Source organism: Providencia sp. PROV208, from assembly GCF_028479465.1.
In the GTDB taxonomy this organism is placed as follows: domain Bacteria; phylum Pseudomonadota; class Gammaproteobacteria; order Enterobacterales; family Enterobacteriaceae; genus Providencia; species Providencia alcalifaciens.
On record NZ_JAMPNS010000004.1, the window covers coordinates 115344 to 230686 of the forward strand.

At 42.4% G+C, this 115343-nt stretch carries 107 protein-coding genes, 3 tRNA genes and 2 pseudogenes (1 of these 112 only partly in view); 64 read left to right on the plus strand and 48 right to left on the minus strand.

What is annotated here, in order from left to right:
- Nucleotides 1-60: 60 nt before the first annotated feature.
- Entirely contained in the window at nucleotides 61-531 is a 471-nt protein-coding gene (argR, locus tag PR766_RS03900; protein WP_006662406.1) for a transcriptional regulator ArgR, read from the minus strand.
- Nucleotides 532-1002: 471 nt separating this feature from the next.
- On the opposite strand from argR, the gene mdh reads away from it, so the two are divergent.
- Nucleotides 1003-1941 carry a malate dehydrogenase gene (mdh, locus tag PR766_RS03905; protein ID WP_006658005.1) on the plus strand — a complete coding sequence of 313 codons (939 nt, stop codon included), beginning with the start codon at nucleotides 1003-1005 and terminating at the stop codon, nucleotides 1939-1941.
- Between the two features lie 198 nt (nucleotides 1942-2139).
- Here mdh and PR766_RS03910 read toward each other — a convergent pair whose 3' ends face one another.
- Entirely contained in the window at nucleotides 2140-2457 is a 318-nt protein-coding gene (locus PR766_RS03910; RefSeq protein ID WP_036967652.1) for a helix-turn-helix domain-containing protein, read from the minus strand.
- A gap of 514 nt (nucleotides 2458-2971) precedes the next feature.
- Here PR766_RS03910 and PR766_RS03915 point away from each other — a divergent pair.
- Nucleotides 2972-3328, plus strand: a complete 357-nt coding sequence (locus tag PR766_RS03915; RefSeq protein ID WP_006658007.1) for a DNA-binding protein — start codon at nucleotides 2972-2974, stop codon at nucleotides 3326-3328.
- Between the two features lie 100 nt (nucleotides 3329-3428).
- On the plus strand, nucleotides 3429-3782 hold the full coding sequence (locus PR766_RS03920) for a DNA-binding protein (RefSeq protein ID WP_006658008.1): 354 nt from the start codon (nucleotides 3429-3431) through the stop codon (nucleotides 3780-3782).
- Nucleotides 3783-3844: 62 nt separating this feature from the next.
- Here the strand turns inward: PR766_RS03920 and ispB are convergent, their stop codons facing one another.
- Entirely contained in the window at nucleotides 3845-4816 is a 972-nt protein-coding gene (gene ispB / locus PR766_RS03925; protein ID WP_006658009.1) for an octaprenyl diphosphate synthase, read from the minus strand.
- A 334-nt stretch (nucleotides 4817-5150) separates the two neighbouring features.
- On the opposite strand from ispB, the gene rplU reads away from it, so the two are divergent.
- From rplU to cgtA, 3 genes are all read left to right on the plus strand, one after another.
- Nucleotides 5151-5459: a 50S ribosomal protein L21 gene (gene rplU, locus PR766_RS03930; protein ID WP_006658010.1), complete on the plus strand. Its 309-nt coding sequence runs from the start codon at nucleotides 5151-5153 to the stop codon at nucleotides 5457-5459.
- Between the two features lie 19 nt (nucleotides 5460-5478).
- The gene (gene rpmA / locus PR766_RS03935) at nucleotides 5479-5736 is read left to right on the plus strand and encodes a 50S ribosomal protein L27 (RefSeq protein WP_004905922.1); all 258 of its coding nucleotides are present in this window, start codon (nucleotides 5479-5481) and stop codon (nucleotides 5734-5736) included.
- Between the two features lie 132 nt (nucleotides 5737-5868).
- Complete coding sequence (gene cgtA / locus PR766_RS03940; RefSeq protein WP_006658012.1) at nucleotides 5869-7044, plus strand: Obg family GTPase CgtA; 1176 nt, start codon at nucleotides 5869-5871, stop codon at nucleotides 7042-7044.
- Between the two features lie 85 nt (nucleotides 7045-7129).
- Here cgtA and dacB read toward each other — a convergent pair whose 3' ends face one another.
- A complete protein-coding gene (gene dacB, locus PR766_RS03945) occupies nucleotides 7130-8578 on the minus strand; it encodes a serine-type D-Ala-D-Ala carboxypeptidase (protein WP_006662408.1) in 1449 nt (482 codons plus the stop codon).
- Nucleotides 8579-8834: 256 nt separating this feature from the next.
- Between dacB and greA the strand changes: the two genes are divergently transcribed.
- A complete protein-coding gene (greA, locus tag PR766_RS03950) occupies nucleotides 8835-9311 on the plus strand; it encodes a transcription elongation factor GreA (RefSeq protein ID WP_006658014.1) in 477 nt (158 codons plus the stop codon).
- 118 nt (nucleotides 9312-9429) lie between these two features.
- Here the strand turns inward: greA and yhbY are convergent, their stop codons facing one another.
- On the minus strand, nucleotides 9430-9723 hold the full coding sequence (gene yhbY / locus PR766_RS03955) for a ribosome assembly RNA-binding protein YhbY (protein WP_006658015.1): 294 nt from the start codon (nucleotides 9721-9723) through the stop codon (nucleotides 9430-9432).
- Between the two features lie 259 nt (nucleotides 9724-9982).
- Here yhbY and rlmE point away from each other — a divergent pair, with 259 nt between their 5' ends.
- The 16 genes from rlmE (at nucleotide 9983) to PR766_RS04035 (ending at nucleotide 28156) form a co-directional block, all read left to right on the plus strand.
- A complete protein-coding gene (rlmE, locus tag PR766_RS03960) occupies nucleotides 9983-10612 on the plus strand; it encodes a 23S rRNA (uridine(2552)-2'-O)-methyltransferase RlmE (protein WP_006658016.1) in 630 nt (209 codons plus the stop codon).
- A 57-nt stretch (nucleotides 10613-10669) separates the two neighbouring features.
- Nucleotides 10670-12637: an ATP-dependent zinc metalloprotease FtsH gene (ftsH, locus tag PR766_RS03965; protein ID WP_036963262.1), complete on the plus strand. Its 1968-nt coding sequence runs from the start codon at nucleotides 10670-10672 to the stop codon at nucleotides 12635-12637.
- Nucleotides 12638-12707: 70 nt separating this feature from the next.
- The gene (gene folP, locus PR766_RS03970; RefSeq protein ID WP_006658018.1) at nucleotides 12708-13556 is read left to right on the plus strand and encodes a dihydropteroate synthase; all 849 of its coding nucleotides are present in this window, start codon (nucleotides 12708-12710) and stop codon (nucleotides 13554-13556) included.
- Nucleotides 13549-14886: a phosphoglucosamine mutase gene (glmM, locus tag PR766_RS03975; protein WP_006658019.1), complete on the plus strand. Its 1338-nt coding sequence runs from the start codon at nucleotides 13549-13551 to the stop codon at nucleotides 14884-14886. Before folP ends, glmM begins: the two co-directional genes overlap by 8 nt.
- A gap of 249 nt (nucleotides 14887-15135) precedes the next feature.
- Nucleotides 15136-15480: a preprotein translocase subunit SecG gene (secG, locus tag PR766_RS03980; RefSeq protein ID WP_006658020.1), complete on the plus strand. Its 345-nt coding sequence runs from the start codon at nucleotides 15136-15138 to the stop codon at nucleotides 15478-15480.
- Between the two features lie 121 nt (nucleotides 15481-15601).
- Nucleotides 15602-15691, plus strand: a tRNA-Leu gene (locus PR766_RS03985).
- A gap of 57 nt (nucleotides 15692-15748) precedes the next feature.
- A tRNA-Met gene (locus PR766_RS03990) sits at nucleotides 15749-15825 on the plus strand.
- A 213-nt stretch (nucleotides 15826-16038) separates the two neighbouring features.
- Nucleotides 16039-16491 (plus strand): ribosome maturation factor RimP, encoded by a 453-nt coding sequence (rimP, locus tag PR766_RS03995; RefSeq protein WP_006662411.1) that lies wholly within the window; start codon nucleotides 16039-16041, stop codon nucleotides 16489-16491.
- A gap of 23 nt (nucleotides 16492-16514) precedes the next feature.
- Nucleotides 16515-18023 carry a transcription termination factor NusA gene (gene nusA / locus PR766_RS04000; protein ID WP_006662412.1) on the plus strand — a complete coding sequence of 503 codons (1509 nt, stop codon included), beginning with the start codon at nucleotides 16515-16517 and terminating at the stop codon, nucleotides 18021-18023.
- Nucleotides 18024-18046: 23 nt separating this feature from the next.
- On the plus strand, nucleotides 18047-20785 hold the full coding sequence (gene infB, locus PR766_RS04005; protein ID WP_006662413.1) for a translation initiation factor IF-2: 2739 nt from the start codon (nucleotides 18047-18049) through the stop codon (nucleotides 20783-20785).
- Nucleotides 20786-20871: 86 nt separating this feature from the next.
- Nucleotides 20872-21282 carry a 30S ribosome-binding factor RbfA gene (rbfA, locus tag PR766_RS04010; protein WP_154636288.1) on the plus strand — a complete coding sequence of 137 codons (411 nt, stop codon included), beginning with the start codon at nucleotides 20872-20874 and terminating at the stop codon, nucleotides 21280-21282.
- Nucleotides 21282-22235 carry a tRNA pseudouridine(55) synthase TruB gene (truB, locus tag PR766_RS04015; RefSeq protein ID WP_154636287.1) on the plus strand — a complete coding sequence of 318 codons (954 nt, stop codon included), beginning with the start codon at nucleotides 21282-21284 and terminating at the stop codon, nucleotides 22233-22235. Before rbfA ends, truB begins: the two co-directional genes overlap by 1 nt.
- A 114-nt stretch (nucleotides 22236-22349) precedes the next feature.
- Nucleotides 22350-22619, plus strand: a complete 270-nt coding sequence (rpsO, locus tag PR766_RS04020; protein WP_006657959.1) for a 30S ribosomal protein S15 — start codon at nucleotides 22350-22352, stop codon at nucleotides 22617-22619.
- Between the two features lie 279 nt (nucleotides 22620-22898).
- Nucleotides 22899-25019, plus strand: coding sequence for a polyribonucleotide nucleotidyltransferase (pnp, locus tag PR766_RS04025; RefSeq protein WP_006662414.1), 2121 nt, complete (start codon nucleotides 22899-22901; stop codon nucleotides 25017-25019).
- A gap of 81 nt (nucleotides 25020-25100) precedes the next feature.
- A complete protein-coding gene (nlpI, locus tag PR766_RS04030) occupies nucleotides 25101-26018 on the plus strand; it encodes a lipoprotein NlpI (RefSeq protein WP_006657957.1) in 918 nt (305 codons plus the stop codon).
- A gap of 170 nt (nucleotides 26019-26188) precedes the next feature.
- Nucleotides 26189-28156 carry a DEAD/DEAH family ATP-dependent RNA helicase gene (locus PR766_RS04035; protein WP_006662415.1) on the plus strand — a complete coding sequence of 656 codons (1968 nt, stop codon included), beginning with the start codon at nucleotides 26189-26191 and terminating at the stop codon, nucleotides 28154-28156.
- A gap of 69 nt (nucleotides 28157-28225) precedes the next feature.
- Here PR766_RS04035 and PR766_RS04040 read toward each other — a convergent pair whose 3' ends face one another.
- Genes PR766_RS04040 through PR766_RS04050 form a run of 3 tightly spaced genes read right to left on the minus strand, consistent with a single transcriptional unit; the run spans nucleotide 28226 to nucleotide 31052 of the window.
- Nucleotides 28226-28597, minus strand: a complete 372-nt coding sequence (locus tag PR766_RS04040; protein WP_006662416.1) for a YjaA family stress response protein — start codon at nucleotides 28595-28597, stop codon at nucleotides 28226-28228.
- A 23-nt stretch (nucleotides 28598-28620) separates the two neighbouring features.
- Nucleotides 28621-29337 (minus strand): two-component system response regulator BtsR, encoded by a 717-nt coding sequence (gene btsR / locus PR766_RS04045; RefSeq protein WP_006657953.1) that lies wholly within the window; start codon nucleotides 29335-29337, stop codon nucleotides 28621-28623.
- A 32-nt stretch (nucleotides 29338-29369) separates the two neighbouring features.
- Entirely contained in the window at nucleotides 29370-31052 is a 1683-nt protein-coding gene (locus tag PR766_RS04050; protein ID WP_154636286.1) for a sensor histidine kinase, read from the minus strand.
- Nucleotides 31053-31499: 447 nt separating this feature from the next.
- On the opposite strand from PR766_RS04050, the gene PR766_RS04055 reads away from it, so the two are divergent.
- Genes PR766_RS04055 through PR766_RS04065 form a run of 3 tightly spaced genes read left to right on the plus strand, consistent with a single transcriptional unit; the run spans nucleotide 31500 to nucleotide 34785 of the window.
- Nucleotides 31500-32471, plus strand: a complete 972-nt coding sequence (locus PR766_RS04055) for an HlyD family secretion protein (protein WP_006657950.1) — start codon at nucleotides 31500-31502, stop codon at nucleotides 32469-32471.
- Between the two features lie 11 nt (nucleotides 32472-32482).
- The gene (locus PR766_RS04060) at nucleotides 32483-33628 is read left to right on the plus strand and encodes an ABC transporter permease (protein ID WP_006657949.1); all 1146 of its coding nucleotides are present in this window, start codon (nucleotides 32483-32485) and stop codon (nucleotides 33626-33628) included.
- A complete protein-coding gene (locus tag PR766_RS04065) occupies nucleotides 33628-34785 on the plus strand; it encodes an ABC transporter permease (protein ID WP_036963376.1) in 1158 nt (385 codons plus the stop codon). The genes PR766_RS04060 and PR766_RS04065 overlap by 1 nt, the downstream gene beginning before the upstream one ends.
- A gap of 39 nt (nucleotides 34786-34824) precedes the next feature.
- Here the strand turns inward: PR766_RS04065 and PR766_RS04070 are convergent, their stop codons facing one another.
- The 3 genes from PR766_RS04070 to ubiU all read right to left on the minus strand — a co-directional run bounded on the left by PR766_RS04070 (nucleotide 34825) and on the right by ubiU (nucleotide 37442).
- The gene (locus PR766_RS04070; RefSeq protein ID WP_006657947.1) at nucleotides 34825-35313 is read right to left on the minus strand and encodes a hypothetical protein; all 489 of its coding nucleotides are present in this window, start codon (nucleotides 35311-35313) and stop codon (nucleotides 34825-34827) included.
- 216 nt (nucleotides 35314-35529) lie between these two features.
- The gene (locus tag PR766_RS04075) at nucleotides 35530-36405 is read right to left on the minus strand and encodes a U32 family peptidase (RefSeq protein WP_006662419.1); all 876 of its coding nucleotides are present in this window, start codon (nucleotides 36403-36405) and stop codon (nucleotides 35530-35532) included.
- 41 nt (nucleotides 36406-36446) lie between these two features.
- Nucleotides 36447-37442: a ubiquinone anaerobic biosynthesis protein UbiU gene (gene ubiU, locus PR766_RS04080; protein ID WP_006657945.1), complete on the minus strand. Its 996-nt coding sequence runs from the start codon at nucleotides 37440-37442 to the stop codon at nucleotides 36447-36449.
- Between the two features lie 379 nt (nucleotides 37443-37821).
- Here ubiU and ubiT point away from each other — a divergent pair, with 379 nt between their 5' ends.
- Both ubiT and PR766_RS04090 read left to right on the plus strand, forming a co-directional pair.
- Nucleotides 37822-38346: a ubiquinone anaerobic biosynthesis accessory factor UbiT gene (gene ubiT, locus PR766_RS04085; protein ID WP_006662421.1), complete on the plus strand. Its 525-nt coding sequence runs from the start codon at nucleotides 37822-37824 to the stop codon at nucleotides 38344-38346.
- On the plus strand, nucleotides 38340-38843 hold the full coding sequence (locus tag PR766_RS04090) for a GNAT family N-acetyltransferase (protein WP_006657943.1): 504 nt from the start codon (nucleotides 38340-38342) through the stop codon (nucleotides 38841-38843). Before ubiT ends, PR766_RS04090 begins: the two co-directional genes overlap by 7 nt.
- Here PR766_RS04090 and PR766_RS04095 read toward each other — a convergent pair.
- Nucleotides 38816-39124 (minus strand): GIY-YIG nuclease family protein, encoded by a 309-nt coding sequence (locus PR766_RS04095; protein ID WP_006662422.1) that lies wholly within the window; start codon nucleotides 39122-39124, stop codon nucleotides 38816-38818. The two genes, PR766_RS04090 and PR766_RS04095, sit on opposite strands and share 28 nt — an antisense overlap.
- 299 nt (nucleotides 39125-39423) lie before the next feature.
- Here PR766_RS04095 and PR766_RS04100 point away from each other — a divergent pair, with 299 nt between their 5' ends.
- Nucleotides 39424-39675, plus strand: a complete 252-nt coding sequence (locus PR766_RS04100) for a DUF1471 domain-containing protein (protein WP_006662423.1) — start codon at nucleotides 39424-39426, stop codon at nucleotides 39673-39675.
- A gap of 357 nt (nucleotides 39676-40032) precedes the next feature.
- Nucleotides 40033-40470 carry a YhbP family protein gene (locus tag PR766_RS04105; protein ID WP_154601388.1) on the plus strand — a complete coding sequence of 146 codons (438 nt, stop codon included), beginning with the start codon at nucleotides 40033-40035 and terminating at the stop codon, nucleotides 40468-40470.
- On the opposite strand, the gene nrdG is transcribed toward PR766_RS04105, so the two are convergent.
- The 13 genes from nrdG to phnR all read right to left on the minus strand — a co-directional run bounded on the left by nrdG (nucleotide 40467) and on the right by phnR (nucleotide 54140).
- On the minus strand, nucleotides 40467-40931 hold the full coding sequence (gene nrdG / locus PR766_RS04110) for an anaerobic ribonucleoside-triphosphate reductase-activating protein (RefSeq protein ID WP_036963274.1): 465 nt from the start codon (nucleotides 40929-40931) through the stop codon (nucleotides 40467-40469). The two genes, PR766_RS04105 and nrdG, sit on opposite strands and share 4 nt — an antisense overlap.
- 31 nt (nucleotides 40932-40962) lie before the next feature.
- Complete coding sequence (nrdD, locus tag PR766_RS04115) at nucleotides 40963-43101, minus strand: anaerobic ribonucleoside-triphosphate reductase (protein ID WP_230086804.1); 2139 nt, start codon at nucleotides 43099-43101, stop codon at nucleotides 40963-40965.
- Nucleotides 43102-43545: 444 nt separating this feature from the next.
- Nucleotides 43546-43932, minus strand: a complete 387-nt coding sequence (gene ridA, locus PR766_RS04120; RefSeq protein WP_006662427.1) for a 2-iminobutanoate/2-iminopropanoate deaminase — start codon at nucleotides 43930-43932, stop codon at nucleotides 43546-43548.
- 92 nt (nucleotides 43933-44024) lie between these two features.
- The gene (gene pyrI, locus PR766_RS04125) at nucleotides 44025-44489 is read right to left on the minus strand and encodes an aspartate carbamoyltransferase regulatory subunit (protein ID WP_006657936.1); all 465 of its coding nucleotides are present in this window, start codon (nucleotides 44487-44489) and stop codon (nucleotides 44025-44027) included.
- Between the two features lie 10 nt (nucleotides 44490-44499).
- On the minus strand, nucleotides 44500-45435 hold the full coding sequence (gene pyrB, locus PR766_RS04130) for an aspartate carbamoyltransferase (protein ID WP_036967632.1): 936 nt from the start codon (nucleotides 45433-45435) through the stop codon (nucleotides 44500-44502).
- Nucleotides 45436-45450: 15 nt separating this feature from the next.
- A complete protein-coding gene (locus PR766_RS04135; protein WP_179896887.1) occupies nucleotides 45451-45600 on the minus strand; it encodes a hypothetical protein in 150 nt (49 codons plus the stop codon).
- An 88-nt stretch (nucleotides 45601-45688) separates the two neighbouring features.
- On the minus strand, nucleotides 45689-46717 hold the full coding sequence (locus PR766_RS04140) for a DUF6708 domain-containing protein (protein ID WP_154636284.1): 1029 nt from the start codon (nucleotides 46715-46717) through the stop codon (nucleotides 45689-45691).
- On the minus strand, nucleotides 46717-49347 hold the full coding sequence (locus PR766_RS04145) for a T6SS effector BTH_I2691 family protein (protein WP_154636283.1): 2631 nt from the start codon (nucleotides 49345-49347) through the stop codon (nucleotides 46717-46719). The genes PR766_RS04140 and PR766_RS04145 overlap by 1 nt, the downstream gene beginning before the upstream one ends.
- A 155-nt stretch (nucleotides 49348-49502) precedes the next feature.
- The gene (gene phnV / locus PR766_RS04150; RefSeq protein WP_006657933.1) at nucleotides 49503-50300 is read right to left on the minus strand and encodes a 2-aminoethylphosphonate ABC transport system, membrane component PhnV; all 798 of its coding nucleotides are present in this window, start codon (nucleotides 50298-50300) and stop codon (nucleotides 49503-49505) included.
- A 2-nt stretch (nucleotides 50301-50302) separates the two neighbouring features.
- Nucleotides 50303-51163: a 2-aminoethylphosphonate ABC transporter permease subunit gene (phnU, locus tag PR766_RS04155; RefSeq protein WP_154636282.1), complete on the minus strand. Its 861-nt coding sequence runs from the start codon at nucleotides 51161-51163 to the stop codon at nucleotides 50303-50305.
- A 1-nt stretch (nucleotide 51164) separates the two neighbouring features.
- Nucleotides 51165-52274, minus strand: a complete 1110-nt coding sequence (gene phnT / locus PR766_RS04160) for a 2-aminoethylphosphonate ABC transport system ATP-binding subunit PhnT (RefSeq protein WP_006657931.1) — start codon at nucleotides 52272-52274, stop codon at nucleotides 51165-51167.
- 7 nt (nucleotides 52275-52281) lie between these two features.
- Nucleotides 52282-53295: a 2-aminoethylphosphonate ABC transporter substrate-binding protein gene (locus PR766_RS04165; RefSeq protein WP_154636311.1), complete on the minus strand. Its 1014-nt coding sequence runs from the start codon at nucleotides 53293-53295 to the stop codon at nucleotides 52282-52284.
- Nucleotides 53296-53432: 137 nt separating this feature from the next.
- Nucleotides 53433-54140, minus strand: a complete 708-nt coding sequence (gene phnR, locus PR766_RS04170; protein WP_006662432.1) for a phosphonate utilization transcriptional regulator PhnR — start codon at nucleotides 54138-54140, stop codon at nucleotides 53433-53435.
- A gap of 150 nt (nucleotides 54141-54290) precedes the next feature.
- Between phnR and phnW the strand changes: the two genes are divergently transcribed.
- Together phnW and phnX are read left to right on the plus strand one after the other, a co-directional pair.
- Entirely contained in the window at nucleotides 54291-55400 is a 1110-nt protein-coding gene (phnW, locus tag PR766_RS04175) for a 2-aminoethylphosphonate--pyruvate transaminase (protein ID WP_036978229.1), read from the plus strand.
- A gap of 2 nt (nucleotides 55401-55402) precedes the next feature.
- Nucleotides 55403-56212: a phosphonoacetaldehyde hydrolase gene (gene phnX / locus PR766_RS04180; protein ID WP_006662434.1), complete on the plus strand. Its 810-nt coding sequence runs from the start codon at nucleotides 55403-55405 to the stop codon at nucleotides 56210-56212.
- A 48-nt stretch (nucleotides 56213-56260) separates the two neighbouring features.
- On the opposite strand, the gene argF is transcribed toward phnX, so the two are convergent.
- On the minus strand, nucleotides 56261-57286 hold the full coding sequence (argF, locus tag PR766_RS04185; protein WP_154636281.1) for an ornithine carbamoyltransferase: 1026 nt from the start codon (nucleotides 57284-57286) through the stop codon (nucleotides 56261-56263).
- A gap of 162 nt (nucleotides 57287-57448) precedes the next feature.
- Here argF and rraB point away from each other — a divergent pair, with 162 nt between their 5' ends.
- A complete protein-coding gene (gene rraB, locus PR766_RS04190; protein WP_006657925.1) occupies nucleotides 57449-57871 on the plus strand; it encodes a ribonuclease E inhibitor RraB in 423 nt (140 codons plus the stop codon).
- 95 nt (nucleotides 57872-57966) lie between these two features.
- Here the strand turns inward: rraB and PR766_RS04195 are convergent, their stop codons facing one another.
- The 6 genes from PR766_RS04195 to pepA all read right to left on the minus strand — a co-directional run bounded on the left by PR766_RS04195 (nucleotide 57967) and on the right by pepA (nucleotide 65324).
- The gene (locus PR766_RS04195; protein WP_006662436.1) at nucleotides 57967-58614 is read right to left on the minus strand and encodes a GNAT family N-acetyltransferase; all 648 of its coding nucleotides are present in this window, start codon (nucleotides 58612-58614) and stop codon (nucleotides 57967-57969) included.
- Entirely contained in the window at nucleotides 58614-59384 is a 771-nt protein-coding gene (locus tag PR766_RS04200) for a class I SAM-dependent methyltransferase (protein WP_036967627.1), read from the minus strand. Before PR766_RS04200 ends, PR766_RS04195 begins: the two co-directional genes overlap by 1 nt.
- Before the next feature lie 44 nt (nucleotides 59385-59428).
- On the minus strand, nucleotides 59429-59932 hold the full coding sequence (locus tag PR766_RS04205; RefSeq protein WP_006662438.1) for a GNAT family N-acetyltransferase: 504 nt from the start codon (nucleotides 59930-59932) through the stop codon (nucleotides 59429-59431).
- A gap of 163 nt (nucleotides 59933-60095) precedes the next feature.
- On the minus strand, nucleotides 60096-62966 hold the full coding sequence (locus PR766_RS04210) for a valine--tRNA ligase (protein WP_195848325.1): 2871 nt from the start codon (nucleotides 62964-62966) through the stop codon (nucleotides 60096-60098).
- Nucleotides 62967-63004: 38 nt separating this feature from the next.
- A complete protein-coding gene (locus PR766_RS04215; protein WP_006662440.1) occupies nucleotides 63005-63454 on the minus strand; it encodes a DNA polymerase III subunit chi in 450 nt (149 codons plus the stop codon).
- A gap of 358 nt (nucleotides 63455-63812) precedes the next feature.
- A complete protein-coding gene (gene pepA, locus PR766_RS04220; RefSeq protein ID WP_006658423.1) occupies nucleotides 63813-65324 on the minus strand; it encodes a leucyl aminopeptidase in 1512 nt (503 codons plus the stop codon).
- Between the two features lie 276 nt (nucleotides 65325-65600).
- On the opposite strand from pepA, the gene lptF reads away from it, so the two are divergent.
- Both lptF and lptG read left to right on the plus strand, forming a co-directional pair.
- Complete coding sequence (gene lptF, locus PR766_RS04225) at nucleotides 65601-66698, plus strand: LPS export ABC transporter permease LptF (RefSeq protein WP_006658424.1); 1098 nt, start codon at nucleotides 65601-65603, stop codon at nucleotides 66696-66698.
- Nucleotides 66698-67774 (plus strand): LPS export ABC transporter permease LptG, encoded by a 1077-nt coding sequence (lptG, locus tag PR766_RS04230; protein WP_006662441.1) that lies wholly within the window; start codon nucleotides 66698-66700, stop codon nucleotides 67772-67774. Before lptF ends, lptG begins: the two co-directional genes overlap by 1 nt.
- A gap of 93 nt (nucleotides 67775-67867) precedes the next feature.
- On the opposite strand, the gene PR766_RS04235 is transcribed toward lptG, so the two are convergent.
- Both PR766_RS04235 and ampH read right to left on the minus strand, forming a co-directional pair.
- A complete protein-coding gene (locus PR766_RS04235; protein WP_036967625.1) occupies nucleotides 67868-68182 on the minus strand; it encodes a hypothetical protein in 315 nt (104 codons plus the stop codon).
- Nucleotides 68183-68591: 409 nt separating this feature from the next.
- Nucleotides 68592-69818: a D-alanyl-D-alanine-carboxypeptidase/endopeptidase AmpH gene (ampH, locus tag PR766_RS04240; protein ID WP_154636279.1), complete on the minus strand. Its 1227-nt coding sequence runs from the start codon at nucleotides 69816-69818 to the stop codon at nucleotides 68592-68594.
- 419 nt (nucleotides 69819-70237) lie between these two features.
- Between ampH and PR766_RS04245 the strand changes: the two genes are divergently transcribed.
- From PR766_RS04245 to PR766_RS04270, 6 genes are all read left to right on the plus strand, one after another.
- A tRNA-Leu gene (locus tag PR766_RS04245) sits at nucleotides 70238-70322 on the plus strand.
- Nucleotides 70323-70519: 197 nt separating this feature from the next.
- A complete protein-coding gene (locus PR766_RS04250; protein WP_154636278.1) occupies nucleotides 70520-71773 on the plus strand; it encodes a tyrosine-type recombinase/integrase in 1254 nt (417 codons plus the stop codon).
- Nucleotides 71774-72037: 264 nt separating this feature from the next.
- Nucleotides 72038-73732, plus strand: a complete 1695-nt coding sequence (locus PR766_RS04255) for an HsdM family class I SAM-dependent methyltransferase (RefSeq protein ID WP_154636277.1) — start codon at nucleotides 72038-72040, stop codon at nucleotides 73730-73732.
- Nucleotides 73722-76028, plus strand: coding sequence for a sensor histidine kinase (locus PR766_RS04260; RefSeq protein WP_154636276.1), 2307 nt, complete (start codon nucleotides 73722-73724; stop codon nucleotides 76026-76028). Before PR766_RS04255 ends, PR766_RS04260 begins: the two co-directional genes overlap by 11 nt.
- Nucleotides 76018-77175, plus strand: coding sequence for a protein-PII uridylyltransferase (locus tag PR766_RS04265; RefSeq protein WP_154636275.1), 1158 nt, complete (start codon nucleotides 76018-76020; stop codon nucleotides 77173-77175). The genes PR766_RS04260 and PR766_RS04265 overlap by 11 nt, the downstream gene beginning before the upstream one ends.
- Nucleotides 77168-77920 (plus strand): hypothetical protein, encoded by a 753-nt coding sequence (locus PR766_RS04270; protein ID WP_154636274.1) that lies wholly within the window; start codon nucleotides 77168-77170, stop codon nucleotides 77918-77920. The genes PR766_RS04265 and PR766_RS04270 overlap by 8 nt, the downstream gene beginning before the upstream one ends.
- 104 nt (nucleotides 77921-78024) lie before the next feature.
- Here PR766_RS04270 and PR766_RS04275 read toward each other — a convergent pair.
- From PR766_RS04275 to PR766_RS04295, 5 genes and pseudogenes are all read right to left on the minus strand, one after another.
- Nucleotides 78025-79147, minus strand: a pseudogene (locus PR766_RS04275) (IS3 family transposase).
- Nucleotides 79148-79481: 334 nt separating this feature from the next.
- A complete protein-coding gene (locus PR766_RS04280) occupies nucleotides 79482-79931 on the minus strand; it encodes a hypothetical protein (protein WP_154636273.1) in 450 nt (149 codons plus the stop codon).
- 296 nt (nucleotides 79932-80227) lie between these two features.
- On the minus strand, nucleotides 80228-80623 hold the full coding sequence (locus PR766_RS04285; protein ID WP_129623491.1) for a putative zinc ribbon protein: 396 nt from the start codon (nucleotides 80621-80623) through the stop codon (nucleotides 80228-80230).
- A 127-nt stretch (nucleotides 80624-80750) separates the two neighbouring features.
- Nucleotides 80751-80975 (minus strand): helix-turn-helix transcriptional regulator, encoded by a 225-nt coding sequence (locus PR766_RS04290; protein WP_154636272.1) that lies wholly within the window; start codon nucleotides 80973-80975, stop codon nucleotides 80751-80753.
- A 95-nt stretch (nucleotides 80976-81070) separates the two neighbouring features.
- The gene (locus PR766_RS04295) at nucleotides 81071-81706 is read right to left on the minus strand and encodes an inovirus Gp2 family protein (RefSeq protein ID WP_154636271.1); all 636 of its coding nucleotides are present in this window, start codon (nucleotides 81704-81706) and stop codon (nucleotides 81071-81073) included.
- A 440-nt stretch (nucleotides 81707-82146) separates the two neighbouring features.
- On the opposite strand from PR766_RS04295, the gene PR766_RS04300 reads away from it, so the two are divergent.
- From PR766_RS04300 to PR766_RS04330, 7 genes are all read left to right on the plus strand, one after another.
- Entirely contained in the window at nucleotides 82147-83100 is a 954-nt protein-coding gene (locus tag PR766_RS04300; RefSeq protein ID WP_154636270.1) for a hypothetical protein, read from the plus strand.
- A 72-nt stretch (nucleotides 83101-83172) separates the two neighbouring features.
- Nucleotides 83173-84057, plus strand: a complete 885-nt coding sequence (locus PR766_RS04305; RefSeq protein WP_154636269.1) for a GTPase family protein — start codon at nucleotides 83173-83175, stop codon at nucleotides 84055-84057.
- Nucleotides 84058-84303: 246 nt separating this feature from the next.
- Nucleotides 84304-84987 (plus strand): HTH domain-containing protein, encoded by a 684-nt coding sequence (locus PR766_RS04310; RefSeq protein ID WP_230086801.1) that lies wholly within the window; start codon nucleotides 84304-84306, stop codon nucleotides 84985-84987.
- A gap of 42 nt (nucleotides 84988-85029) precedes the next feature.
- On the plus strand, nucleotides 85030-85368 hold the full coding sequence (locus PR766_RS04315; RefSeq protein ID WP_154636267.1) for a hypothetical protein: 339 nt from the start codon (nucleotides 85030-85032) through the stop codon (nucleotides 85366-85368).
- 130 nt (nucleotides 85369-85498) lie between these two features.
- Nucleotides 85499-85927 carry an antirestriction protein gene (locus PR766_RS04320; RefSeq protein WP_230086817.1) on the plus strand — a complete coding sequence of 143 codons (429 nt, stop codon included), beginning with the start codon at nucleotides 85499-85501 and terminating at the stop codon, nucleotides 85925-85927.
- Nucleotides 85928-85996: 69 nt separating this feature from the next.
- Complete coding sequence (locus PR766_RS04325; RefSeq protein WP_154636265.1) at nucleotides 85997-86824, plus strand: DUF932 domain-containing protein; 828 nt, start codon at nucleotides 85997-85999, stop codon at nucleotides 86822-86824.
- A 138-nt stretch (nucleotides 86825-86962) separates the two neighbouring features.
- Entirely contained in the window at nucleotides 86963-87730 is a 768-nt protein-coding gene (locus tag PR766_RS04330) for a hypothetical protein (protein ID WP_154636264.1), read from the plus strand.
- Between the two features lie 769 nt (nucleotides 87731-88499).
- Here PR766_RS04330 and PR766_RS04335 read toward each other — a convergent pair.
- From PR766_RS04335 to PR766_RS04350, 4 genes are all read right to left on the minus strand, one after another.
- Nucleotides 88500-88844, minus strand: coding sequence for a cell envelope integrity protein TolA (locus PR766_RS04335; protein ID WP_154636263.1), 345 nt, complete (start codon nucleotides 88842-88844; stop codon nucleotides 88500-88502).
- A gap of 354 nt (nucleotides 88845-89198) precedes the next feature.
- Entirely contained in the window at nucleotides 89199-90452 is a 1254-nt protein-coding gene (locus PR766_RS04340) for a DUF4225 domain-containing protein (RefSeq protein ID WP_036972850.1), read from the minus strand.
- A 97-nt stretch (nucleotides 90453-90549) separates the two neighbouring features.
- The gene (locus PR766_RS04345; RefSeq protein WP_006662465.1) at nucleotides 90550-90951 is read right to left on the minus strand and encodes a (deoxy)nucleoside triphosphate pyrophosphohydrolase; all 402 of its coding nucleotides are present in this window, start codon (nucleotides 90949-90951) and stop codon (nucleotides 90550-90552) included.
- Nucleotides 90948-91784, minus strand: a complete 837-nt coding sequence (locus tag PR766_RS04350; protein WP_220128206.1) for an HNH endonuclease — start codon at nucleotides 91782-91784, stop codon at nucleotides 90948-90950. The genes PR766_RS04345 and PR766_RS04350 overlap by 4 nt, the downstream gene beginning before the upstream one ends.
- Before the next feature lie 449 nt (nucleotides 91785-92233).
- On the opposite strand from PR766_RS04350, the gene PR766_RS18435 reads away from it, so the two are divergent.
- Together PR766_RS18435 and PR766_RS04355 are read left to right on the plus strand one after the other, a co-directional pair.
- A complete protein-coding gene (locus tag PR766_RS18435; protein ID WP_071992408.1) occupies nucleotides 92234-92530 on the plus strand; it encodes an ankyrin repeat domain-containing protein in 297 nt (98 codons plus the stop codon).
- A 32-nt stretch (nucleotides 92531-92562) separates the two neighbouring features.
- Nucleotides 92563-92871: a hypothetical protein gene (locus tag PR766_RS04355; RefSeq protein ID WP_006662467.1), complete on the plus strand. Its 309-nt coding sequence runs from the start codon at nucleotides 92563-92565 to the stop codon at nucleotides 92869-92871.
- Between the two features lie 135 nt (nucleotides 92872-93006).
- Here the strand turns inward: PR766_RS04355 and PR766_RS04360 are convergent, their stop codons facing one another.
- A complete protein-coding gene (locus tag PR766_RS04360; protein WP_036963305.1) occupies nucleotides 93007-94410 on the minus strand; it encodes a cytochrome c peroxidase in 1404 nt (467 codons plus the stop codon).
- Between the two features lie 688 nt (nucleotides 94411-95098).
- On the opposite strand from PR766_RS04360, the gene PR766_RS04365 reads away from it, so the two are divergent.
- The 13 genes and pseudogenes from PR766_RS04365 (at nucleotide 95099) to PR766_RS04425 (ending at nucleotide 110610) form a co-directional block, all read left to right on the plus strand.
- Entirely contained in the window at nucleotides 95099-95716 is a 618-nt protein-coding gene (locus tag PR766_RS04365; protein WP_006662469.1) for a 4Fe-4S dicluster domain-containing protein, read from the plus strand.
- Nucleotide 95717: 1 nt separating this feature from the next.
- Complete coding sequence (gene hyfB / locus PR766_RS04370) at nucleotides 95718-97733, plus strand: hydrogenase 4 subunit B (RefSeq protein ID WP_154636262.1); 2016 nt, start codon at nucleotides 95718-95720, stop codon at nucleotides 97731-97733.
- An 11-nt stretch (nucleotides 97734-97744) separates the two neighbouring features.
- The gene (locus PR766_RS04375; protein WP_036967563.1) at nucleotides 97745-98695 is read left to right on the plus strand and encodes a respiratory chain complex I subunit 1 family protein; all 951 of its coding nucleotides are present in this window, start codon (nucleotides 97745-97747) and stop codon (nucleotides 98693-98695) included.
- Nucleotides 98696-98708: 13 nt separating this feature from the next.
- On the plus strand, nucleotides 98709-100151 hold the full coding sequence (locus PR766_RS04380) for a hydrogenase 4 subunit D (protein WP_006658443.1): 1443 nt from the start codon (nucleotides 98709-98711) through the stop codon (nucleotides 100149-100151).
- 12 nt (nucleotides 100152-100163) lie between these two features.
- Entirely contained in the window at nucleotides 100164-100814 is a 651-nt protein-coding gene (gene hyfE, locus PR766_RS04385) for a hydrogenase 4 membrane subunit (RefSeq protein ID WP_006658444.1), read from the plus strand.
- 4 nt (nucleotides 100815-100818) lie between these two features.
- Nucleotides 100819-102399: a hydrogenase 4 subunit F gene (locus PR766_RS04390; RefSeq protein ID WP_154636261.1), complete on the plus strand. Its 1581-nt coding sequence runs from the start codon at nucleotides 100819-100821 to the stop codon at nucleotides 102397-102399.
- A gap of 1 nt (nucleotide 102400) precedes the next feature.
- Complete coding sequence (locus PR766_RS04395; RefSeq protein ID WP_272518469.1) at nucleotides 102401-104134, plus strand: hydrogenase large subunit; 1734 nt, start codon at nucleotides 102401-102403, stop codon at nucleotides 104132-104134.
- Between the two features lie 12 nt (nucleotides 104135-104146).
- Entirely contained in the window at nucleotides 104147-104698 is a 552-nt protein-coding gene (gene hyfH / locus PR766_RS04400) for a hydrogenase 4 subunit H (RefSeq protein ID WP_006658447.1), read from the plus strand.
- Complete coding sequence (locus tag PR766_RS04405) at nucleotides 104695-105477, plus strand: NADH-quinone oxidoreductase subunit B family protein (protein WP_006658448.1); 783 nt, start codon at nucleotides 104695-104697, stop codon at nucleotides 105475-105477. Before hyfH ends, PR766_RS04405 begins: the two co-directional genes overlap by 4 nt.
- Nucleotides 105470-105874, plus strand: a pseudogene (locus PR766_RS04410) (formate hydrogenlyase maturation HycH family protein); the annotation flags it as partial. The gene PR766_RS04405 and the pseudogene PR766_RS04410, both read left to right, overlap by 8 nt.
- A 120-nt stretch (nucleotides 105875-105994) precedes the next feature.
- Nucleotides 105995-106447 carry a hydrogenase maturation peptidase HycI gene (hycI, locus tag PR766_RS04415; protein ID WP_226890348.1) on the plus strand — a complete coding sequence of 151 codons (453 nt, stop codon included), beginning with the start codon at nucleotides 105995-105997 and terminating at the stop codon, nucleotides 106445-106447.
- A gap of 879 nt (nucleotides 106448-107326) precedes the next feature.
- On the plus strand, nucleotides 107327-108775 hold the full coding sequence (gene fumC / locus PR766_RS04420; RefSeq protein ID WP_006662476.1) for a class II fumarate hydratase: 1449 nt from the start codon (nucleotides 107327-107329) through the stop codon (nucleotides 108773-108775).
- 41 nt (nucleotides 108776-108816) lie between these two features.
- Nucleotides 108817-110610 (plus strand): NAD-dependent malic enzyme, encoded by a 1794-nt coding sequence (locus PR766_RS04425; RefSeq protein WP_154636260.1) that lies wholly within the window; start codon nucleotides 108817-108819, stop codon nucleotides 110608-110610.
- Between the two features lie 127 nt (nucleotides 110611-110737).
- Here the strand turns inward: PR766_RS04425 and hybG are convergent, their stop codons facing one another.
- Genes hybG through hydN form a run of 3 tightly spaced genes read right to left on the minus strand, consistent with a single transcriptional unit; the run spans nucleotide 110738 to nucleotide 111929 of the window.
- Nucleotides 110738-111010, minus strand: coding sequence for a hydrogenase maturation factor HybG (gene hybG / locus PR766_RS04430; protein WP_006658452.1), 273 nt, complete (start codon nucleotides 111008-111010; stop codon nucleotides 110738-110740).
- 18 nt (nucleotides 111011-111028) lie between these two features.
- Complete coding sequence (gene hypA, locus PR766_RS04435; protein ID WP_006658453.1) at nucleotides 111029-111370, minus strand: hydrogenase maturation nickel metallochaperone HypA; 342 nt, start codon at nucleotides 111368-111370, stop codon at nucleotides 111029-111031.
- A 10-nt stretch (nucleotides 111371-111380) separates the two neighbouring features.
- On the minus strand, nucleotides 111381-111929 hold the full coding sequence (hydN, locus tag PR766_RS04440; RefSeq protein ID WP_006662477.1) for an electron transport protein HydN: 549 nt from the start codon (nucleotides 111927-111929) through the stop codon (nucleotides 111381-111383).
- Between the two features lie 511 nt (nucleotides 111930-112440).
- Between hydN and PR766_RS04445 the strand changes: the two genes are divergently transcribed.
- Nucleotides 112441-114036: a sigma 54-interacting transcriptional regulator gene (locus PR766_RS04445; RefSeq protein WP_006662478.1), complete on the plus strand. Its 1596-nt coding sequence runs from the start codon at nucleotides 112441-112443 to the stop codon at nucleotides 114034-114036.
- Between the two features lie 499 nt (nucleotides 114037-114535).
- Here the strand turns inward: PR766_RS04445 and fdhF are convergent, their stop codons facing one another.
- On the minus strand, nucleotides 114536-115343 hold the 3' end of the coding sequence (fdhF, locus tag PR766_RS04450) for a formate dehydrogenase subunit alpha (protein ID WP_080547033.1). 1340 nt of this gene lie beyond the right edge of the window; 808 of the gene's 2148 nt are visible here — the last part of the coding sequence; the start codon falls outside the window, past its right edge; its stop codon occupies nucleotides 114536-114538.

Consider the following 115343-nt stretch of genomic DNA (forward strand, 5'->3'; position numbering starts at 1 on the left):
AAAAATGAAAAGAGGGAACTCAGTTCCCTCTTTTTAGATATATAAAGCGACGGGAAAGGACTAAAGTTCTTGTTCAAAGAGAACCTGAATGGCTTCGTACAGTTCGCGAGTCGTAAAATCATTCGTTGGTGTGGAGAAAATCGTATCATCACCAGCGATGCTGCCTAAGATACCTTCAGCTTTGCCGAGGGAGTCTAGCAGTCGGGCGATGAGCTGTGCTGCCCCTGGACTGGTACGGATCACAACGACAGAGTGGTTGTAATCAACATCTAAAACTAAGTTTTTCAATGGGCTAGTAGCAGTTGGGACACCTGGCTCGGTAGGTAAACAATACACCATTTCCATTTTTGCGTTGCGGGTACGTACAGCACCAAACTTCGTTAACATTCTGGAAATTTTAGATTGATTAATGTTTTCGAAGCCTTGCTCTTGAAGCGCAATCACAATTTCTGCTTGGGAGCTGAACTTTTCCTCTTTAAGGAGTGCTTTAAAGGCTTTTACCAAGTCTTCTTGTTTCGACATAGTGCGCATAATTAACCCATCTTTTTGGTATTAAACTGAGCTGTATTATGTGGAAAAGTGCATTTTTATGCAAGATAATTGAGTTTTGATGGTTTAATGAGCGATTTAAGATACGGTTTTTCTGGTAGGAAGCGCGTGATTATCTTAAATTGTTGGTTTGAAATTTAGTTTAAAAATAATTTGGTTTAACAATAAGTTGCTGTGAAAAAAATGTTAAATTATTAATCGGTGATTAATAAAGCATCAAGTAAAATTACATTTGATGTTAAATGCAATAGCAATAAAAACTATTTGTTAAAAAAGTGCCCGTTATCTCATTAACAGATAAGGAATTTGTTTAGAATAGCCCTATTGTGTTGGTGATTTATCTTGCGTTAACACTTCTCTCTAACTGTTAAAGAATTGTTTTTTATAAGTAATATGTTTAGTGCGTAGTCAGATGAATTCATATATTTTAAAGTACAATTAAGGAGTTTTAGAATGAAAGTTGCAGTCCTAGGTGCAGCAGGTGGTATCGGTCAGGCTCTCGCCCTTCTTCTCAAAAACCAGCTCCCAGCAGGTTCAGAACTCTCCCTCTACGACATCGCGCCAGTCACTCCGGGTGTTGCTGCTGATTTAAGCCACATCCCTACAGACGTTAAAGTTGTTGGTTTCGCGGGTGAAGATGCTACACCAGCACTGAAAGGTGCAGATGTTGTATTAATTTCTGCGGGTGTTGCACGTAAGCCAGGAATGGATCGCTCTGACCTGTTTAATGTGAACGCAGGCATTGTACGTAACCTTGTTCAACAAATCGCGGTCACCTGCCCGAAAGCACTGGTTGGTATTATTACTAACCCAGTGAATACTACCGTGGCTATCGCGGCTGAAGTCCTGAAAAAAGCGGGCGTATATGATAAAAACCGTCTGTTTGGTGTAACCACACTGGACATCATTCGTTCAAATACGTTTGTTGCTGAATTAAAAGGCAAGAAAACCCACGAAATCGAAGTGCCGGTTATCGGTGGACACTCAGGTGTGACAATTTTGCCATTACTGTCTCAAATTCCAGGTGTTAGCTTCACTGATGAAGAAATTGCTGCACTGACTAAGCGTATTCAGAACGCGGGCACTGAAGTGGTTGAAGCTAAAGCAGGTGGCGGGTCAGCAACATTATCTATGGGTCAAGCAGCAGCTCGTCTGGGCTTATCTCTGGTCCGTGGTCTTCAAGGCGAAAGCAACGTGGTTGAATGCGTATACACAGAAGGTGAAGGTGAACACGCTCGCTTCTTCGCACAACCTGTTGTATTAGGTAAAAACGGTATCGAAAAACATTTACCAATTGGTAAGTTAAGTGCATTTGAAGAGAAAGCGCTGAAAGAGATGTTAGGCGTACTGAAAGCAGATATCGAATTAGGTGAAAAATTCATTAACAGCTAATGCTAGTTAAGATTTAACGCTTAAATAAGGGCTGAATTGTTTGATGCAATTCAGCCCTTTATTTTCATGTTTTATAAGTTTTCACTTATCAAAATAAGGGGAAATCCCCCGAAGGTGTAATAGAGTAATACCGCTCATTATTAATGAGAGAAATAATATATTTTATCTTTCAGCGCTGAATAGGAATGAAGACGAATTTTAACTGTTTTCCTCTGTTGGCTCCCTGTTTTCTATTTCTCCTATTTCTGTGACTTTTCTTGGTTTATCTCGAATCCTTCTTTCTAAGAGTTCACCCGTCATGGGGTCATAATAGCGGCTAGGCCAAATTTCGGATGGGTGAATACCTAAAAAGTTTGCGATGATCCATTCACCTTTTGGCCAAGGTCGCGATAGTGCATTCGCGAGAGTTGATGAGCTAAGCCCCGCTTCACGAGAAATAGCGGCAAGAGTTGTTCCACGTTTGCGTAATGCCGCAATGATATCTGCTGGGTGCCAGTTTGATTTCCGTAACATCATTTTTTAATCCTTTTTTCACTCAGAATCATGTAGAGTTAGTGGTACATCTAACAGAATATTGTGGTACATTCAGTACAATTGTTCTGTTATTGGAAATAAAATAACAGAATTTCCCAATAATAATTTCTAATTTTTTCTTAAAATTCATTTTTATGAAACTGTCGTTATTTTTATGAAAATAGTAGAAAGATTTAGATAATTATTGTGAGTTTAGCTAACGCATTGAAAATAAAAATAACTCATCGTGGTTAGCTCTCTATTTTTTATAATTTCTTATATTTATTCTCTTTATCGCGAAGATTTATATTTCTTAATAATGTATTGAATTATTTAAAAAGAATGAATTTCTTAATCCATACTATAAGTCTATTGATATAAAACAGAAAATACCGATATCTATATAACTTAGTAACAATTATTTTTAATATTAAAAGTAGGTATTGAAATGATTAAGAAAATAAGGAAAGTTTTTAGTTAATCGAAGTCGTTATCGTAATGACAAGGAGCGTCGATAATGATTAAAGAATGGTTAACAGCAAAAGAACTCGTTGGTCGTCAGGGGCTTCCATCAAGTACTCAGGGAATAAATGCGATGGCAAGGAGAGAAAATTGGTTGAGTCGAAAGCGAAGGGGGATTCAAGGTAAAGCACTTGAATACCATATTAGTTCGATTCCCATTGATCTCGAAGAACCAACCGTGATGTATGAAGCTCCAAGGATTTATCACGTTAAACGTGATGAGCATGCACATATTTGGCAGGAAGCGTATAACCAGCTTTCCCATGATGAGCGAGTGGCAGTTTTATCATTCATTATGCGTAAAGGTGCTTTAGCGTTAATTGATCTTATTAATCAAAATAATCACATGTAAATTACATACTGTATTGAATCGAATAAATTTTTAGAAAAATAACTTTGGTATAGCGACAAAAGCAGGTTGCAAAATATAAGCTAAGCGTAAAAGTGATATTATGAAAAAATTGTGGTTCACTGCGAAAGAATTAGCAGGGTTAGAAGGTCTTCCATCTTCACCTCAAGGCATTAACTTGATGGCAAGAAGGGAAGGTTGGAAAAATCGTCGAAAAAGAGGTGTTCAAGGGAAGGCCGTTGAATACTATGTAGAAAGTTTACCAAATGAGATCCAAAGGCAACTCTCACTTCACGAGCCATCGACACCTTATCAAGTGCAGCGGATTGATGCGCTACAAATTTGGTCTGAAGCTTATTATCAATTGACTGAAGCTGAGCGGAAAACGTTCGTAAAATATATTCTTCGTCACGGGCTATCGTCATTATTGGCTAAAATTGAGCCTGAAGAAGAGTAGGAAATTAAAAGGGTGAAATCACTTTCACCCTTTTAATTGTTTGTGTCGTGCTCTATCTATGGTTATGAATGACGCTGAATTGCTACATGTGCTAAGCCAATCAAGGCTTCTTTATAAACAGAGTCTTCAAGCGCATTTAAAGCATCAATGGCTTTTTGTGCCTCTTCTTGCGCACGTTGGTATGTGTATTCTAAGGAGCCACAGCGTTTCATTGTGCTAAGAACGGTTTCTAACAGATGACGCCCATTACCTTGCTCAATGGCTTGCCTGATCAGAGCTGACTCTTCTTCATTACCATGTTGCATTGCATGTAATAGTGGGAGCGTTGGTTTCCCTTCATCAAGATCATCACCTGTATTTTTACCCAATTGAGTATTATCAGCATCATAATCCAGAAGATCGTCAACTAATTGGAATGCCGTACCAATATAGCGACCATAGTCTTGCAATGCTTTCTCTTGCTCAGGTGTTGCATTAGCTAAAATAGCGGAGGCATGGGATGCCGCTTCAAATAGGCGCGCAGTTTTACTGTAGATCACCTGCATATAGCTCTCTTCAGTAATATCAGGATCGTTACAGTTCATCAGCTGTAAAACTTCACCTTCTGCAATCACGTTGGTGGCTTCAGACATGAGTTTTAGAACACGCATCGAATCCAGATCCGTCATCATCTGGAAGGATCGTGTATAAATAAAGTCGCCCACTAATACGCTTGCAGCATTACCAAATACCGCATTAGCTGTCTGCTTCCCGCGACGCATATCCGATTCATCGACCACATCATCATGCAATAAAGTGGCTGTATGGATAAATTCAATTAATGCAGCGACTTGGATATGTTTGTGTTCAGAATAGCCAAGGGATCGTCCCGCAAGGATCGCGATCATCGGACGGATCCTTTTTCCGCCCCCACTCACGATGTAATAACCTAATTGATTGATTAATGCTACGTCTGAGTTTAATTGGCTGAGGATCGCTTCATTTACTGCTGACATATCCTCGGCTGTCAGTTCAACGATAGATTCTAAATTCATTGTAATATATTCATATTATTAGTTTTTGGGGAATTCCCTAAGTCAAAAATGGGAAAACCGATATCACAGTAATGACGTAAGCATAACACTATTAATAATAAGATTATCGGGTGAAATGCAAAAAATGTTTAAATAAGTAACAATTCAAGATATTCCTGATAAATCAGCTGGAAAAAGATATGACTGATAAAAAAGTCGTATTTTTTGTAATCTAACTGCATTATAGGCTTGTGTTCTGCTGCTTTTTTGCGTAGAATTCGCGCCCTATTGTGAATATTTTATAGCGTGCTCTGGAATTGAAATATTTAGCGAGTACGCGGAAAGCGGAGTTAATATGTACGCGGTTTTCCAAAGTGGTGGTAAACAACACCGAGTTAGCGAAGGTCAAACTGTCCGCCTAGAAAAGCTGGACATCGCAACAGGTGAAACTGTTGAATTTGATCACGTTCTGATGGTTGCTAATGGCGATGAGATCCAAATCGGTGCTCCTATCGTTGAAGGCGTTAAAGTGAAAGCGGAAGTAGTTGCACACGGTCGTGGCGATAAAGTTAAAATCGTTAAGTTCCGTCGTCGTAAACACAGCCGTAAACAGCAAGGTCACCGTCAGTGGTTCACTGATGTTAAGATCACTGTCATCGCTTAAGATTTAGGAGAGCAGATTAATGGCACACAAAAAGGCTGGTGGTTCGACTCGTAACGGTCGTGACTCAGAAGCAAAACGTTTAGGTGTTAAACGTTTTGGTGGTGAAGCTGTATTAGCAGGTAGCATCATCGTTCGTCAACGTGGTACTAAGTTCCACGCAGGTAACAACGTTGGTTGTGGCCGTGACCACACTCTGTTCGCATTAGCGGACGGTAAAGTTAAATTTGAAGTTAAAGGTCCTAACAATCGTAAATTTATCAGCATCGAAGCTGAATAAGTTTTCTGACTTTTAATTTTTGAATTAAAGCCCTGCAAAAACCTTTTGCGGGGCTTTTTATATTCAGAATACGCCATCTCTGGGTAATACCGCCATTCGGCACTATAATGGCCAGCAGACGGAGAAAGAATTATGAAATTTGTAGATGAAGCCAAAATTTTGGTCGTGGCAGGAGATGGTGGCAATGGTTGTGTCAGCTTCCGCCGTGAAAAATATATCCCGAAAGGTGGACCTGACGGTGGTGACGGTGGTGACGGTGGAGATGTCTACTTACAGGCAGACGAAAACCTTAACACGCTGATTGACTATCGTTTTGAAAAATCATTTCGTGCAGAACGTGGTCAAAATGGTCAAAGCCGTGAGTGTACAGGTAAACGTGGTCAAGACATCACGGTAAAAGTCCCTGTAGGAACGCGTGTACGCGATCTTGGCACCAACGAAGTACTCTGTGACATGACTCGTCACGATCAACGCCACATGGTCGCTAAAGGCGGTTTCCATGGGCTTGGTAACACCCGTTTCAAATCTTCTGTTAACCGTGCTCCGCGTCAGCGTACCATGGGAACAAAAGGTGAAACGCGTGAGATCTTATTAGAATTGATGTTACTTGCGGACGTAGGAATGCTGGGGATGCCGAATGCGGGTAAATCCACCTTTATTCGCTCCGTATCAGCTGCAAAACCAAAAGTTGCAGATTATCCATTTACTACCTTGGTCCCAAGCCTGGGTGTGGTACGTATGGATAACGAGCAAAGCTTTGTAGTTGCAGATATTCCTGGGTTGATCGAAGGCGCGGCAGAAGGTGCGGGTCTGGGGATTCAATTCCTGAAGCACTTAGAACGCTGTCGTGTATTACTGCATCTTATTGATATTTGCCCAATTGACGAATCGGATCCAGTAGAAAATGCCAAGATCATCGTGGGTGAATTAGAGAAATACAGCGAAAAACTGGCACAAAAACCACGTTGGTTAGTCTTCAACAAAGTGGATATCTTAGGTGAAGAAGAGTCTGCAAAACGTGCAGCCGAAATTGCCAAAGGTATGGGCTGGGAAGATAAGTATTATATGATTTCTGCGGTGAACCACGAAGGTGTGAAAGCACTGTGTTGGGATATCATGGAGTTCATGAATACACAGCCGCGTAATATGGCAGTTGAAGATGAAAATAGCCAACCAGAAAAAGTTGAATTCATGTGGGATGATTACCACAAAGAGCAGCTTTCTGGTGCTGAAGATCTTGATGACGACTGGGATGATGATTGGGATGAAGATGACGACGAAGGTGTCGAATTCATTTATCAAAAATAAGCATTCTTAAGTCACATAAAAAGGCACAACTTGCGAAGGTTGTGCCTTTTTTATTATCTAGATCCTAAAAGGATCTTTGATAGGATCAGTTCTTCTGATAGAGATCGCGATAAAGGCGGCTTTCAAAACGAACCAATGGTACCCGGCGGCTGTTGTATTGACTTTGTGGAACTGCATAAGCAGAAATAAACTGAACAAATGCCACTTTTTCGCCACTCGCAGTTGTGATAAAGCCTGCGAGGTTATAAACGCCTTGTAGTGCTCCTGTTTTCGCTGATACTTTGCCATTGACTCCAGCCTCATCCAAGCCACCACGATAACGTAATGTCCCGTCATGCCCTGCAAGTGGCAGCATTGAAATGTAATCGAGCTGCTGATCATTTTTCGCGATAAATTGCAAAACTTGCATCATTGTCGCAGGGGTGATCAAGTTATGGCGAGATAAACCAGAACCATCGACCATTACTGTGTTGCCCAAATCAATACCTGCTTTTTGTTTGAGAACTTGTCTAACCGCATCAGAGCCTGAGCGCCAAGTACCCGGTACACCATAATAATCCCGACCAATGGTTCTAAAAACAGTATCAGCAATCATGTTATCTGATTTTTTCAGCATGATTTTTAATAGATCATGCAGTGGCTTGGATTCTGTTTTGACGAGTACTTGAGACTGAGGTGTTGGTTGAGTTCGTTTTTTAACCGCTCCGGATAGCTCAATACCTGCAACCTGTAGTTCATTTTTGACGATAGCACCTGAGTAACTGGCACCATTTTGTACAGCAAATGCGAGTGGCAAGGGTTCGCTACGTTGGGTTAAGCAGCCTGTTAAGGTATAGCGATTCAATTCGCCAGGAACAACGTCTAACTCGCAGTAACGAGCTTCTGGTGAGCCTTTAGCGAGGGTTTTGACCTCACTAAACATATTAACGGGGTAGAAACTCGCTGTTTTGATATATGCCATCTCCCCAGCTTTATCTGATGGGTAAAGGGAAACAGAAAAACAGTTTCGATCAATAATTGCGGCAGCCGGCGGAGCACTAAAACACTGTGTCATGTCGTTCCATACCCAGCCAGGTGCTTTATCATGGCTAGCAAAAGCTGAAATATCGACAATAAGATCACCATCGACTTTATGTATGCCGATTTGTTTCAAGGCATTGACCATATTTCGAATTTGCTGGCGCGTTAAGGTTGGGTCTCCACTAAAACGGATCACCAAGTCCCCAGACAATGTATTGTTATTCAACTTTCCATTGGTTTCAAAGTTAGTCACAAAACGGTAGTCAGGACCAAGTTGTAATAATGCAGCAAGGGCAGTAACAACTTTTTGTGTACTGGCGGGCAGAGCCATCTGTTGAGCGTTATAATCGATAAGAGGGGTATTACTTCCTACTTTTTGCGCAACCAGAGCAAGGTTAGTGCCGTCAGGGAGATACTGCTTGTAATCATCGATAGGGATAGCAGAAGCTTGCGACGTGATGAAGGCAAGCCCTAAAGTGAAGATTAATTTTCTGGTTGATGTTAGTAGCGACATATATTTCACGCATTAGGGTAGACATAGTGCACATACTAAAGTGTAATGCCCAATAAAGTAAACGATGATCCGCTATTAACTCTCAGTTAAAATAGCGAACAGTATGATAAGATAAGTCATTAAGTTGGTCTGATTGAGTTATTGACACCCTAAGTTGTTGAACACCCCCTACATACCCTGGTGTTCGGTGTACTGTTGTTACAAAATCAGGAAGATACTTTTTTTTAGATAGGATTGAATTAGAGGTATTTATCAAATGAAACAGATTCCAATGACGGTATTTGGTGCTAACAAGCTAAGAGAAGAGCTCGAGTATCTGAAATCTGTCCGTCGCCCTGAAATTATTGCTTCGATTGCTGAAGCTCGCGAACATGGCGATTTAAAAGAAAACGCGGAATATCATGCTGCGCGTGAGCAACAAGGCTTTTGTGAAGGCCGTATTCAAGAGATTGAATCTAAACTTTCTCATTCTCAAGTGATTGACGTGACAAAAATGGCAAATAATGGTCGAGTCATTTTTGGTGCGACGGTTTCTGTATTGAATGTGGATACTGACGAAGAGTTAACCTATCGAATCGTAGGTGATGATGAAGCTGACATTAAAGTGAACTTAATCTCAGTGAACTCACCGATTGCACGTGGGTTAGTGGGTAAAGAAGTTGATGATGTCGTGACAATTAAGACACCGGGCGGAGATGTTGAATTCGAAATTCTTAAAGTTGAGTATATCTGATTCCTATTTCCCTGAATTGGTTATATTATTTTACTGATTTAGAGAAAAAGGCCGCTGGCGGCCTTTTTCGTCATATAAAACATGCGTTCAATGGCATTTTTATATAAATGAGTAGTTATTATTTAGGTAAACTAATTTTGCGCTCTACTGATGGACGATAGAGAACAAGAATTTTACCGATAACTTGAACATTTGCTGCACCAGTTTCGCGAACAATCGCTTCAGCGATCAAATTTTTAGTTTCACGATCTTCGCCAGCGATTTTGACTTTGATAAGCTCATGGTGTGCTAATGAGACTTCGATTTCAGCCAAAACACCCTCAGTTAAACCATTGTTGCCAATCATAACAACTGGGTTTAAGTGATGAGCGAGACTTTTTAGGTGTTGAATTTGTTTTTTGTTAAGATTCATCGATTTTTTGCTTGGTTAGTATTGAAAATGGCATATTCTACCGCCATCTGATTACTATCACCATCTATTAATCTTGTTTGATGGTAATGAAGCAGCTAATGATTACCCGAAAGTAATCCAGTAACAGGTTGGCAGCGCGTTAACACTTTCCCAATAAACAGCGTTATTTATGTGACTTGGGTAGAAAAAATGAAGCTAACTCTCTGTAACTTGAAGAATGTCGGGAAATGTATTTCTATTAGTATAGTTGGAAAGTGCAATGGCCAATAAAAAACGTTCAGCAAGCTCCAGTCGTTGGTTGCAAGAACATTTTAGTGATAAATATGTTCAGCAAGCACAAAAGAAAGGGCTCCGCTCGCGTGCATGGTTTAAACTGGATGAAATCCAGCAAAGTGATAAGATTTTTAAACCAGGTATGACCGTTGTTGATTTAGGTGCTGCCCCTGGTGGATGGTCACAATACGTTGTTGGTCAAATTGGTCACAACGGTCGTATTATTGCTTGTGACTTACTACCAATGGATCCAATCGTCGGCGTGGATTTCCTTCAAGGGGATTTTCGTGATGATGCCGTGCTAGCTGCTTTGTTAGAGCGAGTGGGCGATAAAAAAGTACAAGTGGTTATGTCTGACATGGCCCCAAATATGAGCGGAACACCCGCAGTGGATATTCCCCGCTCTATGTATCTGGTTGAATTAGCATTGGATATGTGCCGTGCGGTATTGGCTCCTGGGGGAAGTTTTATCGTTAAAGTATTTCAGGGAGAAGGCTTTGACGAATACCTTAGGGATATCCGCTCCCTGTTTACGAAGGTTAAAGTTCGTAAACCCGAATCTTCGCGGGCACGATCGCGTGAAGTATACATTGTAGCGACAGGACTAAAACTATAGTACCCTGAGCGTTATTTGTTAACACAGTTGTAAGGTGAGGTTAATCCCTTGAGTGACATGGCGAAAAACCTAATTCTCTGGTTAGTCATCGCAGTTGTTCTGATGTCCTTGTTCCAGAGTTTTGGCCCAAGCGATTCGAATAGTCGCAGAGTTGATTATTCAACGTTTATCAATGAGTTAGCCCAGGATCAGGTACGTGAAGTTCGTATCACAGGTCGTGAATTGAACGTCAGAAAAGCGGATAACAGCCGCTACACTACTTATCTGCCTATGCAGGATGAGAAGTTGTTAGACACCTTGTTAAACAAGAATGTTACTGTCGTCGGTGAACCACCAGAAGAGCCTAGCTTACTGACATCTATTTTCATTTCCTGGTTCCCAATGCTGCTGTTGATTGGTGTCTGGATCTTCTTTATGCGCCAAATGCAAGGTGGCGGCGGTAAAGGGGCGATGTCATTCGGTAAAAGCAAAGCTCGTATGCTGACAGAAGATCAGATCAAAACAACATTTGCTGATGTTGCGGGCTGTGATGAAGCGAAAGAGGAAGTGGGTGAGATCGTAGATTTCCTACGTGAACCAGCTCGTTTCCAAAAACTCGGTGGTAAAATTCCGAAAGGTGTCCTGATGGTAGGACCGCCGGGTACAGGTAAAACATTACTCGCTAAAGCTATTGCGGGTGAAGCAAAAGTCCCATTCTTTACCATTTCTGGTTCTGACTTCGTGGAAATGTTTGTGGGTGTGGGTGCTTCCCGTGTTCGTGATATGTTCGAACAAGCGAAAAAAGCGGCTCCTTGTATCATCTTTATCGATGAAATCGATGCTGTTGGTCGTCAACGTGGCGCAGGCTTAGGTGGTGGTCACGATGAACGTGAACAGACACTGAACCAAATGCTGGTTGAGATGGATGGTTTCGAAGGTAATGAAGGTATTATTGTGATCGCGGCAACTAACCGTGCTGATGTTCTGGATCCTGCATTACTGCGTCCAGGTCGTTTTGACCGTCAAGTTGTGGTTGGTTTGCCAGATGTTCGTGGTCGTGAGCAAATCTTAAAAGTTCATATGCGTCGTGTGCCAATCGATCCAGCAGTTGATACTACGATTCTGGCTCGTGCTACCCCTGGTTTCTCGGGTGCGGAATTAGCAAACTTAGTGAACGAAGCGGCATTGTTTGCAGCGCGTGAAAATAAACGTGTTGTTACCATGGCTGAATTCGAAAGAGCACGCGATAAAGTATGGCTGGGTGCTGAGCACCGCTCACTGATGATGACTGAAGAGCAGAAAGAATCGACAGCCTATCATGAAGCTGGACACGCAATCGTTGGTTACTTAATGCCAGAGCATGACCCTGTGCATAAAGTGACAATTATTCCTCGTGGTCGTGCTCTGGGTGTGACTTTCTACTTACCTGAAGGCGACCAAATCAGTGCGAGCCGCCAGAAGTTAGAAGGAAATATCGCAAGTACATACGGTGGTCGTATTGCAGAAGAACTGATCTACGGTTATGACAAAATCTCAACTGGCGCATCAGGTGATATTCAGCAAGCAACCAGCACTGCGAGAAAAATGGTGACTCAGTGGGGCTTTTCTGACAAGTTAGGTCCAGTGTTATATTCTGAAGAAGAGGGTCCTGCATTCTTAGGCCGTTCAGGGCAGAGCTCAACTTACTCTGATGAAACTGCACGCATCATTGACGAAGAAATTAAAGCAATTATCGACCGTGGTTATCAGGTTGCACATAAAACCTTAACCGACAATATGGATATTCTGCATGCGATGAAAGATGCATTATTGAAATATGAAACAATCGATATGCCAATGATTGATGACCTGATGAATCGCCGCCCAGTACGCGCGCCAGCAGGCTGGGATGAGGATAAAAAAGTGAACAATGTTACAGGTTCATTTGGTGCTGCGGCTAGCACATCAAAACCTGAAGCAAAGCCAGCTGAAACTCAAGCAGAAGAGCCAACTGAAAAATCAGATGAAAACGATTCATCCGATAATAACGAGAGCAAGCCACAATAAGCTGTCGTGATAAGTTGAATAATTAAAAACCCCAGGTTACTGGGGTTTTTTACGTTAAGGAAAAATAATCATGCATATTAAAGCCCGAGGTCGCCTCCTTGACTTATCAACCCCTCAAGTGATGGGGATTCTGAATGTTACTCCTGACTCATTTTCAGATGGTGGCACTCATAATCGTTATCACGATGCCCTCGACCATGTTGCTAAAATGGTCCAAGCCGGTGCAACAATTATTGATATCGGCGGCGAATCAACTCGACCAGGTGCTGCTGAAGTTTCGATTAGTGAGGAGCTCGATCGTGTTGTACCCGTGGTAGACGCTATTGCAAAGCGTTTTGATGTGTGGATTTCTGTCGACACTTCGAAAGCTCAAGTTATGGATGAAGCCGCAAAAGTAGGTATGCATATTATTAATGACATTCGTTCACTACATGAAGCAGGTTCCCTTGAAGTGGCTGCAAGGCTGGGGCTACCAGTGTGTATTATGCATATGCAAGGTCAGCCGAGAACAATGCAAGATGCACCAAATTATGTGGATGTTGTCAAAGACGTTAAAGATTATCTTGCCGGTGAAATTGAACGCTGTGTGGCGGCGGGAATTGATAAACAGCAAATAATCCTCGATCCAGGCTTTGGTTTTGGCAAGAACCTGTCGCATAATTACCAGCTACTAGCGCATTTAGATCAATTTCATGATTTCGGACTACCGCTCTTGGCAGGACTGTCACGGAAATCTATGATTGGACAATTATTAAATGTTCCACCTCAAGAACGTCTTGCGGGCAGCTTAGCTTGTGCCACCATTGCGGCAATGCAAGGGGCACAAATTATCCGAGTTCATGATGTGAAAGAGACTGTACAAGCAATGCAAGTCGTTCAGATGACTCTGTCAGAAAAGGAAAAATTAGCGTATGAGTAACCGTAAATATTTTGGTACTGATGGTATTCGTGGAAAAGTAGGCGACAGCCCAATTACTCCTGATTTTGTTTTAAAATTAGGCTGGGCCGCAGGTAAAGTGCTGGCTCGTCACGGTTCACGTAAAATTATCATTGGTAAAGATACGCGTATTTCTGGCTATATGTTGGAGTCTTCATTAGAAGCTGGTTTAGCTGCGGCAGGGTTATCCGCATCATTTACAGGCCCAATGCCAACACCAGCTGTGGCTTACTTAACTCGTACTTTCCGTGCAGAGGCAGGGATTGTGATTTCAGCTTCTCATAACCCTTACTATGATAACGGGATTAAGTTCTTCTCTATTGACGGAACTAAACTGCCTGACGAAGTTGAAGAAGCCATTGAAGCTGAAATGGAAAAACCGATCACTTGCGTTGAATCAGCAGAACTTGGTCGTGCGAACCGTATCGTTGATGCGGCGGGGCGTTACATTGAATTCTGCAAAGGGACATTCCCTAACGAACAGAGCTTAAACAGCCTTAAAGTGGTTTTAGATTGTGCGAACGGCGCCACTTATCATATTGCACCAAACGTTTTCAGTGAGTTAGGTGCTCAAGTCATCACTATGGGTTGTGATCCTAATGGGATCAACATCAACGAAGAGTGTGGTGCTACTGACGTTCGTAAGTTACAAGAGCGTGTGATTGCAGAAAAGGCAGATGTGGGCTTAGCGTTTGATGGTGATGGTGACCGGATCATTATGGTCGACCATCAAGGTAATAAAGTCGATGGCGACCAAATACTGTATATCATTGCTCGTGAAGCGCTGCGTCAAGGTCAGTTAAAAGGTGGCGTTGTCGGTACTCTAATGAGCAACATGGGTCTGGAAATAGCCCTGAAACAGTTAGGTATCCCGTTTGAGCGTGCAAAAGTGGGAGACCGTTATGTGCTCGAAAAATTACAAGAAAAAGGCTGGCGTATGGGGGCTGAAAACTCCGGTCATGTGATTTTATTAGATAAAACCACCACAGGTGACGGTATTGTCGCTGGTCTTCAAGTGTTAAGTGCAATGGTTCGTAACCACATGAGCTTACATGACCTGTGTAGCGGTATGAAGCTTCTACCTCAAATTCTTGTTAACGTGCGCTTTAAAGGCAAACACGATCCTTTGCAAAGTGAAGCGGTTGTTGCTGCGAATGAACAAGTTGAAAAAGAGTTAGCGGGTAAAGGGCGTGTGTTACTGAGAAAGTCCGGTACTGAGCCTCTGATCCGTGTCATGGTTGAAGGTGAAAACGAAGACGTTGTCACTGAAATGGCAAACCGCATTGCCGATGCAGTTAAAGCGGCCGGTTAATGTTGCACATTCTCCCTTATCGCGGATAAAAACTGACCTAAGGGAGAGAAATTACTAAGCTGAGTATGATATTTCGATGGTTTGCTGTTTTTTTCTGCAATTAGTCAAATGAAATCAAAATAGACTTGCTTGTCAGCTCAGCTTTGGTTAGTATTCGCACCTGCTCAATTCCGTAATAGTGTTTTGAGTAGGTGTGCAGTATAAGGGTCATAGCATAGGCTATGCGCCGTAACTGAATAGGTAACTCAAATGTATATAGCTCTTTTAGTTGTTTTCTTGCTCGCGGCTATCGGCCTGATTGGTCTGGTCATGTTACAGCAAGGTAAAGGTGCTGACATGGGTGCATCATTCGGTGCGGGCGCTTCTGCAACACTGTTTGGTTCATCGGGTTCAGGTAACTTCATGACCCGCATGACTGGAATCTTGGCTGCTGTGTTTTTCGTTATCAGTTTAATTCTTGGCAACATGACTGCCAACAAGTATGGAACTGGTGCAGGTAGTAAGTGGGAAAACATTAGCGAACCGGCAAAAGTCGAGCAACCAACAGACGTTCCGGCAGCACCAGCAACACCAACGAGCGATATTCCTCGTTAAGTGTGAAAGATTCCGGATGACCGCATTGTGTTCTCATCAATGTAGTCCCAACTAGCAGTAACGTAGTAAGAAGTTAAAAATTTGAGGTTATTGATTGATAAATTAGTAACCTCGCCTCAGTGCCGAGGTGGTGAAATTGGTATACACGCTACCTTGAGGTGGTAGTGCCTACAAAACGGGCGTACGGGTTCAAGTCCCGTCCTCGGCACCATTATTTTAGACGACTTGTGAAGTCACAATAGTCAGTGTAAAATAGTCACGTTTCGAACGCGGGATGGAGCAGCATGGTAGCTCGTCGGGCTCATAACCCGAAGGTCGTTGGTTCAAATCCAGCTCCCGCAACCATTTCTCTTAGTCAAACATATCTTGCAGCAACAATATCAGATATCGTTATCGTAATTTCTCATCGATTTATCTAGATTTTCAAGGTATACTAAGAGCACGGTAAACCCATGCACTATGGGTCCAGTTACAAAAGCCCCGAATTTCGGGGTTTTTTGTTATTTGACAATCGAATTAACTGGGCTTTATGCCCTTTTTTTATGTCTGGGGGTGGGCTTGTCCACATTAGAGCAAAAATTAACAGAGATGGTTTCGGCACCAGTGGAAGCACTAGGCTTTGAGTTTGTAGGCTTAGAATTTGTTCGCGGGCGTACGTCGACACTGCGTATTTTCATTGATAGTGAAGAAGGCATCACTGTTGATGACTGTGCTGATGTCAGCCATCAAGTGAGTGCAGTATTGGATGTCGAAGATCCAATTTCTGTGATTTATAACCTTGAGATATCGTCACCGGGTATGGAACGTCCACTGTTCACCATCGCTCATTATGAGCGTTTTATGGGTGAAGAAGTGGCTCTGTCACTGCGTATAGCGATGCAGAACCGTCGTAGATGGCAAGGAATTATCAAAGCCGTTGATGGTGAAATGATTACGGTTACTGTAGATGGTAAGGATGAGGTGTTCGCCCTCGGCAACATCCAGAAAGCTAACTTAGTACCACACTTTTAATTAAGTTCAATGAGGCAACTAGGATGAACAAAGAAATTCTGGCTGTTGTTGAAGCGGTTTCTAACGAAAAATCCCTCCCTCGTGAAAAAATCTTCGAGGCTCTGGAAACTGCGCTGGCGACAGCAACGAAAAAGAAATATGAGCAAGAGATTGATGTTCGCGTAGAAATCGATCGTAAATCGGGTGATTTCGATACGTTTCGTCGTTGGGTGATTGTTGACGAAGTCACAATGCCAACGCGTGAAATTACACTGGAAGCTGCACAATTTGAAGATCCTGCATTGCAGCTAGGTGAATACGTCGAAGACCAAATCGAATCAGTTGTATTTGACCGTATTACCACGCAAACCGCTAAGCAAGTTATCGTACAAAAAGTTCGTGAAGCTGAGCGTGCGATGGTGGTTGACCAATTCCGTGAGCAACAAGGTGAAATCATCACTGCTCAGGTTAAAAAAGTTAACCGTGAAAACATTACCTTAGATTTAGGTAATAATGCAGAAGCTGTGATCCTGCGCGAAGATATGCTACCACGCGAGAACTTCCGCCCTGGTGACCGTATCCGCGGAGTCCTGTATGATGTTCGCCCTGAAGCTCGTGGCGCACAGCTTTTTGTAACTCGTTCTCGTCCAGAGATGCTGGTTGAATTATTCCGCATCGAAGTACCAGAAATTGGCGAAGAAATCATTGAGATCAAAGCTGCGGCTCGTGATCCCGGTTCTCGTGCAAAAATCGCAGTAAAAACGAACGACAAGCGTATCGACCCAGTTGGAGCTTGTGTTGGTATGCGCGGTGCTCGAGTTCAAGCGGTTTCTAGTGAATTAGGCGGCGAGAGAATCGACATTGTGTTATGGGATGATAACCCAGCGCAATTCGTTATTAATGCTATGGCTCCGGCAGATGTGGCATCTATTGTGGTTGATGAAGACAACTGTACGATGGATGTTGCCGTTGAAAGCAGTAACTTAGCACAAGCAATTGGACGTAATGGACAAAACGTTCGCTTAGCGGCTCAGTTACTGAAAATCCACCGTGGTGATGACAAGTGGGAACTGAATGTCATGACAGCGGAAGAGCTGAATGCAAAACATCAGGCAGAAGCACACGCTTCTATTGAAACATTCACTAAGCATCTAGATATTGATGAAGAGTTTGCTACAACACTTGTTGAAGAAGGCTTCTCGACATTAGAAGAACTGGCTTACGTGCCTATTAAAGAACTTCTGGAAATTGACGGTCTTGATGAAGAAACCGTTGAAGTTCTACGTGAAAGAGCAAAAGCTGCCCTCACCACAATTGAACTAGCTCAAAAAGAGAGTTTGGGTGATAATCAGCCAGCAGAAGATTTGTTGAATCTTGATGGTATGGATCGTACTCTGGCCTATAATTTGGCTACTCACGGTATCTGTACACTGGAAGATCTTGCTGAGCAGGGCATCGACGACCTGATTGATATCGAAGGTCTGAATAATGAGAAAGCAGGTGAACTCATTATGGCAGCACGTAATATTTGCTGGTTCGGAAACGATGCGTAAACACTGTAGCAGGAAGGAACGGCATGACAGAAACTGTAAAATCACTGGCAACGGAAATTCAAACCACAGTTGAACGCCTGGTACAGCAATTTGCTGAAGCAGGGATCACGAAAGGTGCGAATGACTCTGTTAGCCAGACTGAAAAAGAAACTTTACTGAACCACTTAAACCGTGAACAAGGCGGAGCAGCGGGTCAGCCAAGTAAATTAACACTGCAGCGTAAAACTCGTAGTACGCTGAGTGTTCCAGTCACCGGTGGCAAAAGCAAATCGGTAAATGTTGAAGTCCGCAAAAAACGCACTTATGTGAACCGCGACGCTGAAGAAGCGCAAGCGGAAGAGCAGGCGCAGCGTGAAGCGGAAGAGCAAGCACAGCGCGAAGCTGAGGAACTGGCAAAACGTGAAGTTGAAGCGAAACGTGCAGCGGAAGATGCTGCAAAACGTGACGCTGAAGCTAACGCAAAACGTGAAGCCGAAGAGAAAGCAAAACGTGAAGCAGCTGATAAAGCTACGCGCGAAGTAGCGGAAAGAGAAAAAGTGAAACAAAGCGAAAATCAAAAACCAAGCAAAGCGGCGACAGAAAGTAACGCTGACAAACAGCGTCTTGAAGCCGAAGCTGCCCAACTGAAACGCAAAGCGGAAGAAGAAACTCAACGTAAAGTTGAAGCTGATGCGCGTCGTGTTGCTGAAGAAGCCCGTAAAATGGCTGAAGAAAAAGCGGGAGACTGGAACTCAGAGAGTAAATCTGAAGAAGACAGCGACTATCATACAACGACATCTACTCACGCTCGTGCGGCAGAAGATGAAAGTGATGAGAAAGAAGAAGGTCGTCGTTCACGTAACCGTACCGCAAAAGCACCTCGTCAAAAGAAAGGTAATAAACTTTCTGAAAAAGCGGATCGCGAAGAAGAACGCGCAGCTGGTCGTTCAGGTCGCTCTAAAGGTAAGCAACGTAAAGGTAGCTCTTTACAACAAAGCTTCACCAAACCTGTTGCAGCAGTAAACCGTGATGTCGTTATCGGCGAAACTATCACTGTTGGCGAATTAGCGAACAAGATGGCGGTTAAAGGCTCTCAAGTCATTAAAACGATGATGAAAATGGGCGCAATGGCAACCATCAACCAAGTGATTGACCAAGAAACTGCACAATTAGTTGCAGAAGAAATGGGTCACAAAGTTATTTTGCGTCGTGAGAATGAGTTAGAAGAATCGGTAATGAATGACCGTGACACTGGCTCCGCAGTAAGAGAACCTCGCGCGCCAGTTGTTACTATCATGGGTCACGTTGACCACGGTAAAACCTCTTTACTGGATTACATTCGTTCAACGAAAGTGGCATCAGGTGAAGCAGGTGGTATTACTCAGCACATCGGTGCATACCACGTTCAAACTGACAAAGGTATGATCACCTTCTTAGACACCCCAGGTCACGCCGCGTTTACATCAATGCGTGCTCGTGGTGCTCAGGCAACGGATATCGTTGTTCTGGTTGTTGCTGCGGATGATGGTGTTATGCCTCAAACAATCGAAGCTATCCAGCATGCGAAAGCAGCGGGTGTGCCAATCGTTGTTGCGGTAAACAAAATGGATAAACCAGAAGCTGACCCAGATCGCGTCAGAAATGAGCTGTCTCAGTACGGCGTTATTTCTGAAGAGTGGGGCGGTGACACTCAGTTTATCGGTGTATCTGCGAAAGTCGGTACCGGTATCGATGAACTGTTAGATGCTATTTTACTGCAAGCTGAAGTTTTAGAACTGAAAGCAGTCTATGCAGGCATGGCAAGCGGTGTGGTTGTTGAATCTTACCTAGACAAAGGTCGTGGCCCAGTTGCTACAATCTTAGTTCAAGAAGGTACATTGAACAAAGGCGACATCGTGCTGTGTGGATTTGAATATGGCCGTATTCGTGCAATGCGCAACGAATTAGGTAAGGAAGTGCTGTCTGCGGGGCCTTCAATGCCAGTTGAGATTCTGGGTCTGTCCAGTGTTCCTTCTGCCGGTGATGAAGCTACCGTGGTTCGTGATGAGAAGAAAGCGCGTGAAGTTGCCCTGTATCGTCAAGGTAAATTCCGTGATGTGAAATTAGCTCGTCAGCAGAAATCTAAACTGGAAAACATGTTTGCTAACATGGAAGAAGGTAAAGTTTCTGAACTGAATATTGTACTGAAAACTGACGTTCAAGGTACCTGTGAAGCTATCACTGACTCTCTGATGAAACTGTCAACTGATGAAGTTAAAATTAAAATCATTGGTTCAGGCGTGGGTGGTATCACCGAAACTGACGCAACTCTGGCAGCGGCTTCTAATGCGATTATTCTTGGCTTTAACGTCCGTGCGGATGCATCTGCTCGTCGTGTAGTTGAAAGCGAAAGTGTTGATTTACGTTACTACTCAGTTATCTATAGCCTGATTGATGAAATCAAACAAGCGATGAGTGGTATGTTGGCACCAGAATACAAACAGCAAATCATGGGTCTTGCAGAAGTCCGTGATGTATTTAAATCACCGAAATTTGGTGCAATTGCTGGTTGTATGGTTACTGAAGGTACCATCAAACGTAATAATCCAATTCGCGTTCTGCGTGATAACGTGGTTATCTACGAAGGTGAGCTGGAATCACTGCGCCGCTTTAAAGATGACGTTAGTGAAGTTCGTAACGGTATGGAATGTGGTATCGGTGTTAAGAACTACAACGATGTCCGTACCGGCGATATGATCGAAGTCTTTGAAATTATCGAAGTTAAGCGTTCAATCGACGGTTAATTTTGTGAGTACCCACGAGAGATTGTGGTGACAAAATAGTATTGATGAGGGGGCGATTGCCCCCTTTATTGTCAGGAGATATAACGATGGCAAAAGAATTCAGTCGTTCTCAGCGCGTAGCGCAAGAAATGCAAAAAGAAATTGCGATTATCTTGCAGCGTGAGATCAAAGATCCTCGTATTGGAATGGCAACCGTTTCTGGTGTTGAGCTGTCACGGGATCTGGCATACGGTAAAGTCTTTGTTACTTTCTTTAACTTTGCGAATGAAAAAAGTGAAGAAGAGATGGTGGCTGACGGTATCAAAGCCTTAAATGAAGCATCAGGTTTCATTCGTTCATTACTGGGGAAAGCGATGCGTTTACGTATTATTCCTGAATTAACGTTTGAATATGACAACTCATTGGTTGATGGTATGCGTATGTCTAACTTAGTCTCAAACGTGATCCGTAGTGACGAAGAACGTCGTGCTGGTACAGATAATAAAGAGGAAAAATAATGGGGCGTCGTCGTAGCGGGCGCAACATTGACGGCGTTGTGCTGTTAGATAAGCCCACCGATATTTCCTCAAATGATGCGCTGCAAAAAGTGCGGCGCTTTTTCAACGCGAATAAAGCAGGGCATACGGGAGCACTTGACCCGTTAGCGACGGGTATGCTGCCGGTCTGTCTTGGTGAAGCGACGAAATTTTCACAATTTTTACTCGACTCAGATAAACGTTATCGGGTGATTGCGCGCCTTGGACAGCGAACGGACACTTCCGACTCCCATGGCGAAATTATCTGTGAGCGTGACATTACCTTTACCGCGAAGCAACTCGAAGAGGCTCTAGAGCATTTTCGTGGTGATACGCTGCAAGTTCCTTCCATGTATTCTGCGCTGAAACATCAAGGGCGCCCACTGTATGAATATGCGAGAAAAGGAATTACGGTAGAGCGTGAAGCGCGTCCTATCACGGTGTATGAACTTCAGTTTATTCGTTGGGATAACAATGAATTAGAACTGGAAATTCACTGCTCTAAAGGCACCTATATTCGTACTATCATTGACGATTTAGGGGAAATGCTTGGATGTGGTGCACATGTGACGTATCTGCGTCGTGTACAAGTGGCAAATTATCCTTACGATCGTATGGTCACTTTGGAGCAATTAGCTGCTTTACGGGCAAAAGTGGATGCGGGTGAAGGTTCGTTTGAATCCCTACTCGATTCCCTATTATTGCCAATGGATACCGCTGTGGTTCATTTTCCTGCGGTGAATATCACTGAAGAAACGGCTGCGTATTTTAAACAGGGTCAGCCTGTGCGTGGTGATGTCAAAGACCTTGCAGAAGGCGATATGATTCGTGTCACTTGCGGTTCAGAGCAGCGGTTTATCGGTATTGCTCTGATTAGTGAAGATGGACGTATTGCACCAAAGCGTTTGGTCGTTGAAAATGAACTGTCCGCATAATGGCGCTTATTGCTTTGCTGTCTTAAGCAGCGTAGAATGGCGGCGCTAAATCTTGAGATGCTAAATTAGAGATTGGCTCTCATCACTTAAATTTATATTATTTTGGAGTTTATTATGTCTCTAAGTACTGAAGCGAAAGCGAAAATCGTTGCTGAATTCGGCCGCGGTGAAAACGACACGGGTTCAAGCGAAGTTCAAATCGCTCTGTTAACTGCTCAAATCAACCATCTGCAAAGCCACTTTTCAGAGCACAAAAAAGATCACCACAGCCGTCGTGGTCTGCTGCGTATGGTTGCTCAGCGTCGTCGTTTACAAGCTTACCTGAAAGGTAAAGATATCGCACGTTACACAGCGCTGATCGAGCGTCTGGGTCTGCGTCGTTAATCTTGTCAGTTTCAGAGGAAAGGGGCCAAATGGCCCCTTTTCTTCTAAAAGTTAGTTGAAAGTTGAAGTAATACTCGAATTATACTTAACTAAAATGTTAAGCTATTATCGATAATTGACTGTTTTAATTAAAACCACTGAAAACTACATCCGATTCGCGCGGCTAATGAGAGGATTGATGATTGGAATATCAATCCTCTCATTAGTCGCGAGGCTGTAGTCAGAAAATAAACCATGCTACGTGAGAATCTCTCGTAGCCTTACAAAAAGGGTAATATTTTGTTAAATCCTATTGTTCGTAAGTTCCAGTATGGCCAGCATACCGTTACATTAGAAACCGGCATGATCGCACGCCAAGCAACGGCTGCGGTGATGGTAAACATGGATGACACCGCAGTATTCGTGACTGCTGTGGCACAGAAAAAAGTTAAAGAAGGGCAAGATTTCTTCCCTTTAACTGTTAACTACCAAGAGCGTACTTACGCAGCGGGTCGTATCCCAGGCAGTTTCTTCCGTCGTGAAGGTCGTCCTGGTGAAGGCGAAACCTTAGTTGCGCGTCTGATTGACCGTCCATTACGCCCTCTGTTCCCAGAAGGCTTCCTGAACGAAATCCAAATCATTGCTACCGTTGTATCTGTTAACCCACAAGTTAACCCTGACATCGTTGCGATGATCGGTGCATCTGCTGCACTGGCACTGTCTGGTGTTCCATTCAATGGTCCTATCGGTGCTGCACGTGTTGGTTTCATTAACGACCAATACGTTCTGAACCCAACTGCAGACGAATTAAAATCAAGCCGTCTGGATTTAGTGGTAGCAGGTACTGACAGCGCAGTATTAATGGTTGAGTCTGAAGCTGAACTGTTAAGCGAAGAACAAATGCTGGGTGCAGTTGTATTTGGTCATGACCAACAACAAGTTGTTATCCAGAATATCAACGAATTAGTGAAAGAAGCGGGCAAAGAGAAGTGGGATTGGCAGCCAGAGCCAGTTAACCAAGCTCTGCACGACCGTGTTGCTGCACTGGCTGAAAGCCGTATGGGCGATGCTTACCGTATCACTGAAAAACAAGAGCGTTATGCTCAAGTTGACTTGATCAAAGAAGAAGTGATTGGCGCGTTGGTTGCTGAAGACGAAAACGTTGATGTTTCTGAAGTGTCAGATATTCTTGCTCACTTAGAAAAACAAGTTGTTCGTAGCCGCGTAATCCGTGGTGAGCCGCGTATTGATGGTCGTGAAAAAGATATGGTTCGTGCATTAGACGTTCGTACTGGTGTTCTGCCACGTACTCACGGTTCTGCACTGTTCACCCGCGGTGAAACTCAGGCACTGGTTACTGCAACATTAGGTACAGAGCGTGATGCACAAGTTATCGACCAATTAATGGGCGAATACACTGACCGCTTCTTATTCCACTACAACTTCCCTCCATACTCTGTTGGTGAGACTGGTATGGTTGGTTCACCTAAACGTCGTGAAATTGGTCACGGTCGCTTAGCGAAACGTGGTGTGCTGGCAGTTATGCCTTCACAAGCAGAATTCCCGTACACTGTACGTGTGGTTTCTGAAATCACTGAATCTAACGGTTCTTCTTCAATGGCATCGGTATGTGGTGCATCTCTGGCTCTGATGGATGCTGGTGTGCCAATTAAAGCTGCTGTTGCGGGTATCGCAATGGGTCTGGTGAAAGAAGGCGACGATTTCGTTGTCCTGTCTGACATCTTAGGTGATGAAGACCACTTAGGTGATATGGACTTTAAAGTAGCGGGTAGCCGTGACGGTATCAGCGCACTGCAAATGGATATCAAAATCGAAGGTATCACTCGCGAAATCATGCAAGTTGCTCTGAACCAAGCTAAAGGTGCGCGCCTGCATATCCTTAGCACAATGGAACAAGCAATCAATAGCCCGCGTGAAGAGATCTCTGAATTTGCTCCACGTATTTATACCATTCGCATCAACCCAGACAAGATCAAAGATGTCATCGGTAAAGGTGGTTCTGTAATCCGTGCATTAACGGAAGAAACAGGTACAACGATCGAGATCGAAGATGATGGTACTGTGAAGATCGCTGCGACTGATGGTCTGAAAGCGAAAGAAGCGATTCGTCGTATTGAAGACATTACCGCAGAAGTTGAAGTGGGTCGTATTTACCAAGGTAAAGTGACTCGTATCGTTGATTTCGGTGCATTCGTTGCTATCGGTGGCGGTAAAGAAGGTCTGGTTCACATTTCTCAAATCGCTGACAAGCGTGTAGAGAAAGTGACTGATTACCTGCAAATGGGTCAAGAAGTTCCTGTTAAGGTGTTAGAAATCGACCGTCAAGGCCGTATTCGCCTGAGCATGAAAGAAGCTGTCGCTGGTGAAGAAGCTCCAGTACAGCAGGAATCAGCAGAATAAGCTGACCTAAAGTGTAGCGCCTGATAAACTTGGGCGCTATCAGCCTAAATTTGCTGACTAGTGGTAATGTAAGGGCGTAGTATGCAGAACTGTATTAACTTTCGTTTTTTAGATAGTCGCACCTTAGTTCGTGTGCTATCGGCGTTTATCTTTTTTATTATTATTGGATGTAGTAATAAAGATTGGCGTAAAAACGAGGTTTTCGCGGTTCCATTGCAGCCTTCATTGCAACAAGAAGTGATTCTGGCTCGTATGGAACAAATCCTTGCGAGCCGATCTTTAACCGATGATGAATACGCGCAGCTTTTATATGAGCGCGGAGTATTGTATGATAGTCTCGGTTTAAGGGCGCTGGCACGTAATGATTTTTCAACTGCGTTGTCAATCCGTCCGGATATTCCTGAAATCTTTAACTTTTTAGGAATATATTTTACGCAGGCTGGCAACTATGATGCCGCCTATGAAGCGTTTGATTCTGTTTTAGAGCTTGATCCAACTTACAATTTCGCGCGTATGAATCGTGGCATCGCATTATATTACGGTGGACGATACAAATTAGCGCAGGATGATCTGCTGGCGTATTATCAGATAGATCCAAATGATCCTTTTCGTACTCTATGGCTTTATCTCGTAGAAAAAGACATAGACCCGCGTATGGCGCAAGACAATCTTGCAGCCCGCTACAATCAAGCGGAGAAAGGGCAATGGGGCTGGAATATCGTAGAATTCTATCTTGGCAATATCAATGAAACAACATTGATGGAGCGTTTGAAAGAGACATCTACGGATAACACTTCGCTCGCTGAGCATCTCAGTGAAACTAACTTCTATTTAGGTAAGCATTACCTAAGTCTGGGGGATAAGGATAGCGCGGCTGCGTTATTCAAACTGACGGTAGCTAACAACGCACACAGCTTTGTTGAGCACCGCTACGCATTGTTGGAATTGGCGCTGTTAGGCCAAGAACAAGACGACCTATTAGAATCGGGCCAGCAATAGCTGACGAACATTTCTCTATCAATTCTTAAACCATCATCCATCATGGGTGAGGGTTTATTTGTTCGTTTAATAACACAATTTGAGCCAGTTCACATTTTAAATGATAATGACCGAAATGATTTTCGCTCCGTTATGTAAACTGGCCGCCATTAAGTATGAGGCACCTTTACATGACGACTGAGACCGATATGTCTTTTGCTGATCTAGGTTTATCAGCATCTATTTTGAACGCACTAAGCGACCTGGGATACGAAAAACCATCTCCAATCCAGCAGCAATGTATTCCATTGTTATTGGATGGTAACGATGTATTAGGTATGGCACAAACTGGTAGTGGTAAAACCGCTGCATTCAGCTTGCCATTACTGCACAACATCGACGCTGATCTAAAAGCGCCACAAATTTTAGTTCTTGCACCAACTCGTGAGTTGGCAGTACAAGTTGCTGAAGCAATGAGCGATTTCTCTAAACATATGAACCGTGTAAACGTGGTTGCCCTGTACGGCGGTCAACGTTATGACGTTCAGCTTCGCGCATTACGCCAAGGACCACAAGTGGTCGTAGGAACTCCGGGTCGTCTGCTTGACCACCTGAAGCGCGGTACTTTAGACCTTTCTAACTTGAAAGGCTTAGTATTAGACGAAGCTGATGAAATGCTGCGTATGGGCTTCATTGAAGATGTTGAAAACATCATGAGCCAAATCCCAGCAGAACACCAAACTGCGCTGTTCTCGGCAACAATGCCAGAACCAATCCGTCGTATTACTCGTCGCTTTATGAAAGATCCTAAAGAGATCCGTATTCAGGCGAGCATTACTACCCGTCCAGACATCGCTCAAAGCTACTGGACTGTTTACGGTATGCGTAAAAATGAAGCGCTGGTGCGTTTCTTAGAAGCTGAAGATTTCGATGCAGCGATTATTTTCGTTCGTACGAAAAACGCAACGTTAGAAGTTGCAGAAACTCTTGAGCGTAATGGCTACAACAGTGCGGCACTGAATGGTGACATGAACCAAGCACTGCGTGAGCAAACATTAGAGCGTTTAAAAGACGGTCGTTTAGATATCCTGATCGCAACTGACGTTGCAGCACGTGGTCTGGATGTTGAGCGTATCAGCTTAGTCGTTAACTACGACATCCCAATGGATGCAGAATCTTACGTCCACCGTATCGGTCGTACTGGCCGTGCAGGTCGTGCGGGTCGCGCATTACTGTTTGTTGAAAACCGTGAGCGTCGCTTGCTGCGTAACGTTGAACGTACGATGAAGCTGACTATTCCTGAAGTTGAGCTGCCAGATGCAGATCTGTTAAGCCAACGTCGTCAGGCTAAATTTGCTGAACAAATTCAACAGCAATTAGAAAGCAGCGACTTAGATCAGTACCGTTCACTGTTAGCGAAAATGTCTCCATCGGAAGATGTTGATATGGAAACCTTAGCAGCAGCATTACTGAAAATGGCTCAAGGCGAACGCGCTCTGATCCTGCCACCAGATGCACCGCGTCGTCCACGTCGTGAATTCAACGACCGTGATGACCGTCGTGGTAATGACCGTCGTAACAGCAACGGTAATGGTTTTGACCGTGCAGAACGCGGTGATCGTGGCGCTCGTCGTGAACGTCGTGATGTTGGCGATATGGAAATGTACCGTATCGAAGTGGGTCGTGATGACGGTGTTGAAGTTCGTCATATCGTTGGTGCGATTGCTAACGAAGCGGATATCAGCAGCCGTTACATTGGTAACATCAAATTGTACGGAACTCACTCTACAATTGAATTACCAAAAGGTATGCCAGCTGACGTGTTAACTCACTTAAGCCGTGCACGTATCCTGAACAAACCAACTCAAATGCAACTGATCGGTGATGCTCAGCCATTTGAACGCCGTGGTGGCGGTGAGCGTCGTGGTGGCCCACGTCGTGAAGGTGGTAGCGAAGGTGGCTTCGGTGCAGGTCGTCGCAATGACCGTGGTGGCGATCGTGATGGTCGTCGTGGCGGTGGAGACCGTGAAGGTTTCAGCGGCAACCGTCGTGGTGGAAATCGTGATGGTGCTAACCGTGGTGAGCGTGGTAACTCAGCGCCACGCCAAGAAGGTAACAATGCAGCACCACGTCGTCGTAGCAGCAGCCACAACGCATAATAGCGCTATCCAGCCACGTAAATGTGGCTGAGATAAACACAAAAAACCCGCATTTAAATGCGGGTTTTTTTATGCGTCTAATAAGGCTTTTGCTTGCCGCTGAGGCATGGGGAGAGTATCGCGACTGACGAGTACTTTTTTAATGCGGCGATTAAACGCCCCATAGACCATTTCTGTAAATAGGCGCTCTTCGACCAGACTGACACCCCCATCAATAATTTCAAGGGCTTGTACCAATACACGATGCCGAGAAGCGAAAGGGCGACGGACATTTAGTCCCATATCACACACCAATTGATACAGGACTGATTCAGCATTAAAAAAATCCCCGACGACCATTCGCTGGGTTGAAAACTCTCCGGTAGCACTATGCTCCTCGTGAGTATCAAGGTTTTTCAACGTCATCGAATTTGTCCGAATTTGCAGGTAAAAATCAGCCATAACCTCTTCTCCTGTACGATTCGCTAAATCAATCCTAGTGCTTCTTTTAATGGTTTTAAATAACGGCGACTAACCGGAATATGCTCTCCTGAGCATAGCACTAATTCAGCTTGCCCATTATCGCCAAATAAAATTTCACTGAGCTGTGTCATATTGACTAAATATTGGCGATGACACCGAACTAACGGTGTGCGCATTTCCAAGGTCCGTAACGTTAATTCAGTGAATCCTTCTTGCCCTTGGGTACTCATAACATAGACACCACTCATACGTGAAGTAACGTATTGTACGTCCTCTAATTTCATTAGATAAATTCGGCTGTGTCCGGTACAAGGAATAAACTTGAGTGGCTCGTTATTATCCAGTAGTTCTAAGTTTTGTTTGTGCTTGCCTTGTCGTAAACGCGCTAGGGTTTTTGCTAGTCTTTCGGGTTCAAGAGGTTTGAGGAGGTAATCGAACGCGTGTTCTTCAAAGGCTTGAATCGCAAATTCATTAAATGCGGTCAGAAAGACGATATGTGGGCGCTCTTCAGGATCCAGCATACGTACCATTTCCAGCCCAGTCACGCGAGGCATTTGAATATCTAAAAACACCACATCAGGCTTTTTTTTGTGAATTAAACTAATGGCTTCTATCGCATTGGCACACTCGCCAATAATTTCGATATCGTCATGTTCCTCAAGTAAACAGCGCACGTTTTCGCGAGCTAGGGGTTCGTCATCAACGATCAATACATTCATAGCGTTATAATCATTTATTATGTGCAATGTTATTAGGTGGACATGTAAGGTAAGCGAATTTTCACGCGGGTGAATTTTTCTGGTTCATATTCCACGCCGATCCCATATTTTTCACCATATTTCAGGCGCAAGCGTTTGTCGACTAAGCCCATTCCTAAGCCATCAGATTGCCCGCTTGGTTGGTATAAACCGGCATTATCTTCGATTTCAATATAGACATGTTCACTGCGAATATAGCTGCGTATTGTAATGTATCCGGTATTTAATAACTGTGAAGTACCATGTTTTATTGCATTTTCGACAATGGGTTGCAGCGTAAATGCCGGCAATTCTACCTGTTTGACTTCATCAGGGATGTCTAAATGGATCTGCAAATTTTCTTGGAAGCGGGCTTTTTCAATTTGCAGGTAGGCATTGATGTGCTCAATCTCTTCCCCTAATGTCGCATTCTGCTCTGGGCGTTTTAAGTTATTGCGAAAGAAGGTCGAAATATATTGCACTAACTGACCTGCTTGCTGGCTATCTTTGCGGATCACGGCTTGTAATGTATTCAGTACATTGAACAAGAAGTGCGGGTTGACTTGGGCATGGAGTAGTTTGACCTCCGATTGCAGCAAGGATTGTTTGTTGCGTTCGTATTGCCCAGCCAAAATTTGTGCGGAAAATAAGCTGGCGATCCCCTCACCGAGGGTACGGTTAATGGAACTGAATAAGCTATTTTTGGCTTGGTATAATTTGATGGTTCCAATGACCCGTTGATTCTCATCTCGCAGGGGGATCACAAGGGTTGAGCCAAGTTTGCATGAAGGGCTTAACGAGCATTTATACGGGGTTTCATTACCATCGGCATAAACCACTTCATTATTATCGATAGCCTGCCGTGATTGGATGGATGAGATAGGTGTGCCGGGAATGTGGTGATCGGAGCCTAACCCGATAAAAGCGAGAATTTTTTCTCTATCCGTAATGGCGACAGCGCCAATATCTAACTCTTGGTAAATAATTTTTGCCACCTTCATACTGTTATCAGCATTGAAGCCTTTACGCAGAATCCCTTCGGTACACAGAGCAATTTTTAAGGCTTGAGCAGAGAATGCGGTGGTGTATTTCTCAACGATAGCGCGTCTGTCGAGCAAAATGCGGATAAACATCGCGGCACCAACGGTATTGGCAATAATCATCGGCGCAGCAATATTTTTTACTAATTCATAGGCTTCATCGAAAGGGCGAGCAATGAGTAAAATAATCAGCATTTGGATGACTTCAGCGAAAAACGTCACGCAGCTGGCAGTCACAGGGTTAAAAATTTTATTAATTTCCCCCCGTTTCATATAGTGGCGATGCACCAGCCCACCAATTAAGCCTTCGATAATAGTAGAGATCATACAAGCGAAAGCGCTCATCCCACCCAAAGAGTACCGGTGGAGCCCACCAGTAAACCCGACAGCAAAACCTACCGCAGGACCGCCTAACAATCCGCCAAGTACAGCACCAATAGCACGAGTATTAGCTATGGAGTCATTGATATGTAAACCAAAATAAGTACCGATGATGCAAAATACGGAAAAAATCAGGTAGCACATCACTTTATGAGGTAAGCGAATGGTCACCTTAAGAAGTGGGGTGACAAGTGGCGTGCGGCTGAGCGCCCAAGCGATGACGAGGTAGACGCACATTTGTTGTAAGAGGAGTAATATTAGATCGAATTCGTACATGCTCGTCATATTTCACATTATGGGGGTGTTGACTACGTTCAGCCCCTCTAGTCACATACTTGTGTATGCTCCTAGAGGTATCTTCTCTTGTCGCCTACCCACAATGCGAACTATTTAGAGCATGGCTCGTCATATTTCACATTATGGGGGTGTTGACTACGTTCAGCCCCTCTAGTCACGTACTTGTGTATGCTCCTAGAGGTATCTTCTCTTGGTCGATTTAGCCATATACTTTTGGGGGATATTGTATCTTATTGGGCTGGTTAAGTAATCGTCATTTAATAATTAGTAAAACATCATTATTTGACATAAAGCCAAAAGCCCCTCAGACTAAAAAAATGACCTCAGAAGCGTGATTTTGCGCACAAATTTATTAACGCTCGTGTGAGTTTGTTGTCATAATAAAAAAGTAGTTTCCTCCGTTATTATTCAAGGCCCACATAAATAATGAAAAAAAGAACCATCATACTGATCTTGCTTATGCTGATCTTAATTGCTGCTGCGGCACTTTTTCATTCCCATAATCAATTTTTATTATTGCAAGGGGAAGTGGATGCGCCTGAAGTTATCGTGACTTCAAAAGCCAAAGGTAGAGTCATGGAACGCCATGTAGAACGAGGGGACGATGTGAAAAAAGGGCAATTGCTCATCACACTTGAGAGCCCTGAGCTACAAGCTCAATATGCGGCATTAAAAGCAGCGAAAGATCAAGCTCAAGCGCAACTCGATCAATCCTTAAATGGTACTCGTGAAGAGACCCTACGAGACTTGCAAGCGGCATTAGCCCAAGCCAATTCCCAATACCAAAATGCAGCTCGCGAATTTACGCGTTTAAGTAATCTTTCTGGTAAAGGCTATGTTTCTGCGAATGAACTGGATACAGCCCGTAAAGCAAAAGAGGTGGCTTTCCAGCAAGTTCAAAGTGCAAAAGCGCGTTTGGAAGAGGGAAAAAATGGTGATCGTATTGAGCTACGTCAACAATATGAAGCTGCGGTAAATCAAGCCGAACAGAAACTGGCTGAGCTCCAAGTTCAACTGGATGACTTGCAAGTTAAAGCCCCTGTTGATGGCGAAGTGGGACCAATCCCTGCGGAAATAGGGGAGTTATTTAATGCGGGTAGCCCATTAATTTCACTGATTAGTCTTCCTCAAGCATACTTTGTGTATAACTTACGTGAAGACATTTTAGTGGGTGTGAAAAAAGGGGATAAAATCGAATTAACCGTACCAGCCTTAGGGGACAAAACGGTTGAAGCAGAAGTTCGCTACATTGCACCAAAAGGGGATTACGCGACCAAGCGTGCGACTCGAGCAACGGGTGACTTCGACTTAAAAACCTTTGAAGTTCGTCTTTATCCACAACAACCGATTGAAGGACTGCGACCGGGGATGAGTGTCTTGTGGCATTGGGATAAATAACAGGTGACGCCATGAAATTAAAATTCGCTTGGCATGGATTCGAACATGCCTTTAGCCGCGAAACTCAAATGGCGATCCGCAGCCCAGTCTTTCACTGGCTGAGCTGGCTATTTCCCTTGATGCTTTTCACGTTAGTCAGTGCTAACTTTTCAGAGGGGACCCTGATGGATGTCCCTGTTTCCGTGGTAGATAACAATAACAGCCCTATTTCGCGTCAGATCATTCGTGACCTTGATGCTGGTCCACATGCGGATGTGAAAGCGATTGATGGCAACCTCGTGACGTCTATCAAGCAGTTGGGTAGCGCGAAAGATTATGCCCTATTGTACATTCCTCATAATTTTGAAGAAGATATACTGCGTGGACGTCAACCTGAATTACGTATGTATTACAATGCATTATTCTATGCATCCGGCAGTTACGCGATTCAAGATTTTAGTGGGTTAGTCGCGGAGCTTAACGCAAAATACCGCCAAGAAATGGCGAAATCAATGGGGCAAGCTTTGCCGCCATTGGCACAGGTCACATTGTCTTACGATAGTTTATTTAACCCAAGTGGTAGCTATATTTATTACCAGCAATTTGCTGCTACCATTCATATGCTGCAATTATTTGTCGTGACCGCCACTATCTATACGATGTCGCGGGGAACCATCTTACAGAGTGTGAAGCCTTTCTCTATGGCGTTGCTGGGTAAAATGGCACCGTATACGCTATTTTTCACGACATTACTGATAGTGGAGCTAGCAGCGTTAGTCTCTATCTTTGATGCAAAAGTTGTTGGGAATCCGTTGTATATGATGCTGGTGGGCTTTTTCTATGTGATTGCAGCACAAAGCATCGGGTTACTGCTATTTAGTTTTACCTCCAGTGCCATTATGGCTTACAGCTTAATCGGGATGTTGGTGAGTATCGCGCTAGCCTTTTCGGGGATGGCAGTACCGGAACTTTCCATGGTGTTACCTGCACGAATCATTTCTAATGCGGAGCCGCTCACCCACACCTTAAATGCAATGTTTGATATATTCTTACGGGAAATTTCGTTTGAACGTATTGTCGAAGTTTGTCTGTTTTTGTTGATTTACCCATTACTCACGGCATTTTTGATTCGTAAGCGTCTAGTCAAACGACTGGAAACCCAAGGAAGTATCGTATGATGACGGTCTATTTCGCGACGTTTAAAAAGGTGCTTTTAGGGATGCTGGAAAAGCCGATGTGGCTGTTGCTACTCGTGTCTTTATGCATCATGAGTTTGGTCTACGCGCGTCCTGTTCTGTGGGATTTACCGGTGGCGGTCATCGATATGGATCACTCTGGCGCGAGCCGTGAATTGATCCGCGATTTGGATGCCACACCCAAAGTGCAGCTACACAGCTATGATAATCTAGCGCAAGCTCGGCAGGATATGATTGCAAGGCAGCTATTTGCGATCGTGATTATTCCAACAGATTTTGAAAAGCATCTGTTGAGTGGGAAAAACATCACAGTACCTGTCTACGGCGATGCGACAAACCGTCTTGCCAGTGGGCAAATTCAGCAAGAATTATCGAAAGCCTATCAAACCTTACTGAGTGCGTATAATACCCAGTTATTGGAGAATGCGGGTTTCAGTCCCGAACAGGCTAAAGTGATTATTGCGCCGGTCAGAAGTGAAACGGAGGCATTGTTTAACCCCGGTATTAGTTTTGCCGCGATTATTTTCCCTGGCTTGTTAGTGATGCTGTTACAGCACTCCTTGCTGATTGCTTGTGTGCGGGTCAGCATCGCCATTCGTTCTACACCAAAAGGTAAGCCACCATTGGCTGTCTATCTGGGCGCTTTGTCTGCGCTGGTGCCAATCTGGTTGTTTCTTTCGACCGTATTCTTTGCACTGTGGCCGTGGATATTGGGTTATCGGCAAGAAGCACCACTGTACCAAATTTGGATGCTGACCTTCCCATTCTTACTCGCAGTCATTGGTTTAGGTAAGCTTGTGACAGAATGTCTACGCAGTGTTGAAATGATTTACCTGACATTGGCATTTATTACCACGCCGGTGTTTTATATGTCAGGAACAATTTGGCCGTTACAAGCAATGCCTGACTGGGTGCGAATGATAGCGTCTGCGCTGCCATCCACATGGGCGACGAATGCCATGGCAGGTATCAACCAAATGGGGCTACCGTTTAGCGATATCTTGATGGACATTGTGATGATGTTAATTCTTGGTGTGATTTACTCATTTATTGGGGTATTCATTGGCATGCTGCGAGATGGCGAACTACGCCACATTAGCCAGACTGTACATCGTTGGCGCAAACATCTTCATAAATAGTCAAAGAGAGGTTGGTTTCCAACCTCTTTTTTTATGCCATTATTCCTCGGCGAGGCTGAGGCTTAAATTGCACTCTTCAGGTGTTGAAACAGAGTATGTCCGTCCATTCGCATTGGTGGTGCCGTGATAGGCTTCACCGTTGCAGTCATTAATAATGATGTAGTTGACTGAAGAGAGGGGCAAATCATTTTCATCGGTTAAGAGGAAGCTCAGGTTGTAATCGTCTCCGCCGATTTGGGAATGAATATTGCCATTACTTTTGGCAGCGAGTCCTGCAATAACAAATGGACCTGTTTTATTCTCTTTGTCTAGTTTGCCAACCGCATTATCTTGGGTTCCTGCTACGATATGTGCATTTTCAGGCACTGCAATAATTTTCTTACCTTTAAATACCACACGATAATAGCCTGAGTCGGAATAACTGACGTCTTGATTTTTTTCGAGATCCGCTTTGGTGTATTCAAGGGACGTTGAGCATCCTGCTAAAAAGATTGTCATAACGAGTAGGGTGCGTTTTATCACGGGCATTTCCTTATAGGTCTGTGAGTTTGATTGCTTATCTAATCTACAGCAGTGCAATCAGATTCAAAGGAGATAACTCCGTATATCTTTGGGGCATATTCAGGTTATAGGCTTATTATTGAGGCTATACGGAATGGGAAGTCATTAGCCATTATATGAAAGCTAATTGACGGTGGGAATGAAGCCGCGTTGATCAGACCGCCCTCATTCCCATCAAGAGTATTATCCTGCTAGCGTCAATCCGGCAATATTACGCCAATAGCCATTGCAGCTTTGCTCTGGGATAGTCAGGGGGGATTGCCCGTGTTGATTAGCTTTAAACTGTTTAATCACATTAAGGGATTCAAGGTCTTCTGGGGAAACGCGCACAATGTCCACCAAATCTCGCATTGATGAAATATCGTTACCTAAGTTATAGCAGTAGCCACTCAGAGTTTGGATGCCGTTCAGTGTGAAAACTTGCTGCTGTTCTTGTGACAGCACTTTGCGCCCTTGAGGATAATTGATGCAGCAGGTTTCACACTCATCTTTTTGGCGGTTTTCAGAGCGAGCCGTAAAACAGCGGGCAGAATAGGCAAGGGGCAGATGACCGTAGCTGAAAACCTCAACCTCAAATTTATCGCGAATACCAAGGTCTTCACATTGATTGAGCAGATTCACCAGCCAATCACGGGAGAGCTCAACAGGCATACACCAACGTACCATCCCTTGACGCAGCAAAATATTCAGGGAAGGGGCGTTATAGCAATTGAGCCCATGACCTGCCACAAACGGCAATTTACGCTCTGTTAGCATGTTGATGACGCCAAAATCGTGAGCTTCAATCATAAACTCACCATTATCAACTAACTTACTGATTTCTTTAAGTTCAGATGGCGCTTGTAGTAGAGCAAGCGTGCTGAGAATAATTTGTTTTCCGCTTCCTGCGAGTTGCTTGGCAAGGTCAATCCAATCATTGGGTTTCATGTCTCGGCGCTTGCTGCACACGGTTTCCCCGAGATAGATAATGTCTGCTTCACTGTTTGCCGCATGCTGATAAAAATCATGTAAGGTTGATGTTGGCCAATAGTAAAGCACTGAGCCTAATGCATATTTCATTGTCTTACCCATTCTCTATGCTGGTGAATAATGCGCATCCGTTACTGCCATTTACGATGATAAGCGCCAAGGGTTGTTTGACTGCCTTCAGAAAGGTCACCAAGGGCTTTAAGCCATCTAGGATCGGTTACAAAACCCTCGGGATTGGTTTTATAACGGTTAATTGCCTGACGCCAAATTTTAGTGACTTGAGTTACATAGGCGGGGCTGCGTTGGCGTCCTTCAATTTTCACTGACGCAATATTGGCGCGCATTAGCTCTGGTAATAGCTCAATCGTGTTGAGGCTGGTGGGCTCTTCCAGAACATGGTATTTATGGTCATCCACTAAATAGCGCCCTTTACACAGCGTTGGATAACCCGCATTTTCATTTTTCTGGTAGCTGTCAATCAGTACCTCATTTAAACGCGACTCCATACCCTTATCAGTGTGCTGCCAGCGAACAAAACGGGCGGGAGAGCAAGCTCCAACAGTATTAGGTGACTCCCCTGTGAGATAGGAAGAAAGGTAGCAGCGACCTTCAGCCATGATACACAGGCTGCCAAAAGCAAACACTTCTAAGGGAACTGGGCTGGTTTTGGCGAGTTGCTTCACTTGGTGAATCGACAGTACGCGAGGTAGCACCACGCGGTGAACTTGGAAATTGCGTTCATAGAAACGGATAGCTTCAGTATTCGTGGCGGATGCCTGTACAGAGACATGGCGTTCAATATGCGGGTATTTATTGGCGGCATATTCTAATATCGCAATATCGGCGAGGATCAGTGCATCCGCGCCTAAATCAGCCGCTAAATCCACGGAGTTCTGCCAACGTTGATAGCCATCAGGGTGGGCAAACGTGTTAATTGCGATATGTAATTTACGTTTACGTTGATGAATATAACGTTCTGCTTCATGCAGATTTTTTTCTGTAAAATTCAATCCTGCAAAATGACGTGCGTTGGTATCATTTTTTAGACCGATGTACACCGCATCGGCACCATTATCAACGGCCGCTTTCAAGGCAGGTAAATTCCCAGCTGGGCAGAGTAATTCCATTCGCGTTGTCTCTGTATAAAAATTTAGCAATTGGTCATTCTAGTCAACAGGTCAGATTGAGGTTTTGATTTAGCGCAGAGAAGCTTGGAATGTTGCAGGCAAGATGATTATTTCGTGACTATTATAAAAGTGTAGGAATTATTGAAAATAAATATTGGCGAGATGGATAAAGATTGATATAGGATCGGTATCATCACGTTATTTTTTGGCAAAATATGTCCATATATCGGATAAATGGCGATATATCTCTGTATATCTTTATATCTACACATCAATGTTATCTATAATCGTCCACATTATAGGTATTAAAATTGCCCAAGCGGCTACTTATCCAGTAGCAATGCCCAATGGACAGATAATTGATACGGGAGTTAGCACTGTGTTTGGTAAAATTCGTTCTCAACTGATCACCCAAGGTCCTTCATTTTTGAAGTTTCCTTTGAAAGTGACCCCATTTGTCGTACAGCGTCAAATACTCGAACAACTATTAAGTTGGCAGTTTCGTGAGTCTGTCAAAGAAGGCGAACTCGATTTTCTGGAAGGGAAATGGCTGAAAGTTGAGGTTCGGGATTTAGAGCTGGTTTGGTTTATCAGCTTACAAGAGGGTCAGCTGGTGGTTCAAAAACAGGCTGAACCTGATGTGAGTGTCAGCGGCAATGCGAATGACCTCGTATTGATCGCGGCACGTAAAGAGGATCCAGATACGCTCTTTTTCCAGCGCCGCTTGGTCATTGAAGGGGATACTGAATTAGGTTTATACGTTAAAAACTTAATGGATGCCTTTGAACTTGAAAATATGCCAGCACCATTGCGTTTCGGCTTACTGCAACTCGCTGATGTGATTAAAACTGTACAAGACAATGAGGACGCAGAGCATAAAACGCCAGCGTTAACTTCATGCTAATCCGTGTAGAAATTCCGGTTGATGCCATGGGTATCGACACGCTATTGCGTGAAACGTTTCCCACTGAAGGGGAGGCTGATCTTGTTCAGCATCTTCGTGAAGATGGGCTATTAACCCTCGGTGTCGTAGCAACCAACGATGACGGTGAAGTGATTGGTTATGTTGGTTTTACACCTGTCGATGTCAATGGTGAAGATGTTCAATGGGTGGGACTCGCGCCATTAGCCGTCAAAAAAGAGTACCAAAGCCAAGGTATTGCGGAAAAACTGGTCTATGAGGGGTTAGATAGCCTCAACGAGTTTGGTTATGGTGCTGTTGTGGTATTAGGCGATGAAGGCTATTACGGACGTTTTGGTTTTGAACCCGCTTCAAATCATGATTTGCGTTGCCAATGGCCAAGCTTGCAAAAACACTTTTTAGTCTATGGACTCGAAAATGGCGCGATTGACCAACATAAAGGCGAAGTCACTTACTCATCGCACTTTGATAGCGTGTAAGCCGCTAAATAATGTTGCAAATCATCAGGCTGGTCAATGACCAGCCTTTCTTTTGCCTGTTTACTCAACTGTTTGACACGATATTCTAACCGAGACGCCTCAGCGCGATCCCCTGCTGTACAATGAAACACTAACGTTAAAGGGGCTTTGCCTTTTAACGCTTTAGCCCCTATCCCCGATTCATGTTGTTTAAATCGCCGCGGAACATCCGTAGTAATCCCACAATATAAGGCGTTATTTTTTTGCCGAATCAAGTAAAGCGACCAATTACGCGATGTCATTTCGTTTTTCTTGCGATTAAATTTAGCATTCTGTGCTGATTTATAAGGGAAATTCAGTTGGCTTGCAGCGAATTTTCTCGTGAACATTAATGTTTATAACATACTAAATTATAAATAAAAAATGATATAAAGCTGTCACAAATTTGCAACCTCAATATAGGTTTGCATTCAAAAAATTTGAATAACTATAGCAAAATTAGCTAATTTTCATCTCTAAATAAAGCGCATAGTATGATCCATATCACAGGGAAACACGAAAAACCCCTGTTAATTTCAAACATACAATGAGGAAGTTTACCATGAAAAAATCAACATTATTTGCTGCTGCTTTAGCTTTAGGTGCTGTATCATTTGGTTCAATGGCGGCTGAAGAAGTTAGACAATCTAGTGAGCCTGCTGCGGGTTATGTGACTGTAAGTGGTGCTGCTGGCGTCAATGACCTGACTGCACAATTAGCCAAAAAAGCTGATGAAGCTGGCGCAAAATCTTTCCGTGTGATTTCTGCAAGCGGTGAGAATGAGATGAGTGGTACAGCAGCAATCTACAAATAATTCTACTCGTCAGATTTACTCGTCATACTTCGAGCCGCAGCGTTGTTGGCTGCGTTCACTCCCACTAGTCACATACTAGTGTATGCTCCTAGCGACTCGTTCGCTTGCCGCCTAGCTACAACTCGAATTATTTAGAGTAAAAGCGAGGAGGAGAAGAGGAACTAGAAGGGAAGTATGGTCGATTTTGAGCAGTAGCTTCGAGTGCTAGCATTGCTGATATAGAACCTTATGTTAGGTGCAATTCGAATGAGTAAGTTATAGTAGTGCGAACTAAGTACAGATAACGTTCAGAACAGCTTAAGCACGCCCAGCCATCTTTATGGGCGTGTTCTGAACGGTCTAACATGGACATTCGCAATGACACCCGAAAGCACCTTACTACATATCCAGCGCTATATTGCTCGCCAACACGTTTTTTCCCTGTTTACCTCCTACCAAGATGATATTTGGGCTGCCAGTTGCTACTACGCGTTTGATCGCCAAAATATGCGTTTAATTTTCATGACATCCCCAGATTCACAACATGGTCAGCTCATGCAAGCAAACCCTCGTGTCGCAGGAACGATCTCTGCACAAACTAAGCAAGTGGGCAAAATTCAAGGTGTTCAATTTGTTGGGGAAATTCGCCAATTTGACGGTGAAGAGGCTGATGCGCAGAAAGCATTTTATTGCCAGCGATTCCCTATTGCCATAGAGGCGAAGCTGCCGATGTGGCAGCTCCAGTTACAGACAGTGAAAATGGTGGATAACACATTAGGGTTTGGTACCAAACTCCATTGGTCGCAAGATATTTAACGTAGCCGATGAATGACTTGGTTGCTGCTACCGCGCCATAACAGCGCGGGGTCATACAGTTCCTGTTCAAACTTTCCATCAATCAGCGTATTCACAAAGCTGACGACTTTCTGCTGTTCCAGTGTTAGCTCATCAAGTTTATAGCCTGTCCACATCCAGATATCTTTGTCTGGGCAGACGGCTTTCACTCGCTTCACCAACCGCAAGATGGCTGGCAAATTAGCGGGATGCAAAGGATCGCCTCCTGAGAGAGAAAGTCCTTGTCGGCGAATACGCGTATCCTGCAAGTCTTGGATAATTTGGTCTTCCATTTTTTGGGTAAAGGGAATGCCAGAGTCCACTCGCCACGTACTTTGGTTATAGCAGCCGCGGCATTGGTGGACACACCCTGCGACAAACAGTGTGCAGCGTGTACCGGGTCCATTAACTACATCCACAGGATAATATTGGTGATAATTCATACCATTTGTCCGAAGTTAACCTATGCGTTCATTAACCAAGCTGACCATTTCCTAAGTGTTTGATACGGCGCTTCACTTCTTCTTGTTTACCCGCATTAAATGGTCGTGCATCTGGGCTACCTAAATAGCCACATACGCGGCGGATCACCGAAACACGGTTAGTATCGTGGTTGCCGCAAGCTGGGCAGGTAAAGCCCTTGCTCGTACAAGAAAACTCCCCAGAAAAACCACAGTCATAGCATTCATCGATAGGGGTATTCGTCCCGTAGTAAGGAACATGCTGATAGCTGTAATCCCATACATCCTCAAGAGCTTTGAGGTTGTGCTGTAAATTCGGGTATTCGCCGTAACAGATAAAACCGCCGTTAGCGAGTGCTGGGTACGGCTGCTCAAAATCGATTTTATCGTAAGGATTTACCTGTTTTTCGACATCTAAGTGGAAGCTGTTGGTGTAGTAGCCTTTGTCTGTCACGCCATCCACGACGCCAAATTCGGCAGTATCTAAGCGGCAGAAACGGTCACATAGGTTTTCACTCGGCGTGCTGTATAAGCTGAAGCCATAGCCTGTCTGCTCTTTCCAGTCATCGGTAGCTTGGCGCAGACGGTTTACGATAGCCACGGCTTTTTCGCGTAATTGCTCACTGTCATACACATGGGTATCGATGCCAAATAGGGCATTGATAGTTTCGTGTAATCCAATATAGCCTAATGAGATAGAAGCACGCCCATGTTTGAAAATTTCGGCCACGCTATCATTGGCTTTTAAGCGAACGCCACAGGCGCCTTCCATGTATAAAATAGGTGCGACACGGGCTTTGACATTTTCTAAGCGAGCAATGCGAGTCATCAGCGCTTTTTTAGCGATAGCTAAACGCTCATCAAGTAGTGCCCAGAATGCATCTTCGTTACCTTGGGCTTCCAGCGCAATTCGCGGTAAGTTTAGGCTGATGACACCGAGGTTGTTGCGACCATCATGGATTTGTTTGCCATCTTCTTCATAGACGCCCAAGAAACTGCGACAGCCCATCGGTGTTTTAAAGGAGCCCGTGACATCAACCACGCGATCGTAATTGAGGATGTCTGGATACATACGTTTGCTGGCGCATTCTAAGGCTAACTGTTTGATGTCGTAGTTAGGATCACCGTATTTGTGGTTCAATCCATCTTTGATGGCAAACACGAGTTTTGGGAAAACGGCGGTTTTACGGTTTTTGCCCAGTCCCGCAATGCGGTTTTTGAGAATAGATTGCTGGATAAGTCGCGCTTCTTGGGATGTGCCTAACCCAAAGCCAAAGGTGACGAAGGGGGTTTGCCCATTTGCGGTATGCAGTGTATTCACTTCATACTCTAAGGACTGGAAAGCATCGTAACACTCTTTTTCAGTGCGACTTTGGGCATAAGCCTCGGCATCAGCAATTCCCCACTCTTTGGCGACTTTTAGGTGTTTTTCATGGCTGATAGCCACGTAAGGCGCCAAAATTTCATCAATTCGGTTGATAGTGGTACCGCCATAAATATGGCTAGCAACTTGAGCGATAATTTGTGCTGTAACGGCAGTGGCAGTCGAAATGGATTTTGGTGGCTCAATTTCAGCATTTCCCATTTTAAACCCATTGGTTAACATACCATCAAGGTCGATGAGCATGCAGTTGAACATAGGGAAAAATGGGGCATAGTCGAGATCATGATAGTGAATTTCACCTTTTTCATGAGCTAGAACGACATCGCGAGGTAAAATGTGTTGTTTCGCGTAATGTTTAGCGACGATCCCTGCCAATAAGTCTCGTTGAGTCGGGATGACTTTACTGTCTTTATTCGCATTTTCATTGAGTAAAGATAGGTTACTTTGCTCAATTAATCCGCGGATTTCGTGAGTCAGTTGGCTGCGCTTTTCGCGTTCGCTATCTCTATCATGACGATACTCAATATAGGCACGTGCCAGATCTTTATAAGGTCCAGACATCAGCTGGTTTTCGACAGCATCTTGGATTTCGGCGATATCCACTTTTTCTCGATGACACAGTTGTTCAGAAACAACCGTAGCCACTTGCAGACAATAATCATCATCTTTGACATCTACCGCTGCAGCTGCACGTCGCACAGCTTCTTGAATGCGCGGGAGATCAAAATTGACCTGACAACCATCTCGTTTTATAACCACCGTTTTCACTGTCTTACTCCTTATTAATTCCCTCACAGGACTGGCGATAGCGTCCATTATCTTTTATCAGTATGGGGCATCCCTGTGAAAGAAATGTGAATTTTTACTACATGTAGTGTCTGGTGAATTAATTAAAGCACAATATGTAGGATATTGCCTTTTTTTAGCTGACGGTAATTTGATTTAAAACAAGGAAAAAAATAATTTGTATGAATATCAAAAGTGCAGGCAGTAATTAAATTATGCGTTCGATAATTTAGTGAGCCATAAGGTTAGGTGGCGGATATATCCAAGGGGCTATCGTGGCAAAACGTGACGAAGAGAAGAAAATCGCCTTGAGATACAGTGAATAACCTGAAAGTTGATAAGTATATTTAGAATGAAGCTAATAAAAAAAGCCTGCTGACAATGTGTTAGCAGGCTATCAGACTGACAATCTGAAACTGAATAAAACTATTTACGCACCGCGATAGCTTCGATTTCGATTTTCACATCTTTTGGCAAGCGAGCCACTTCAACACAAGAACGCGCTGGGAATGGCGCATTATGTTGTTTGAAAAATTCTTCATAAGTGGCATTAACGGTAGCGAAGTCATTTAAATCTTTCACAAAAACGGTCGTTTTTACGATATTGGCAACGCCCAAACCTGCTTTTTCTAAAATCGCTTTCACGTTCGCCAGTGATTGACGGGTTTGTGCTGCGATATCTTCAGGTACATTACCGGTTTTTGGATCAACAGGAATTTGACCTGAGGTCATAACCATACTGCCTAAATCGACGCCTTGAACGTAAGGACCAATAGCGGCTGGTGCATTTTCAGTGCTGATTTCGTATGACATAGTTTCTCCGTTTATCACGTAAAAAAGGGTTTGGACGCTATTATAGACACGGAACGGCATCCATACAAAGACGCAGTCTACGCCTAAATACCTTACTGATTATTGATCACGGCGTCTCTATCGAACTCTTTTTCACAGAATTTGCAGGTTAATGCCACATGTTTTGCTCGTTGTTTAATGCGGAAGCTGCTGGAAACTGGCTCATTATGGCTAATACAGTTGCTATTAGGGCACACCAGCACGCTGTCGATTTGTTCTGGTAATTTCAGGTCTAATTTTTCCACCACTTGATAATCTTCGATACGATTAACGGTAGCTTCTGGCGCATACATCGCCAATTGGTTGGCTTGTTCTGGGGTTAAAAAGGTATTTTCGATTTTGATAATGTCTTTTTTGCCCATATTGCTGGAGGGTAAATTCAGCCCAATAGTGATGCGCTCATCGGTTTTGGTGAGCTTAAACAGCTTTAGCAATTTGAATCCAATTTGAGCAGGGATATGGTCGATGACAGTGCCGCAACGGATGGCTTCAACTTGTAATTTATGGTCGTGTGTCATGGTGTTCTCCTCAGATTGCCAGTTCTTTATTTAATACCAGAGACAGCAGCGCTTGGCGCGCGTAGATTCCATTGCCTGCTTGCTGAAAATAATACGCGTAAGGAGTGCTATCGACATCCACGGTAATTTCATCAATGCGTGGTAGCGGGTGCAGCACTTTTAAATTGTCTTTAGCGTTGTGCAGGTCTTGGGCTCGCAGGATGAACTGAGCTTTGACATTGGCGTATTCTGATGGGTCTAAACGCTCTTTTTGAACGCGAGTCATATACAAAATATCCACTTCTGGAATGACATCATCAACATTGTTATGCAGGCTGTAAGTGGCCCCTTTTTCATCCAGAATATTCAGGATATGAGGTGGCATCGACAGCACTTCTGGGGAAATAAAGTAGAAGTGATTACCTTCAAACTTCGATAGCGCTTGAGTCAGTGAATGCACCGTTCTGCCATATTTCAGGTCACCGACCATCGCGATTTTCAGGTTCTCTAAGCGACCTTGAGTTTCTTGGATAGTAAACAGGTCTAACAGGGTTTGCGTTGGATGCTGGTTAGAGCCATCGCCAGCGTTGATAATTGGGACTGTCCCTGAAAATTGGCAGGCTAAGCGAGCTGCACCTTCTTGCGGGTGGCGCATCACAATCGCATCAACATACTGGCTGATAACGGAAATAGTATCTGCAAGAGTCTCACCTTTTTTACCTAATGAGGTATTAGCGCTATCGGAGAAGCCGACTACGGAAGCCCCTAAACGATGAATGGCCGTTTCGAATGATAAGCGGGTACGCGTTGACGCCTCAAAGAAACAGCTGGCGATCACTTGATGTTTGAGAAACTCAGGTTGCGGTTGCTGCTTTAATGAAGCGGCAACTTTGAGAACTAATTCAAGATCGGTTTTATCTAAATCGTTAATAGAGATTATGTCGCGGTGATATAACGGATTCGGCATCGTGATTCTCCTGTATCAGCAAGACTTGCTATCTAGTAGGCCAAAAAAAAGCCCCTCATTGAGGGGCTTTTTTATCAATACGGCGGGGAAAAACAGGCTGTCCTGACCGCGTGATGGCAGTGCGGTGTCGGTGTTCTCTTTCAAAAATAGAGCAGCAGCGTTCATGGTTTCTCCCGGCAAATTGTGGCGCATTATACGCGTGTGACACAATGACGCAAGCGTTTGCGAACAGAAAAATGAAAAAATTTTTGGTTTAGTCTATTTTATGCTTTTCCAATTTATGCTTAATGCGCTGGTTCGCTGATTGCTGTTTATCATAGCGGGCTTGATAGATATCCAGTGGCTCATTCGCTAGCACATAACGCCATAAATGCGGTGGATTAATACGGGCATCTACCTGTATCGGGTCATTTGGGCTGACAATACAATCATCGAGTACTTCTTGCGACCACTGAGGCATTTTACTGGTTTGCATGGCAATAAAGCGGGCAAGGCTTTCCATAAAATAGATAGGTAACATAAAAATGATGAAAATCCACGCTAAGCGGGATTCCATTTTTATGATGTACTGCAAGCCAAAAACATAGCTCTCTTTTTTATTGGCAATAGGCGGGCATAGCGTCACTGTGTCTGCGAGCTCTTCAAGACAATCCTCTTCCATATAACAGCGAATAAACTCCCAATAGTGGTCGAGTTCTAATTTATCTCCCCAGTAGCCGAACCCAAACGTATTCAGTACCGTTTCGCCATCCTTATCGAGAATATGCCCCACTAAGTTGACATTATTTCGCCACTCATAGGTGGTGAAATAGATATCTTTCCATGGAAGGGTGAGGATTTGATTGTTGGTTTGATAGACATGCACCAACTGTTTTTGACGGTTAAAGCGCACGGGATAATGCGTTTTACGAAACCATTCAAGCAAAATAAACTTAATTAATAAAATTATGGCTGGAATCACCATCACACAAGAAATAACTAAAGGTACTAATGAATTAATATGCGTGATAGTTCCGACAATTATAGCTATCAGAAAAGTTATAAACATTATGGCAAATACCATCAGAAGGGATGATAGCTGCCCGATTTTTTCGTAATCATTATCCACCACTTCCAAATAGGTCGAATTCATGGTGATGACAGTGTCGAAATTCATTACCGCAGCTTCACCGCCGTGTTTTTTGACTCGCCCTTGGCGATAATGGTGCTGTTTTTCTCGACGATTTAAAGGTCGGTTAATCGTAAATGAGCTTAATACACCTACACGATTTTTCTTTGCCATTACACATTATCCTCGGTATAGCCAATAATCTTACTTAGTTCGCTCATTTCCATCTGCCGGTCCATCCAGATAACGGGGATTTCCCCCTGATTTTGTTCTCTCTCGGGGATTTTTCGCCACAAGCTGGCTGATAGCCATTTTTGAATATCGTCTTTACTATAGGCAGCAATAAAAATTGCGGCTCCAAACACTAAAGTAATTGCAATAAGTAATCCTATAGGACCAAGGAAAGCCAACACTGAAGAGTTTAATGATGCTGCAAATAAAACACTTCCACCAAGTGCAGATGCTATATAAAACGAGCCCAAGACATAGTTTTCTTTATTACTAAACTCATCATATGCATGATAAAAATCCCATGCGACGGCGACAGCACCAAACCAGGCACAGAATCGTATTGTGCTTTTAAGAGAATTCTTTATGTTTTTCAGCCGAACTGCCCCATAACTAAACCGTATCCGAGCACTGATGCGTAATGTGCGAAATTTAAAAATAACTCGCTCAGCCGCATCTAACAGCGCGCCTCCGGCTGAAATAATATTTGCAATAAATTTAGTCACTGCTTCCGTATTGTTCACTTGCCCTTTCATTGCATCTTGCGTGGTTGTCCATAACACGTGAACTTGTAGCGTCACAGAAAACATACATCCTGCAAAAGGAAGTGATTGGGCGGTATCATTGGCTAATTTATTGATTGTTTTTCCTTTCGCTAGCGCTAACTTTGTTCGCCATTCTTTAGGAAATGCAATATTTTTGACGTCTTCGGCGGAGCGAAATGCCTTGACCGCAACCTGAGGGCGCTCAAGAGGCGGTGTACTTTTTGATAGCTCGGCTTCTTTAATATCAATGGCTGCGAAAAAACGACCTTCTTGTTTTCCTTCGAACTGTAATCCGGTGATTCGTTCGCGGCGCTCTTCAATTTCTAAATAATGCCGGAGCCGTGAATGAGAGGCTTTATTATCTAAATCCGTCATGGATGCCATTTGTTCTACTGCATTTGTGAGGAAATGCTTGCGCTCACCAATATAATTGATAGGAAAGAGTTTTTTGCCATTCATGGCAGATATAGCAACCAGTATTGGTAAGGGGGTTTTATTGACAGCCTTATTCAAAACACCAAGTAATTGACTACTTAATGCGTTAAAGAATTTCTCAGAGACTAACTGAATTTGAAGTAAATAATGGTTACTAATATCTTTAAATCCATCCCAGGCCTTATCCCAAGGTAGGTCATCATAAGCACCACCAGAAGAGGATACTGCATCATCAATACATTTAATCCAACTCTGTTGATTTAATAATGCAGCTCGCAGAAGCAGATTCTGTTCCGACATTTTAAAATGGGTTAATTGCTCTTGGAAAACGCGCTTAACGTCCAATTTATCTTGCATTCCTTCAATGCAGTCTAAAATAGATTGTGTAAATAACATTCCACTCTGGATATTTTGCTGATCAAAATTATGGTCGAAATAATCAAGTAAGCTTTGACCCGTAAAGTAAGTCAAATATAGGGTTACCATAGGACTAAGGACAGCTTGGTCGTATATTGATAGCGCTTTATTATAATCCTCTAGAAAGGCGGCTTGTTTTTCTCTATCAATATATTTTTCATACTTAGCCCAATACTGTTCAACTTGGATTTTTAGTGATTGGTCCACAACATTATGTATGGTGTTAGCTTGAAGAGCGGCTAATGATGGCAACATTGTCCCATTTTTAACTGCGATTCCGTCTCTCGCTGTTTTTTCGAATAATATCCCTTCACCGACTCTGTCACGCTCATACTGGGTGCACATCGCCTCTTTCATCATCGCTAAAGATGCCGAGAGCGCTAATCCACGCTCATATTTTGGATGCCGCTCAAAATTATGTTCAAGACGGTAGTTCATTAGCGCGGCTAAATCTTGAACAACCGCAGGAGCATCATTCAATGCGATAATTGCTCCCTTTTCTGCCATCAAATCATTCGCAGCTTGTTTTAAAGATAATCCTTTCATTGCGTGCATACTTTCCCAGATTAAAGGCGACCATTTTTTAATGTCATTATTCTGGGATTGATAACTATATTCAGCCACCACATCCTGAAGTAGATTAATGGATAATGTTTGATTTTCCTGCCCATTCATTATCCATTTGTCTAAATCAAAACATTGCATATATCGTTCACGATAGGCTTTATCTTCATGTTTCTTGCGCACGGCTTCAGTCCATTCGACTTCAGACCAAGAGAACCAAAACAATCCATTTTTCATTGGTGGGGGAAATACGGGTAATGTCACTAATGAAGCTCGAGCTAATTCTAGTGGCTCAGTGATACAAGGCTTGATTGTCCCATTTTGTATCATTTCCGGCACTTCACCATTCTCTGGTAAGGGATAATAAAATCCATTCACGGTGACAAAATAGTTAATCCATGAATTTCCCCTTTCATCCCAAATATTGAGATATCCTGGGCGTAATAACCTTAATGTATAAGCAGTTTCACCTTGAGCAAGAACGGGAGCCTGAATATGATTGGGCATAACAGGGAGAACATCTTGTTGCGACATAATGGCTGGACGAACAGGTAAGATAGGCAATCCTCGACGCTGACAAAAATTGCATCCTTCTGATTTAGAGGGCTGATCCATGCGATTTCTACTCCATGAAATAAATAATTAACTAATGCTAAATTAATAAATTTAGGTTAAGTTAACATTTATTGACTGCTATCGCATGCTTTTTGTTAACATTGAGAGATTGCTGGTATTTAATGCACCTTTGCATCAACTAAGACCACTTTACCTTACCTTTGCCCCAATCTCTTTGCCACTCTCTCCAACTTCATCATTAATAACAGCGTGATAGCGACGAGGACGATAGTCAAGGCAGAGCCATCGGCGATATTTCCACGGTCGGTCAGGCTGAAAATAGACACTGGCAATGTCGCCCAACCTGGGGGATACAGCATCATGGTGGCACCCAGTTCGCCGAGGGACAAAGATAGGCTCAAGGCGACTGCGGAAATCATCCACGGCATTAATAGCGGCAGGGTGACATGGCACAAGCGATACCACGGAGAAGCCCCTAAACTGAATGCCACATTTTCAATATCAGCGGAAATGCGGGTTAACCCAGTGGAGACATTGCTGAAGGTGAACGCTGAAATCAGAACAAAATGAGCGGAAAAAACAATCCAGAACGTCCCATTCATTTGCAAATAGCCTTGGCTAAATGCCACTAAGATCCCTAAACCTATCGACACCGAAGGAATAGCACTCGGCAAATAGAACACAATACCCAGATATTTTTGTACTTTGGCACTATGGCGACGTAAGGCTAGGGCTGCCCACAGACCGCAAAACAGTGCAAACAGACTGGCGCAAAAGCCGATAATCAGGCTGGATAAAATGGCTTCCCATGCTGGACCCCGAAACGCATTCACAAAGTGTTCGAAGGTAAAGCCGGAGGGCAAAATACCATTCCATTGCTGGCTAAAGCTGGACATGAGAATCATCACTAATGGCAGCAAAAATAGGCAAGAAAATAGCGTGATGGCGATGGCGGTTGAAATGGCTCGCCCAGTTTTAGACCAAATTAACATGGTTATTTTTTCACTCCGAAACGGGTTGTTGCCATGCGATACAGGCTAAAGAGTCCCACAGACAGCAAAATATTAATTAACGCTATCATGCACGCGACGCTGTAGTCAGATTCCAAAATGGCTTTGCTGTAGACCATCATCGGCAAGGTATTTACTCCTTTTGCCCCGATAAACAGCACGATGCCAAATTCGTTGGTGGTCAGCAGTAAACACAGGCTGCCGCCTGCGAGTAATGCAGGAAGTGCCGCAGGAAAAATCACTTGGCTGATAACGCGGGCAGGGTGCGCCCCTAAAATACTGGCAGCTTCTAACTGGCTTTTATCGATTTGGCGCAGCGCTGCCATTAGCGGGCGCATCACGAGCGGAGTAAAGACGGTGATCTCCGCCAGAATCACGCCATTAATCGAGTATAAAAAGTCCACAGGAGGCAGTTCAAAATCAAACAGCGCCATTAATGTGCCATTGAGTAACCCCGCCGAACCATAAATAAAGGTAAACGCGAGGGTGATCAGAAATGTCGGCAGTGCGATAAAAGTATCAATGACTTGGGTAATAAAACGGCTTCCGGGAAACGGAATAAACACCAAAATCAGCGATAATACCGAGCCAAGCACTAAGCACCCGAGAGTGGCAAAAAAGGCAATTTGTAGCGTATTGAATAGCCCGCTAATAAACCGATGAGATTCAATTACTTGCCAGAACGTTTCTAAGCTTACGCCACCAGTGGGACTCTGAATGGCTTGCTCGCCAATCAGCATCAGCGGGTAGAAAAATAACGTCGCTAGAACGAGCAGCGGTGGTGCTATCCAATAAAACGGTTTTAGGTTTATGGATGATGGCTTAGACAGGTGAATAACCGACATATTATTCCTCAATCAACACAGTATCAGAAGGAGAAAACCACAGCGTGAGTTTATCGCCTGCTTGCGGTAACGGGGATAAATGGGTAACAGCGACCGTGACATTCTCCCCTGCGACATCACACAATAAATGGGTAATATCCCCCTGCCAGCGGATAGATCGCAAAGTGGCGTGTAGCTGGTTTGAGGTATCTGCTCGCGGGGTGAGGCTAATATGCTGTGGGCGAATACAGATTAATTTGTGGCTGTTGTTCTGCATACCTTGAGTTTGTGCCTCAATGAGCGTACCGCCACAGCTCACACTGACTTGAGCAGGTACGGAGGAAAAGCCCAAAGCAGTCGCCGACAGAATATTGGCGCGTCCTAAAAACTCAGCAGCAAAGCGATTCGGTGGGCGATGGTACAGTGCATTTTTCTCCCCGTGAGCCACCAAGTAGCCATCTTTCATGATGCCAATCTTATCCCCCAGCGCGAGGGCTTCGGTTTGATCATGAGTGACGTACAAAATCGTGAGCTCAGGAAGTTCACGATGTAGTCTCGCAATTTCTTCCACCATATTATGGCGAATCTGGGCATCGAGAGCGGATAACGGCTCATCAAGCAAAAGCACTCTGGGTCGCACAGCAATCGCACGGGCGATAGCGACGCGTTGTTGCTGACCGCCAGATAACTGATGCGGGTAACGGGCGGCATAGTCGCTCATGCCGACAATGTTTAATGCTTCAGCCACTCGCTCTTTAATTAGTGCTTTAGGCTGTTTTTGAGCGCGCAGACCAAAGGCAACATTATCCTCGACTTTCATATGAGGAAAAAGGGCGTAGTTCTGCACTACCATGCCCAATCCGCGTTGATAAGGCGGAAGCTGGGTAATATCCGTATCACCCATTAAAATGCGTCCGCTATCCGGTTGTGCGAAACCTGCAATGGACCGTAACACGGTGGTTTTCCCGGAGCCTGAAGGTCCAATAAGTACCAATATTTCACCCGGCTCAATAGTTAAGGATAACGGTTTAAGCACCACATTGTTATGGTAAGAAACCCGCAGAGATTCCAGCACAATGCCGGAATGCTCAGTGCGCTGACTTGGAGTTTCTTTATTTCTTTTCATCAACATAACCCGCTCACTCGCTTTCGGTGACTTTGTGCCAACGGCTGATATCATCCGAGAGGGATATTTCAACTTCATCCCAATTTGGTTGCCAAGTTTTCACACCCTTGAGGGTTTCGGTGGCTTTGTGGAATTGCGGATCGTTTGGTGTCAGGTCTGAGCGTACAGGCATTCCCCATGACAGTTCACTAACGTGACTTTGGGCTTGTTTGTCTAACAGGAAATTAATCAGTTTTTTGCCATTTTCAGTTTCAGGACCGTTGTTTACTAAGCCAACCACATAAGGTAGAACCAGCGCGCTGCGTTCGCCTTTTTCATCGGCTGGCCAGAAGATTTTGACGTTTGGATTGCGTTCCATTTGGGAAAGGTTCATCTGTAAATCGCCGTTTGCAACGTACAGTTCACCTTTATTGACTAATGCGGTGAGTTTTCCTGTTGAGGCAGATGGACCGACGTTATTAGCTTGTAGCTTACCGAGGTAATTAAACCCTGCATCTTTGCCACCAAAGCTATGGAACACTTGCAGCATAACAGCGGTGCCATCACCTGCTTGCCCTGGTGTGGAGTATTGCAGCTTATTTTTAAAACGGGCATCAAGAAGTTCATTCCACGTTGCTGGAGGGTTTTTTAGCAGTTTGTCATTATAGATAAAGGTCAGGTAGTTATTGACAATGGGGGTGTAATACTCGGTTGAGTTAGGAATGCTTACCGCAGACTCTGGTGTGAATTTTGCCAGTAATTCGGTTTTGGCAGCGCGTTGGATAAACGGGGGGACGGTGACAAGCACGTCCGCTTGTGGGTTAGTACGCTCTTTGGCTAGGCGCTCAACGATGGCACCGGAACCCCCTTCGACATACTGCACTTTAATCCCAGTTTGCTGGGTAAAGGCATCAAACTGAGACTGATACCAGCTGTTGTTGCCATCATGAAGACCATCTGCGGAGTAAACCGTGACGACAGGGGCGGCACAAACCGAGGTCGAACCTAGGGCTGCAAGAAGCAATACGGCAAGAGGGGTAGGCTTCATTTTACGTTTCATCTCCAGATCTCCAGTTAGTCGTTAAATTTATCTGGTATATACCAGTGTTTTTTACGCTAACGGGTTTATGTGACAGAAAAATGAAATTGCTCGAGAAACCAAAAATTTATTTTTAAGAATGAAGATCAGAGAGTATCAACCTCAATACGCAGGCTATCATGACGCCAATATTCCACATCATAATCCAGAATACGCCCATATTGATCGTAGTTTAAACGTTGCAGTAACAGTGCGGGGCGACCCACTGCAACGCCGAGTGCACTGGCGGCTTGCGGTGGCATTGCTGTTGGATAAAAAGACAAATGCATACTGGTATAAATCAGCCCATATTGATGCTCATACACTTCGGTGAGACTGCCATTGAGATCGTGGCTTAATAACTCAGGAACACGAGCAGGAAGACAGTGGTTTTCCGAGTAACAAACGGGGCGGTCATCTGCATAGCGTAGGCGAGTGAGCAGATAAATTTGTTCAAAAGGTTGTAATTGCAGCGGCGCCATTGCCTCTACGGGGACAGTCACAACATTGCCCTCTAACAGCGTAGTTTTTGGTTGGCGGCCTTGCTCTAAACACAGTTTATGAAAATTAGTATTTTGCGTTGGGTCGAGCCATAAACGCTCGGGCGTCACAAACCAGCCTCGGCGCTCAGAACGGTAAATTGCGCCACTGGATTCCAGTTGTGCCAAGCTTTCTCTGATAGTCACACGGGTGGTATTAAAAATGGTACAAAGCTCTCGCTCAGAGGGCAGTTTATCGCCACTTTTCAGTGCGCCGCTCTGAATTCTTGCTTGTAATTGCGCTTTGATGAGGAGGTACTGCGGCTGTTCATCCATCGATAATGTATCCGTTTTTCGTCGCAAAATTTTTTATCCATTATACACGCCAATATGAATTTTTTGTTGCAGGGCGTCTTTTCCTTTGACCTTCTTGTTCATCTGCCGTCATTATAATATTAATCTGGTATAGACCAATGGTGAATTTAAATGACAATGAATCAATATCTGCTGTTAACACCGGGACCTTTGACCACGTCGCAAACGGTAAAAGAGGCGATGCTATTTGATAGCTGCACATGGGACGATGACTATAACTTAGGCGTGGTGCAGCGTATTCGCCAACAGCTGGTGGAATTGGCGACAACCCAAGCGGGGTATACCAGTGTGTTACTCCAAGGAAGTGGCAGCTATGCAGTCGAAGCTGTACTGGGTTCAGTGCTAGAGCCTCAAGATAAAATCTTGATTGTGAGTAATGGCGCTTATGGTGCCCGAATGGCTGAAATGGCGCAATTAATGGGTATTTCCCATCATGTTTATGATTGTGGAGAAGTGGCGTTACCTGATGTGTCACAGATTGAGCAACTACTCCAACAAGATAGCCAAATTAGTCATATCGCTATGGTGCACTGCGAAACGACTACGGGTATTTTGAATCCAATTGAGCGAGTCGCCGAATTAGCTAAGCGGTATCAAAAACGCTATATCGTGGATGCGATGAGTAGCTTTGGGGGGATCCCTCTGGATGTGGGGGCGCTGAATATTGATTTTCTGATCAGCTCGGCCAACAAGTGTATTCAAGGGGTGCCGGGTTTTGGGTTTGTGATTGCTCGCACTTGTGAGCTGGAGAAATGCGCAGGGCGCTCTCGCTCGCTTTCACTTGATCTCTATGCCCAGTGGCACTGTATGGAGCAGTTCCATGGCAAATGGCGTTTTACTTCCCCTACGCACACTGTTTTGGCTTTTGCACAAGCATTGAAGGAACTGGTGCAAGAAGGCGGCGTGAACGCTCGTTTCCAGCGTTATCAACAGAATCAGCGCAAGCTGGTGGAAGGTATGCGCCAATTGGGCTTTCGCACATTATTAGATGATAGCCAACAATCGCCGATTATCACGGCATTTTATTCGCCAGATGCCGAAGATTATCAGTTCAACCAATTTTATCAGCAGCTCAAAGTACAAGGCTTTGTAATCTATCCGGGTAAAGTTTCGAAGAGCGATTGTTTCCGCATTGGTAATATTGGTGAAGTGTATCCGCATCATATCGATGCCTTATTGGTTGCGATAAAAAATGCGATGTATTGGGAAAAGAAGGATTAATGATGAACCGTATTGAAGCTGTTATTTTAGATTGGGCGGGAACGACGGTAGATTTCGGCTCATTCGCCCCCACTCAAATTTTTATTGAGGCGTTTAAATCCGCATTCGATATTGATATCACCTTGGCTCAAGCCCGTATCCCGATGGGGTTAGGTAAATGGCAGCATATTGAAGCGTTAGGAAAACTACCAGAGATTGATGCGATGTGGCAGGCAAGGTTTGGACGCTCAATGACCAGCGAAGATATCGATGCTATTTACCAAACTTTTATGCCGTTACAGATTGCTAAAGTGGTTGATTTTGCAGCGCCGATTGATGGGGTTGTTAGCACGATTACAACGCTGCGTGGGCAAGGAGTTAAAATTGGTTCCTGTTCAGGCTACCCAAGAGCAGTGATGGAAAAGTTGGTTCCAGCGGCGGCCACATTGGGGTATCAACCCGATTACTGGATTGCCAGTGATGATTTAGCAGCTGGCGGACGTCCAGGGCCGTGGATGGCGCTGCAAAATGTGATTGAACTGGCGGTCAATTCCGTCTCCCATTGTGTGAAAGTGGATGATGCCGTACCGGGAATTGAAGAGGGGCGCAATGCGGGAATGTGGAGCATTGGATTAGCGATTTCAGGTAATGAATTTGGTAAAACATGGGATGAATATCAAGGCATGAGCCAAGAAGATATTTCTCCATTACGTCAGCAAGCTGCGGACAAACTGTATGCGGCGGGCGCCCATTATGTGATTGATACCTTGTCCGATCTTCCTCGAGTGATTGACGAAATCAACGGCAGACTGGCAAACGGTGAGAAGCCATAAGTTTCAGGTTAGTTTGACCAAGTAGGGTCGCCTACTTGGTCGATGAATTTAGAGTATATTTATTGGTAATTCAGGGGCGAGCGTCGCCACCATCACCGCTTTAATGGTATGCAGGCGGTTTTCCGCTTGGTCGAAGACGATGCTGTAAGGGGATTCAAACACCTCTTCCGTCACTTCCAGTCCACCATAAAGATTAAACTCTTTGGCAAGCTGAGCGCCTAATGTAGTGTCTTCATTATGAAATGCCGGCAGGCAGTGTAAGAATTTCATGTCTGGGTTACCCGTCAGTTTGATCACGTCCATATTCACTTGGTACGGTTTCATTAAAGCAATGCGTTGCGCCCAGACTTCTTTAGGTTCTCCCATCGAAACCCACACATCGGTATACAGAAAATCTGCGTCTTTAACGCCTTCTGCCACGTTTTCCGTCAGAATGATTTTTCCGCCAGTGGTTTTAGCGATTTTCTGGCACTCTGCAACTAATTCAGTCTCTGGCCAGCAGCTTTTTGGTGCCACTAAACGCAGCTCCATGCCTGTTAATGCCGCTGCTTCTAACATTGAATTTCCCATGTTATTGCGTGCATCCCCTAAGTAAGCAAATTTAATTTGTGAAAGTGGGGTATTGGGTTTATGTTCTTGAATGGTAAGCAAATCGGCTAATAACTGTGTGGGATGGAATTCGTTAGTTAATCCATTCCAGACAGGCACTCCCGCATGCTGCGCTAATGTTTCGACGGTGCTTTGTGCATAACCCCGATATTGCACGCCATCGTACATCCGACCCAATACTCTGGCGGTGTCTTTCATGGTCTCCTTGTGCCCGATTTGGCTACCGGATGGCCCAAGATAGGTAACTCTTGCCCCTTGGTCGAAAGCGCCGACTTCAAATGCGCAGCGCGTCCGTGTGGAATCTTTCTCGAAGATCAGCGCAAAATTCTTACCGGCTAATAAAGGTGGCTCTGTACCAGATTTTTTGGCTAATTTTAGCCAAGCGGAGAGTTTTAATAATGCATGAATATCGTTAGAGGTGAAATCTAATAATCTTAAAAAATGCTTTCCGTGTAGGGGGTTCATAAATTACAGCCTTTTATAATTGAATTAATATTCAATTTATAGTCATAAAAATTCAAAATCAACCCCTCATGCAAAAGAAATTATTTTATTAGGTATGGTTTCACTCTTGACCCTATGGGAGAATGAGCCAGAGACTAATATCACGGAATAAGGGGTGTGGAGATGGTAGATAAAGCTGAATTTGATGCGCAGTACGAAGAAACTCGCCTGATCATTGAAGAGTTACTGGAAGATGGAAGTGATCCTGATGCGCTGTATGCAATTGAGCATCACTTTTCTGCAAACAATTTTGAATTGTTAGAAAAAGCGGCTGTTGAAGCATTCAAACTGGGCTATGAAGTCACTGATGCGGAAGAACTGGAAATTGAAACAGGTGAAACCCTGATGTGTTGCGATGTCATCAGTGAAAGTGCGCTAAATGCAGAACTGATCGACGCACAAGTTGAACAGTTAATGAAATTAGCCGAAAAAATGGGTGTGAACTACGATGGTTGGGGCACCTATTTTGAAGATCCAGACGCAGAATATGATGATGAAGACGGTGACGACGAAGGGGATGATGAGTCCGAAAATCGTGTTCACTAATTGATTCTTCAAATTTCAATCGGTGATAATCTCGCCAGATTGAAAAATAAAAAAGCACTGAACGAGAATATCGTCAGTGCTTTTTTGTTTTTATGTCATTCAGTTAATTCTCGTACCATATAGTGCCATCCATAAATATCCATATAGCGTAATGTGGTGCGAGACGTTTCATATTTCTCATCGGTATAACCACGGCGTAAATAAAGTTCTCTTGCCTTGGTATTCAAATCAGATACATACAAAGAAACTCGGGTGAGCTTAGGATCTGCGGCTACTTGGTTTTCAATGTGATCTAACACGCGATTACCAATTCCCATACCTCGTAACTTGTTATCGACACATAAGTAAGAAAGGTAGGCGGTATCTGGTCTTGGTCTGTGTACAAATAACTGAAAAATGCGGCTGATCTTCATAAAGCGGAAGAAGCCCGCTTTACGCAGGATTTGCATTAATGAAACGGGAGTAGGTGCTTGTTCTTGAACGCGTTTTACGCCGTAAGTGATACCATAAACTGCGACTAGATTGCCATTTAATTTAACCTGAAAGTGCCTATCATAGGGGTCACTCAGACCGCGCTGCCAAAATAGAGATAACACCCCCTGACGCTGGGCTTCTGGCATATCGCTAATGGTTTTAAATTTAGAGGAAAAGGCTTCATAAAATAGCGTGTTAGCACTATCAATGCTTGCTTCCTCTAAAGGTTCAATGACGAGCGGGTCGTGATTGATTATTAAGTTGGCCATTATGAGCTCACCGAAGAAGGGCTGGCATGCTCAAGCGTAAACACCATTTCAGGGGAGTTCTCTTGAAAAGCATTCAACTGCCAGTCACCGTAAAGATAACGAACACGTAAACCACAAAATTCAACGGCCTGAGCAATGTCGCTGAGTGTCGGAAAGGCAATATCCGATTCAGCACGGAATATCGGGCCATTCTCACCTTGTTGGTAGAATGTTTGATAGCGGACAATGCCATTCAGCTCAGCAACATCATTCCAAAGAGTGACTTCGCCAAATTCTTGGGTCGTGAGGGATTCACGAGATAATTCAGGCGTCCACTCTCTCCACTCTTCAACCGCTGGGTTGCGGCTATCAAATACAATCGTGCCATCGGCAGTGAGATGTCGCTGCATGGCTTGCAATGCGGAAATTCGTTGTTCTTGAGTCAAAAAAACTTGAAAAGCGTGACCAGATAAAATGATCAAATCAAATTTCATGTCCAGATTGAGCTTTTCGGCAGTACTGTTTACCCAACGAACGCGACTTGTTTTTTGTTGAGCAATATCCAACATCGCTTGCGCGGGATCGACACCGACCAAAGTAGTATGTGGATATTGCTCCGCAATGGCGGTGAGTAACGTGCCAGTACCGCAGCCTAAATCTAAAATATGCTGTGCAGAAGATGCACGGTTAAGGTAGACCGCATAATCTGTCCGTTGCAAACTATTGTCTAGATCATAGAAGCGGGCAAGCATCGGGTCTTCATAGAGTGCATCTTCATACAGTGACGTCATTGGCTGCGATATCTCTTTGATGTTGAATAATGAGGCGGTGAGAATTACAGGGTTTTCAGCATCCGAATTTCACAGTCGCTATGCCCTGTATTACCCAAAGGCTCGTCGATAAAGTTGAAACCTAATTTTTCATACAGTTTAATCGCAGCTTGAAGCTCACTAGTGGTTTCTAAATAGCAGCGGGTATAACCTTGCTGTTTAGCAAATTCCAATGACATCAGAACGATTTGCTTCGCTAAACCTTTTCCACGTAATACGGAAGAGAGGTACATTTTTTGTAATTCAGCGGTATGTTCATCGCCACCGGCGACTTGTGAGATACCACCACCGCCAACAATCTTGCCATCCATTTCGACAACCCAATAAGCGCTACGAGGCTTACTGTACACTTCATACAGTGTGTCTAAAATAGGATCAGCAACCGCAAAACCTTTATCTGCGGTTAGCCCGTGTTCAGCGGACACTTCACGAATGACAGCGGCGATCTCTGGGTTATCTTGAGGTTGAATTAAACGAACTTGAACAGTTGAGGTTGTGCTTGTTGTCATAAGAACATCTCTTTTTATTTGTGTTATTTATATTTTTAATTGCACCATTTGCTGGTGCAATAATTATGATATTGAGCATGTGATAAAGCTTTTCAACACCCAGATATAAAAAAGCCCTAACTCATCAAAGACGAGTCAGGGCTAGAGATTCAAAGCTGAATGATTATAAAGAGGCGATGGTCACTTTTTGCGCTTCAATCTTCGCTTTCGCTTCGATATTTTCCACTAAACGCGCACGCTCTTTCTCAACCACGGCAGCAGGCGCACGGCTCACAAATCCTTCGTTTGCCAACTTGCTTTCGATGGTATCAATTTCTTTTACCACTTTTTCCAGCTCTTTATCTAAACGAGCCAGCTCTGCGTCTTTATCAACCAGACCAGCCATTGGGATCAGCACTTCAGCGCCTGCGACTAATTTAGTCACAGAAACTGGGGCTTCTTCGCCTTCAGCTAGGACACGGATGCTCGCTAAACGCGCCATAGAACGGATAAAGTTTTCGTTTTCTGCAACGCGACGTGCGGCATCAGCTGACGCACCACGTAACATGACATCCAGTGGTTTACCCGGAGCGATATTCATTTCTGCACGAATATTACGGACAGCAACAATGGTCTCTTTGATCCACTCTAAATCGCTCAGTGCCAGCTCATCCACTTTCGCGGCATCGAACTCTGGGAACGCTTGCAGCATGATGGTGTCAGCTTCAATCCCTTTCACCACTTTCACGCGCTGCCAGATGGTTTCGGTAATAAATGGAATGATTGGGTGAGCCAGACGCAGTAAGCCTTCTAGTACTTCAATCAGGGTGAAACGCGCCGCACGAACTTGGGCTTCATTACCTTTATGAACCGCAGGTTTAGACAGCTCTAAGTACCAGTCACAGAATTCATTCCAGGTGAAATCATACAGAATACCCGCTGCGATATCGTAACGGTGAGTATCTAACGCTTCACGGTACGCTTTCACGGTTTGGTTGAACTGCGCCATGATCCAGCGATCAGCCAATGAGAAGCTCATTTCGCCGCCGTTTTGACCGCAATCTTGACCTTCGGTGTTCATCAGAACGAAGCGGCTCGCATTCCATAATTTATTACAGAAGTTACGGTAACCGGACAGACGCTTCATATCCCAGTTGATATCGCGACCCGTTGATGCCAGTGCCGCTAAGGTAAAGCGCAGGGCATCAGTACCGTGTGCTTCAATGCCGTCTGGATACTCTTTACGAGTACGCTTAGCAATTTTCTCAGCCAGTTGTGGCTGCATCATGTTGCCAGTACGTTTTTCCAGTAAGGCTTCCAATGAAATACCGTCGATCATATCCAGTGGGTCGATAACGTTCCCTTTGGATTTAGACATTTTCTGACCTTCTTCATCGCGGATCAGACCTGTCATATACACGGTTTTAAATGGAACTTGTGGCTCGCCATTTTCATCTTTGATGAAATGCATGGTCATCATGATCATGCGGGCAATCCAGAAGAAAATAATATCGAATCCGCTGACTAATACATCCGTTGGATGGAAAGTTTTCAGCGCATCGGTATTTTCTGGCCAGCCTAAGGTTGAGAATGTCCACAGACCAGAAGAGAACCACGTATCTAATACGTCGTCATCTTGACGCAGTGCTACATCGGCACCTAAGTTGTTTTCGCGGCGAACTTCGTCTTCATCACGACCTACGTAAACATTGCCTTTGTCGTCATACCAAGCTGGAATACGGTGACCCCACCATAATTGACGAGAAATACACCAGTCTTGGATATCACGCATCCAAGAGAAATACATGTTTTCGTATTGGCGCGGAACGAATTGGATACGACCATCTTCAACGGCTTTGATAGCGTCTTTCGCTAAAGGCGCAGTACGTACGTACCATTGGTCAGTCAGCATTGGCTCGATAACCACGCCACCACGGTCACCGTAAGGTACGGTTAAATCGTGAGGTTTGACTTCGACCAGTAAGCCTAATTGTTCAAATTCAGCGACGATAGCTTTACGGGCAGCAAAACGCTCCATACCACGGTAAGCTTCAGGAATTTCGCTGCTGTAGTCGGTGCAAGGGTTACCGTTGGTATCGAATACTTCCGCTTCATGACGAACGTTACCATCCAAGTCCATCATATTGATCATGGTCAGTTGGTGACGCTTACCGACTTCATAGTCGTTGAAATCATGAGCTGGGGTAATTTTTACGCAGCCAGTACCTTTTTCCATATCAGCGTGTTCGTCACCGACGATTGGAATACGGCGATTGATAATTGGCAGAATAATTTCTTTGCCAATTAAATCCTTATAACGTGGATCTTCAGGGTTAACGGCGACACCAGTATCACCCAGCATGGTTTCTGGACGTGTGGTTGCAACCACTAAGTAGTCTTTTCCTTCCGCTGTTTTCGCGCCATCAGCCAGTGGATAACGCAGGTGCCACATGGAACCTTTGACTTCGCGGTTTTCAACTTCCAGATCTGAAATAGCTGTGTGCAGTTTCGGGTCCCAGTTAACCAGACGCTTACCACGATAGATTAAATTCTCTTTGTACATGCGGACGAAAGCTTCTTTAACGGCTTTAGACAGCCCTTCATCCATCGTGAAACGTTCGCGATCCCAGTCAACAGAGTCACCTAAACGGCGCATTTGTTGAGAAATAGTGCCACCAGATTCGGCTTTCCATTCCCAGATTTTATCGATAAACGCATCACGACCGTAATCATGGCGATTTTTGCCTTCTTCAGCTGCAATTTTACGTTCAACCACCATTTGGGTCGCGATACCTGCGTGGTCAGTACCCGTTTGCCACAGGGTATTTTTCCCTTGCATACGTTGGTAACGGATCATGGTATCCATGATGGTTTGTTGGAAGGCGTGACCCATGTGCAGGCTACCGGTAACGTTTGGTGGCGGAATAACCACGCAGAAGCTGTCTTTTGAAGTATCACCGTTAGGACGGAAATAACCGCTTTTTTCCCAGTGGGTATACAGGGATTGTTCGATTTCCGCTGGGTTATAAGTTTTGTCGAGGGATGGCTCGATCATTGCGTTCTCTGGTTTCTTTTCCATTTTTATCTTTGTGTTCAGTAAGTTGGCGGCGTCGCCATGGTCAAGTTGAAGCCGACGCTCCGGTAAATTTTATACCGGTCACGCGCCAACTGTTTTAAAGTTTCATCGATAGGCACAAAGTCTATCACTTCATGGAAAGCCGTTGCAAAATCTGCGAATTGGCTTTGTAAATTAATCAGAATATCGCGAGGTGTATTACCCCGTTTATTCGGCCAGCAAATTTCAATTGGCGCACCATAGCGGGGACCTTCTCCTGCTAAATTGTGGGGGACAAATTGGTGAGGATCTCGCTGCCAAAGTGCCTCATCCATTTTTTCAGCTTGTTGCTGATTTTCGCAGGCAATCAGAATACGTTTTCCATTGCGCCACGCTTGTGCAGCAAGCTCACAAGCAAGCCATTCATGGGCTTCATATTCGGCTTGTGGGGAGGGCTGTTCAAGTAAGTAAAATGTACCTTTTTTCATATACCCGTCATACTTCAATTTGTAGGGGTGTTGGCTACGCGCTCTCGCCTTAGTCACATACTTGTGTATGCTCCTAAGGTCTCAATCACTTGCCGCCTACCTACAAACTGAATTATCTAGGGTATAGCGTGGATCGCCATCCTTCAATTTGCAGGGTGCTGGTTGTGCTCTTTCGCTGACCTAAAGCAAGATTAAATCTGCGCTGAATTATACTCGTTTTTACCACAGCCTCAAAATGGTGTGGTGAGAGTGACCTAACTGCTTGTTGCTTAAAAACAATATCCCGAATCGCAGAGTTTGCTCATCGGGATATTATAATAACAACTTAGTGAATCGCGATTATCAATCGTAATCGAAATTACTCGTCGCCATTTAAGCCTGCACGGTTCAGTAAGAACTGAGCCAACATGGAAACCGGACGACCAGTAGCCCCTTTGGCTTTACCTGAACGCCATGCTGTACCTGCGATATCCAAGTGCGCCCAGTTATACTTACCAGTGAAACGCGCTAAGAAGCAGCCAGCAGTGATTGCGCCACCCGGACGACCACCGGTGTTTGCTAAATCAGCAAAGTTAGAGCTGATTTGCTCATAATACTCATCTGCTAATGGTAAACGCCAAGCACGGTCACCCGCTTGCTCAGAGGCATTTAACAGTTCATGAGCCAGTGGGTTATGGTTAGACATCAATCCAGTGTAGTGGCTACCTAAGGCAATGACGCACGCGCCTGTTAATGTAGCGATGTCGATAACCAGTTCAGGCTCGAAACGCTCCACGTAAGTCAGAGTATCGCACAGCACTAAACGACCTTCAGCGTCAGTATTCAGCACTTCAACAGTCTGACCAGACATCGTTGTCAGAACGTCACCAGGGCGATAAGCGTGTCCGCCAGGCATGTTTTCACAGCCAGCCAATACGCCGACTACGTTAATTGGCAGTTGCAGCTCAGTAATAAAGCGCATTACGCCATAAACGGTCGCTGCGCCGCACATGTCGTATTTCATTTCATCCATGCCATCAGCTGGCTTGATGGAAATACCGCCTGAGTCGAAGGTTAAGCCTTTACCGACCAGCACAATTGGTTTGCACTCTGGATCTGGGCTGCCTTTGTATTCCATGATGGACATCAGGGATTCGTTTTGTGAACCCTGACCTACCGCTAAGTATGCGTTCATACCCAGCTCTTTCATCTGCTCTTCACCGATCACGCGGGTGGTCAGTTTGCTGTCCGAAATATCAGCCAGTTGGCGAGCTTGCGATGCTAAATAGCCAGCGTTACAGATATTTGGTGGCATATTACCCAAATCTTTAGCGGCTTTAACGCCAGAGGCGATCGCTAAACCGTGGGCGATTGCGCGCTCACCGCTGGTCAGTTCACGGCGTGTTGGTACGTTGAATACCAATTTACGCAGTGGACGACGATGCTCTGTTTTATTACTTTTCAGTTGATCGAACACGTATAAGGATTCTTTCGCTGTTTCCACTGCTTGGCGAACTTTCCAGTAGTTATTGCGACCTTTTACATGTAACTCAGTCAAGAAACAAACGGCTTCCATTGAGCCAGTTTCATTCAGAGTGCTAATGGTTTTCTGAATGATTTGTTTGAATTGACGCTCATCGAGTTCACGTTCTTTTCCGCAACCGATCAATAAAATACGCTCAGATAGAACGTTAGGCACATGATGCAGCAGTAAGGATTGACCTACTTTACCTTCAAGCTCACCGCGGCGCAGCAGGGCGCTGATATATCCGTCACTGATTTTGTCCAGCTGTTCAGCGATAGGGGACAGACGGCGTGGTTCAAAGACTCCGACAACGATACAAGCGCTACGTTGTTTTTCCGGGCTACCACTTTTTACACTAAACTCCATGCGTTCTCCTGAATCTTAAAGACAAAGGTCGATGCTCCAGTTAAAATTAGCCTTTCGCATGATCTGGCTTATAGAGAATGAACTCTTTGTGTTAAATTGAGCAAATACCTAGTTTTGCTTATATTAAGCATATTCCGATATAGTACGTAGTATAGATAATGCTTTTATATCATTCTAGCCAAACAATAAACCAGAGTATATTTTAGTAAATGGCTGTCATAGAACGAACTTAGCCATTTTCATCCTAAAAGACAAGTTTTCACAGGCGTAATAAGCGTGATCATTATTCGATATTTGGTTCGGGAAACCCTAAAAAGTCAGCTGGCGATACTTTTTGTCCTTCTGCTGATCTTTTTTAGTCAAAAGTCCATCGACATCTTAGGTGCCGCTGTTCAAGGGAATATTCCTTCGAATTTAGTTCTTCCATTATTAGGATTAGGTGTGCCGGAAATGGCGCAACTCATCTTACCTTTAAGCCTATTTCTTGGGCTATTGATGACTTACAGCAAATTGTACACAGAAAGCGAAATTACTGTGATGCATGCCTGCGGTCTGGGTAAAAGTGTGCTTGTGAAAGCGGCACTGGTACTCGCTGCATTAACCGCTTTAGTTGCGGTTGCCAATATTACGTGGATGCTGCCTTGGTCGTCTCAGTATCAAGAGCAAGTATTGGCCGATGCGAAAGCCAACCCTGGCTTAGCCGCAATGGTGGAAGGGCAGTTTAAAACCACTAAAGATGGCAATTTTGTGTTGTACATCGGTGAAGTCAAAGGCAATGATTTTAAAAATGTTTTCTTAGCACAGCTGCGTACAGCCAATGAGCAACGTCCATCCGTTGTTGTGGCAGATAGCGGTTATATGAAAGAAGATGAATATGGTCGCCAAATGGTGGTGCTGGACCAAGGAACACGCTACGAAGGTACTGCGATGTTACGCGATTTCCGCATCACTGATTTTGTGAATTACCAAGCGGTTGTTGATCATAAAGCCACGGATGTGAGCACTGACAAAGTGGAACAAAAAACCATGATGCAGCTGTGGAATGAAGATAACCCTGAGGTCAATGCTGAATTCCACTGGCGTCTAACCATTGTGTTCTCTGTGGTCGTGATGGCGTTGATGGTAGTGCCGCTGAGTGAAGTGAACCCTCGTCAAGGGCGCGTACTCAGTATGATCCCTGCCATGTTGTTGTATCTGATTTTCTTCTTATTACAAAGTACGTTACGTAATAGCGCCGATAAGGGAGACATCGATCCTAAATATGCGATGTGGGCGGTTAACTTGGGTTACTTGCTATTAGCAGTGATTCTGAATTTATGGGATACCGTACCAATGCGCAAAGTACGCGCTAAGTTGACCAGAGGGGTTGCCTGATGTTTGGTGTTTTAGATAGGTATATCGGTCGAACTATCCTCAATTCGATTTTGATGACGCTGTTTTTATTGGTTTCCCTTTCAGGGATCATCAAATTTGTCGAGCAGCTTCGCAAAGTGGGTGACGGTGATTACACGGCGATGAGCGCAGGGGTTTTCACCTTATTAACCGTTCCCAAAGATATCGATATTTTCTTCCCAATGGCGGCATTATTGGGGGCATTGTTGGGATTAGGAGCGTTAGCTTCCCGCAGTGAACTGGTGGTGATGCAAGCGTCAGGTTTTACCCGTTTGCAAATTGCGATGTCGGTGATGAAAACAGCGATTCCATTGGTTATCGTTACGATGATCATGGGGGAGTGGGTTGCACCTGCAGGCGAACAATGGGCGCGTAATTACCGCGCAGAAAAAATTGTGGGTAGCTCTTTGGTCGTAACAGATTCAGGTATGTGGGCGAAAGATGCCCATGACTTTATCTATATCCAGCGCATTAAAGATGCAAGCACCATCCAAGATGTTTCTATTTATCGCTTCGATGATCATCGCAAATTAGAGTCAGTGATGTTTGCGGCACGTGGAACTTACGATGCAGATAAAAAATTGTGGGTATTATCCCAAGTTCAGGAATCTATCTTAGGTAGCCAGCAAAAAATCACGGGTTCACAGCGTTTAACCTATGACTGGAAAACCAATCTAACACCGGAAAAATTAGGGATTGTTTCCCTGAATGCGGATTCCCTCTCGATTCGTGGGCTGTATCAGTACATCACGTATTTGAAAGAGAGTGGACAAGTGGCTTCGGTGTATCAGCTGAGTATGTGGCAAAAAATTCTGGCGCCATTGTCTGCGGCGGTAATGATGTTGATGGCGGTTTCCTTTATCTTCGGACCTCTGCGTACTGTTCCAATGGGGGTACGTGTGGTTTCAGGGATTGTTGGCGGCTTCTTGTTCTACATCTTAAACCAAGGTTTTGGTAACTGGAGTTTGGTTTACTCCATTCCGCCTGTGGTTGCAGCAGCGCTGCCGAGTGTCTTGTTCTTGGGTGTGAGTATCTTCTTGTTAGTTAAACGAAAATAGTTCATTCCCTTTAAATTGAAAAAAGGCTGTAGAATCGAATGATTTTACAGCCTTTTTTATTGCTGATGGCAAGTCTCCATTTTAAGAACACACTCATTTTATGCTGAAGATAAAGTTACCGAAATTACTCAGCATCGATTGAATTTTTCCTTGTGGCTTAAATAATCCATGCTGGATCCTTTTTTGTTCCGTCTGAGATGTATATTCACCGATAATGTCTATCACGTTTTTTCCACTTTTGTTGGCAATCTGTTGTGCATAAGAGAAAGAACCGCCATTTGCACTGTATGACTTTCTAATTCTGTAAGCATTTCTCCAGGTTGCTTGGATGAATGATTGCTTTGCTTCGTTCCTGGTATCTGCGAATAGTTTTTTTATACTCGGCGGTGGCTTCAATGTTCGGATCATCCGCTTTCTCATTAACCAGATCTTGAAAGATCTATTTCGACATAGTCTAGTTTTTTAGGCTGTGGAAAGGCTTTTTGATGATTAAATACATTTCTGAGTTGCTGTACTCATTCAGAAACAGTGTTCGTTCCTGATTATATGGAGCTGGGAAGTAATATGTTATGAGCGAAAAGCGGGATAATTTTCATCTTAGTTCCTTTGTCAATAATGAGTGATAAGGTCTAAGAGTAGCGAAAGGTCATCCTAAAATATTGCATAAAAAACAGTCGTCTATCAGAAAGAGTGGCGAATAAAAAACTGCCTGAAGGGCTCAGGCAGTTGTCACGATAAATGTCAGTAGGCGCACAAATCCGCGTTTTAGGGTAGGGGTATAACTCGCCAGTGCATTAATCGCGTCGGCGGTACCCTTTCAATTTTTCCCATACGCATGGTTAGAGGACAACGAAGCGACCATATCGTTAACACCGGCAGTTAACTTACTGAACTTGCTACCCTCTTTACGGGTCATCACCACGAATACCGCAATATTTTGCTGTGGGATCATCGCCATATAGGTATTAAATCCGCCGCCGCCACCGGTTTTCTGGTAGATCCCCGGAATACCGTTTTTAGGCTTCATATAAACCCAGCCTAGACCCAGCCCATCTGCGTAACCAGCGACATCCATTCCCTTGGCATCAATAAGTTTTTCACGTGGGAAGAAAATACCTTGTTCGCGAGCTGCGGTGGCTTTACGTAAGTTATTATCTGTGGATAAAAATTGCTGCATCCACTTCTGCATATCAGCAGGGGTTGAGTACACGCCGCCGCTACCTGCCGCCGCAAGGGTGTTGTGGCATGGGCTTGGCTTGGTGCCTTCCATTAATCGGGCACACTGATTTTTACTTGGCGTATAGGTGGTATCCGTCATTTTCGCCGGAGAGGTCACGTATTTGCTGAACAATTGCGGGTATGACTGCCCCGTTGCTTTAACCATGGCATCAGCAAGTAAATCATAGGCGAGGTTGGAATAAGCCGCTTCAGTACCCGGCGTAAAATCGAGCTTACCGGTTTTCAGCCATGTCCAACGGTTCTCTTGGGTTGGCCAAATAAACACCGGACGCCCCCATTTTCCACCGGGTTGCTCACGAGGTAAGCCACTAGTATGGCTCGCTAAATGATACAGTCGGATAGGCTGTCTGCTGTTGTTATCTGGAACAGTAACGCCGTTGTAGCTGTATTGCTGTAGCGGGTCGGTAATCGCTAATTTTTTATCTAGCTCCAGTTTAATTAAGATTTCACTGGTCATTAATTTGCTAACAGAAGCGATACGGATCAGGGAATTAGGACCCGGTTTTTGTCTGCTACCCGGCGCAGTTTCCCCATAATAGCGGGATAAGGTTTGGTTATTATCAATAACGATAATCGCCATGCCACGGGCATCGCTTTCGTTATAAATGCGGTTCGCATACATATCGACAATTTTGGTGACTCGTTCGTAAGTTCGTCTATCACCTTCGAATATTTGCCATTCGGAATTACCTGCAAGCATGCCACTTTGTGGGGTTTGCGAGGTTCTTTCTGTCGTTGAGGAGCACGCCATCAATGCTGCAGACAATGCGGATACCGACAAAATTTTAAGAAACGTTTTCTTCATGTTTGAAGCCAGCCGATATGATTGTTTATAAAAGGCTTTTCAGCCAATATTTATTTTTTCTTCGAGAAAATTTTCATTATGACACCAATTAAGATGCCAATAACCAGACCAGTGGCTATCCATCCAACAAAGCCCATAAAATATGCCTTTATAATTTTACATAAGAGTGCGGATAAACTAACAAAAATTACGCTTTGTCGCCAGTCACACAGAGGTTAAGGCTATGAAAATAGTTATAGGAAAATTAGCATAGATATTCAAATCTTGTTGAACATAACTGGGGATATTGTGTTTTTCATTGGAGGATTTTTGTAGGTGCTTTTTTTTTAATCGAACAATCTGATTCTTCAAGATAAATGTTGCCACTAGGCATAAGGCAAGTATAATGGCAGCGTTTTCCAAGAAACACATCACTTCGTGCCGGAGTGGCGGAATTGGTAGACGCAGTTGATTCAAAATCAACCGCCTTCGGGTGTGCCGGTTCGAGTCCGGCCTTCGGCACCATAAGAACATCAAGAGACGTCAACGGACGTCTTTTTTTGTATCTAAAATCCAGTGTTTGCAAGGTTCCTCTCGCATTTTAACTCTACCAACGTATACTCAACTCAACCGACATCAAGTTAATGATGTGGGTACATTTGCGGGTATATGCCGATTCGATAAAGTTTTGTACCCGCAATTCGGCTGCGAGGATAGTTAAAATGGCACTTTCCGATACTAAGGTTCGTTCTGCAAAATCTGAAGATAAGGCGTATAAGCTGACAGATGGTAACGGACTATTTCTTCTGGTTCATCCTAATGGCTCTAAATATTGGCGCTTCCGTTATCGCTTTGGCGGTAAAGAAAAGATGCTAGCATTTGGCGTATACCCTGATGTCTCCCTCGCTAATGCTCGCGAAAAACGAGATGAAGCAAGAAAGCTTGTCGCCAGTGGGGTAGACCCTAGTGAGAAACGCAAAGAAGTTAAAGAAGAGCAACAAAAGGAATTCAATACCTTTGAGAAGGTTGCTCGTGATTGGCATGCAACCAATAAGAAGTGGTCTGAAGGTCATAGCCATCGAGTCCTCAAAAGCCTTGAGGACAACATCTTTGCTGCTATTGGTAAACGTAATATTGCCGAACTAAAAACTCGCGATCTCCTCGAACCGATTAAAGCCGTAGAGATGTCTGGACGTCTTGAGGTGGCGGCACGTTTACAACAACGTGTGACAGCCATAATGCGTTATGCCGTACAAAGCGGCTTAATCGACTATAATCCAGCGCAAGATATGGCGGGTGCCGTTGCTACTGGTAAACGAGTCCATAGAGCAGCCTTAGAACTTAAACGTCTACCTGAGTTCTTACAACGCATCGATGATTATAAGGGAAGACCTTTAACTAAACTTGCAGTCAAACTTACCTTGTTAGTTTTCATTCGTTCCAGTGAACTACGTTTCGCCCGTTGGGAAGAAATCGATTTTGATAATGCCATGTGGACGATCCCTGCTGAACGCGAAGCGATAGAAGGGGTTAAACACTCACATCGCGGATCAAAAATGCGTACTCCTCACTTAGTCCCATTAAGCCGACAAGCCATTGAGATTTTAAAACAGATCTATCAATTCAGCGGTAACCACGAGCTGATTTTTATCGGCGATCATAACCCTAGAAAGCCAATGAGTGAAAACACGGTTAACAACGCATTACGTGTGATGGGCTATGATACTAAAACTGAAGTCTGTGGACATGGTTTCAGAACGATGGCTTGTAGCTCGTTGATTGAGTCAGGGCTATGGTCGAAGGATGCAGTAGAAAGGCAGATGAGCCACCAAGAACGTAACTCGGTAAGGGCAGCTTATATTCATAAGGCAGAGCATATTGAGGAAAGGCGGCTGATGGTGCAGTGGTGGGCGGATTATTTGGATGCGAATAGGGGGGGATGCATGTCAGCTTTTAACTATACTAAACAAAAATAAAATCTATCTTATTGATTTATTTAAAGTAAATTGGATTGAGTAGTGAGGGCAGGGATAATAAGGTATATGGTTTTGAAATATTATGGATACAATGCTTTTGTTCTTAAAGCACGGTGAAGGTATAATTTATCAGAGATTGTTTTAAAAATATGTTCAACAAATGATTTTTATATTAGGTTGATAATAATTTAATTCTTCTGTTTAGTTCCATGTAGCCGATAACTTGTATTAAATATAATTAATTATAGAAATGAGAAAAAGGTAATGAAGCCACATTCAGCATTAAAAAAAAGAAAATTAGGGGTTTATTATACGCCGCCAGAATTAAGCCAAATGTTAGCTGATTGGGCAATTATTAGTGCGAATGAAACAATCTTAGAACCGAGTTTTGGCGGGTGTGGCTTTCTTGATAGTTGCTGTAATAGATTGAAATATCTGGGTTGTTTGGAACCTGAACGACAGCTTTATGGGGTTGATATAGATAAGCATGCTTTTGAGATTTTAGATAAAAAATTTAAAGGTAAGATAAATACAGTAAATCAATTTATTTTACAGGACTTTATTACTGTTAATCCTGAGCAACTAAAAGCTGGTAAATTTGATATTGTTATTGGTAATCCTCCTTATGTATCAATGCATAATATGACTGAAATGCAAAGGAAATCATGTGAAAATATACTAAAAAATTCTCCATTTATTAAATATACAATTGGTAGAAATGCTAGTTTATGGGCATTTTTTTTACTGCATAGTCTATCGTTTTTAAAGGACGGTGGGAGGGTTGCATGGGTGTTACCAAGCAGTCTTCTGCATGCTGATTATGCAAAGAAGCTAATAGAAATTTTTCAGTGTTACTTTTTGAATATAAAAATTGTCAAACTTGCTGAACGTTTTTTTAAAGGTGAAGGAGCTAAAGAGGCATCAATTATTCTTTTAGCAGAGGGTTTTAATTCGTCGACAACAATAGGTTGTAGTTTACGTATTGATTCTGTTGAGTCCCTTACTAATTTAGAAAAATTAATATATAGTAAATCTATTAGAAAAGATACCAATATAGGAAACTACAAAATAAATCTCCTTGCTGAAGAAGTTAAAAATACTTATTTAGGTTTATTGGCAGGGAATAATATTAAGTCATTAGGGGATTATGTTGATATAAAAATTGGTATGGTAACTGGAAATAATAATTTTTTTATTATTAATAATACTACTGTAGATAAATACTGTCTACCTGAAGAAGTTTTGATTCCAGTTATAAGCCGTTTTTCATTATTAAAAGGAACAACTCACACAAAAAGAAAACAGGAAAAGTTATTAGATGAAGATAAAAGAGTTTTTTTATTTTGCCCATCAGAATCATACATGAAAAATCCAAGCATCCAAGTCATTGACTATATTAATCAGATGACAGAAGATAAAATTGAAAATAATAAAACATTTAAAAAAAGACCCAATTGGTTTTCACCTGGTTATGGTATTGATGGTATAATTTCAGACTGTTTTTTATCATATATGATCCATCATGGACCACGAATGGTAGTAAATCAAGCTAAATTTAATTGTACTAATTCTATACATAAAGTAATTTTTCATGATAAAAAAACAAAAACAAATACTAAAATTGCATTATCACTATTAATGTTATCTTCTTTAAGTCAATTTTCTGCTGAGCTAGAAGGACGAGCATATAGTTCTGGAGTATTAAAAATTGAGCCATCAAGTGGAAAAAAAATTAAGGTAATGTTATCTGATAATTGTATAGATGATCTGCTATTGATTAAAAATTTCATTGATAAAAAAATAGAAAATAGTGAGTTTTTTGAAGCTACAAAATTAGTGGATCAAGTTTTGATTAAAAATGGGTTAATCACAAAAAGGCAATGTGACTTTTTAATTCAAGGCATTAATGAACTAAGACAGGAAAGGTATAGGGGAGTGAAAAAATATAATGCAGAATGAAAGAGAACTCAGAAATACTTTGGCTAAATTGCTAGAAGATACCAATAATCCATTGGATTATGGAGAGTTAATTGATTTAACTACAAAAATATCTAGCTTTGACAAAGAAAATATAAGGTTTTCGGTTGATGCTAATTTAATTAAAAGACTAGGAGAACAATTAGTTGCAAAGAAGACAACAGCTCTTAGCGAATTAATTAAGAACGCATATGATGCGGAAGCGTCAGAAGTTAGTGTTTTTTTTGATAATACAAATGAAGCTGGCGGTGAAATATCTATTCTTGACAATGGTAATGGAATGTCAAAAAATGATTTAATCAAAGGTTTTATGAAAATTAGTACTTCTGATAAAGAGGATAATCCTATATCTCCTTTATACGAAAGGAGTAGAGCTGGAAGAAAAGGAATTGGCCGTTTTTCAGCGCAGAAAATTGGAAAAAAATTAAAAATAATAACGCGAAAATCTATTAAGGACCCTTTTCTTTTGATTGATATTGATTGGGATAAATATCAATCAAATACAAATTTATTGTCAGTAAATAATTCTATTATTGAGACAAGTGAGGATTTTGGCTTTGAAAAAGGAACTAAAATAATAATATCAGAAGTAAAGGATATTTGGAGTGATGAGAGTCTTAAAACAACATATAAATATATAAGTTCTATTATAAAAATATCGCCTAAGAAATTATCAACTGGTATTATTGACCCTGGCTTTATTGTTAATTTTTATTTTAAGGGGAGATCGGAGGAGGAATTTAACTTAGTTAAATCTGAAAATACTGAAATAATTCCAGAAGCTGATGCGAAAATTGTTGCTAATATAAATAAATCTGGCAATGTTTCCATTGAAATTCAAGGTATTAAATACAAAAATCTAAATTTAAATTATACGATAGATAAATATGTATCAAATGAATTAAAAGGGATTAATTTTAAGCTAGAAACATATTATTTTGTTATAGCTAAAGGTGAAACAGGGAAAAGCTATCTACAAAATTATTTAAGGGATAATGGTGGAATAAGATTTTACAGAAATGGATTTTACGTTTCACCCTATGGTGAAACATATAATGATTGGTTAGGGTTAGATAATTCATCAAGAAAACGTACAATTCTTCCTCCTCATGCAAATACTAATTTTTTGGGTGCAATAGAATTAACTGATACTCAAGGGGTTTTATTTGAAGAGACATCATCGCGAGAAGGTTTAATCGAAAACATCTTTTTTGAAGAACTAAGGGGATTACTATATATAATAGTTTCAGATGCAGTTTTAAAAATAAATGCAAATAGAGGAATTAAATTAAAATCTTCACAGAAAGACTTTAAGTCAGAACCTAAAACACTTGATAATAGAGTCTTAGAAGGCATAATCGAAATATCTAAAGATTTAGATGTAATTATTAATGCTAAAAATGAAATTAATATAAATAAAGATAACGAAGAAATTGATCGTATTCCATTAAATCTAAATGCTATTAATCTTAAAAATAAAATTGAAGAGCAAAAAGAGGTCATACAAGAGATAATAAATGAAAAAAATCTATATAGGGTCCTTGCATCTACAGGACTTGCTATTGGTGAGTTTACACATGAAATTCAATTATATTTGAATGGATTAATGTTGAGTAATAAGCAATTAAGAAGAAGCTTGCCAGTTGAGACTCAGCAATTAGACTCAATAGATGAAATAGATAATAACATTAACATGCTTGTTTCATATACTGATTTTTTTACCGAAACAATTCGAGCTAATTCGCAAAGAATTAAAAAGTCTTATGAACTTAGGGATATAATTAGTTCTTTTTTTACCTCAGTTGATTCAACTATATCGAGAAGGAATTATACCTTAGATATCATATATGAAGGTGATGAATTTTGGATCGTACCTGTTCATGTATCTGAGATTTCTTCAATCTTTATGAATTTATTTACAAACTCATGTAAAGCAATAGTTAGAAGTGGCGTTAGGGTTGGGATGATTCGAGTAAGTGTTAAATCATCTGTAGATGGATTTGTTATTAGATTTGAAGATAATGGTGATGGTATTCCTGATACTGATAGAAATAAAGTATTTGAACCATTATTTACTACAAACTATAACCGTAGCCCATTAGATAATGAATATCAGCAAATGGTAGGAATGGGATTAGGTTTATCAATTACAAGAGATATATTGATAGAAATAGATGGAGATATTTCAATAGCTGATCCTTCTGAAGGATATAATACTTGTGTTCAAGTTATAATTCCAAAGGCTAATGATGAGGATATACCGGAAAATGTGTATTAAAAAATATTTATATATAGATGATGATAGTAACTCTATTATAAAGCCGTTTAAGGATGAGTTGACTTCATTTGATTGCAATCTAGTGATTGAGCATATGCAACCTACTTCGATGAAAAAAATTATTAATAAATTTATTGAGGATAGATTTGATGGTTTAATAATAGATCAAAAATTAGATGCTGTGAATGAAAATAAAGAGTCCGTTGATTATTGGGGTACTTCATTGGCTCAAAATTTTAGGACGGAAATGATTGGTAAAATAGTTCCACCTTCACCAATTATTTTACTTTCAAATGAAGATGTGTATACAAAGTATTTTGATACGGATGAGAGTGCACAAGATCTTTTTGATTTTACATTATCTAAGCGTAATGTTGCATCAGATACAATATACGCAGAGAAAGCTAGCAAGATAATTTATTCTTTAGCAGAAGCTTATAGTATAGCTAGAGTTTCAATACCGGTTGATACTATAGATAGTATTAGTACATTTGATTTACTTGCTCCTCTTCTACAATGGAATGAGCAGATATATAAATTTACAGATGCAAGATTTTTAGAATATTTGAAGCTAAAGTCTCACGATATACATACTTTAGTATCATTAATTTTAAATAATTTTGTTAGATCTGCTGGTATTTTAGTTACTGAGCGAATGTTAGCAACTAAATTAGGTATTGATATAGAGCATTCGAACGATTGGGAAAAATTAAAAAATAAATTTATTAGTTATAAATATAATGGTGTTTTTTCATCTATTAAGGACAGATGGTGGATGTCTAGAATTGAAGATTGGTGGTTTGAATGTTGTAGTGGAACTGAAGTCCTCAGAGCATTAACTGCAACTGAGCGGGTAAATGCTATAAAATTATTTACATCATTAGAAAATCTTGAACCAATTAAATCTAAATATAAGAATGGAATGCAAAGTGAAAAGTATTGGGTGAATTGTATTGTATCAGGAACACCATTAGATCCATATGATGCATTACCTATAATCAAGTTAGATCAGATGCAATGGGAAGAACAAATTTATCTTGACCCTGAAGTTGTTTATAATAGAGGTCATAAACCAAAGTATAGTGTTCACCCTGACTATCAAAGTAAAGTTAAACCACTTTATCGGAGACTTTCTAAGAATGACTGATAGAAATCATTTTATAGATAATGTAAAAATGTCTATTGATATTTTAAATGAGCATGGAGTCTTATCTAGTGCTACACCATTATATTCATTAATTGAATCTATTAAAAGATATAATGAAGCAGATAGTTTAACGTGTTCTTTGATAGGATTAGAATTTACTCCTAGTTGTTTATCAAAAAATCAATTTATTAAGGCAGATGAGTGGGAGGCTAGTAGTTTTATAGTTAAATTAGATATGAAACTAGTATTGGTTGCTAATTCTTGCTTTGAGTTTGGTTCTGTGACAGATCATATTGTTGAAATTAGCTATGAAGCAAGTTCAGAGGTAACATGTGATTTATCTCGTGGAGCATGGCATTTAGATTATCATAAAGATGAAGATAATGCATCACCACCACAGTATATTCACCCAAGCTACCATTTTCATCATGGAGGACGCAGAGTAAAAGATAATATTGGATCTTATGGTGATTTAATATTGCTAGATGCTCCTCGCTTAATGCATCCACCTCTTGATCTTTTTCTTGCTATTGACTTTCTAATTTCTAACTTTACATTAGATCGTATATGGAAAAATATAAGAGCTGATACTAGATATCAAAAAATAATAAAAAACTCTCAAGATAAATGGTGGAAGGGATATTATCAGCAAATTTCTGATTATTGGATTCATCAATCGTCAGGTAAAGAAGATACACAAAAAAGAGCATCTGCTAATTTATCTATACCTTATTTATATATTTGATGGTGTTTTAATTTATTCTATTGATATGTTGATTTTAAAATATATCAATAGAATTTTACATTATTGATTAATTATTGAGGCATTAAAGTATTGTCCATTCTCCATTAATTGAAATACACCAAATTAGAGTTTTCTAGCTGTTGACGATAGACCTCCGGTGGGAGGTGATTTAAACTTTCGTGAGTTCGATTTTGGTTATAATCTTGCAACCAAAACCATGCTAATTCTCGAACTTGGCTTAACGATTCAAATAAATACGCATTTAAAAATTCACGACGGAACGAACCATTAAAACATTCGATAAACCCATTTTGTTGCGGTTTTCCTGGTTGAATATGGCACAGCTAAATTTGGCTATCTTCACAATAATTCAATGAGTTAACTGAAATAAGTTCAGGATCCTTATCGACTCTGCTCTGTTTCGTCAATCCTCTTTCGGCTTTTAAACGGTCAAGCCCCCGGATGACACGTTCAGCCGGTAATAACGTATCAACTTCGATCGCTAGGCATTCACGCGTTCCTTCATCAATAATGTTGAGGATTCTGAAACGCTTACCGCAATATAAACTGTCGTGCATAAATTTAATGCCCATTGAATATTCGGGACTTTTTCAATTACTAATAGCCTTATTTGACGATTCGGAAGCACCTTTTTAACCTGTTGTTTCAGGTTCAATCCTAGTCGGCAATAAATGCGATAAATTCGTTTATGATTAAAAGGATAGCCTTGAAATCTCAGTCGGAAATAGTATTTCCAAAATTCCGATTGTGGTGATTTCGCTACCACAGATTGTATGGCATCGATCACCGCTCGGTCATTTTTACGCCAATCTATTTGCTGACGGTAAAACATGGCTCGTGACAACGACGTTAGCTTACAAGCCTTAATGACTGATAAGCCTGCCTCTTTTAATGATTGAGCACAGGGGCTCTTTTCAGTCACTGTCAGCCCTTTTTTGCGAAAAGCTCCTTCATCGCATAATTTTCAAGGCTGACTTCCACAAAGAGCTTTTTTAGTTTCGCATTCTCATCCTCAAGCTCTTTTAATCCTTTAACATCATTAGCTTCCATGCCACCATATTTTGATTTCCAATTATAATAGATGGCGTTACTGATCCCATTTTGGCGGCAAAAGCCTTCCACTTTCATACCAGAATCAGCGAGTTTTAAAATATTAACGATTTGAGTTTCAGTAAAACGAGCTTTTTCATCATGACTTCTGCAAATTTTAGGGCAGAAAGTCTAATTATAGCTGTCTCATTTTATGGAAAGTGGACATATAGAAAAGACTAATTAGCTAGTTAGAAAACGAACACTCTTCAAGCTTCTCGCATTCTTTGTGCAAAATACCTTCTAGCATTGGGTGGTAAGTCAGTCACTAGTTATCAACCGTTATGCTAATCTCTTAATTGAATCGCCCGGATAATGGTTCAGGAAGCGCTTTAGCGTGTATTAGACGTTATAGGTATGAGAGAACGATAGTGGGTATGCTGTCGGTGTTAGGAATACTGTTATACTTCAGTGATTACACCAATGACATTTTAACACCCGTCATAACGGTTTAATGCTCACTTGGAAAGTCAAAAACATGCTCACTAAGGTTATCAACAATAGTATTTGGTAAACAATTGACGGTAGTAAGCAATTTATCGTTTTGGTACACATCTACTTGAGCTTCGTGTTTTGAATCAAAATAAGAAGAGGAAATGGTATAAATATAGTTGCCATTTCTAAAGTCCATTTCATAGATTTGGGCTGTACCCGTATCTCCTTTTGGATTTAAATAACGCCCTTCTAATTGCTCTGGTTTTCTCGTGATAACAATATCAGGTTCTTGCTTGAGCTTGCCGAACTGATAAATATACTGCTCATTCACAAGGCTAATATTAACTTGCTTTTGATTTTTATTGACACATTGGAAGACAGTGACAGTATGGGTATTTGCCATCGCTATTGGAGGGAGTAACCCTACAGCGAAAAAAGAAAGCAGTGCATTACGAAAAGTTAGCATGATGGTCCTCTAATTATCTTACTTGCGATCCACTCTAAACGTACTAGATTGTGGTTTATTTGAGTCGTTATACTGGCATATCCTGCCCCTTCAGTGAAGCATAAAACTTGTCTGCCTGATAGCCTATATTTATTGTAGCGGTACTCATTCTTCATGCTGTCGTTGCACGGTTAATAGTAGGGCATATGAACACGTCAATCATATAGACAACTCTTTATCGTGTAATACAAAATGTCCTTATTAATGGGGGCTTGCACTGAAGCCCTTATTTTGCAGTATGTTCCTTTTAATCAACCTTAATCTTTACTTAGTGCAGCAATGCTATAGATACCATCCTGACATGTAGGACAGTACTTTGAACCACTGTACTCATTCTGGCAAAGCACACAAAACCAGTCTGTTATAGGCACTAAAGGTTTTAACCATCGATAAATACCTTCCTGCATTTCATTTCTGATTTGCTGATTGATAAAACTCAAGCAGTGGATACAACGTTTCTCTGATGATTTATCACTATGCTCAAACCAATAAGTTTCGTCATCGGTTATTAAGCTCAGATTCTCTCCACAATGAAGGCACGTGTATTGTACTAAAGGGTCACTAACCGCCGCTCGGACACCGATAGGCTTAAGGTTCGGGGTATTTGCAATATACAGGCGAGGCGTCTCTAATTCCGGTAATGTTGTTGTCATAGCATGGTTACCTTAGTAAGAAATTATCTCTTCTTAACAGGCGCACGAAACCCGACGGAGTACCGTCTAACAGGCTGTTAGGTTATGTGGGGAATGCTGAAAAGAAGAGAGGATGAGTCAGTGAAAACTAAGTGCGTGATTGTTGAATTCGTGCAGATAGCCATAGTTCCACTTCGCTCTTGAGCCAGCGTGAGCTACGACCTAATTTAATCGGCTTAGGGAACTCGCCATCTTGAATGAGTTTATAAAACCATTTGTCGGTTAAGCCTGTTAACTGAGTAATGAATTTCATATCAATAAATTGGTCAGTGAGGAGAGAAGTGGGTACTGAAGTAGTCGTTGCGTTTGTCATGAGAAAAGCTCCTGCTTGAATTAAATTCAGAAGCGATATCGATTGAAGGAAAGGGATATCACTTGGTGTCATGACATCCGTTCCTCAGTGATTAATTATCGGCTACAACCTACAACTCGGTTTCCATCTTTGTAGGGTTTGCTGTAATCCTTAGCAAGGTAGCTAAGCTTATCAACACAGTTTTTATAATCCTTCTCAAAGCTATCAGAGCCTTTATGCAGATATCGGATAGGATCAATATCGTAACTACAGACATGAATAATCCCATCATTCAGCATTTCAATTCCTAATGCGCTATGCCATGCCTGATTAATCCTTGTATATAAATTCGTGGTTGCTTTTCCCCACTCATCATCACATTGAAAACGACCTAATGTGAAGAAGGCATCCTTATTGAAGAGCAGAACACAGTGATAATGGAGATTCTTATTTTTAGGGCCTATCTCTCTAACCCATAGGCTTTTTAACCCGTTAGGATAGACACGTTGACCCTGCTTACGTTTTTTTAACTCATAAGCTTTTAGCTGGGCTTTTAGAGAATCAAAGAACCGTGATATCACGCGAGAATCTTTCTTACATTCGGTGTGTTGTGGGAACCGAAGATCTATTCTGATAATAAATAATCGAGGATATTTATCTAAGGCTGTTTTTAAGGTTCGTTCTATCTTCCTACTGATATTTGGATTGATTGTTTTAAGCTTCTTTGTCTTAGTTTCATTATGTGGTTTCATGCTTGCCCTATCTCGTTATGTAACAGCATAAAGTCGTAGGGTAAGTACTTTTTTATTGGTGAATGGTAATGACTAGAAGCTTAATGGACATTTAATAAATATATATATTAGTTAAGTCATATAAGTTAGTAATATATGAATAGGTATATATATTACTATACCAACATTAATTAGTGTATTTTATCCTTAGTTTTTCATTGTTTCAAATGGTTCATAAGCTCTGACATTAGTACTGAAAAATCAGTTAAAACTAGTAATGCATAGCCCTATTTTATTGTTTTTATAGTAAATGCTTATGTTTGGCTGGTATTTGTTTTTCTATTGTTTTAGATGTTTTTAAACTTGTCTTTACATCAATAAATAAACAAAAATGAGCTATTTTGTGGATTTTTATCCATCAATATGGCAACGTAGTGGCAATTTAATTTTGAGGAGGTTACATGAATAATTTTAGTTTGTTAAATAAAGAAAATCCAAGAATGCTATTGTTTTATTGGAGAGCTATTTTCTGTTTTTTAAAAATAAATGAAAAAGAATTTTGGGGGGATAACGTATATAGCAATATTAAAAATGATATTGATTTTTTTCTACGTGAGAATATAAAAGATCACCGTGAACGAATTGGATTAATTAATCATTTAAATTATCTCGCAATTCAAAACATCTTACCTTTAAGTGATTTTAAATGGGTTTTTGATAATGAAGAAATAACTAGTTTTGTTTGGGGGTATTTAATTTTAGAAAGAGATATATGGAATGAAGATGTAATAAAAAGAAAGGAAAGTATTGATGATAAGTGTAAAGCAAGGAATTCATATGAGAGCCTAAATCTTCCGATGATAGATAATGGACATCATAGGAAAACTGAAGATATAGTATTATATTTTGATAGCCAATATCTGGATAGTGAAGTAATTAATTCAATTGATATTTTAAATCAACTGAAAGATATGTGGGCAATAAGTAATAACATAGTGAAAAAATTCAAATGGCTCAATGCTAAAAATGGAGACAGTACCAAATGGGCATTTGATTATATTAAAAAATATAACGACAAGGAGTTTACTAACTATAATAAAGATTCTGGTATTTCTCCATTATCTATATTTAAACCTATTTCTAACCATGAAATGGAAATTTCAATATATAACATATTAAAACTTTGGGAATGTCATCCGTCAGAAAAAACTTTATTTATCATGAATATGAATAAGGCATGGCAACAAAGAAAATTAAGACATGAAAGAACAACTAAGAAAGCAATAAATTGCTATGTCGATATAGAAGTAAAAAATAAGTTGGATGAGTTAGTAAAAGACAGTGGGTTCCAAATGAACTATGTTTTAGCTGATTTAATTAATAGGGCCCATGATATTAAATTTTCAAAAAAATAAAAGCTTCAATGAGTTAGAAAATATTTCAAACCTACATTATCTCTTTGTTATTTATCAAGGAGATAATTTATTATGCCAACATCAAACCTCATTTCTAACGTATTAACTAAAACACTTCCTCAATCTCTCTCACATCTACATGCTCAAATCGAAAATAAATTGAATGCCATCATTCAATATTCCCCTACGATTGGTTTAATGGGGAAAACAGGTGTCGGTAAATCCAGCTTATGCAATGCTTTATTTCAAACTAATGTTTCACCTGTCAGTGATGTTCATAGCGGTACGCATGAAGCTAAACATTTTGAAATGCAGTTAGACACACGAACATTAACTTTCGTTGACTTACCGGGTGTCGGTGAAAGTATTGCGAGTAACGATGCTTATTACGCGCAATATCAGCAATTATTACCAAAGCTCGATTTAATTATCTGGGTATTGAGGGCTGATGAACGTGCGTGGATATCGGATGAATTGACTTATCAATTTCTAACAGAACAGTGTGGCTATGATAAAACACGGTTCCTTTTTGTTTTAAATCAAGCCGACAAAATTGAACCATGTAGAGAGTGGGACCTTGAACGGCATAGCCCTTCAGGTAAACAATATCAACACTTACAGCAGAAAGTAGATAGGGTTCAGCGTACCTTTTTGCCTGTACATCCAGTCATTGCTATTTCAGCGAAAGAGTCATATCAATTGGCTCAATTTGTGGAGACATTAATTGCAGCGTTGCCATCACATGCTAGCAGTAGCGTGGTCAGTCAATTACAAACGACATACCGAACTCAGCCGGTTGAATGTATTGCTCGTCAGGGATTTAACCGAAGTGTGACGGAAACTATCGATTCCATACTCCATGAACTTCCCTTATCAACGCTATTAAAAACGGTATTAGTGAAAGCCAAAGACGTTTTAGTGGATGCAGTGACTTCATTGTGGCGATGGTTATTTTAACGTAACAGGTATAGCGCAAAACAACGCTAAATAGACGTTTTTGTTTATATCTTGCTCAATGTGGTTCGACAGGGTGTGTCGTTCCCAAAAGGTTTTAGATTGATGGAATTAATATATTGTTAAATCAATATATTAGATGTTTCTATTTCTTGAAAATCTTTTCATTTAATTTTAAATCGCGACATATCCTGTCTGGTGCATTTCTTATACTGAGGCTTGTTTTATATGGCACAGGAGGTGAGGGATATGCAGGGTAATGAGGCTCGTCATGACCGCTTAGCGGTTCGGCTATCACTGATTATTAGCCGATTATTGGCAGGGGAAACGTTATCCTTAAAAGCGCTCGCTGATGAATTTGGCGTGTCGGAAAGAACGCTTCAACGAGATTTTAATCAGCGATTATCTCATCTTGACCTTATCTCAGATAAAGAGGGATATCGATTGTCAGGACGTTTAACGGCTTGGCGTCCACCCGATATTTTCACCTTTTTACAGAAAGTAGGGCTATCTCGTTATTTTCCGGGACTAACACGCAAGGCTGTTAATCACTTACTGCATAGTGACATTCATTATCCTTGTTTAGCTTGGCATACATCAATTGAGGTACATCCCACCAGCGCAGAATGTTTTTATCGAATTATTTCGGGAATTACGTCAACCGTTGATATTCGCATTCAACAAACAGATAGCGAGTGGTTACAACTGACACCTTATCGCTTAGTGCTTCAAGGCGCACATTGGTATCTCATTGCCTGTTTCACTCAGCGGTTAGTCGTTATTCCTCTGGATAAAATTCAAGCTGTTCATATTACGGAGATTATGAGTTATCGAAGACAGGATATCTGCCAACTATCACAGGAAGATGACTTCATTCGAGGGCTACCTTATTTCGAAAGTTTTCAACGAACAATGACAGGTATTGATTATTAGTACCTGTTTTTCTTTATATTTAATTAATGGAACGTAAACATAATGTTTTCAAAATTACTCAATAAATTAATTGATCATTCAAGAACCCTAATAATTTTATTGGCTATTGTTGGTATTGGTATCTTGTATAAAGGGTGTAGTGGTGAGGAAACAACTTACTATCGAGTAGGGGAAGTTAAAAGTGTTCAATCTTGTGGGCAAGTAGGCGCGAATAGTTATTTATGTGGTGTAGATATCTATGACACAAGCACTCAGAAATTACTGGCTAATGAAACCATAGGGCTGAAGTCTAGACCGTATCCCGGGAATATCTTAATAAGTCAGTGCACATTAAAAGGCTCTAAAATGGTGTGTTCTAATGAATGGGCATATATGCGTTAAGTCACTTTTTTATTTGCCTGTTAATACACTGGATATTTCTAATATAAATTTATGCTCTTTTAATAAGCCTATCGGGTAACCGACAGGCTTATTTGTTTTTATTCAAAGGAAATACATGATGAACTCAACAATGTTAGTTAGTGATGGCTTTGTACATATTCAAGCCAATAGAGTGAAACTATCAGAAAGGCCAAATTTTTGGAAAACCCACTTTGGCACCGTTAAAGGCTTCACCACGTTTGAAGTGGTGATATTTACTATCATGGGCCAGTTCTGTGATGAATACACTGGCGGCTATTGGGAATACTGCACCTTACCCAACGGTGGCGCATTTATTTATCCTGATTTGGGCCCCGAAAAATTAACACTGTTCAATATGCACAATGGCAATGAGGCAGTACTAAGCCCTGAAGCAGCAGGCGTTGCCATCTGCTTGATGCTGTATAGCCAGTGGTCGTTCAGAACGGAAAGTGAAATACTGGTCGAGCGTTTCTACCAACTTCGTGATTACGCCATTCAACATCCTGAAAGCTCAGCTATTTTCCATCTTATCGATTAACCACTCCCTTAATTCACTCCTTCACTCTTTCTGTTTTACTTATCTTATTTATATTCAAGGAAATTCATTATGACTCGTTTAGCTTCCCGCTTTGGTGCAGCGAATAGTATTCGTCGCGACCGCCCATTAACGATTGAAGAATTGTTCCGTACTGTGCCGAGTGTTTTCTCTGAGGAAAAACACGAATCTAGAAGTGAGCGATACACTTACATCCCAACCATTACTTTATTGGATAGCCTTCATAAAGAAGGCTTCTACCCATTCTTTGCTTGCCAGACCCGTGTGCGTGATGTTAGCCGCCGAGAGCACACCAAGCACATGTTAAGACTTCGACGCCATGATCAAATCACAGGTATACAAGTCCCGGAAATTATTCTATTAAATAGCCATGATGGATCAAGTAGCTATCAAATGTTGCCGGGTCTATTTAGAGCGGTATGTCAGAATGGTTTAGTCTGCGGAGATACCTTTGGTGAAGTTCGTGTACCCCATAAAGGTGATGTTGTTGGCAAGGTGATTGAAGGGGCATATGAGGTACTAGAAACATTTGATGCAGTAGCTGAAAAGCGTGAAAAAATGCAATCACTATTATTACCTCCACCAGCACAGCAAGCTTTAGCACAAGCAGCTTTAACTTATCGCTTTGGTGAGGAACATCAACCGATTACCGAGGAACAAGTTTTACAACCTCGCCGTTGGGAGGATAAGAAAGATGATCTGTGGACAGTGTACCAACGTTTGCAGGAGAATTTAATTAAAGGAGGGCTATCGGGCCGAAATGCGAAAGGTAAGCGAGCTCGCACACGTTCAGTGAATGGTATTGATGGTGATATTAAATTGAATAAGGCGCTGTGGGTGATGACTGAAAAGATGCATGAGTGTTTTCAAAGTAAATAAAAATATTCATATTAATGAATTATACGGGATATAAATGTGAATACGCTCATTATTTATGATTCAGCTATCATTATAATGAGCTTTATGATTAATTAGTGCTTATGATAGGGGAATACTACTAATTAAAGGAGCATTAAAATGTTTGATAGTTTACTGAGTATCGAATCTATTGTCGCACTATCTATTGGTGCTATATTTAGCTTCAAAATTGGAAAAGTAAATATCAGCATTAAGAATGACTTTAGAAATCAAAGTCCTGAGATAAATGGTAATAATAACTTAGTCATTTATAATCAAGCGATGGGAAATGTTAGAAAAGAGATGGCATTTTCTATAAAGATTGCAATTGTTGTGATGATGATTGTATTTCATTGGTTTCCTACTTTTTTTTTGAATCTCTTGATATCATTTTCATTCTTTCTACCGATATTTAGTTTATTCGGTATTGTGAATGTTATACGACTTAATGGTATTTATAGAGGATGGGATTTTTTATATTTTTTTGCATCATTAATGATGGGGATATTGTTTTATTGTTCAGCAGCAATGATGACTAATTATATGTCTATTTATCCAGAGTTAACAGCAATTTACACAAAAATGTCAGAATATAGACTTATGGGGCTTTTTGATGCGCCAAATTATCTACACTATTTCATTCTTGTGGTTATGACTAGTATTGCATGCCCAGCTTTAATAATTATAGGTTTTTATCTTACTTTTGCATATACAAAAGCAAGGGATGGAAACGAGGTTTTCCGGTATGCATCTACATTACTGCTTTCTGGATATGTAGCTTACTTATTTATATCAGGTGTTTTCTTTTCGCCAGACCGAGCAAATCATGAGCAATTTTTATTAATTCTGGTTTACCCATTTAAAGTTGTTTTATCATTTTTTGTTTAAAATTTAGTAGTATGTTTTATTCAATAAGTATCAGTTTTATTCAGATTCTAAAGGGTGTCTCAAGTGTAAGAGAATGAAGTGAAGGTGTAATGTCATTATTATGTGAAAAGAAAGCTTATTACCTGCGGTAGTCAACAAAATCTCTTTATGTATTCAGATACATAGTTTTCTATTTCCTTTAGCTAAATAGTAAAACTTAAATGCGGGTACATTTGCGGGTATAAAAACAATAGATAAAAATATATTATTTAAATTTCATGTTGTTAGTGTTTCTTTGCGAGTCCGGCCTTCGCACCAAAAATCAGACGCTTAAAGCGTCTTTTTTTATGTCTGGAATCCTTGCTTTATCACCCTTCTCTCGCGTTTTAACTTTACTAATTCAAAAAACATCAAGTTCATGAGCTAAAAATTCGTTTATATCACACAGAGTATTTCTTTGAAGAAAAACGCCAGTCTAAGCGTGATTATTTAACTTTTACTCCGGAAAACACTGAGCTCAATAGCTTTTATAAATCAAACGTCATCTGTTTCTTTTTTACCCAACTTACGTAGGTTGATATTAGCTGTCTAGAATATACCAATCTTTGGCATTAGCGGTTTTGTTTATCGCTTTGATGAAGAATATTAAATGAAATAAGGCGCTGTGGGTGATGACTGAAAAGATGTGTGAGCATTTTGGCTGTAGTTAGTTTACTTAAGTAAAACTTTATTAGTGGGCAGGTTACGGATGTTAGCGGATTAGCTAACATCCTGTTTAACCTCATGATTTTTATAGTCGAAAGAGAATAAAGAATACATTTTTATCTGATGTTAAGTTATCTTCTGGGGTAGGCAGAAATTGAGTGTTTTCAATTAGCTCTATACCTCGAATGCAAAGCTTTTTGTCATTGTTACTATTTTTATCATGGGCAATAGCTGAAATTAATTTGCCGTTATTATCGAGAGTGATCTTAATTTCACACTCTTTTCCCTTATAAAGGTCTGTATTATAAAACCGGCTCTGAATAGATTTTTGGACATTCAAAGCATAGATATCCATTAGATGCTTGTCGGTTGGGGCTGCACTTAAATGCCCAGTAAAAAGAATGCTAAAAAATAAAAAGCATTTTTTCATAAAAAACAACCTCAGGTTTATATTCCTAATTTTTCTTTGAGGATTTGGTAATGCATGATTAAAAGTAATTTATTTTCAGTTAGTTACGTCTCTGTATTGCTTCAAGTCGCCAGATAAAAAAAACAAATAAAAATAGCATAAAGATTGATAAAAAATGAAATATAGTATTTTCAGTACTTAGTGTTTTTTCTACTGTTAGATTGATGCCACTATATATCGCAATGAAATAAAAGAATAAAATAGCTGATTTTCTTTTTACATTATAAAGTTTATCTGATCGTAATTGTTTTTTTAGATTTTTCCTTATAAAGAAAAAAACTAAAATACCCAAAAATACAGTTAGATAATAAGTTATTACCATTCAGGGATCTCCCTGTCTTTATATTTATTTCCATCAGTATCCGTACATTCAACATAGCTTGGTTCATCGCCTCCAAATACGAATACATACTTACAGTCTTCAACGATTTCTTTTACATTTTGTATTTTTTCAGGTTCACGAATGACTAATGTAGTTTGACCTGTATCCTTATCATAGACCATCATACTTTTGACATCATCCCTAAGCTTTGAAATAGAGATTGCATCACTAATCATTTCAAATACTAGAAATTTACTGCTCATTTGCTTATAAGCATACTCTAGATCTTTTTGTGCGTATTCTTTAAAGAATAAGTTTTTCTTTGGATTTCCATATTCATTTAGTTTAGGAATTAGCTTTAATTTTCCTTTAACGGAAATACCAAAATCAACAAGGTCATAGGCTAAATTGCCAACAGATTCTTTAAACCCTAGAGCTTTAGCTGCTGACTTATAACCTTCACGTAATGGACCCTGAACATCACTATTGCCTTCATAAAAGCCAATACCACCTTCATAAATACCATTCGCACCATGAGCGATTAAAGGTGCTCCAAGCATGCACCCCATACCTGTAGAACATAAAGCGATGCCAGCACCAACCATAGCCATACCGCCAAGTATTGATAGACCATTTAAAACCCAATCGGCGGATTGCTGGTATAGATCTTTTTCTTCTTGCTTTAATTCGGCAGAACCTTGTTCGTAGCTTTTTTGACCAGATTCAACCTGATCAACAATTTGATAAGCAAAATTTTCAACATCGCTTTTAAATTCACTCTTTACTTCAGGATAATAGAGATGTTTTTCACAAAGTTCATCAGCACAATCAATTAGGTGTTGCGCATCAATTCTAATTTTATTGTCATTGGCAATAATAGGGGGAGCGTAATGATTACTTGGTTGGCTAATTGGTTGCTGAATAGGAGTCTCGGTAGCTACAGGGTTATATGCGCGAGATATCGGCTCATCTTCTTTGCTGTAGCAATCAGTGATGGAGTTTATCAGTCTTGCTTTGCATGGACAGGAGCTAAAGCTATCCAGTGTTCCTGCCATCATTCTACCATTACCCCATACATTGCTAACGCCACCAAGTATGTTGTAAGTCCCAGAATGCTTTCCACAGGTAACCAGATCGCCCTGACGTGCAGCAGATCTTCCATGAAATATAAAAGTATTATCTCCAGTTAAAATCTGACCACCACATATTGTTTTATCGCCAACTCGTAAAAAATATCCTATAGCCATATTTATCACCATTCCTTTGGTTAACTTAAGTTAAATTTTATTTTATTTATTAATAGCCAATTAACAAGTTATTTTTTATGATTCGGAATAAATTCACTCAGAATATTGTTAGAATTTTTTCTACCGCAGGAATATCGGCAGATGCCCAATCTACTGTTCTTAATTCTTCTTTAGAAAGCCAAAGAGCATCAATATGTTCTGTAAGTTCTATTGCTCTATTTGGTAATTCAATTACAAAGCAATGCATTTTGATATCAAAGTCGGGATAACTATATTCGATAGTTAACAAAAATTTGGGGTTGGTAACTGTAATTTTTAATTCTTCATTTAGTTCTCTGGTAATTGCTTCAACAAGAGTTTCGCCTGCTTCCACTTTACCTCCAGGGAACTCCCATTTATGGCTTATATAATCAAGCTTTGAGAAGCCTCTTTGCACGGCTAGAAACGTATTTTCATTTTTCAGTACAGCGGCGACGACTTTAATATGTTTTCTAATCATTGATTATTCGCTTCTAATAATTCTTTACTTCGATTTTTTAGAGTCTCAATATCTTCTTCATTATTAACTATATGCATTTTCTTGTGGCAGTTAGGGCATAAGGCTACAGTATTTTCACAGGTATCATCACCACCTTTGGAAAGCCAAATAATATGATGTGTTTCCAGATAAGGCTCACCTTTGGTATTTTTAAACGGTGCGGGTTGAAGGCAAAGCTGACATTGTCCTTTTGCTAACCTTTTAGCCAACTCAGCGACCCAAATATTTCTCTCATAATTTGTGGATTTTTGTTGATAACAAGTCGCTACTTTTCCACTTCCAGCTGCTAATTCTTGAAGTTCCTCGATAGATAATTTTTTTGCTTTACGGGCTCTAATGTTATCTATGTTGTCTCGATCTTTCTGCTGAACTTGTCGTTCACCTGAAATTAGCGTTAACGGGAATATATATACTTTTCTAAGCTTTCCTTGTTCATCAGGTTGTGTTTCTGGATATGGAGTACCATCAAGAATCACTTCACCCATATAGGTGTACTCTTGGTCTTTAAATACCTCAAATAGGTGAATGGAAATTCCGTTAGTACCTGATCCTGCCAAGGTTTTATTTTGTTGAAAGCTTAGGCTTTGATCGCCTTTAGTACCCATGCCAGTATAATGAAGCACATTGTTGGACCATCGGTCATCGTAGATAGATTTGATGTGGTTTGAGATAATAATTAAAGTATTGGTTTTGTGTGCACGCCGCATACCGCCTTGGGGGCTACATCCAAATATTTCACAGAGCTCAGCGTTGTTAAGTTTTGTGCCTATTTTTAGATCATTATATTTGTACACAATATTTTTCTACTCCATTCTTAGCATATTCAGCGTTAACAAACCCTGAATAATTACTAGCTCAATTAACTGTCATACTTTACAGGTGATAATTGATCATTGGAATATGTGTATGTTTAATTTTGCAGAATATCTTAATGTCTTGGATGGCATGTTCACATGTTTTTTGATGTCTGATGTTAGTTATGTTGACTCTCGATGTTTACATTGAATTTTTTTAAAGAGCTTTTAAGTGGGGGCTGAAGTTTATTAACTAAATAAAGAGTTTAATTGAGTTAAGTATAGATTGTTAAATGAGCTAATATTATAAAAAATCGTGATTCATCTTTTTCAGCTGGTTATATGAAAGCTAAATTCTTTTCTAATTTATAAAATATTTTCATAGTTCCCAAATATTTTTCGTCATTGTATCGAACTAGCCCCAAACTTATCCTTAAATATTTGCCTAAATGTCACGGAGGATTGAAAGCCTGCTAATTTGTCCACGCGTTCAATTTTGCAAATATGAGAATATCTCGAACATTGAAGCAATGATTGCAGATGTGTTTGATATAGATGCGGAGGATACGCAGGGTATTACAGGGTTAATAGTTGCTGCAGCAGAAAATAGACCCGATGTGGTAAAACTTCTGTTAAAACACAAAGCAGACTCGAATATCAAATCGAAATTAGGTGTATCAGCCCTCATGTTTGCGAGCGTTCGCGGTAGTGATATAGAGATAGTACAAGCGCTAATAGTGATGTGAATTTATCCATTACTGGAAGAGAAACGGTACTTATGACCGTAGTTTCTCAGGGGGAACAAATTAGCGAAGCGTATTTACCTATCATTGAATTACGTAAAACAGGCAGTGATGAACAGAGCGAGATTCAATTTGAGCAAATGTTATCCGCCATAATAGATCACAAAGATAGGTTTGGTATGGATAAAAGGTATGCCAAGGTAAGGTGCCAAGGACTCAGTAGCATGGTGTTCTCTTTAGGCGAGACGAGATTCGAACAAACTGAAAAAGTATTTTTGGGAAAAAATCTGCAGTGTAAGTTTGATTATAATCGATTTAACTGTATTGAAGTTATCAACCCCTAAATAAGATTCATGGCTAGTGCGATAAACACTAGCCATTGATTTATATGCAAAATAAATAGTAATTAACCACTACATAATGCATTTTAATAAATACTCTGATTGCATGGCGCTATGCAAAGATAACTCAATCAATCATTATTGTGCTTCGTTCTGTGAGACATACGGAGTGTAAACACCCGTTAAGCTCTTCAGAAAGGCGACAATATCGTCGACATCTTTTTGTGGTAACTCTTTACCCACTTGATAACGCAACATTTGTTTGACTGCTTCATCTAAGGTAGCCACATCACCACGGTGAAAATACGGTGCGGTTAACTCAACATTGCGCAGAGTTGGGACTTTTTGGCGCAGTTTATCGCGTTCTTCAGAGGTGACATTCATACGCCCGATGTCTTGTGCGGTAACTTCACCGAATTCATAGTCTTTCTTCAAACCTAACGGTTCGAAAGAACGACCACCGAGGATCACGCCGCCATGGCAAGTTGCACATTTATTCTCTTTAAATAATTGATAACCATGCCGCTGTTGCGCTGTGAGTGCAGCACTATCGCCGCGTAACCAATTATCGAATGGTGAATCTGGGGTGATTAAGGTTTTTTCGAATTCTGCGATAGCATCAGTGATGCTGTCGCCTGTAAACCCTTCAGGGTAAACCGCATTGAAATCCTGTTTTAATACCGGGTCTTTATCCAGTTTTACAATGATTTCATCCCATGATTTGGATGCCATTTCGATTGGGTTTAATGGCGGACCGCCTGCTTGTGCTTGTAAGTCAGGGGCACGACCATCCCAGAATTGCTCGACGTTAAACACAGAGTTGAACACAGTGGGTGCGTTGATTGGGCCAACGGCACCGCCAACACCGATGGAGGTTTTACGACCATCAACCCCACCAGCATTTAGCGCGTGGCAGTGAGCACAAGAGATGGTGCTGTCTCCAGATAAGCGAGCGTCATGGTACAGGCGAAAGCCTAACGCCACTTTCTTATCATCCACTTCCAGTGATTTTGGAATTGGCTGGATTGGCTCATTGCGGTGCTCTACCGCAGTGTCCTCGGTGGCATAATGCTCTGCGCGCTGCTTCGCAATCCAACCGAGTAATTTATCGCGTTCTTCGTCACTCACACTACTTGCCCAGTGCAGTGCAACATAACGTGTTGGTGGCATGGTGTGATTCTGCATCACCCACTCAATTTTATTTAATTCGCTCTGAGGAACTGGTTCTCCAGCAATTAACGCAGCGCGAGCGGCTTCAAGGTTAAAGGACTTATAACCCAGTTGAATATCGTACTCCATCAGTTGTTTAGCAATTGGAAATGAGGCATAAGCAGGTAAGTCAGTTGACGGCGTGTGACAGTAATCGCATCCTTTTTCGGCAAAGAATTGGAGGACTTGATTATTTTCTGCAATTTTAGATGTCTGAATGTCACTATTTTGTCTTCGTTGATTATCGTGGTACCACACATATCCAGATAACCCAAAATAACCGAGTAAAAGCAAAAATATGGTAGCGACCGTAATGCGAGTAAATTTTTTCATTACACTATCCTTGGAAGATTGCGGTCAAATATAATTAAATATTTTTAGTTAATATAATTCTATGGACGGACTATTATGGGTAAATAAAGCACAATGGTTTTTGATTTTTATCAATGATAGCCATCGGTTTAATCGATTGATGAAATAAGATTTGCCTATTAATAAGAATGAAATATATTTTTATCGTTTTTTTTATTTTCATAATCATATGATTTTATTTGGTTATTGTTGTTTTTTACTTGAAATTATTATTTATTAATGACTGGTCATTAATGATGATTTTGCCGTTAATTAAAATAAATTTAGAAAATTTCTATATAAGTTAAGTTAATATTTATGTTTATTGAAAAATAAATGTACTTTTAAAATTAAAAAAATAAAAAAGCGTAAATTAAAAATAATAATGTAAAAATAGCGAATTATTTTTATCTTATTACCGCGAAATTGTAAAAAACAATTCAGTTAGTAAATTCCCTTTGAAATTCATTTCCCCTGAAAATATTTTGTGATGTAGCTTCGTGTCGATAATGGCTACTTGCCGCCCTAATTTTATCGTCATTAGTGTCGATTTTTCCATGTGATTAAATTAACCATTTGATAAATAACAAAAATAATCATGGCATGAAATATGCTAATACAACTCCATCAATATTAATAATTCGATCGATTTGATTGGAGGGGAAAGCGAATGAATCGCTTTGTAATTGCAGACCCACAACTGTGTATCGGATGTAATACCTGCATGGCAGCGTGCTCAGAAACGCATAAAGCCCAAGGATTACAAACACATCCGCGACTAAAGGTGGTCAAAGTTGGCGAGCTCACCGCACCGATGCTCTGTCGTCAATGTGACGATGCTCCGTGTGCGCGCGTGTGTCCGGTCAATGCCATCACACACGAAAATGGCATGATTGTGCTGAACGAAAGCCTGTGTATCGGGTGCAAACTGTGTGGACTGGTTTGCCCATTTGGGGCTATCACGCCATCAGGTAGCAAACCGGTGGATACGCCTGATTTCTTTGAACAATATGTACCAAAAGAGATGCTGTTAGATGTGCCCGATAGCCTCCCAACCATGAACCCCTTCCTTGCGTGGAACGCCGGAATTCGCAACGTTGCTGTGAAATGTGACCTATGTGATTTCAGTGACGAAGGACCGGCTTGCGTCAAAGTCTGCCCGACCGATGCCCTCCATCTAGTGGAAGAAAATCAACTCGAAAACGAAAGTGCCAAACGCCGTAATGCCTCTGTCGATGTCATGCCGCCAGAGTTCGACATTTTTGTTGCTGATCGGGAGAACCCATAACATGACACCTCTTCAGTTACTTTTATGGTCAGTCATTTTCTATGCGGTAGGGGGTTTTGTCTCGTTGCTCTTTAAACGACAAGAAAAGCTCGCCATCTATGTCGCGGGAATTACTGCCATGATCGGGGGCGTGCTTGGATTATGCAGTGCTATCCCTGTCTTAATGAGTGGAGATGTTCTCACTTACCTATCACAAGGTCCGTTCCCATTCGCCAATTTTGCTGTCAGATTCGATAGCCTTGCCGCTTTTATGGTGATGGTCATCTCCTTGTTGGTGACGGTTAGCGCCTTGTACTCCTTGAATTATGTTCAGGAATATTGCGGTCGTGGCGCGTGGAGCATGGGATTCTTCCTGAACCTGTTTATCGCCTCGATGGTCGCCTTAGTGGTGATGGATAATGCGTTCTACTTCATTATCTTATTCGAAATGATGTCACTGGCTTCTTGGTTCCTAGTCATTGCCGACCAAGATGACAAATCCATCCGTGCTGGTTTGCTGTACTTCTTTATTGCCCACGCCGGTTCGATTTTAATTATGATCGCCTTCTTCTTAATGTGGCGTGAAAGTGGCAGCTTAGATTTTGATTCATTCCGCCAGCTCTCGCTCTCACCGGCGATGGCATCGGTGGTGTTTTTATTGGGATTTTTTGGCTTTGGTGCCAAAGCAGGGATGCTCCCATTGCACAGCTGGTTACCGCAAGCTCACCCCGCAGCACCGTCTCATGCATCGGCTTTAATGTCTGGCGTGATGGTAAAAATCGGTATTTTTGGGATCATCAAAGTGGGTATCGACCTACTGGGTGCGACTCAAGGCTGGTGGGGGATCGTGGTCTTGGCATTCGGGGCAGTGTCTTCCGTCTTGGGCGTTATGTATGCGTTGGCTGAGCATGATATCAAACGCTTACTCGCATGGCATACCGTCGAAAATATCGGAATCATCCTGATGGGGGTGGGGGTCGCGATGGTTGGTATGGCGAACAATATGCCAGTGTTGGCAACCATCGGTCTGCTCGGTGCGATATATCACTTACTCAATCATGCGGTGTTCAAAGGCTTATTATTCCTCGGCGCGGGCGCAGTGATTTACCGTGTGCATACCCGAGATATGGAAAAAATGGGTGGGCTGGTGAAATTAATGCCACTCACCGCAACCGCGTTTTTAATCGGCTGTATGGCGATTTCAGCGCTTCCTCCTCTTAACGGTTTTGTCAGTGAGTGGTACACCTACCAATCTCTGTTCTCTATGAGCCACGAAGGCACTTTCATTATGCGCATCAGCGGTCCAATTGCCATTGTGATGTTAGCCATCACCGGGGCGTTGGCAGCGATGTGCTTTGTGAAAGTCTACGGTGTGAGTTTCTGCGGTGGTGCGCGTAGCGAACAAGCGGCGCATGCTCGTGAAGTCCCTTGGACGATGACCGCTGCAATGCTGATCCTTGCCGTTATCTGTGTGATTTTAGGGGTTGGTGCGACTTACATCGCACCCGTTCTGGCCAATGTGGCAATGTCTCTGACGCATGCGACAGATATCACCGTGGCACAAGGTGCAATGCTCATACCAAACAGCGCCTCTCAAGCGATGATCTCCCCAGCCATGACGCTGATTTTATTGCTGGCTCTGCCAATCATCCCGCTGATTATTTACATGGTGTTCAAAGGCAAACAGTTGGAAGCGCGTCGTAAAGGCGATGCATGGGCGTGTGGCTATGCATGGGAAAAAGATATGTCGGTGTCAGCGGGTGGTTTTACTCAACCGCTACGTTCTATGTTCGCACCGTTATATCGCCTGCGTACCCAGCTCGATCCGTCTGCTCGTCTAGCGCAAGCCCTCGAAGTCACCAAAGAGGGGGCAGGGAAGGTTGAACCGTTCTGGGATGACAAGATTATTTATCCATTGGTTCGCGTGATTAACCGAATAGCAAAACGAATGCAATGCCTACAAGGTGGGGACTTTAGACTCTACTGCCTATATGTTGTTGCGGCCTTGATCGTGCTGCTTGTTGTGATTGCGGCGTAAGGAGAGAAACCATGTCGATTCAAGAAACACCCACATTGATGACAGGGATCTTCGCCATCATTCAAGCGGTTGTATTGTTATTGCTAACACCGTTATTTACGGGGATCTCTCGTCAAATTCGCGCCAAAATGCATTCCCGCCAAGGGCCTGGAGTTTGGCAAGATTATCGGGATATTGCCAAGCTGCTGACTCGCCAGTCGGTTGCTCCCCGTGATTCTGGCATTATCTTTCGCATCATGCCGTACGTGCTGCTCGGCAGTATGTTGTTATTAGCGATGGCATTGCCAGTGGTGACTCACACATCGCTGTTTAGTGGCGCAGCCGACATCATCATCGTGCTGTATATCTTTGCACTATTCCGCTTCTTCTTTTCACTTTCCGGTCTCGATACCGGAAGCCCATTTGCCGGTATCGGCGCAAGCCGTGAATTAACACTTGGCGTACTGGTAGAGCCGACGTTATTCCTCGGTCTGTTGGTCGTTGCTCTGATAGCAGGTTCCACCAACATTGGCACTATTAGCGCCACGATGAGTGAAGGCTGGGTATCCCCAACTGCCACTTTATTAGCGTTACTGGCTTGCGGCTTCGCAACTTTCATTGAGATGGGCAAAATCCCATTCGACGTAGCAGAAGCAGAGCAAGAGCTGCAAGAAGGTCCTTTGACGGAATACTCCGGTTCTGGACTGGCGTTAGTGAAATGGGGAATAGGGCTCAAACAAGTGATTGTGGCAGTGCTATTCCTGTCGATTTTCTTCCCATTTGGTAATGCAAGTGCCTTTACCGTTGGCAGCGTGTTGTTAGCGATGGGATTACTGCTAGTGAAATTATTGGTGATTTTCGTGCTGGCGTCGCTGGTCGAAAACAGTCTGGCTCGTGGTCGTTTTTTATTAACGCACCATGTGACTTGGTTAGGATTCGGTGTTGCGGCACTTGGATTCGTCTTCTACCTCACCGGTCTATAAGGAGCGACGAAGCATGTTAGAAAATATTGCACTAGCAACCTTGGTAATCCCGTTCATCGGGGCGTTGCTGGTCAGTGTGCTACCCACCCGTCTAGCACCGTGGCTAAGTACCTTAGTGGCGTTGCTAGCGTCTTTGGGAACAGCGGCACTGGGCTGGCTCTATTTAGACGGTGGTAAGGTCGCCACCACACTGGAGTTAATCCAGACAGGTGATGTGGCGCTATTCGGTTTTACCGTGGATGGCGTGAGTACGCTGATTGCGTTTGCGGTGGTGTTCCTCGGCTTCTTGATTTGCCTCTACTCAACGGGGTATCTCACTGAAGGCAATCGTGAACACGCTCATGGACCGACTCGTCGTTACTACGCCTTTTTACTGATCTTTATTGGGGCGATGGCGGGTGTTGTTCTCTCCTCAACCATTTTAGGGCAGTTAGTGTTTTTCGAAATTACTGGCGGCTGCTCTTGGGCGCTGATTGGTTACTACCAAACTGAAAAGTCGCAGCGTTCGGCGATGAAGGCGCTATTGATCACCCATGTGGGTTCACTCGGCTTATACATGGCGGCGGCAACGTTATTTATTAGTACAGGAACGTTCGCACTGAGTGCCATCGACCGTCTAAGTGAATCGCAAAGCTTGATTGTGTTTGGTGGCATTTTGTTTGCCGCATGGGGTAAATCAGCGCAGTTACCACTGCAAGCCTGGCTTCCCGATGCGATGGAAGCCCCAACCCCAGTTAGTGCTTACTTACATGCGGCCTCCATGGTGAAGGTCGGTGTGTATATCTTTGCGCGTGGCTTGATGTCCTCTACCCATGTGCCAGAAATTATTGGTTGGGTGGGTGTGGTGATGGCAGTCATCACACTGGTGTATGGATTTATGATGTACCTGCCGCAAAAAGACATGAAACGTCTATTGGCATGGTCAACCATCACACAACTGGCATACATCTTCTTAGCGTTATCGCTGTCAGTCTTTGGTTCGAAAGAGGCGTTCGACGGCGGGATTGCTTACATCTTTAACCATGCTTTCGCCAAAAGTTTGTTCTTCTTAGTCGCGGGCGCACTGAGTTATAGCTGTGGAACACGCATGCTACCGCGCTTACGTGGTTTGGCAAAACGTTATCCTCTACTGGGTGTTGGCTTTTGCGTGGCGGCACTGGCAATTGCGGGTGTTCCTCCACTGAACGGTTTCTTCAGTAAATTCCCTATCTTTGCAGCGGGTTTCGCCCTTTCAGAACATTTCTGGATATTAACGCCAATCATGGTGTTAGTGCTGATTGAATCTGTGGCGAGCTTTGCATGGTTGCTGTACTGGTTCGGTAAAGTGGTTCCAGGTGAACCAAGTGAAGAGGTGGCAAACGGCAGCGCAGTTCCATGGGCAATGCAGTGGGTGATTGGCTTACTGATAGTGATGTCCTTCTGTTCTAGTGTTATTGCCGTCATCTGGCTCGGTTAAGGGAGAGAAAGAATGACTGGTTCAATGATAGTGAATAATTTGGCAGGGCTGATGATGATCACGTCGCTGCTGGTGATCGGCGCGAAAAAGCCGGTGGTGTCTTGTTGGTTCTATGCGTTGCAGTCGCTGGTGTTAGTGGCGATTTTCGGCACGTTATCGTACACCCTCAACGCCCCTGAATTGGCAATGTGGGCAGGGACAGCGTTTGCCACCAAAGTGGTTTTAGTGCCGCTGATTATGGGTTACGCCTTCCGTAAATTATCTGACCCAACCGCTAACGGCGGGGTGATTAGCCCAGCATGGTTGATGCTTGCCGCAGCAGTAATCGTGGTGCTGTGTTGGTTCGTAGTCGAGCCAATAAAACTGCCACTGGCGGCGGATTTAAAACCCGCTTTAGCAGTTTCTTTGGGGCACTTTATGCTGGGGCTGCTGTGCATTGTTACGCAGCGCAATATTCTCAAGCAAGCCTTCGGTTACTGTTTAATGGAAAACGGCTCTCATCTGACCTTAGCTCTGCTGGCGTATAAAGCCCCTGAGCTGGTGGAAATTGGTATTGCCACAGACGCCATTTTTGCAGTGATTATTATGGCGGTATTGGCTCGCAAAATTTATCGCACGCTCAACACACTGAACGTGGATCAACTGACCGCGCTGAAGGGGTGATGAGATGAGTCAAACAATGTTATTAACCTTATTGATGGCAACTCCGCTGGTGATTTCACTGCTGGCGTTCGCGAGCCGTTTACTGGGTAATGGGGCGAAAGCCCTCGTCACGGTGATCCACTTCGTGGGTATTGTGGTGCTGCTCGTACTTTCTTTGTGGATGGTTAGCACCATTGATCAGGTCGGTGATCTACTCATGGCAGGTAACTGGGTTCACCTTGATAGCCTCGCCGGATTATTCCTCGCCATTTTAGGTATTGTCGGTTTCCTGACTGGCTTGTACTCCATCGGTTATATGAATCATGAAGTGTATGAAGGTGAAATTAGCGTAGGAACCTTATGTAATTACTACGGTTTCTTCCATTTATTTCTCTTTACCATGCTACTGGTGATCACCAGTAATAACCTGATCCTGATGTGGGCTGCGGTAGAAGCCACGACATTAAGCTCGGCTTTCTTGGTGGGGATTTATGGTCAACGCTCTTCGCTAGAAGCTGCGTGGAAATACATTATTATCTGTAGTGTCGGTGTGGCATTTGGTCTTTTCGGCACCATTCTCGTGTATGCCAATGCGGTGAACGTGATGCCGAATCCGGAAATGGCGATCTTCTGGACGGAAGTCCTAAAATACACTGACCTTCTTGACCCAACCTTGATGCATCTTGCCTTTGTCTTTGTGTTAATCGGTTTTGGTACCAAAACCGGCCTGTTCCCAATGCATGCATGGTTACCGGATGCGCACAGTGAGGCACCAAGCCCAACATCGGCGTTGCTGTCTGCGGTGCTGCTGAACTGCGCACTGCTGATTATCATCCGTTACTACATTATCGTCACGTCATCGATTGGCGGCGAATTCACTCAAACCTTATTGCTGGTGTTCGGATTAATGTCCGTAGCGGTGGCTGCATTCTTTATCTTGGTACAAAAAGATATGAAGCGTTTGCTGGCGTACTCCAGTGTGGAAAACATGGGGCTAATTGCGGTCGCATTAGGGATTGGCGGACCTTTAGGCGTGTTGGCGGCATTACTGCACACCTTGAACCACAGTTTGGGTAAAACCTTACTGTTTTGCGGTTCCGGTAACGTTCTTCTGAAATATGGCACGCGCGATATCACTGTCGTGAAAGGGTTACTTCGTACAATGCCATTCACTGCGGTTGTGTTTGCCGGTGGTGCATTAGCGCTGGGTGGCATGCCTCCTTTCAACGTATTTTTGAGTGAATTTATGATTGTGGTGGCAGGGCTGGTTGCCAATCATTTCTGGTTAACCTTGCTGGTGCTGATCCTGATTACGATCGTACTGGGTGGTTTGATCCGCATGATCTCAAAAACTTTATTCGGTGAACAGCCTGAGTGTGTAGCACGGGGTGAGTTAGGTATTTTAACCACGTTACCCATGGCAATCTTGATTGTCCTCATGTTGGTAATGGGAACCTATATTCCTCAACCGGTTAGTCGCTTACTGGAAAATGCTGCCACGATTGTGCTGAAAGATAGCGCGACATTCGACCATCAAATTACCACTTTACATTACCAATGGCCGTGGGGTGTTAGCACCTCCGAACCTTCATTGCAGGAGAAATAACGTGAGCTATCAGAATTATACAGATACCCTTCAGGGCGTTCGCAAAGGCGCGGGCTATCTGGCAAAAGTGCGCGAGAAATTTCCTCATGCCATGCTGGAAGAGGAGTGGCAAACCGCTAACCAAGTCACCATCACAGTAAAAACCGAGATGCTACCGGAAGTGGTGGAGTTTCTTTATTACGGCTGCGGCGGTTGGTTGCCGGTGCTGTGGGGGAACGATGAGCGTCCTCTCAATGGGCAGTTTGCAGTGTATTATGCGCTGTCGATGGAAGAGGGGGAAAAATGTTGGGTGACGGTGAAAGCGTATGTCAGCCCAATCACTCAAGAGTTCCCATCTGTAACGCCACGGGTGCCTGCGGCTGTGTGGGGTGAGCGTGAAATCCGTGATATGTACGGTTTACGCCCAGTGGGCTTGCCGGATGAGCGTCGTTTAGTATTGCCGGATGACTGGCCGGAAGACCTGTATCCACTGCGCAAAGACACCATGGATTATCGCCAGCGCCCAGTACCGACTACCGATACAGAAACCTACGAGTTTATTAACGATAGCAAAACCCAAAGCCGCGTGGTGCCAATTGGTCCTTTGCATATCACGTCGGATGAACCGGGACATTTTCGTCTGTTTGTTGACGGCGAGCGCATTGTGGATGCGGATTACCGTATGTTCTATGTTCACCGTGGGATGGAAAAACTGGCTGAGACCCGCATGGGTTACAACGAAGTCACTTTCTTATCTGACCGTGTTTGCGGTATTTGCGGATTCACTCATAGCGTGGCATATACTACCTCCGTGGAAAATGCGCTCGGTATTTATGTGCCTCAGCGCGCTCATACCATTCGCAGTGTGTTACTGGAAGTGGAACGTTTACACAGCCATTTGCTGAATATCGGTTTAGCGAGCCACTTCACCGGTTTTGATACTGGTTTCATGCAATTTTTCCGTGTGCGTGAAAAATCCATGACCATGGCGGAATTACTGACAGGCGCCCGTAAAACCTACGGTACCAACTTAATTGGCGGGGTTCGCCGTGACTTCTTAAAAGAGCAGCGCGTCAAAACTATTCAGCTGGTTAAAGAGATGCGCCAAGATGTGACTCAGCTGGTGGATATGCTGCTCAGTACACCAAATATGGAGCAACGCACCGTCGGTGTTGGTCGCCTCGATCCACAAGTTGCCCGTGATTACAGCCCTGTGGGACCGATGATCCGTGCCAGCGGCTTCAAGCGCGATGTGCGTTTCGACCACCCATTTGCGGATTATGGCAATTTACCAAAAACATTATTCACCTTAGATGGTTGCGATGTTTATTCCCGCGTGATGGTGCGTATCAAAGAGACGTTGGATTCCCTGTCGATGATTGAATATGCCCTCGACAATATGCCAGAAGGCCCAATTCTGACCGAAGGCTTTACCTATCAGCCTCATAAATTTGCACTAGGCTATACCGAAGCGCCGCGAGGTGAAGATGTTCACTGGAGCATGCTCGGCGATAACCAAAAACTGTATCGCTGGCGCTGCCGCGCTGCCACTTACGCGAATTGGCCAGTGCTGCGTTATATGCTGCAAGGCAATACTGTGTCCGATGCACCGCTGATCATCGGTAGCCTTGACCCTTGTTACTCCTGTACAGACCGCGTCACGCTGGTGGATGTGAAAAAACGTAAAGCCAAAACCGTGGCGTACAAAGAGCTCGAACAGTACAGCATCGAGCGCAAACACTCGATTATGAAATAACGGAGGGACATCATGTTTAAACTTTTCAAAACCCTTCGTAATGCGGGTACTGCAACGGTGAAATACCCGTTCAAACCGTTAGAAGTGGCGCATGGTTTTCGCGGAAAACCCGAATACGATCCGCAACAATGTATCGCGTGTGGCGCGTGTATTTCTGCGTGTCCAGCTAATGCATTAACGATGGAAACGGACTTAGAAAGTGGTGAACGCCGCTGGCAGCTGTTTTTAGGGCGCTGTATCTATTGCGCGCGCTGTGAAGAAGTTTGCCCGACTCGCGCCATCCACTTAACGGAAGAATTTGAAACGGCGGTAATGAATAAAGCGGATCTCTATATGAAAGGGACGTTTCGCTTACAGCATTGTCGCCAATGTGGTGAAGCATTTGCACCGAAAAAATCGGTGGAATACGCCATGGCATTGCTGGCGGCATCGGGCATAGAAGAAGCTAGTATTGAGGCATTGCGTCCGATGTATGAAACCTGCCCATCCTGTAAGCAAAAAAACAACTTATTGAATAATGATCGTCAGAACTTCCGTTTGCATATTCAGGGAGATAAATCATGAGTTTGCCAGATATCCCCGTTAATCATCATGTTAGCCAACCTATCGTTCTTGATGAGCAGGTGGCAAAACTGAAAAGCACCTTGCTGAAAGATATTAAACGTTCGGCATATGTGTACCGTGTGGACTGTGGTGGCTGCAACGGATGTGAAATTGAAATTTTCTCGGCGATTACACCCGTTTTTGATGCGGAGCGTTTCGGTATCAAGGTTGTTGCCTCTCCGCGCCATGCGGATATTTTGCTGTTTACTGGTGCGGTCACCCGTGCGATGCGCATGCCTGCACTGCGAGCGTATGAGTCAGCACCAGATCCTAAAATCTGTATTTCGTATGGCGCTTGCGGCTGTGGTGGTGGGATTTTCCATGATTTGTACTGTGTGTGGGGAGGCAGTGAACATATCGTGCCGATCGATGTGTGGATCCCTGGCTGCCCACCAACTCCAGCTGCCACGATTTATGGTTTTGCGGTGGCATTAGGGTTATTGAAACAGAAATTGGTGGGACAGGATCACCGTGAAGCCGACGGGGAAAAAGTGGAGCTGTTGTTGCCATCAATCCCTCTGGCTACTCGCGTGATGATCGAGCGTGAAGCTCGCCGCCAAGCAGGGTATTTCCAAGGTCGTGAAATCAGTGATCGCTTCTTGACGCTATTGGATGGTGCAACCCCAAGCCAAGTGAAAGTCACCATGCAAGCATGGATGGACGAGGAGCAAGACCCACGGTTGCGTGAGATTGTGAACCGTTTGGTGACCGTGCTGCAACAAGGGGGCATCAATGAGTGAATCATCCATAGAAACGGGCAAAGTGATATTTTGGTCACTACGCCAAAAGTTCGTCGATAGCGATGATGATATTCCCGAAGACGCGCAGCAGGTGATGTATTACTCGCTGGCCATTGGGCACCATGTCGGCATGATTGACTGCTTAAAAACGGAATTGGAATGTCCATTGGATGGTTACCAAGCATGGGTGAATGCGCTTCCTGAGGGGGAGGCGCGGCGCAAATTACAGGGCTTGATCACCTTTGGCGAGATTAATATCGATTCCACCCACACCAATATGTTGGCGTTAGCATTAGATGATTTTGCTAAAGACAGTGACTCGCCCTATCAGGCATGGAGCGCCACACTAATTCAATTGCTCGGGGAAATTGAGCAAGAACCCGCAATTTATTTGATCGTGAAAAGGCAGCCGATGAGCGATGTCGCCAGACAAACTCAACCGTCTTTTTCAATGGAAACAGAGTCTTCAACAGAAAATTTATTACCTTCAGAAAATCCATCACCCGTGCAAAATCTGATGTTGGCGGTGGGCAATAGTATGATGGGGGATGATGGCGCAGGTCCGATGCTATTTGACCTCATGCAACAGACCCCGATTGATGGTTGGGTCGCTATTAATGGGGGAAGTAGTCCTGAAAGTGTCTCTCATCAAGTTCGAGCCTTAAAACCTCAACGTTTGTTAATTGTCGATGCGGCAGATATTGGTTTAGCACCGGGGGAAATTCGGGTTATCGACCCCGATGATATCGCAGAGATGTTTATTATGAGCACGCACAATCTGCCCCTTAATTTTCTTATCGACCAGTTAAAAGCGGATGTTGGAGAGATTATTTTCTTAGGCATTCAACCTGATTTAGTCGGTTTTTACATGCCAATGAATGACAAAGTTATCGCCGCTGTCGAGCAGGTTTATCAAGCTTTACCAACGTGGGAAGGATTAGGGGGATTCCGGTTATTTGAGGGTGAGTAACAACAGACTGGAAGCCTTTAGTTAAAGGATAAAATTTTAAGGAAATAAATAGACCGCGCTACAGGGATGCAGTGCGGTTTTACTGAAAAATCACGGTATCGCACCCTGCAAGTTCGGCAATTTCTCCAAAATTGTCTAAACCCAGTGTTTAATATGGCATCGATATGATTATTAAACTCAGCACTCGTTTTATGCGTGGAATTGGGTTCAGTGACCAATCAAGGTGGGAGTGATCACTATTATCGAGTGCTTCTCTTCAGTATTATTGAGTTGTGATGACTTTTGTTTTTGTATAAGCATAATTAAGGATGATTTTTTTGGAATTAATGCGTATTAAATTAAAGAGAAACTCAGTGGGGATATCGCCTTGTATTTTAAATGAATAACATGGTTTTAGCTCTATTTTATAATGTTATGTATATTAAATGATATTATTTGATTTATATTTTAGTGACTATTTTTGTTTTATTAATTTATTTTAAGATTCAAGTTTCATTAATTTAAATCTTTCACTCAATACATGTGTTGTTTATTTTTGATATCAGTGTTTTAATGATTTATTTATGTATTTAAATTTTTAATTTAATTGATTTGTCATTAAAAGATAATTCTCACAATATATAATATTGTTTTTCAGTATATCTTAATACTTTAGTCTTTATCTATTTTCTGTATGAAATTGACCGTCTGTTTCTGATAATTTAAATTTATAAAAAATTGCAAATTAATTTATCGCTTATATTTTAAACTGAATTTTAATTATATATATAATGATGATCTCTTATTTTAATGTATTTGCAGTATTTGATGTTTAATTAATCTATTTAACTTAGTATGGATATTGGTCATGTGTTTTATATTTATAAGGGAGTTATTGTAATGACTGATTATATTCTAAATAAGAGCATCCCTATTGGTATTAATGAAACAGGCTCCCGTGAAGAATTCGATAGTATGGGAAAAGTAAATGTTCCTGCAAATCGTTATTGGGGGGCACAAACTCAACGTTCATTACAGCACTTTAATATTGGCGATGATTTAATGCCAAAATCGGTTTACCACGCGTATGGCTATGTAAAAAAAGCCTGTGCGTTGGTTAACTGCGAAGCAGGTCGGTTAGCACAATGGAAAAAAGAGGCGATCGTTATCGCCGCTGATGAAACTATTCAGGGTCGATTGGATGAGCATTATCCGCTTTATGTATGGCAGACGGGATCTGGTACACAATCTAATATGAATGTGAACGAGGTCATTTCTAACCGCGCAATTCAATTATTAGGTGGCACATTAGGAACCCAATTACCGGTTGGACCGAATGATGATGTCAATATGGGGCAGTCGTCTAATGACACATTCCCCACCGCTATGCACATTGCTGCCATTTTTGCACTTGATGAACAGCTGATTCCAGCTATTGAAGATTTAATTCAACTTATTGAAAAGAAAGCTGACTCATGGATGTCGGTAGTTAAGATTGGTCGTACGCACTTAGAAGATGCGGTGCCGTTAACGGTCGGGCAAGAGTGGCACGGTTGGGCGGGTCAATTACGTGATGCGCTCGATGATATTAAACGCAGTCAGCAAGACCTGTATAAACTCGCCGTTGGCGGTACTGCAGTTGGCACGGGGTTAAATGCGCCAAAAGGCTTTTCAAAAGATGTCGCAGATAAGATAGCTGAATTAACCCAAAAACCGTTTATTACTGCGCCCAATAAATTTACCGCTCAAGGCTCCCTTGATGCGTTAGTGCGTACACATGCCGCTATTCGTGGGCTTGCCGTTGCACTTATCAAAATTGCGAATGATATGCGCTGGTTAGCTTCGGGTCCTCGTTGTGGCTTCAGCGAGTTGATACTGCCATCGAATGAACCTGGTTCATCTATCATGCCGGGCAAAGTGAATCCGACGCAATGTGAAGCGATGGTCATGATTGGTATTCAGGTTATGGGTAATGATGCTGCGATTGCAATATCGGGTAGCCAAGGTAACTTTGAATTAAATGCGATGAGACCGGTAATTATTAATAACCTCCTGCATTCTATTCGTATTATTTCTGATGGCTGTCGTAAATTTATGGAATATTCCGTAGAAGGCACTGAATTAAATAATACGAAAATAACCGAGTATGTGGACAATAGTGTCATGTTAGTCACGGCATTATCTCCAATTATTGGTTATCAAAATGCCGCACATATTGCTGAGAATGCAATCGCTAAAAATATCACGCTAAAAGAATCCGCAATCGCTTCTGGGAAAATAAGTGAAGAAGATTTTAATAAATATGTCAATCCGATTGATATGACCGGAAATGGTTTATCTGGCGCGTAGTTTTCCCTGAATTAGAATATTTAAATTATAAGGTATTAATTATGTATAATCGACAAGCTAAAGTTGTTGTGGAAAATAATGTTCGAAAAATTAAAACGACGGCAAGAGGATATGAAGTATTACGCGATCCATCTTTAAATAAAGGAACCGCTTTTACTGAAGAAGAACGAAAAGCGCTGGATTTAAATGGTATTCTTCCTCCTGTTGTGACTGAGGATATGGAAATACAATTAAACCGCGCTTATCACGCTTACCGTGGATGCCATTCTGATTTAGATAAGCATATTTATATGTGGCGCTTGCATGATAATAACGTGACATTATTTTATGCGTTATTACAACGTCATATGCTGGAAATGCTGCCAGTCGTTTATGACCCAGTTGTTGGCGATGCCATTGAAAACTATAGCGAGATTATTACTCGTCCTCGCGGGATCTTTCTCAGTATTAATGAACCTGAATTAATCGAAGAAAAGCTGCGTGCATTCGGTGCTGAAGGTGGTGATATTCGACTGATCGTGACCACTGACGCAGAAGAAATTTTAGGCATCGGTGACTGGGGCTCCAATGGTATCGATATTTCAGTCGGTAAGCTGGCTGTTTATACCGCTGCCGCTGGTGTTGATCCTCACAGTGTTATTCCTGTGGTTCTTGATGTCGGGACTAACAATGAAAAACTGTTAAATTACCCATCCTATGTGGGTAATCGTCATGAGCGTATTCAAGGCAAAGTCTATGACGATTTTGTTGATGCTTATGTCAAAGCGGCAAGAAAGCTATTTCCAAATGCGGTTATGCACTGGGAAGATTTCGGTTCAACAAATGCGCGTCGCATTTTGGATAAATACAGAGCGAATTTCGCGACATTTAACGATGATGTGCAAGGCACGGGTGCCATTGTATTGTCGGGCTTATTGAATGCGGTGAAATTAAGTAAAACGCCTTGGACTGAGCAAAAAGTGGTTATCTTTGGTGCCGGAACTGCGGGCTGTGGTATTGCAGACCAAATTCGTGACCAAATGATCCGCAGTGGTCTGTCTCGTGAAGAAGCCATTTCTCGTATTTGGTTAATTGACTTGCCGGGGTTACTGACAACCGACATGGTAGACAGCTTACTGTATTTCCAAAAAGATTATGCGAAAAACAGCCAAGATGTTGCCAATTATCCAAGAAAGATGGTTGATGTTTCTGTTGAAGCACAAACCCGCTGGCCGGATATGGCAGATATCCTTGCGAAACAGAATAAAGCTAAAGGTATTATTGATTTAGCTACGGTTGTCGAGAATGTAAAACCAACGATTTTAATTGGTACATCAACAACACCGGGTGCTTTCACTCAGGATATCGTTCGCAGTATGGCAAGCCATGTTGAGCGCCCAATTATTTTCCCATTATCGAACCCAACATTACTGCATGAAGCAACACCACAGCATTTAATTGAATGGACTGACGGCAAAGTGTTTGTGGCTACAGGAGCACCATTTGATGATGTGGTTTATAACGGTGTTTGCTACAAGATTGGTCAGGCGAATAACGCGGCACTTTATCCGGGGCTAGGTTTCGGTGCCATTGTCTCTAAAGCGACGAAAATCACAGATGAAATGATTTTTGCTGCGGTACAGGCGGTAGCAAGCCAAGCAACATTAGGCTCAGAAGGTGCGTCATTATTGCCATCGAATGAAGACTTACGTATCACTTCAAGTATCGTTGCTCTTGCGGTTTTACGTATGGCGAAAAGCCAAGGTGTATCGGGTGTTAATGCTAATGACTCCGAAGTCGAAATGGTGAGAACACAATCGTGGTGGCCGGTTTATGTGCCAGTTGAAGCTATCTAATTACGGTCGATGACTGATAATTTAACTGGGTAAGATAGGTTTAATTAAGCCTGACACACAGTGGTGTGTCAGGCTTTTACTTTGGAGAACGGGAGACGAAATCAGTTGTTGTAATCAATGAGCGCTATCACGCATTTCCCCGTAAAAAATACCCTACATCTTCCTCAACTTCTTCCATTGCCATTAACGCTTCTAAGGTATCTCTCGCTTCTTTTTCATCGAGAATACTCATGGCAAAACCGACGTGAACGAGTACCCATTTACCAACCATGCTTTCAGTATCCCCTTCACAAACGAGGGCAATATTGACTTCCCGTTTTACACCACAAACATCAACTTGGGCGCAATCCATTGGGGTTTTACCAACGGCTACAACTTGGCCGGGGATGCCTAAACACATAACTGACTCCTAAACGAGTTATTCAATTTCAATCTGTTTCACTTGCATGGCACTGGTGCTATCGACAATTAAATTTTGGCTGCCACAGTGGGGACAGCCAGCACCAAATTGAGTTATTTTTACCTGATGCTGACAATCTCTGCATTGCGCTTGCGCAGGGGAAATTAAGATATGTAACTGTGCGCCTTGGGCGAGGGTGTTGCGGCAAATGATATCGAAGCAAAAATGTACCGCAGACTCTTCCACGCAAGATACGGCACTGAGTTCTAGCCACACGCCAGTGACTCGCCGAGCATGGTTTTGCTTGGCATGTTGCTCAATGATCTCAAATGCGCTTTGGCATAAGGCAACTTCATGCATGGGTTATCCTTTAAGACAAAATATCTGCTGGCATTTCAAAGGCAGCACGGCGACGACGCTCTTTAATGATTTCATCCATTTTATTTCTGTCGACAATCATTAAGGCTTCCGTCGGGCAAACTTCGACACATGCAGGTCCGCCTTCTCGGGTATGGCATAAATCGCATTTGTGCGCTTCGGCACGATACTGTGGAATGGTATTAAGAGCCGTGGTTTGCTGGGCAACAGGGCGGCTAATAACCTCCATTGTGCCGTAAGGGCATGCGATAACACAGGTTTTACAACCAATACATTTTGACTGGTCCACATACACAAAATCATCTTTGCGGCTGATGGCTCCGTTAGGGCACACATTAGCACACGGAGCGTCTTCACATTGGCGACATATCACGGCGGTACTGATGGTATAGCCTTTTAAGACATGAATACGCGGGAAAAATTCATCTTTTACCACGGTCGCAATACCGGTTTCTTGTTCTTGATGGGAAACCACGCAAGCCACTTCACACGTGTGGCAGCCAATGCACTTCTTTGGGTCTGCAATGATGAAACGGTTCATCATATTCTCCTGAATGATCGTAAACGGGCGTTCCATTCGGTCTATTCCGGTAGCCTCGTCTTATGCTGACAATACTGAGAGATAAGCATGGATCGTGCCAAATCCACCAAATAAATTAATTCTTAAAAATCAGTTTGTTAACTATTATTGAATAATCATGAAGAAATGAGATTTTAATATTCGACATCGTTTTCGTCATTATTGTCGATAGGCATGAAAACGATATTAAACGAATATTGAGTTAAATTATCTAATATCTAAAATAGGTGAATGGATCAAACTTAAATCAGACTACGATATTATTTTTTCAAATAATGACTACAATATTGGTATTAAATCTAAAACAGCAATTGCATTAATCACACTATTAAACTTTTTTATTTTTATTATTGATAAATAAGTCGTTTATAAATGAAAATTTTAAACTCTAACTAATTCTCATTATTGTTAGTTATTTGAATAAAGATGATAACTGAGCAATGCAGCAGGTTAGGACGAGATTGGAGATTTTGTGAGCATATCCGAAACCACCGAACAAATTCGTCATGAACGAGACCAATTCAGGATCCTTGTAGATATCACGAACTCAGTGCTTTCTCACCTTGAAATGGATGGGTTAGTGGCTGAAGTTTCACGCGAAATATACCGCTTTTTTGGTATTAGCCAAATCAGCGTCGCCCTTTGCGATAATGTCAGTTCAGCGGTTTATCTTTGCTATTCAAGCCATTATCAGCGCTCAAAGCCAGTTAAAAAAAGCCAATATCCGCTGAATGAATTACATGCTGACCTCGCTCAAGTATTAGAGAGCAACAAACCTTTGCGTTTAACGTTGGATCAACAGAGCCAAGATTTGTTATATCAAAATTTGTGTGCAGAAGGGATGACGGAAACGTTATTGTTACCGTTAGCATTTAACCATAAGCCATTAGGCGTTTTGGTGTTATCCCATGAAGATGACCATCTTTTTACCGAAGATAGCTGCAATTTACTGAAACAGGTGGCGGCGCGTTTTGCCATTGCCGTCGATAACGCCGCGGCTTACGGTGAAATTACGCGCCTTAAAGATAGTCTGAAAAATGAAAATTTATGGCTGAATGAGCAGATCCAAAATACCAATAACTTCAGCGAAATTATTTTCCAAAGCCAAGCTATGCGTGAAGTCCTCGAGCAGGTTGATTTAGTGGCTCGTAGCGATAGTACGGTATTGATCTTGGGAGAAACGGGAACGGGTAAAGAATTAATTGCCCGAGCCGTTCATCAGCTAAGCGACCGCCATCAGCGTTCATTGATTAAAATGAACTGTGCCGCAATCCCGACAGGGTTACTAGAAAGTGATTTGTTTGGGCATGATAAAGGCGCATTCACTGGGGCGACCTGTACGCATATTGGTCGTTTTGAAATGGCAGATAAAAGCACGTTATTTCTAGATGAAATTGGCGATATGCCATTGGATTTACAACCAAAATTATTGCGTGTTTTGCAAGAGCGTGAAATTGAGCGTATTGGTGGGAATAAAGTGATTCCGGTGGATGTGCGCTTAGTGGCAGCAACCAACCGTAATCTTAAACAGATGACGGAAGACCGAGAGTTTCGTGAAGATCTCTATTATCGTTTAAATGTATTCCCAATCGTGATCCCGCCATTACGAGACCGACCTGAAGATATTCCATTACTTGCGACCTATTTTACCCAAAAAATGGCGCAGCGAATGAACCGTAAAATTGATTGTATTCCTCGTGATGCACTGGCGCAGTTATCACTGTATCCATGGCCCGGTAATGTGCGGGAATTGGAAAATGTAATTGAGCGAGCGGTGATTTTAACCCGTGGAAATACACTGAATATTCAGTTACATGAGTTAAATATTCCTAAGCCATCTCGTATTAAAGACGCGCTAAAAAAGCCGAGTTCTTTAGAAAGAAAAATGCAGACTGATGCGCCAGAGAGTGACGACGAAGAGCGAAACCGCATTATTGAAGCGCTGAAAGCGACGAATGGAGTGGTTGCAGGCGTAAGAGGGGCGGCAGCTCGTTTAGGGTTAAAACGCACGACGTTACTGTCGAGGATGCAACGATTAGGGATTAATGTTCAAGACCTCTTCCAATAATCTCGTCATACTTCACGCTGTGGCGTTGTTGGCTGGCCTTGCTAACCTTCGTCACATACTTAATCTCATCATACTTCACGCTGTGGCGTTGTTGGCTGGCCTTGCTAACCTTCGTCACATACTTAATCTCGTCATACTTCACGCTGTGGCGTTGTTGGCTATCCTTACTAACCCTAGTCACATACTTATGTATGCTCCTAGGGCTTAGCTGCGTCTGCCGCCTAGCCACAACGCGAATTATTTAGAGATTGGTAGAAAAGAATAAAGATAAAAGAAAAACCTTTTAAATAATGAAAATAAAGGATGTTAATTATTTTGTTGGAAGGTTGCTTTTTTATTAAATAGTTTTTAATGGCGATTAATATTTTATTTTAATCGCTTGTTGAATGGCAATGTTTATTATCGTTATGTGATTTTTAATATAGGTAGCTTTTAATATAACTTGCACTGTAGGTTTGCTTTAAATACGCATTCCTACAGTGCAAAGAGTCAAAATAAACTATAAGCCTTCAGCTGCCTCGCGAAGCCTACGCTTGATCCCCGTATACTCCTGAACCACATAATGCTCAGCTTTATGTTGATCTGCGATTGGCTCAACACGCACCGCACAATATTTGTATTCCGGTGTTTTGGTTATCGGGCTTAAGTTTTCTGCGACCAGCTCATTACACGCGCCAATCCACCACTGATAGGTCATGTACACCGCGCCTTTATTTGGGCGATCACTGACATTAGCACGAGTGATGACTTTACCTTGTCGTGAACACACCCAGACCAGTTCCTGATCTTTAATCCCTAACGCTTTTGCATCTGCGGTATTGATTTGCACAAAACCTGGTTCATCAGCAAGGGAGGCTAAAGCTTTACAGTTACCCGTCATCGAGCGGCAAGAGTAGTGACCCACTTCGCGCACCGTTGCCAGTACCATTGGGAATTCCGCACTCACTTGATCGATGGGTGGACGCCATTCGCAAGTAAAGAACTGACCACGACCATTTGGCGTATCAAAATTTCCACCTTCATACAGGTACTCAGTGCCTTCACTTTCTAATGTACGGCATGGCCATTGAATATACGCCAAGCCTGCCATTTTCTCGTAAGTCGCACCAAAATAAATTGGGCAAAGCTCGCGCAGCTCGTCCCAAATCTCTTTGGTGTTGTTGTAGTGCATTGGGTAGCCCATTGCTGTTGACATTAAACTGATGATTTCCCAGTCAGTTTTCACATCACCCACTGGTTCCACGGCTTTATAAAAACGTTGGAAACCACGGTCAGCAGCGGTATACACACCTTCATGTTCTCCCCAA

Excerpts from the sequence above, each read along its gene's own strand:
- PR766_RS04070 (WP_006657947.1), bottom strand. The coding sequence starts at position 35,313 with ATGCCCGTGATAAAACGCACCCTACTCGTTATGACAATCTTTTTAGCA.
- phnX (WP_006662434.1), top strand. The coding sequence starts at position 55,403 with ATGAACCGTATTGAAGCTGTTATTTTAGATTGGGCGGGAACGACGGTA.
- PR766_RS04145 (WP_154636283.1), bottom strand. The coding sequence starts at position 49,347 with ATGGATCAGCCCTCTAAATCAGAAGGATGCAATTTTTGTCAGCGTCGA.
- PR766_RS04360 (WP_036963305.1), bottom strand. The coding sequence starts at position 94,410 with ATGAAAAAATTTACTCGCATTACGGTCGCTACCATATTTTTGCTTTTA.
- PR766_RS04285 (WP_129623491.1), bottom strand. The coding sequence starts at position 80,623 with ATGACAACAACATTACCGGAATTAGAGACGCCTCGCCTGTATATTGCA.
- PR766_RS04300 (WP_154636270.1), top strand. The coding sequence starts at position 82,147 with ATGAATAATTTTAGTTTGTTAAATAAAGAAAATCCAAGAATGCTATTG.
- PR766_RS04255 (WP_154636277.1), top strand. The coding sequence starts at position 72,038 with ATGAAGCCACATTCAGCATTAAAAAAAAGAAAATTAGGGGTTTATTAT.
- argR (WP_006662406.1), bottom strand. The coding sequence starts at position 531 with ATGCGCACTATGTCGAAACAAGAAGACTTGGTAAAAGCCTTTAAAGCA.
- PR766_RS04215 (WP_006662440.1), bottom strand. The coding sequence starts at position 63,454 with ATGAAAAAAGGTACATTTTACTTACTTGAACAGCCCTCCCCACAAGCC.
- PR766_RS04195 (WP_006662436.1), bottom strand. The coding sequence starts at position 58,614 with ATGGCCAACTTAATAATCAATCACGACCCGCTCGTCATTGAACCTTTA.
- PR766_RS04210 (WP_195848325.1), bottom strand. The coding sequence starts at position 62,966 with ATGATCGAGCCATCCCTCGACAAAACTTATAACCCAGCGGAAATCGAA.
- PR766_RS04355 (WP_006662467.1), top strand. The coding sequence starts at position 92,563 with ATGACCGTAGTTTCTCAGGGGGAACAAATTAGCGAAGCGTATTTACCT.
- rpmA (WP_004905922.1), top strand. The coding sequence starts at position 5,479 with ATGGCACACAAAAAGGCTGGTGGTTCGACTCGTAACGGTCGTGACTCA.
- nrdG (WP_036963274.1), bottom strand. The coding sequence starts at position 40,931 with ATGAATTATCACCAATATTATCCTGTGGATGTAGTTAATGGACCCGGT.
- PR766_RS04235 (WP_036967625.1), bottom strand. The coding sequence starts at position 68,182 with ATGATCCGAACATTGAAGCCACCGCCGAGTATAAAAAAACTATTCGCA.
- PR766_RS04290 (WP_154636272.1), bottom strand. The coding sequence starts at position 80,975 with ATGACAAACGCAACGACTACTTCAGTACCCACTTCTCTCCTCACTGAC.
- PR766_RS04295 (WP_154636271.1), bottom strand. The coding sequence starts at position 81,706 with ATGAAACCACATAATGAAACTAAGACAAAGAAGCTTAAAACAATCAAT.
- ampH (WP_154636279.1), bottom strand. The coding sequence starts at position 69,818 with ATGAAGAAAACGTTTCTTAAAATTTTGTCGGTATCCGCATTGTCTGCA.
- PR766_RS04345 (WP_006662465.1), bottom strand. The coding sequence starts at position 90,951 with ATGATTAGAAAACATATTAAAGTCGTCGCCGCTGTACTGAAAAATGAA.
- PR766_RS04265 (WP_154636275.1), top strand. The coding sequence starts at position 76,018 with ATGTGTATTAAAAAATATTTATATATAGATGATGATAGTAACTCTATT.
- hyfH (WP_006658447.1), top strand. The coding sequence starts at position 104,147 with ATGTTTAAACTTTTCAAAACCCTTCGTAATGCGGGTACTGCAACGGTG.
- pyrB (WP_036967632.1), bottom strand. The coding sequence starts at position 45,435 with ATGCCGAATCCGTTATATCACCGCGACATAATCTCTATTAACGATTTA.
- lptG (WP_006662441.1), top strand. The coding sequence starts at position 66,698 with ATGTTTGGTGTTTTAGATAGGTATATCGGTCGAACTATCCTCAATTCG.
- phnT (WP_006657931.1), bottom strand. The coding sequence starts at position 52,274 with ATGTTGATGAAAAGAAATAAAGAAACTCCAAGTCAGCGCACTGAGCAT.
- PR766_RS04050 (WP_154636286.1), bottom strand. The coding sequence starts at position 31,052 with ATGTACGAATTCGATCTAATATTACTCCTCTTACAACAAATGTGCGTC.
- argF (WP_154636281.1), bottom strand. The coding sequence starts at position 57,286 with ATGAACCCCCTACACGGAAAGCATTTTTTAAGATTATTAGATTTCACC.
- PR766_RS04200 (WP_036967627.1), bottom strand. The coding sequence starts at position 59,384 with ATGACGTCACTGTATGAAGATGCACTCTATGAAGACCCGATGCTTGCC.
- PR766_RS04320 (WP_230086817.1), top strand. The coding sequence starts at position 85,499 with ATGTTAGTTAGTGATGGCTTTGTACATATTCAAGCCAATAGAGTGAAA.
- truB (WP_154636287.1), top strand. The coding sequence starts at position 21,282 with ATGGGGCGTCGTCGTAGCGGGCGCAACATTGACGGCGTTGTGCTGTTA.
- rbfA (WP_154636288.1), top strand. The coding sequence starts at position 20,872 with ATGGCAAAAGAATTCAGTCGTTCTCAGCGCGTAGCGCAAGAAATGCAA.
- PR766_RS03915 (WP_006658007.1), top strand. The coding sequence starts at position 2,972 with ATGATTAAAGAATGGTTAACAGCAAAAGAACTCGTTGGTCGTCAGGGG.
- PR766_RS04425 (WP_154636260.1), top strand. The coding sequence starts at position 108,817 with ATGTATAATCGACAAGCTAAAGTTGTTGTGGAAAATAATGTTCGAAAA.
- PR766_RS04140 (WP_154636284.1), bottom strand. The coding sequence starts at position 46,717 with ATGGCAAAGAAAAATCGTGTAGGTGTATTAAGCTCATTTACGATTAAC.
- PR766_RS03920 (WP_006658008.1), top strand. The coding sequence starts at position 3,429 with ATGAAAAAATTGTGGTTCACTGCGAAAGAATTAGCAGGGTTAGAAGGT.
- ubiU (WP_006657945.1), bottom strand. The coding sequence starts at position 37,442 with ATGGAATTACTCTGCCCAGCTGGGAATTTACCTGCCTTGAAAGCGGCC.
- PR766_RS04335 (WP_154636263.1), bottom strand. The coding sequence starts at position 88,844 with ATGAAAAAATGCTTTTTATTTTTTAGCATTCTTTTTACTGGGCATTTA.
- PR766_RS04260 (WP_154636276.1), top strand. The coding sequence starts at position 73,722 with ATGCAGAATGAAAGAGAACTCAGAAATACTTTGGCTAAATTGCTAGAA.
- infB (WP_006662413.1), top strand. The coding sequence starts at position 18,047 with ATGACAGAAACTGTAAAATCACTGGCAACGGAAATTCAAACCACAGTT.
- secG (WP_006658020.1), top strand. The coding sequence starts at position 15,136 with ATGTATATAGCTCTTTTAGTTGTTTTCTTGCTCGCGGCTATCGGCCTG.
- PR766_RS04105 (WP_154601388.1), top strand. The coding sequence starts at position 40,033 with ATGACACCCGAAAGCACCTTACTACATATCCAGCGCTATATTGCTCGC.
- PR766_RS04135 (WP_179896887.1), bottom strand. The coding sequence starts at position 45,600 with ATGAACGCTGCTGCTCTATTTTTGAAAGAGAACACCGACACCGCACTG.
- PR766_RS04065 (WP_036963376.1), top strand. The coding sequence starts at position 33,628 with ATGACGGTCTATTTCGCGACGTTTAAAAAGGTGCTTTTAGGGATGCTG.
- PR766_RS04310 (WP_230086801.1), top strand. The coding sequence starts at position 84,304 with ATGCAGGGTAATGAGGCTCGTCATGACCGCTTAGCGGTTCGGCTATCA.
- phnR (WP_006662432.1), bottom strand. The coding sequence starts at position 54,140 with ATGGATGAACAGCCGCAGTACCTCCTCATCAAAGCGCAATTACAAGCA.
- pyrI (WP_006657936.1), bottom strand. The coding sequence starts at position 44,489 with ATGACACACGACCATAAATTACAAGTTGAAGCCATCCGTTGCGGCACT.
- PR766_RS04375 (WP_036967563.1), top strand. The coding sequence starts at position 97,745 with ATGTCGATTCAAGAAACACCCACATTGATGACAGGGATCTTCGCCATC.
- PR766_RS04250 (WP_154636278.1), top strand. The coding sequence starts at position 70,520 with ATGGCACTTTCCGATACTAAGGTTCGTTCTGCAAAATCTGAAGATAAG.
- hybG (WP_006658452.1), bottom strand. The coding sequence starts at position 111,010 with ATGTGTTTAGGCATCCCCGGCCAAGTTGTAGCCGTTGGTAAAACCCCA.
- PR766_RS04055 (WP_006657950.1), top strand. The coding sequence starts at position 31,500 with ATGAAAAAAAGAACCATCATACTGATCTTGCTTATGCTGATCTTAATT.
- PR766_RS04270 (WP_154636274.1), top strand. The coding sequence starts at position 77,168 with ATGACTGATAGAAATCATTTTATAGATAATGTAAAAATGTCTATTGAT.
- PR766_RS04040 (WP_006662416.1), bottom strand. The coding sequence starts at position 28,597 with ATGGCTGATTTTTACCTGCAAATTCGGACAAATTCGATGACGTTGAAA.
- pepA (WP_006658423.1), bottom strand. The coding sequence starts at position 65,324 with ATGGAGTTTAGTGTAAAAAGTGGTAGCCCGGAAAAACAACGTAGCGCT.
- hyfE (WP_006658444.1), top strand. The coding sequence starts at position 100,164 with ATGACTGGTTCAATGATAGTGAATAATTTGGCAGGGCTGATGATGATC.
- nlpI (WP_006657957.1), top strand. The coding sequence starts at position 25,101 with ATGCAGAACTGTATTAACTTTCGTTTTTTAGATAGTCGCACCTTAGTT.
- rlmE (WP_006658016.1), top strand. The coding sequence starts at position 9,983 with ATGGCCAATAAAAAACGTTCAGCAAGCTCCAGTCGTTGGTTGCAAGAA.
- dacB (WP_006662408.1), bottom strand. The coding sequence starts at position 8,578 with ATGTCGCTACTAACATCAACCAGAAAATTAATCTTCACTTTAGGGCTT.
- PR766_RS04325 (WP_154636265.1), top strand. The coding sequence starts at position 85,997 with ATGACTCGTTTAGCTTCCCGCTTTGGTGCAGCGAATAGTATTCGTCGC.
- hyfB (WP_154636262.1), top strand. The coding sequence starts at position 95,718 with ATGACACCTCTTCAGTTACTTTTATGGTCAGTCATTTTCTATGCGGTA.
- PR766_RS04100 (WP_006662423.1), top strand. The coding sequence starts at position 39,424 with ATGAAAAAATCAACATTATTTGCTGCTGCTTTAGCTTTAGGTGCTGTA.
- rplU (WP_006658010.1), top strand. The coding sequence starts at position 5,151 with ATGTACGCGGTTTTCCAAAGTGGTGGTAAACAACACCGAGTTAGCGAA.
- PR766_RS04060 (WP_006657949.1), top strand. The coding sequence starts at position 32,483 with ATGAAATTAAAATTCGCTTGGCATGGATTCGAACATGCCTTTAGCCGC.
- PR766_RS04405 (WP_006658448.1), top strand. The coding sequence starts at position 104,695 with ATGAGTTTGCCAGATATCCCCGTTAATCATCATGTTAGCCAACCTATC.
- PR766_RS03910 (WP_036967652.1), bottom strand. The coding sequence starts at position 2,457 with ATGATGTTACGGAAATCAAACTGGCACCCAGCAGATATCATTGCGGCA.
- PR766_RS04090 (WP_006657943.1), top strand. The coding sequence starts at position 38,340 with ATGCTAATCCGTGTAGAAATTCCGGTTGATGCCATGGGTATCGACACG.
- mdh (WP_006658005.1), top strand. The coding sequence starts at position 1,003 with ATGAAAGTTGCAGTCCTAGGTGCAGCAGGTGGTATCGGTCAGGCTCTC.
- PR766_RS04315 (WP_154636267.1), top strand. The coding sequence starts at position 85,030 with ATGTTTTCAAAATTACTCAATAAATTAATTGATCATTCAAGAACCCTA.
- hydN (WP_006662477.1), bottom strand. The coding sequence starts at position 111,929 with ATGAACCGTTTCATCATTGCAGACCCAAAGAAGTGCATTGGCTGCCAC.
- PR766_RS04305 (WP_154636269.1), top strand. The coding sequence starts at position 83,173 with ATGCCAACATCAAACCTCATTTCTAACGTATTAACTAAAACACTTCCT.
- PR766_RS04330 (WP_154636264.1), top strand. The coding sequence starts at position 86,963 with ATGTTTGATAGTTTACTGAGTATCGAATCTATTGTCGCACTATCTATT.
- glmM (WP_006658019.1), top strand. The coding sequence starts at position 13,549 with ATGAGTAACCGTAAATATTTTGGTACTGATGGTATTCGTGGAAAAGTA.
- yhbY (WP_006658015.1), bottom strand. The coding sequence starts at position 9,723 with ATGAATCTTAACAAAAAACAAATTCAACACCTAAAAAGTCTCGCTCAT.
- hypA (WP_006658453.1), bottom strand. The coding sequence starts at position 111,370 with ATGCATGAAGTTGCCTTATGCCAAAGCGCATTTGAGATCATTGAGCAA.
- nusA (WP_006662412.1), top strand. The coding sequence starts at position 16,515 with ATGAACAAAGAAATTCTGGCTGTTGTTGAAGCGGTTTCTAACGAAAAA.
- hycI (WP_226890348.1), top strand. The coding sequence starts at position 105,995 with ATGTTGGCGGTGGGCAATAGTATGATGGGGGATGATGGCGCAGGTCCG.
- PR766_RS04075 (WP_006662419.1), bottom strand. The coding sequence starts at position 36,405 with ATGAAATATGCATTAGGCTCAGTGCTTTACTATTGGCCAACATCAACC.
- fumC (WP_006662476.1), top strand. The coding sequence starts at position 107,327 with ATGACTGATTATATTCTAAATAAGAGCATCCCTATTGGTATTAATGAA.
- phnW (WP_036978229.1), top strand. The coding sequence starts at position 54,291 with ATGACAATGAATCAATATCTGCTGTTAACACCGGGACCTTTGACCACG.
- rpsO (WP_006657959.1), top strand. The coding sequence starts at position 22,350 with ATGTCTCTAAGTACTGAAGCGAAAGCGAAAATCGTTGCTGAATTCGGC.
- PR766_RS04280 (WP_154636273.1), bottom strand. The coding sequence starts at position 79,931 with ATGCTAACTTTTCGTAATGCACTGCTTTCTTTTTTCGCTGTAGGGTTA.
- cgtA (WP_006658012.1), top strand. The coding sequence starts at position 5,869 with ATGAAATTTGTAGATGAAGCCAAAATTTTGGTCGTGGCAGGAGATGGT.
- PR766_RS04035 (WP_006662415.1), top strand. The coding sequence starts at position 26,189 with ATGACGACTGAGACCGATATGTCTTTTGCTGATCTAGGTTTATCAGCA.
- PR766_RS04095 (WP_006662422.1), bottom strand. The coding sequence starts at position 39,124 with ATGACATCGCGTAATTGGTCGCTTTACTTGATTCGGCAAAAAAATAAC.
- phnV (WP_006657933.1), bottom strand. The coding sequence starts at position 50,300 with ATGTTAATTTGGTCTAAAACTGGGCGAGCCATTTCAACCGCCATCGCC.
- PR766_RS18435 (WP_071992408.1), top strand. The coding sequence starts at position 92,234 with ATGTCACGGAGGATTGAAAGCCTGCTAATTTGTCCACGCGTTCAATTT.
- PR766_RS04390 (WP_154636261.1), top strand. The coding sequence starts at position 100,819 with ATGAGTCAAACAATGTTATTAACCTTATTGATGGCAACTCCGCTGGTG.
- PR766_RS04365 (WP_006662469.1), top strand. The coding sequence starts at position 95,099 with ATGAATCGCTTTGTAATTGCAGACCCACAACTGTGTATCGGATGTAAT.
- rraB (WP_006657925.1), top strand. The coding sequence starts at position 57,449 with ATGGTAGATAAAGCTGAATTTGATGCGCAGTACGAAGAAACTCGCCTG.
- btsR (WP_006657953.1), bottom strand. The coding sequence starts at position 29,337 with ATGAATGTATTGATCGTTGATGACGAACCCCTAGCTCGCGAAAACGTG.
- ftsH (WP_036963262.1), top strand. The coding sequence starts at position 10,670 with ATGGCGAAAAACCTAATTCTCTGGTTAGTCATCGCAGTTGTTCTGATG.
- PR766_RS04165 (WP_154636311.1), bottom strand. The coding sequence starts at position 53,295 with ATGAAGCCTACCCCTCTTGCCGTATTGCTTCTTGCAGCCCTAGGTTCG.
- phnU (WP_154636282.1), bottom strand. The coding sequence starts at position 51,163 with ATGTCGGTTATTCACCTGTCTAAGCCATCATCCATAAACCTAAAACCG.
- PR766_RS04205 (WP_006662438.1), bottom strand. The coding sequence starts at position 59,932 with ATGACAACAAGCACAACCTCAACTGTTCAAGTTCGTTTAATTCAACCT.
- ridA (WP_006662427.1), bottom strand. The coding sequence starts at position 43,932 with ATGTCATACGAAATCAGCACTGAAAATGCACCAGCCGCTATTGGTCCT.
- ispB (WP_006658009.1), bottom strand. The coding sequence starts at position 4,816 with ATGAATTTAGAATCTATCGTTGAACTGACAGCCGAGGATATGTCAGCA.
- greA (WP_006658014.1), top strand. The coding sequence starts at position 8,835 with ATGAAACAGATTCCAATGACGGTATTTGGTGCTAACAAGCTAAGAGAA.
- PR766_RS04380 (WP_006658443.1), top strand. The coding sequence starts at position 98,709 with ATGTTAGAAAATATTGCACTAGCAACCTTGGTAATCCCGTTCATCGGG.
- PR766_RS04340 (WP_036972850.1), bottom strand. The coding sequence starts at position 90,452 with ATGGCTATAGGATATTTTTTACGAGTTGGCGATAAAACAATATGTGGT.
- folP (WP_006658018.1), top strand. The coding sequence starts at position 12,708 with ATGCATATTAAAGCCCGAGGTCGCCTCCTTGACTTATCAACCCCTCAA.